Origin of the sequence: Pseudanabaena sp. SR411 (genome assembly GCF_002251945.1) — a bacterium.
In the GTDB taxonomy this organism is placed as follows: Bacteria; Cyanobacteriota; Cyanobacteriia; order Pseudanabaenales; family Pseudanabaenaceae; genus Pseudanabaena.
This window is the reverse complement of sequence record NZ_NDHW01000061.1, coordinates 1-94,789: the sequence shown is the minus strand read 5'-3', so window position 1 is coordinate 94,789 and position 94,789 is coordinate 1. Positions and strand designations below refer to the sequence as shown.

Here is a 94,789-nt window from a genome sequence, read left to right as displayed (position 1 = left end):
CTATTGGCAAAACATTAGGAGATATCACTAATCAGCTAGAGCAGTTTTTTGAATCCAGTCAATTTCTCTCAAAAATACAATTACGAAAAACACTGGATTTTATCTTTTCATTAATTCACTGATCTTATAGCGGGAAGGGAGTAAGTAATTGAGTAAGAGGGATAACTGATGACGCTCCAATTTTACTTAATGCAATTTCTACATCATGACAAAATGTATCATCAACGTTTTGAATTATTTTAATTAAATGCGGAACAGATGAAGATGCACTTTCTCCTAGTAAACCTAGTTCTTGGATAGCGCGATGTCTAGATGATGGTTCTGGCGCATACAATTCTGATATGTAGAACTTCACGCGCCCTTCAATCCTTTTTCTTTCCTCTGATTCAGCAATACTTTCTTCAGCTTTTTTAAGGTTAATAGTATTCTGGGAAATCTTATATTCAGAAGGAGTAATGATTTTCAACTCCATTATCTCCAACCATTCCTTGATAGATTGAGGGCGATTATCAGCCTGTAATTCTAGCCCCTGTAAAATCCCTGCTTCAACCACATCACTTATATTAGGGTTGAGTTGTTTAGGAGATTTTAATTCACACCCACACATTCTAGAAGGTGCTGCTTCTGGATCCTTACCAGTGAGGATCTTATAAAGAGTTGCGGCTAAAGAATATATATCTGAAGATGCCGATCTTTCTGTTCTTTCGTTGTACTGTTCTGGAGAAGCATAAAAAGGAGTCCAAAGAGGTGTTTGTGTTTGTATGATTTTTGCAGTAAATTCACGGGCAATTCCAAAATCAACCAGAATAGCCTCGTTAGTTTCATTTCTCACCAGTATGTTACTGGGCTTGATATCTCTATGTAGTAGTCCCTTTTCATGAACTTCCGATAATGCAGAAGAGATTTGTTGTATGTAAAGTAGAGCTAATTCTTCAGAAATGATTCCAAGAAGATCTAGATTCTTGCCATCAACATACTCCATTACAATTCCCCAAATATCTTCTTCTTTAATAACCTCATAGATACTTACAATAAAAGGAAGATGACTGAATCCTGCTAATCGTCTAGCCTCATTCATGAAATCCTGCTCAAACCTTTCATAATCTTCATTTTCTCTCAGATGCTCATGCAAAGTTTTGATCGCAACATTTTTTGCTTTATAATCATCACGAGCAAGATATACAGTCCCATACCCTCCTTGTCCCAGTTTTTTCTTGATTTCGTATTTCCCTTCTTGAATAAGCTGCCCTTCTTGCCAAGCCATAGTTACAGTCGATAGCAATAAAAATATACTTTAAAGTATATCCTAGCCACATAAAATATTTAGATCGCCTCATACCTATTACCATCATCAACCAAGTCGCTAAATTACTGACAACTGTTTAGGCGATCGCTGTTATAAACCATAAAACAACTCAAACAACTAACCTACGTTCAGTGTCGATAGTCATTAGCTCCATCCCACGCTCAAAAATCTCATCGATCGCTAGCATCTCACCATCAAGAGTCATGAACTTGTGATCCTTAGTAGCTCTAAGGCGATCGCCATTTTCTAGCTCATATTTAAAGACTTCTTGATTACCGCGATCGTGCCACTGTGCGATCGTTTTTTGATTTCCCTTGCAATTTTTAAAGATTGTTGCAAATTATCAATCGCTTTTTGATACTGATTGAGAGAGTTATAGGCAAACCCGATGTTATTAAGTGAAAGTCCCTGCTCCCTCAAGTTATTAGTTTTCTTGAAATCTTCTAAAGCCGCCTGACAAGCCAATAATGCTTCCTGAAATTTTTGAGCATTCAAGTTGTCGCGGCATAACTTTAAGATTCGATCTTCTTCTGCCTTGCGCTCCTCTTCTGTCTACGCCAGCGCTGCCTCACTTATCACTACCCCACCTACAAGGAAAAAGGAAAAAGTAGAAAGGAAAAAGTTTTGACTCAATAAGTGTTTCGGGGAGGTCAAACATAATAAATGGTTCAATGCTTTTAATGACGGGTATTTCAGACATCAAAGACCTCCAAGGCTAAAACTACTGTACATCAAGCATTTCAGTTATTTAAGCTAAAGCCCCTCCCCGAAACACCTATTGAGCCAAGCACAAAATGGCTACGCCATTTTATTCTGCATTTTTAATTGGAGCGATATAGAAACTACTGACGATCGCGATCGCTAACCACCAGAGTAATTGCACTTGAGGTCGATACCAAACAGTATCTACTAAGCCATGCGTGATCATCCCCACAATAGTCGCGATCGCAGCGATAATCCATAGACCACTAGAATTGCGATCGCTTCTCAAACGATTGAGAGCAATCCATGCTTGGCTCAAGATCGTGAAAATTAGCCAGCCATAGCAAATTACACCAATAATTCCTGTCTCGACAGTTAGTTCCAGCGGCACGGAATAAGCCCCAAGAGCGCTATAGCCTGACCGCTGATATTTCGGATAGATTAGGTTAAAAGCCTTATTACCAGGTCCAATCCCCAAAATTGGCGTGGCTTTGATCATTTTCAAGACAGCAAGCCAGACATTAACGCGAAAGGAGTTACTGCTATCCTCGGTTCCAAAAATACTACCCACGCGCTTACGCAATGTTGGAACGAGAATGGTCCCTAAAGCGATTGCCCCTGCGGTTCCGCCGAAAGTGGCAGGTAAAGTCCAAGATGGCAAACGCTTGCCCCACCAATAAACCAAGAGCAACGCTAGGGTAAAACCTGTGGCAGCAAGTCCCATCAGTCCACCCCGACTTTGCGACTGGGTAATACAGAACGCTCCCATAATCGCAGTGATCACTCCTAGAGCTTTCATACCCCAGTTTGGCCAGTGGATTGCCGCAATTACACCCATCGGCAAAGCTGGCATCAAATATCCTGCAAATAAATTCGGATTGCCAAGAAAGCTATAGACTCGTGTAACTCCTGCGGTTTCAGAAGTGGGATCTGTCCATGTGGCTAGTTCGGGTGCACCGAGATACCACTGCTGTACTCCATAGGCACTGGCGACCAAAGCCGTAATTAGATAAGCAGCAATTAAAATTGATCGCCAACCCAAGCGCATCATCCGACTCATGGACACAAAAGCCAACATGTAAATTGTGAGCTTGACCAAGCCATCGAGCGCCGCTACGCGCACAGGCGAAATTAATGTAGCAATTAGCGCGATCGCCCAATAACTAATCAGAGGTAAATGTATCGGTGTCCAGATTGGGACAGTCTCATCCTCACCATCACGCCGATCGCTAAGCCACAGCATTAACCATGCGATCGCTACCGCAGCACCAATTACTCCAGTTTGAGCATTTTCTAAAAAAGGTAAGGTCGCAATCAGGACAACCAATAAACATCCCAAAAATCTCGCACTTAGCAAGCGACTACCTTCGCGCCAAGCCTGTAATGGGCTAATTAATTGCAAAAATTTACTGTAGACATGGAGAAACGGTAGTTTGAGCTTGGAATTCATACAGTAAGGATCAACTTAATCAACATGACATTAAATTTAGAATGGTTTCGCAAAGCTTACCTTTCTAAATTTCTGGGTTTTATTGCTATATCTTAGAAGAAAAGCACAATCAGTAATTACTTTTTAAAGCAATGACGGACAAACTTGATTCCGCAGAAGCATACAATGAGCGCGGTATGGAACGCGCCGAAAATGAAGATTTTGCTGGGGCGATCGCCGATTACACTGCTGCAATTGCTCTTGATCCCAACTATGCTGAGGCATATTACAATCGCGCCTACGATCGCTCTGAAATTGAAGACTATGCTGGAGCGATCGAAGACTATAACAAGGTAATCGAACTCGCGCCCGATGCTGCTCCAGCCTATTTTAATCGCGGCTTAGCTAGAGCAAAGATTGGTGATGCCGAAGGAGCTAATACTGATTGTGAATATGCCAAGACTTTAGGACTATAAGATGAAAGGCGGCGCTTCGCGCCGCCTTTCATCTTTTTTGGATTGGAGTGCGTAACATTTAGTTACAATAGATTACTGACTCATTGCCAAAGCGCCACCAAATTCCTATGACCCGTGACCTGCGATCGTTTCTCAATCTGCTCGAAGAACGCAAACAACTCCATCGAGTCAAAGCCCTTGTTGATCCTGAATTAGAAATTGCCGAGATCAGCAACCGTCTATTGCAATCGGCTGGACCAGCACTGCTATTTGAGAATGTCAAAGGTTACAAAACACCCGTCGCTGTAAATTTGTTGGGTACAGTGGAGCGCGTCTGCTGGGCGATGGGTATGAAGGAACAGTCAGAATTAGAAGTCCTCGGTACAAAATTAGGGAAACTGCAAAGTCCAAAACCACCGAAGAAAATCTCTCAAGCGATCGAGTTCGGGAAAATTCTCTTTGATGTAGTTAAGTCCCGTCCCCAAAAAGTTCTCTTTGGGAACGCCCCTTGTCAAGATGTGGTGTTAAAAGGCGATGAAGTCGATCTTGATCAGATTCCGATTCTTAAGCCCTATCCCAAAGATGGCGGACGAGCTGTAACCCTTGCCCTAGTCATTACCAAAGATGTCGAGAATGGAATTCCTAATGTAGGAGTCTATCGCTTACAGCAACAGTCCAAAAATACAATGACCGTGCAATGGCTGTCAGTGCGCGGTGGCGCAAGACATTTACGCAAAGCAACTGAGGCAGGCAAGAAACTCGAAATTGCGATCGCGATCGGTGTTGATCCCGTGCTGATCATGGCGGCGGCGACTCCAATTCCTGTAGATCTATCGGAATGGATTTTTGCAGGACTCTATGGCAATGAAGGCGTACAACTTACCAAATGTAAAACCCTTGATTTGGAAGTTCCCGCCTGTGCAGAATATGTTTTAGAAGGAACGATTACGCCCCATGAAATAGGAACCGATGGACCTTTTGGCGATCATATGGGCTATTACGGTGGTATCAACGAGCAAGCACCTTTGATCCGATTCCATTGCATGACCCATCGCAAAGATCCGATTTATCTGACTACCTTTAGCGGTTTGCCCCCCAAGGAAGAAGCGATGATGGCGATCGCCTTAAATCGCATCTATACGCCTATCCTCCGCCAACAGGTTTCTGAAATCACCGATTTCTTTTTACCGATGGAAGCCCTATCCTATAAAGCCGCAATTATTTCCATCAAAAAGGCTTACCCAGGTCAAGCCAGACGCGCTGCCCTCGCATTCTGGAGTGCCTTGCCCCAGTTTACCTATACTAAATTTGTAATTGTGGTTGACCATACGATCAATATTCGCGATCCAAGGATGGTAGTTTGGGCACTCAGTTCCAAGGTTGATCCTACTCGTGATGTGTTTATCTTGCCTGACAATCCCTTTGATAGCCTTGATTTTGCCTGTGAAAAGGAAGGGCTAGGCGGACGCATGGGCATTGATGCCACTACCAAAATCTATCCCGAAACCGATCGCGATTGGGGAGATCCATTAGAGAGTGATTCTGATGTAGCGGATATGGTGACTAGGCGTTGGGCTGAATATGGGTTGGCAGATTTAAAGCTAGACGGAGCCGATCCTAATTTGTTTGGTTACGACATTCATTAACAATTGTGATAGGTGTGGCGCTTTGCGCCACACCTATTATTTTAGTTTTTTTGAGGAACGCTTTACTTTTGACGCATTAGGACTCTGGGACTGCTTTGTCTGGAGGAGTTGAAGTTTTTGGACTTGCTTTGGGGTTAACCCTGTAAATTGGGCAACTAAATCTACGGAAATATTGGAACGTATCATGTTCATAGCAATTTTTTCTCTTTCCTTAGCCTTCCCTTCAGCTTTGCCTTCAAGCAGAATTTCTTGATAAACAACTGATTCTTTCATGATTTCGCTCCTTAAAAGTCTGTGGATGATTTCTTTTTTTAGGGCTATGCCAGATATTAATAGCTGTCGATGCGGCTACGTTACTTTGGACTTGCTGATCGGTAATATTTTCAATTTGCCTTGCCACTTGTCTTAATGTTTCTGCGGGACTGTCGGTCTTGGACAGTGTGGCAAAGGGTAAAAGTCCTGCATGTTTTTGAAATATAGTAAAAAAAGAGTTAGATAGTACAAACCAAAACCCAAGAATCGAGTGGCGGCGCTTCGCGCCGCCACTCGATTCTTGGGTTTTATGTCCTAAGCAAAACTTGCTTTGCTATATTGCGGTTGACTGCTACCAGAGACGGATTACGTTGAATTGATGATTGAGTTCTCTTAAATTAAAGGTGTTTTCATATACTAAGGGTGATTGGCTGGGGGTGAGGTAAATAACTACTTGATGAATCTCCTTTTCAGGAAATCTCCGATATAGCCGCAGTCGATAATCTGCCATGCGGAAGGGAATATTTTTATTAGGCTCAGTTTGAAATTCGATGTGCAGGATCAGGTCTGATGATTCTAAAAATATAACCGAGTCGGCGCGGATTGGCTCGAAGGCATGTTCCGAGGCTTCAAGTTTAGTTAGAGTAATGGATTTTCATCTTTCGTCACGCTTAGTAATTTACAGGTTTAACCGATTGCCAAGCTCGTGATTTGACTAAGATTGACTTTCATTTCAACGCTAATTTGATGGCTCTTAATCTTGCCAAGTTTGAGGCTTGGCAACTTCATCTTTCATCTCATTCTCTCAAACCTTTTGTTTTCTCTATGGCGACTTACAAACGTCTGGCTCTCAATCACCATCTCCTTGTCCGCTTTATTTCCCTGTTAGATTTAGACCTTACCTTGATTAAATCCCACCCTAATTTCCACAAACTTTGCTCTTACGGCTCTATTTCTGACTAACTTTGTCCATAGTATTGTTTTAAGAATATCTATGCCATTTTTGCCAAGTTGTGATAACGTATTGGCACTTTCCTGCTGCCAAAAACTAGCTTACCTCCCCCCGATCGCTATCGCGTATATTGCATATGTACATTAAAAATGTAGAACTCACCAGATTTAAGTCCTTTGGCTCAACTGTGTCAATCCCATTAATGACTGGGTTTACTGTTGTTTCAGGACCCAATGGTTCGGGTAAGTCAAATATTCTTGATGCACTGCTGTTTGCCCTGGGACTTGCAGGCTCCAAGGGGATGCGAGCCGATCGCTTACCAGACTTAGTGAACCAAGCCCATAGTAAAAAAGGTCGGATGGTTGAGGCGATCGTTACGGTTACCTTTGCTCTTGAAGATGCTGAAGTGACAGCTCTACAGGCTGAAGGCGTAGAAATACCTACAGCAGAAGGGCAGTCTGTGGGTGAATGGACAGTGATGCGAAAATTGCGGGTGACTAGTCAGGGGACTTACACTTCTACTTATTACATTAATGGAACTCCTTGTAATTTAAGTGAGTTACATGAACAATTAGCCAAATTCCGTATTTATCCTGAAGGTTATAATGTTGTTTTGCAAGGGGATGTAACGGGCATTATCTCGATGAATTCACGAGAACGGCGGGAAATTATTGACGAATTGGCAGGTGTAGGTGAATTTGATCGCAAAATTGCTACGGCAAAAGATAAATTGGATGATGTCAAAGCTCAGGAAGAGAGATTTCGGATAGTTGAGCAAGAACTAATTGCCAATAAGGAGAAACTAAAAGGCGATCGCGTCAAAGCTGAAAAATATAAGGCGCTACGGCTAGAATACGAACGGATGGAAGCTTCTGAGGCAGTTCTTCAGCAGCGTGAGATCCTCTATCAGCAATCACTTCGCAATGTTGAGCTGGTTAATAATAAGGAACAATGTAGCAATTTAGAAAAGTCTCTAGCCGAGCTATCGCAGGTGATTGAGACAGGCACTGTCCAACTTAATGAATTAAGCGATCGCGTCCATACTCTCGGTGAAGAAGAATATCTCTCGGTTTCTAGTAACTTATCGGCTCAACAAGCTGAACTACGTGGCTTACAACGTCAGCAGCAATCTCTGACTAGCTCCTATCAAAATAATCAGAACCATATTGTCAGCACGCAAGAGGAAATTGATCGCCTCTTGCATGAAGCTGAAGAACTAGAATCACAAAAGCAATTTAAAGAAGAATCGGTAATTACTGCCGAAAAAGCCCGTGATCAACAGTCATCGATTGTTTCGCAATATCGCAAGGAAGTCCAAGCGATCGCCTCAGCTTCATCGGAATGGGTGCGTCAACAAACACAATTGCGTCAGGATGCGGATCATGCTCAAGCAGAACTCGATCCTCAAAAACAAGAGCAAACTCGACTTCGAGAAGTTCTTAACCAACGTTCAATTCAATTAGAATCACAAGAGCGCGAACTGCAAGAAGTCATGGCTGGCGAAGGTCGCTATGCAGTTGACATGTTGTCTAACCAGTCCCTTGAAGATGCTTTACGCCTACAAGAAGCGGAAGTAAGTGGAGCCGAGTCTTTAGTTCAGACCCTTGCTAAAAATCTTGCCGAGGCTCAATTAGAAGTGCAACTTCAGAATGAGACTATTGATCGAATTACTCAAGAACAGCGCGTCAAAACTCGCCAACTCGATAAATTGGAGGCTCAGGTACAAGCTAGCCGAGAAGTACAGGGAACTAAAGCTTCACAGGTGGTGATTGAAGCGGACATGTCGGGCGTATATGGATTAGTCGCTCAGTTGGGACTGGTGGAACCCCGCTATCAATTGGCTCTGGAAATCTGTGCAGGTGGACGCTTAGGAAACTTGGTGGTTGAGAATGATCAAGTTGCAGCGGAAGCGATCGCTTTACTTAAACGCGAACGCGCAGGTCGAGCTACTTTCTTACCTCTAAACAAATTACAGTCGGCTAGGTTTCCTTCACGTACAGAAGCGCAAAAGCTAGGGGCGATCGACTATGCCTTCAATCTAGTCACCTACGAAGATCGCTATCAAGATGTATTCTCCTTCGTGTTTGGGAATACTCTCGTATTCGAGCATCTTGATCAAGCACGATTCCATATTGGTAAATACCGTATGGTGACCCTAGAAGGAGAAATTCTGGAAACATCAGGGGCGATGACGGGTGGTAGCGCTCCTTTGCATACCAGTCTCCATTTTGGCAATACTAAACCTGCGGAATCTTCGGAAACAAAGCAACTTCGCGATCGCCTGTTGGAAATCGATCAGATGTTAGCTCGTCTGAATCAACGTTTGCGTGGCGCATTAACGGGAATTGCTAAATATGAAGAGCAATTGCAAGCAGCAAGGACGACTCATCGCGAAGCCCAACTCCAACGCGATCGCATCTATGAACAAATCGAACGCAATAGTCGCGATCGCTCTCGCTTGCAAGACCAGATTCAACAAACTCGTGCTGCAATTGAGATTGGGCAGTCCCAATTAAATACCCTTGATGGCAACATTGCGGAACTAGAAGCAAAACTTTTAGTCAAGCGTGCCGAACTTACAGAACTGGAAAAATCGGGAACCCATACCCGTTGGCTTCAAGCTCAAGACGCATTGCAAGGTCAAGAAGCTCTGCTCAATACGGCGGAAATTGAACTGCGGACCGCTAAGCAACAGTTAGGAGAATTAGAAAATCAGCATAAATTAGCCTTGGAGAAAATGGCACAACGTCAAACTCGTCTCCAAGAATTGCGTAGTACTCAAGCCGAACTGATTAATAGCACATCACAAATTCAGCATCAAATCAAACAAACTGAAGCCGCGATCGCCTCCTATCAATCTCGCTTAGAAGTTCTCGAACAAACCATTGGCTCAGCAAAACAAGAGCGTGATGCCTGTGAGCGATCACTGCGTACTCAACAGCAACAACAACAGCAGCAGCAATGGCAACTCCAAAAAAATTGTGAACGTCAAACCGAACTCGAACAGCAAATAGTTCAATTTACTGAACAACTTGATCAAATTGAACTTCCTGATATTGTTCCTGAAGTTCCTGAGACCATGACTCTCGAACAGTTACAACTAGAGCAACGCCGCTTACTCAAGCGTATTCAATCGATGGAGCCAGTCAATATGATGGCGATCGCTGAATACGAAGCAACATCCCAACGTCTTGAAGAACTTAGCAACCGTCTAGAAACCCTTAACCAAGAACGCACTGAACTTTTAATCAGAATTGAGAACTTTACAACTTTACGTCAACGTGCTTTCATGCAAGCCTTTGATGCGGTAAATGGACATTTCAAAGAGATCTTTGCCGAACTCTCTGATGGCGACGGCTATCTACAATTAGAAAATCCCAATGCTCCTCTTAGTGGTGGACTGACTTTGGTTGCTCATCCTAAAGGGAAACAAGTTCAGCATCTAGCATCCATGTCTGGAGGAGAGAAATCTCTCACGGCCCTCAGCTTTATCTTTGCTTTACAACGCTATCGCCCATCACCATTCTATGCCTTTGATGAGGTAGATATGTTCCTTGACGGCTCGAATGTGGAACGTCTATCGAAGATGGTACGCAAGCAAGCTAACCTCGCCCAATTCATTGTGGTCAGTCTGCGCCGCCCCATGATCGAAGCCTCAGAACGAACAATTGGTGTAACTCAAGCAAGAGGTGAGCATACGCAAGTTTTGGGCTTAGAACTGCGATCGCCTTCAATCGCAACTTCATAAAAAACAATTTAAGTGTTTCCTTCGCCTTCGGCGAAGGAAACACTTAAATTGTTTTTTATTAAACTTGTCCAAAAAAGGTTAGGATCATCAACGCATTGTGCGGTTCATCTCAGAACAATACACTTTTTTCGGCACAATCTAATCTCTATGCCTCGCATTAAACTCGAACCTCTAGGAATTACGATCAACGTCTCCGCAAAAAATAGATTGTGGCGATCGCTTAAACATGCCAAGGTTGAACTAGTTGCCACATGTCAAGGACAAGGAACCTGCGGTACTTGCGCTCTGAGAGTATTTGAGGGAGCAAACTGCCTCAGCCCGATGCAAACCCTAGAACAGATCACCCTCAAAAATACGCGCCGCGATCTATCGCTTTATCGTCTGACCTGCCAAGCTTCAGTCTTAGAGGATGGAGTTGTTTTTTATCTAGATAACAAAGCTGACAAAAAACTAGCACAAATTTTTGAACGCCTCAAAAACCGTATTGCTCCTCGCAATATCTATCACCCCATCACCAATGAGTTGTTAGTTCAAGAAGGGAATCTAATTACACAAGAAATTTTAGAACGATTACTAAGTGATTCCTAAAACATAAGAGGCGGCGCTTCGCGCCGCCTCTTATGTTTTAGGAAAACAAATGGTGAGATTAAACAATTTGTGAAAGTGTGCTACTTCGTAGCACACTTTCACAAATTGTTTAGAATTGCTCTAGTGTTAAAAATTACATATTTTTTTTAACTTTTAGATACTTGTCTTTTAAGAGGTTATAGACTGGTTAACAAAATTATTACCTCTACCTGTTGCATCTTTCATGATTTATGAATTAACCAAGTTTTGTCCTGAACTCCCTAGGGCAGGACATCTCTGTTAATCACAGACTTGAAAACCTGTATGTTTCGGATTGGGGGATTTTCTAAAAACGTTATTCTAATTTTTAAATCATTTTTTTGTCATTAATCCAATTTTAAACTTTGAATATTATAAAAATAAAAACTTTTAATAAAAACTTATAACAAATTGCAATGCAGACATTAACAATGAATAACTCTGATTCTTTTTTTGAAGAATTGGTGGATAAGCCGTATCAAAAAAAGCAGCTTATCCATTTGGCTTTAGCTGAGTCAAAACCAACAGTCTCGCAAGTTATTCTTCAAGAAATCAAAAAAGATAACCGCTGGGTTCCTGATCTCTGTTCCAATTATCAGCAATTGGTGCAGACTGTTACTCAACAATCTTCTGATCTAATTTTGTTGGGTACACTGGAAGATTTAAATTGGTTAGAGGTTTGTCGCCGATGCCTCAAACAATGGCAGGATTTGCCGATCATTTTACTAGTTGATCAACTGGAGGTTAGTGACTTTTTTCGGAAGTGGGCGATTGATCGAGGTGTCCGTGACATAATAAGTGTGCATCCTCAAAACGTACATCAATTCCAGCAAGCTTTGATTCGTAACGTCCTGCAAATTGCGATCGAAGATTCTAGCCAAAATAATCGAAATAGCAATGGGGAAGCTAATGCAGCTACAGACAAGTCTGACACCCTAACGTGGGAGGCAACCCTAGTAGCCCTAAACCGACTGACTAAGTACAGTTCCAGTTATTTGGGACCATTGGCGATCGCGAACTATTGGAAAAAAAGTCATGCCAGCCTAGTTTCACTCCATCCCTCTCTTGAATATTGGAAGGTTGACTATCAAGGACAAATAAGTTGTCCCTTTATCTCTGAGCAGATTGAGCCATTAAATCCTGTTCAATTGCAAGATATTCAAACATGGGTAAGAGCTTTTTTGAAAGAATGTGAGCGCGTCATTGTTGACTTCTCGCAGATATTGCAAGCCAAAACTCTATCTGCCGATGTTTCCAAGCTAATTTCCCCAGTTGAATGAGATCGAAGTGAAACAGATAAAATTACAACCTTTAAATCAAGATGTGGAGGTTTCAACCGACAGTACTTTACTCAGTGTTTTGATCAAACAGGAGATGAATGTACTTCAAGCCTGTGGTGGTCAGGGGCGATGTGCAACTTGTCATGTGTATATTCAAGCTGGGGAAAAATCGCTAAGCCCCAAAAGTGAACAGGAAATATTAACCCTCAGCTTTATCACTTCATCTAAAGCAAATTCACGTCTGGCTTGTCAGGCAAAGGTTTGGCAAGATGGCATCGTGATTGAAGTTCCTCAAGGGATGTATATCGGTTCGATTGGGGAATTAAAAAACTTAATCGGAAAACGCGCTCAGCAAAATCTAATCCATCCTTTAACTGGTGACGTTTTAGTTGAAGAAGGTAAACTGATTTTACGTTCAGCCTTAGAAAAAATGGCTGAAATTGATTCCTCTTTCAGTACTGATTTAAGTCAAATTTTATTACCGCCAGAAAAATCTATGGCTTCAGGTAAATAACATTACTGAAGCTCTGCGATCGCCAATTTATATCTATTTCATCGGATCAATCTGAGGATTGCAAATGACCAAATCAACCTTTCGTACTAATACTAATGAAGAATCGCTTCTTCGATTAACCTCTTTATCTCAAGTTTGTCATTATAGTCGCCATACATTTTTTAAATTTGATCAGTCTAAAGGACAAATTAGAGACTGGAACCAACATCAGTATGTGTTAGCTAGTGATGATTTTATTGTGTCACTGCTCAAAGGGCTAGACCATGAAGTTGGCGAAGCTTCTGGCTGGTTGATGTATTTGATTGGCAAAGATTGGGGAACTGAGGATGCCAAAGATTTTAAAATCTGGTTTGAGAGAGATTTTCAGTTCAGTATTAATAAATCTAGTCTTAGCTTTGCCCTAGAGACTTGGTGGTGGCCATTGACATCTCAAGGCTGGGGAAAATGGAATGTCGATCTTAGTTCGATTCGCGAAGGTTTCATCTTTGTTGACCTATTTGATTCGGCAGTAGCAAAATCGATGGGAAATATTGGTAAGCCTGTATGTTTTCTTTATGCAGGATTGTTAGCAGGTTTCTTTTCGGTGATGCTCAATCGAGGATTGAGTAGTACTGAAATTCAATGCTATTCGATGGGGAATGACTTTTGCCGTTTCTTGATTGGGTCAGAGACTCGGATTAAGGCTGCCGAATTTTGGCTAAGTTCTGGTGCTACTGCTCAAGAAATTGAAGAAAGGTTACTAGAGCAAGATTCTACTAATGGTAATGGACTATAGCGAAGTAAGTAGTTATTTGCCTGCCTTTGGCAGGCAAATAACTACTTACTTGAAAAGAGATATAGCTCAGTCAATGGATACAGGAGGAATTTAAGTTGAGAAAAAGAAGTAATTATCGTGCCAATCACACTTTAAAAAATTGGTCGTTAAAAAATTGGCTACATTGGCTCAAAAAGCTATGGAAGTCACTAATTAAATCGCTCAAAGTATTTTTTACTGCGGATTTAGGTGGCTCTCCTTCTAAGCGATCGCCGCGATCGCAACACTATGAAGATCTCCATGAGCAAAGTCCTCTGAGTAGTGAGCCACCAATTTTGAATTCGCGTCCTGCAACTTTTTTATTAGGGTTAGACAATATTGACAATTTGGAGTTTTTAACAACCAAAGAGTTGATTGAGCAAATCGAGTGGAATGCTGAGAGTCAGGAAGTCTTGATTGCGAAGGAGGAAGATCTGACTTTGCTGGAGGATTTGCTGGTTAATTTTCCTGATTCCTAATCGCACCAAAAAACAAATGTGCAAAGCACATTTATTTTCTAAACCATCATTTAATTAAACTTTTAAAATTATGCTTACTCTCTTAGAAAATGTTTTAGATCGTGCCGATGGCTCCTACATTACACCCGAAGATTTGCGGACATTGGATGGAGCGATCGCTTCTTGGCAACAGCGTCGTCAAACCTATGATCTGCTCCAGACTAAGGAAAATGTCATTCTTGAGCAAGTCATGCAACAGATTATTAGCACGGCTCCTGAGGTGGCGGCAAAAGTAACTGTTGATGGCGGTAATAAATGTAATCGGGACATGGCTTTGGTGCTGCGATACTGTGCGACAGCCATGTTATTGCAAGATGAAGAATTGCTCAAAGATCGGTTGCTGTATTGGATGCAAAACATTATGTTGGCTTTAAAAAACCAACGTGTAAATGATTTTGTCTATCGCTCCTTGCAGAAATCCGTTCAGGCAAATCTTCCTAAGGAAAATGCGGATTTGCTACTGCCATACCTTGCGATCGCCCACCAATGGTTAAGCCAATGATTACCAATTCAATTCCTAGTAATTACTTTTCCCCTCGTTTTTACGTCAAGTCCGATCCTGCGACGGGGTTGCTCTCTACTCGTCAAGGCGATCGCCTTGTGGCTGTGCCAGATTTCTTGTTACGGAGTATCCACCGCTCGCTTTATTCTGAGGCAGGGCAAGCAGGTACTTTAGCACTCTATACCTTTGGCTTTGGCTGGGGCGGCTCTTTCTACGATCACATTCGTAGCGAAATCGAGTCCTATCAAGGGACGACAATTATGGCGACTAATGCGGTGGAATTTCTCGCCACAATGCGCCAACTCTGGACAGTACATGGCATGGGAACCATAACCCTTGACTTTAGCCATCGTCAACATGGGCTGATCGTCGTAACCACCGAAAATTCTGTGCTAACGACGGGCAGTGAAATTGGCTTGCAGTCGGGTAAGTTACCTTGGCATCAATTGCAAGCAGGTTTTATTGCTGCGTGGTTTTCACGCTGGGCAGGTAAGGATATTCGCGCCTGTGCCACTGACTGGTCGTCGCAGCCAGATCCTGATGTTGATAATTCCTCTAAACAGGAGAGTTACACGCGCTTTCTGGTTGGACTCACTAGTAAAGTTCAACCAGTTGAGGGTTGGGTAAAACAAGGAATGCGAACAGCGGAAATCTTGGATAAACTTGCGGCTTAAACAAAAAAGCGGTGCAAAGCACCGCTTTTTTGTTTGTTAATTTCTAGATGAGGCTTTAATTGGCACTAACTTACTCACTTTTGCCCAGCTAAACTCATGCAAAAGCACATAGGAGCAAGGGATTAAGAATAAGGTCAGCAGCGTAGCAAGAGCCAATCCAGAGAAAATCACAATCCCAAGCGGTTGTAAAAATTCGCCGCCATCGCCGCCACCCAGAGCTAGCGGAAATGCACCAACTACCGTTGTAATCGTAGTCATCAGGATCGGGCGGAGGCGAGTAGGTGCAGCTTTTAACATGGCTTGAATACGGCTGCATTTTTCCTCTTCACGGATTTGGTTCGCCAGTTCCACCAGCACGATCGCATTGTTAACCACAATCCCGATCAGCAAGATCACGCCGATGACTACCATCACATTGATCGAGCTATTGGTCACGTATAGACCCACAACACCGCCAGCCAGTGCAAGAGGAATCGTCAGCATAATTACCAAGGGATCGAGCAATGAGTTGTACTGTACTGCCATCACCACAAATACGAGGAATGATGCTAGTAAACCTAATACGCCAAAGGCTCCAGAAAGGTTGTCATTAGCAGCTTTCGCAGAGCTAGGTAATACAGTGACACCATCGGGCAAATTAATTTCCGCGATCGCCTGTTCAGTTTGTTTGAGGGCATCACTCAGACTTGCACCACGCTCTACACTGCCGAGCAGTAGATATACTTGGCGTTGGTTAATCCGTTGAATTTCTCCTGGGGCGCGACCTTCGCTTAAAGTCGCCACATCAGCGAGTCGGACAGGACGATTATTGCTAACAAATAGAGGGACTTGCTGCAATTGCGAAGAGTTTTTACGTAACTCAGGATCAAGCTGCACGCGCACATCGACTAGGCGATCGCCGCGTTGTAACTGTGTGGGAACTGAACCTGTAATCGCAGTTTGCAGAGTTGAGCCGATCGCTTGCGTGGATAGTCCTAACGCTTGCAGACGTTCCCAATCAGGAATAATTTGGATCTCAGGCTGACGGGCATCGGTATCGGGACGGAAGGTTGCGCCTTTGACTGACTTCTCTAAGGCTCCTAGAACTTCTGTACCTGCTTGCGTCAATATATCTGGATTATTACCTTGCAAAACGACATCAATATCGGTTCTGGGTACAGGTGAATTATTGACAATAATCCCACGCACTTGTCCGGGGTTAACCCGAACCCTTACTCCTGCGAGATTTAGTTTGGCAATTTCTCGGTTAACTCGACTCACAAAGCCAGTAAGGTCAACATTTGGCTTGAGGGTCACGGTACTGCCACTACGCAAAGGATTAGAAGTAACGTTATTACCAAAGGAACCGCCGCCAATAGTTGCAAATGAGTAGGCAGTTTCAGGTTGCTTAATCAGAATTTCATCAACTAGTGCCATCACTTTCATATTTTCAGCAAGGGTTGTGCCTGCTGGGAATTGAGCATTGACGTTAACATCACCTGTTTTAACTTGGGGAATGATTTCTTGGGGAAGTTGTCTTGCCATCAGGAAACCGCCGCCGCCAAGGATGGCAAATAGAGCAATTACAACCAAAAGACGATAATGGACAATCCTTGCTAAAAATCCTGCATAGCCAAGGGTCGCCGCCGCAAAACGACGCTCAAATCCGACCATGAACCAAGATTCATTTAAACGGCTTGACCAAGGGATTGCCAATAGTCGCGAAGCCATCATCGGTACGATAGTTACCGCGATTATGATCGAAGCAGCTACAGCAAAACTAATGGTGAGAATTAGTTGATTGAATAGCAGGGATAGAAATCCACCTAGCAATAGAAATGGGAAAATTACAACAAGGTTAGTACTAGTAGAAGCAATTAGGGCTGATTCAATTTCGGCACTGCTAGCCTGTGATTGGTGAATAATGTCGTCAAATCCAACTTCACCACCATTGCGCTTGCGGATTTTATCAATTCCGATAGTAATGTTCTCTAACATCACAATCGAGTTATCCACAACAATACCGACACCGAGAGCTAGTCCCCCTAAACTGAACAGGTTCAAAGAGAAGCCAAAAATACCCATACAGATGACTGCCGCAAGGGTAGCTAAGGGAATAGCGAGAGAGATAATTAGGGTCTGGCGTAATGATCCTAGAAATAAAAACACAGCGATCGCCGCTAAGCCGGAACCAATAATCCCCGACCAAGCCACGTTGGCAACCGAAGCTCTGATCAGTCTTGACTCGTCAATGGTGGCTGTTACCTCAGCATCACTAGGAATCAAACCATTTTCCTGAAGGGTGGCAATCTTTTCTTTGACGCGATCAACTACCTCAATCGTATTGGCATCGGGCTGCTTAGTTACTAACAACCGTACTGCTTCCTGTCCATTTAAAGTCGTAAAAACCCTCTGTTCTTCAGTACTATCAATAATCTCTGCAAAGTCTCGCAAATAGACTTGTCTAGACGGGGTGGTAGCCGATGGATTATCAACAACAAAGGATAAATTTTCTAGTTCTTGAGCATTTTTAAACTTGCCGATCGCCCGAGTCAGTGGCTCAACCGTGCCATTGCGTAACCTCCCACCAGAAATATCGATATTGCGATCGCGCAATGCGTTCAAAACATCATTAACGCTGACACCTGCTGATTGTAATCGAGGCAGATCGAGATTAACTTGTACTTCTTCCCTAACCCCACCAACTACGTCAACACCCGCGACCCCCGGCACGATCGCCAGTTCCCGCCCCAACTCCTCATCCGCAAATAGCCGCAACTCTGGCAATGACAAGGAAGGCGATGTGAGCGCAAACTCATAGATCGGAAATTGGGACGGATCAAATTTAAAAATTCTTTCATTCTCGACGACATCGGGTAGACGGCTCCGACCACGGTTAAAGCTAGCCACTGCGTCATTCAGAGCCTGATCAACATCACTACCTGCATCAAAAAATAAGTCAACTCTTACCTGTCCTTCGCGAGTACGCGAAAAAAGCTGATTCACACCCTCAGTAATTGCTAAAGCTTCTTCTAGAGGTTTAGTGACCTCGGTAATGGCTACCTCTGGAGAAACCCCCGGAACATCAATTTGTACGCCAATACGGGGATAAACAATTGATGGTAGTAAGTCCACTTGTAAGCGGGTCACATAAAATGCACCCATCACAAAAATGGCAATCGTCAGCATCAGCGTCCCAATATGGCGGCGAATTGCTGTGGCACTAATGCTAAATCCTGTCGGCTTGGGACTGGACGAGTCTTGGTTGCTCATAGTTACCTCTTAAAAATAATTAAAAAAAATAATGATGTAAGGCGCAAAGCGTCTTGCATCATTATTTAGAAGATTCCGATAACACGCTGAGCTTGACAGCATCACCATCCTGTAACTTGCCACCACTCCTAACCACAATGCGATCGCCTTCCTTTAAACCAGAGAGAATCACAACTTTGCCATCACGGCGATCGCCAAGAGTAACTTTACGCGCCGCCACTTTGGGTTCTTGCTGATCACCAGTAATCACAAAAACTGTGCCAGTTTTCGGCTTTCCTTGACTACTAGCATTAGTATTAGACTTTGGATCTGTTTTCGGCTTTGCTTGTTGATTGGTCTGGGTATTTGCATCTTTAGGTGATTGTGTCGGTCGTCCTGCTGCTTCTAGTGCGGTTTCCGCAATCACAATCTGGCGAGCCTGACTACTTGAAAACTGCACTCTCGCTAATTGACCGCTACCCAGCTTATTGTCACGATTGGGAACTACAACTTCCACAGGTATGAGACGGGCTACGGGATCAGCTACTGGTGAAATCCGTCTCACCGTTCCTGTAAACTTTTGATTGGGGAATGTATCAAATCGCACGTCAACCGATTGATTTAAACGAACCTTGCTAATCTCCAGTTCTGAAATCAGTACAATTACCTTAACTTGACTAAAATCACCTAATTTTATTACGTCATTCCCTGCGAATAGAAGATTGCCAGTTTCACTAACTCGCTCTAGCACAACACCACTAATTGGTGCAGTAATCGTAGTGTAGGATTGACGCTCCTGTTCTCTTAATCTAATCGCTTCTTGAGCTAAAACTCTCTGTGAACTTGCTCCCACCGTTTGTTGCTGAAGACTGACTTGTTGCTCAGCCGATCGCAATGATTGCTCAGCCGATCGCGCACGGGTGATCGCAGTCTCCGCAGTTTGGGAAGATACGGCTCCATCTTTAGCCAATTGGGTGAAGCGATTTGCATCAGCTTGTGCTTGTTGATATTCCAGTCTGGCTCTTTCCACTTGGGCGCGGGCATTTCCTACACCCGCACTTGCTTGCGCAACTTCCGCTTCCCTTGCCGCAACTTCCGCTTCAGCCTGAAGCACAGTTGCAGATAGAACTGCATCATCCAATTGGGCGATTGCTTGTCCAGTTTCCACACGATCGCCAACATCTACATTCAAATCGAGTAAACGCCCTTCCAGTCGCGATTTTACAGACACTTCTCTGATTGGTGCAGTTGTGCCTGTGTACTCTGTCTCAGCTTGGAGAGTATCAAACTTAGCGATCGCCACATCTACGGCTGTAGATGGTTTTTGGCTTTGGGTCTGGGCTTGAGTTGCGTCTTTAGCTGCACCACAGCTAGTAATTCCAACTGATAAGCCTGTGATCGCCGCTAACATCCAAATAGCTTTCATAGGTGTGAGGGCAAATGTTGAGTTTTCTAAAGTCATTCTAAGCGATGTTACTTTATTTTGTGCGAGATTCTCACGATAAATCTTTTAGTTAATAAATGCTTGTCGTCGTCAATACCTAGTGACTCGCAGTAAAATAAAGAACCAATTCTTTGTGGCGCGGCGTAGCCGCGCCACAAAGAATTGGTTCTTTATTTTTCAACTAATCTCACCTCAGTGATTCCTCCAAATGTTGTAGCAATTATCTTTTCTATTGTGATCAGTGCGATCGCTATAGGAATTCTGTGCTATCCATTGTTTGTGAAGTGGCAACGCGATCGCCTCATGTCGCAGCAATTTCCTAAGTCATGGTTAAGCATTATCGAAAGTAATCTTTCTATTTATAGGGATTTGACTTCTGAGCAGCAAAAAGAATTGCTCGGCTATATACAAGTATTTCTGAAAGAGAAGCAATTTATTGGCTGTCTAGGATTGCAAATTACGGAAGAGATGAAAGTCACGATCGCGGCGATCGCTTGTTTGTTGTTATTTGGCGATCGCAAGACCTACTTCCCAAACCTACGCTCCGTTCTCGTATATCCCCATGCTTATATTGTAAATGAGCTAACAATGAATAGCTATGTAGTGGAAGAACGCCGTGTCGCTAGATTAGGAGAGTCATGGACAAGAGATCAATTAGTTCTTTCTTGGGAACAAGTTCAGCAAGATATTCGCAATTGGAAAGATGGACATAATGTGATTTTGCATGAGTTCGCGCATCAGCTCGATCAAGAGGATGGTCAAGCGGAAGGTGTGCCAATTTTAGCGAGGGCTTTAGATTATGAGATATGGAAAAAGGTGATGTCGGCGGAATATTTGCAACTATGCGATCGCGTCGAAAATGGCAAAAAGACTGTCATCGATAGTTATGGTGCGACTAATCCTGCAGAGTTTTTTGCAGTAGCCACGGAGACGTTCTTTGAGAAGCCGCATCAGTTAAATCAAAAGCATCAAGATCTCTATGAACTCTTACAAAGATACTATCATCTCGATCCTCGACAATGGCAGAATTAAAGCTATAATTCTATCTATATACATGAGATCTAAAGTGGCAAAAGACATTTACCACAGTACTGTGAGAAAAGCTTTACAAAAGGATGGTTTGCAGATTACAAACGATCAATTGGTCGTCGGAAAGCTTTAGTGGATTTAGGTGCAAAGAACTTATTAGCAGCCGAACTAGAGGGACAAAAAATTGCTATTGAAATTAAGAGCTTCCTTAATCCATCACCACTTCATGATTTAGAACAGGCTGTAGGACAATTTGTACTGTATTCCAAATTGTTAGCCCAACAAGAACGGCACTGGACAGCTAATTAGTGATAGAGCGATGAAGCTGTTGATTGGCAAGGCTTTACAAGCAAATTGCGACTAAAGCCTGAAATCTTTGCCAGATAGGGATTACAGCTTAATATCACTAATTAGTGAGCCAGCGCCCTGACTTGAAGCTAGTCATATTTGATCTAGAAAAGCAGGAGATAGTACAATTTAGCCCAACGACAACTCAGACTTGCCTTGGCTCTTGCACAAGATACTATTCCTAACCAATTTGGTAAGCCTACTAATTCCCCGACTTTACATTGGGTTTTTCATTGAACGAGGGATTAGTATGAAATAACTGAGAATTGCCACATTTTTCGCATTCACTAAAGAACTGCAAACCGCTTTTTCTAATCTTGGCGCGATCGCCACAGGATGTACAGATATTTTTAATTGCCGTATTTTTACCGCAATCGTTACATTTAAAAAAGTAACTGTGAACATAGGCGATCAATAGATTTGGACTTTGGCAATGGCAACAAGTATTTGTTGAAGTCGGCTTCGCGGTTTTGATTATTGGCTTATGGCTAATGTCTGATTGCTGATGATTGTTTGGAGTGATAGGAATAATCTTTTTCGGCAGTGATACTGGTTTGTCTGTGGCGATCGGTTTAGAAATTAAAGGATTTTTAACTGGCGAACTGATGGGATTAGAAATTATTGGCGTATTACTTACATCATTAAACTTAGCCTTAACCTTTAATGGCGTATGATTTGCCAACAAAAAAACACTAATTCTTGGAACTTCCTCCATGTCAAATAGATAGGCAGATTTTAAACTAAAAGTTAATAAGCTATCAATTTTGCGATATTCAGAAACGATTTCTCTGACTTTATCAGGGATTTGATCGGCTTTGCACACATTATTTAACTTGTCATTTTTGGGTCGATTGATAATCCCAGAATCAGAAATTGCTACCAATACATCAATTGGCATCTTCTTAAAATGTGATTGATTACCAAAAAGTTTCTTATTCAGCAACGTCTCAACATTAGCCTCTAAATAATCCTTGATAAATTTTCCCTGTCTCTGAGCTTGCAAAATTGGTGATGGCATTCCTTGCCAAGCATTATTAAACCAGCGCTTCCACTCTCCCAGTTCATTCACCTCAACGCGAGTTGTCACACTTTTGCTCTCGATGATGATCAATCCATATCGATGCAATACCAAATGATCAATCTGGCAAGCATCCCCTGCTTTTTCAAAACGCAGATTGTTAAAAATTAGAAAGAGTTGATCATCTTTAAACTCACGTTTCAGATAAAAAGCTAACTGAGATTCAGCACGAAATCCCGCTTGTGACAATGGATCGCTTGCTTCAATGTGATCTAGCTCTTTAATAATCATTACTTTCTTAAACCCCCGAAACACTTTTAAACTTTTAGCCAAAAAAGGGTGGATGCGCTTCGCGCATCCACCCTTTTTTGGAATTTATTCAGCAGATGCAGCAGCAGCACGAGCAGCAGCAGCTTCGTCTGGATGTATACCCAAACGAGTCAGATTGAAACGTCCACGATTGTCAACTTCGCGGATTTTAATCAAGACTTCATCACCAACAGCAACTTCATCTTCGACTTTGCCTACACGACCTTCTGCCAATTGCGAAATATGTACCATTCCTTCCTTTCCGGGGAGGAACTCCACAAATGCACCAATCGGTATAATGCGGGTGACCTTGCCGAGATAAACATCGCCAGAACCAACACGACGAGTCATGTTTTCGATGATCCGCTTAGCTTTGAGTGCGCCTTCACCACTCATCGAGGAAATCATCACAGTGCCGTCATCTTCAATGTCGATTTTGGCTCCAGTCTCTTCGGTAATGCCCTTGATGTTCTTACCACCAGGTCCAATGATCATTCCGATTTGTTCAGGATCGATGCGAATGGTCAATAAGCGTGGTGCATAGGGAGAAAGTTGAGGTCTTGGTGCAGAGAGCAATTCCAACATCTTGCCCATGATATGAGCGCGACCAGTCTTAGCTTGCATCACTGCTGCACGCACTGTATCCATAGAGATGCTAGTGATCTTCATGTCCATTTGCAGGGCGGTGATACCTGTATCAGTACCCGCAACCTTGAAGTCCATGTCGCCAAGGAAATCTTCAATGCCTTGAATATCAGTGAGAATGCGAACTTCATCGCCTTCTTTGATCAAGCCCATCGCCACACCACTTACAGGTTTGGAGATTGGTACACCTGCATCCATCAGCGCAAGGGTAGAACCACAGACTGAACCCATCGAGGTCGAGCCATTGGATGACAAGACTTCCGATACTAGACGCAGAACATAGGGAAATTCTGCTTTTGATGGGAGTACAGGCAAAAGAGCGCGTTCGGCTAATGCACCGTGACCAATTTCGCGACGACCAGCCGATCGCATTGGTCGTGCCTCACCAACTGAGTAGGGTGGGAAGTTGTAGTGGTGCATATAGCGCTTCTTCGCATCAGGATGCAAATCATCCATTTCCTGTGCATCACCAGGTGTACCAAGGGTGGCGATCGTCAATACTTGGGTCAAGCCACGATTGAATAAACCGCTACCATGGACGCGAGGAATGACACTTACTTCTGTCCAGATCGGGCGAACTTCATCGAGTTTGCGTCCGTCAATCCGCACGTTCTGCTCGATTACCTGCAATCGCATCAGCTTTTTGGTGAGATCTTTATAAGTGGCACTGATTACTTTCTTATCAGCAACCAATTTCACTGGATCTTCCTCTGGCAAAGCAGCGATCGCTTCTAAAAGCTCAGCCTTGATTGCATCGAGAGCCGCATCGCGCACATTGCGATCTTTTTCGCAGCTAGCAACTACTTGAGCAACTTTATCTTTAACCGTATTGGCAATAAAGTTTTCTAGGGTGGGATCGGTTACTGGGTTAACGATTTCGGGGAGAGCAAGTCCTAACTCTTGCAGCAAGTCAAGTTGAGCTTTGATTAGTTCCAGTACGGCTTCATAACCAAAGTCAATCGCTTCGATCATGTCAGCTTCGGGCAGTTGATTAGCCCCAGCTTCCACCATGATGATGCCTTCAGCCGTACCAGCAACTACCAGATCAAGGTCACCTGCCTCAACTTCTGCATAGGTAGGATTGATGATAAATTCATCGCCGACTAGACCAACACGCACACCAGCCATTGGTCCCATAAATGGTAACCCTGCAATTAACGCAGCGATTGATGCACCAGTTACCGCTAAAACATCGGGTGGTGCTTTTTCATCGATCGCCATTGTTGTAGCGACAATCTGTACATCGTCACGCAACCAATTGGGGAATAAAGGACGCATGGGGCGATCGATCAGGCGGCAAGTGAGAGTTGCCTTTTCGGGTGGTCTACCTTCACGACGCAAGAATCCACCTGGAATCCGACCTGCTGCATACAGGCGCTCTTCATAATCAACCAGCAGTGGTACAAAATCTACACCGTCACGAGCAGGACCTCTGGTCGCTGTCACTAAGATTGCAGTCTCTCCGCACTGGACTAATACTGAGCCGCCAGCTTGGGGTGCAAAAGTGCCAATTCTTAATTTAATTTCCCTGCCATAAAAAGGGATAATTTTTGTTACGGCATCCATCTATAATCTACTTCCGTTTTGACTTTTTTCTCGTTATATATCTCGCAATGTTAGCACTGATGTAGTAGGGTCTGTTGTTTGTTAAGCGCGATCACTGCAAAAAATGGAGATATGCGCTTTGTAGGTACTTCTAATCGACCATAAAGGCGATCCTGCAATTTAGTGTCGCGGCGAAGCCGCGACACTAAATTGGTTTATCTAGGGCTGATCGCATGTTAAAAATTAAGAAATTTAAATATTGTCAGGCTCTTTTACTTACTACAATGTATTCAAGAAAAAAAATTTCTTGAGTTTACAACCTCATATCCGAATTGCAGTGTTAGGTAGGAATTATGTTTAAAACTGTTTTATTTCCTTTAAACAGAAGTCAAGAAACCCGCCAAGCTGTAGCCATAGTGATCGATCTCATTCAAAAATATCAGGCGCAGTTATATGTATTATCAGTTGCTGATCCTGAAGCTACTGACAGCGATCGCGCTTCATCTCAAGAACTAATTAAAGAAATGGAGGCTTACTTTGCGGAGGTGGGTATTACGATTAAAAGCAAAATAGCTGAGGGTAAAACCGCTTTTGTAATTTGTGATTTTGCTGATGAGATTAATGCCGATTTAATTGTGATGGGTTCGCGGGGAATGAGTTTGACCGAAGAGCATCCCGATGGCAGCAGTGTTAGCCAAAAAGTGATTAATCTTTCGCCTTGTCCAGTGTTGGTTGTTCCTTAAAAAAGGCGGCGCTTCGCGCCGCCTTTTTTATACTGGCTTGAGCGCAAAGGACTGTAAGCCAATCGTAGAGGCAATTCATGAATTGCCTCTACGATTGGCGGCGCAAAATTTGGTGCATTACTAAGGATGTCCATTCAATATCAGTTTCATTGTTGGATTTCCCTAGAGTGAGACGAATACTATTTCTGGCTTCCGTTGGCGAATATCCCATTTCTAAGAGGATTGAGCTTGGTTCGATCGCCCCACTACTACATGCCGAACCTGAACTGATCGCAATCCCCGCGAAATTCATTTCACGGACAAGGCGACGACCATCGATATATTTGTGATAAAAACTGAGGTGATGAGGTAATCTTGCTGAGGTGATCGCGCCTGTAGGAATCAGCTCGGGAATATCTGAGAGTAATGCGTATAGGCGATCGCGTAGTTTAGCTAAACGTGTAGATTCTACAGGTAATTCCTGTTCGGCAAGTTCGGCGGCTAAACCTAAACCTGCGATCGCCGCAACAGCCTGTGTGCCTGAACGGTAGCCACGCTCTTGTCCGCCGCCTTGGACTAAAGGAATTAGCGATCGCTTCTTAGTTGTAAGTGGATTGATATAAAGCGCTCCAATCCCCTGCAACCCATAAAATTTGTGAGCCGAAAGTGAAAGCAGATCAATCGGTAAAACTTGCACATCAATAGGCATTTTGCCGATCGCTTGCACCGCATCCGTATGGAATAACACGTCAGCATTACGACAAATTTGCCCTAATTTCTCAATCGGCTGGATCGTGCCAACTTCATTTTGGGCGGTGATAATCGATACAAGTACGGTATTAGGACGAAGTGCTTGAGCCAGATCCGTGGGATTAACGCAACCTTGGCGATCCACAGGCAAACGGGTAATTTCCCAACCATGTTGTTCGAGATATTGGGCTGGCAGCCGTATTGCCGAATGCTCAACCGAGGAAATGATCATGTGCTGTGGTGTACGGTATTGCCGCGCAATTCCCATGATCACCATATTGTCTGATTCCGTACCGCCAGACGTGAAGATAATCCCTTCAGGATCAGCATTTAGCAAACTAGCTACTTGTAGACGTGATCGCTCGATCGCCATCGTTGAGCGCTCGCCCCACTCATGTAGGCTAGAGGGATTGCCCCATTGCGATCGCATCACGTCCGCCATCAGGTCGATAACTTCTGGTCGCGCAGGGGTTGTAGCACCATGATCTAGGTATATTTGCATAAAACAATTTTATCTTAATCATTCAAAAAAGAGGAGGCGCTTCGCGCCTCCTCTTTTTTGAATGGATTTTTTCAGGATAAAGAAAATAGCTTAAAGGCATTATTGGTGGTTGCTAAAGCTAGAGACTCTAGATCCACCTCGCGCAACTTCGCTACACTCTCAGCCACATGCAGCACATAGGCAGGTTCATTACGCTTACCACGCTTGGGTATAGGCGCAAGAAATGGACAATCTGTCTCCACTAGGATGCGATCGCTTGGCACAATTTTTGCCGACTCATGTAAATCATGGGCATTTTTAAAAGTGACCACACCACTAAAGCTGATATACATCCCCAAATCGACAAACCATTGGGTTTCTTCAGGATTACCCGCCCAGCAATGCATCACGCCACGAATGGGCTGCTGAGGTGATTCTGCATTGATTTCTTGCAAGACTTCACGGGTTGCAACAGATGCCTCGCGTGAGTGAATAATTACTGGTAAATTTAGCGATCGCGCCGTGCAGAGTTGTGATTTAAAGGCTTCGATTTGAGCAGTTTTACTATCAGATTTAAAAAAATCTAAACCCGTTTCGCCGATCGCTACGACACGTTGATCACTAATTGCCAAAGACTTAATGCGATCGCCAACTTCAGGATTCCAACCTAATGTATTCAATTTTTTATCTAATGGATGTAACCCGACCGCAAAACTCACTTCAGGAAATTGATCAGCGATCGCCTGAATCTGACTAAACTCATCGGGACTCACACAAGAATGCACTAGTCTCGTTACACCATTACCTAGCCAGCGATCGCGAACTGCCTCAAGATCAGATTGAAAATCTTTGAAGTTGATATGTACATGTGTATCTACTAGTTGCATACAAAGAAACTCTAAAAATCAAAATTATGCTAAAAACCAGCCTCGATAAAAACAGCGAGAAAATTAAACACTTCCCCACAAAGCCGTATTAATCTTCTCGCTCAAATTTACTGGTCGAACAATCTCCATAGTTGAGGTCTAAAACTTATTGTCAAGAATAAAAATTCAGACAATTAACTTTTAATTTTGACCTTATCTAACAGAGATTTAATATGTGTGTTGCTTTACTCTTCAGGATCTTCCGATTGCTCATTACTCAACTGGATCAAATGAATATGCTTGTATCCAAGCTTAATTTCAAACTCATCACCTTCATTCAAACCCATTGATCTTGTATAGGTAGAACCAATTACGATTTGCCCATTTTTGTGAACGCTAACTCGAAACGTAGGTTCGCGCCCACGACCATCTTTATTCTGTTCAGGATTAATTGCAAATCCTCTAGCAGCAAGCACTGCCTCATAAAATTCTGTCAAATTAACGCGATCTACCCCATCTTTCCCACGAGTGAAATACCCGCATTTTTTAGCTTGCTCACGCTTGGGTAAGTTATTTAGCTCTTTTGCTTTTTGAAGAAGCGCCTTTCCTGTTAAAGGAGAAGTTACAGTGTCTGTCATAGGATTATCAAAAATTTCAAGATTTCAAAATTGAAAATTTCTTTCTAAGAATAGAAGAAATTTTGCAAATCTTAGGGATTTTAAACCATATAGAATTGCTATCTCATTGTCGTACATTTTTTAACATATTGGACAAAATATTAGACGAAATCGAAAAATATTTTTAAGATTTTCTATAAGATTAAAAAAAATATGCCCGATAGTGCCATCACACTTTAGCAAATACATGGAAACACGAAAGAAATACCTATAGGATTTGACTTAATATTTCAGGATGAATACTTCAATAAGAAGTAAGATAGCTGCTTTTAGATTAACTTATACCCAAAATTAACTAGACATTATTTTACGTATGATTTGGGTATCGATATTATTGTAATTTTTGATATGAGTAATGAAATATTGCTTTTAATTATCTTTTTGCTTAAAACCTCACACTAATTAAAGCTATATTTCTTCACCCATACAGGTGATTTATAGATTTTGCAATTTACACTCTCATAATTATTTATTTTTATCGCTGCTGCAAAATATAGCTAAACCATACAAGAGATTAATAATGCAAAATACGCATCTAACAAATTAAACCCCAAATAAATGAAGGCGGTGCGAAGTGCCGCCTTCATTTATTTGGGGTTTATCTCCTAAGCAAAACTTACATTGCTATAAATGAAATAGACATAATGTCTATTTTGATTAGCTTAGTATGAACGGATAAAGAGCATCCCACAGTTTAATGTAAAGCATTAATTTAGCCTTTGACATTGTCATTATGGAACTGATTTTAGTGTTTCCATCGCCGAAGACGCTGGAAACACTAAAATCAGTTTTTTGAAAGTCCGCCAACGGCGGACTTTCAAAAAACTGATTTTTATAATGAGAATTTCTGAGACCTTGATTTTAGATATTAATTGGGGTTAGGGCTTGGCTTATGCTAAGTTGTTACCCCAAACGCGAAAAGCATTTTCAATATTTTGATGGAGTAAGGGTATGAGCGCACAGGATCGAGTCCCCGTAGGTATTATTGGCGCGTCGGGTTATGGTGGTATCCAATTGGTCAGACTGCTGCTAGAGCATCCATTGGTAAATATTACTTACATGGGTGGCAGTGGTTCTGTAGGACAAAATTTTGCTGATTTATATCCACATATTGCCCATGCGGTGAACTTGCCCATCGAAAATCTCGAACCTGAAGCGATCGCCGATCGCTGCAAAATTGTCTTCCTATCATTACCCAATGGCTTAGCTAGCAAAATCGCACCTCGATTATTGGCTAAGGGCTGCAAAGTCCTCGATTTATCCGCAGATTATCGCTTCACGGATCTGCAAGTTTATGAATCTTGGTACAAAGAGGTGCGTACTGATGCTGAGGTTAATGCTAAAGCTGTGTATGGATTACCAGAAATTTATCGCGATCGCATTGCTACTGCGGACTTAGTTGGCTGTGCGGGTTGTTATCCTACGGCTAGTTTATTAGCTCTACAGCCTTTGCTCAAGCAAGGATTAGTCGATCCGAGTACGATTATTATTGATGCTAAGTCAGGTACATCTGGTGGTGGTCGTCAACCGAAAACTAATTTGTTATTAGCTGAGGCTGATGGTTCTCTTGCCGCCTATGGTATTGCGAGTCATCGCCACACCCCTGAAATCGAACAGATCTGTAGTGATATGGCAGGTCAAGAGGTGCTAGTTCAATTCACACCTCATCTTATCCCCATGATTCGCGGTATTCTGTCTACGGTATACGCTAAGCTGCGTGACCCCGGACTTGTGAAGGAAGATGTCCTTACTATTTATAAGTCTTTTTATCGCAATTCTGAATGGGTACAGGTTTTACCCAAGAATATATTCCCGCAAACTAAATGGGCTTTGGGTACAAATCTCTGTTATCTCGGCGTGGAAGTCGATGAGCGGACAGGACGAGTAATTGTGGTTTCAGCGATCGATAACTTGATGAAAGGTCAAGCGGCGCAAGCCTTGCAATGCATGAATATCATGATGGGCTGGGAAGAGTCACTAGCTTTACCTAAGCTCACTTTCTATCCATAACGCCCCTCACCCCTAGCCCCTCTCCCTTTGGGAGAGGGGAACAAGAAAATATTTGTAAAAAACCTAACTGGAATGTTGATTATATTCAGATTGAATCAGATCTTTCCAATATTTTGAACGTTTTTCCATCAGTGATGAATCATTTGCAGTTACTTCAAGGACTCCACAGATGAAAGCATTTTCTCCAAAGGTTTCAAAATCCCTTACTAGGCTTTCAAACTTTTTCCCAAATGTACCCTCTTTAAGTTGCCGAATATTTTCTGCATAACTGACTTCGATATTCTCGCTATAGCCGACATACCTATTCCCATTTGATTTATTAGTCATGATGTAAATACCACTAGTCATTGTGTAATCTAACTCCTAATCAGGGTAATGGCTTGATGTTTTATAGATAGAGAGGAAAATCAAGCTCTCTAGATCAATACAAAAATATCACAATTTTATATATGTTAGATTCTAATTAACTTTCACTGAAAATGACGAATGTTAAAGATATAGGTGAACAAGGATTGCTGAAAATTTTTCGGCAATATTGTAGTGAGGTAGTTGGGGATGATGGGGCGATCATGGGGGAAACTTTTTCTGATCGCCAGATGGTCGTGACTACAGATATGTTGGTGGATGGTGTGCATTTTAGCGATCACACAACTAGTCCCGAAGATGTGGGTTGGCGGGCGGCGGCTGTGAATTTGTCGGATTTAGCCGCAATGGGAGCGAATCCTTGGGGTTTGGTTATGTCGGTAGGATTACCACCTGATACAGTGATCGCTTGGATTGAAGGCGTATATCGTGGCTTTAGTGAATGTTTACGCACCTATGGCACGGAATTAGTTGGCGGTGATACGGTGCGATCGCCTGTTCGCACTTTATCGGTAACTGCTTTTGGACAAGTCCCTAAAAATCAAGTCATTCAAAGGCATACGGCGCGAGTTGGTGATGTGATCGTGATGACAGGTTTGCACGGACTCTCAAAGGCGGGTTTAGAACTTCTATTGGATGAAAAATTACAAGAGAAGTTATTAGCGCCGATGCAAATAGGCGATCGCCTTCTGGCAGGACAAGAGCTAGTAAAAGCAATCTGTAACTATCATCAGCGACCAATTCCGCGTTTTGATGCAATTCATCTTTTGCATAAAATCCTGAGAGAAAAAAAACACTTGAGTGGTTTTCCTCTCTCAGGAATGGATAGCAGCGATGGATTAGCTGATGCGATCGCCCAAATTTGTCGCGCTAGTAATGTTGGCGCAAAGATTTCTTGGGATGCGTTACCAATTCCTGAAGTTGTGCAAATCTTGGCAGGCGATCGTGCTTTGGATTGGGTCTTGTATGGTGGCGAAGATTTTGAACTGGTTTTATGTATGCCTTTGGATTTAGCAGAGAAGTTTGTAAAGCTTTTATCCAGTGCTGTAATTATTGGCGAAATTGTTGAAGGCAATCAACTTGATGGGTTAGATATGCGATCGGCTTTTCAACATTACGAACCCTAAAGGCTTTGATACTTTTGCTTCGCAAAAGTATCAAAAAATCTTATTTGGCTAGAGCTTTCTCATGTTGTCCTCGTAGCTGACCACAAGCCGCATCTGCTTCTAGTCCCCTTGTGCGTCGTACACTTACGGCAATTTTATAATTTTCTAAAACCTGCACAAAAGTTTGAATTGCTCTTTCGCTGGGGCGCTTATAATCCGCATCACTAACCGTATTGTAGGGAATCAAATTAACGTGACTTTGGAAGCCCCGAATCAAGTAGGCAAGTTCCTCGGCTTGTTCAGGAGCATCATTGACACCCGCCAGCAGCGTATATTCAAAACTAATTCTTCTACCCGTGATTTCTACATACTCGCGACAGTCATCCATTAAGGCGATCAGTGGATAGCGATCGGCTGAGGGAATTACTTGGGCGCGAACTTCTTGCGTTGGTGCATGGAGACTGACCGCGAGAGTTACTTGTAAATGCTCTTGGGCAAAGCGCGGAATTTGATTAGGAATACCGACGGTGGAAACGGTGATGTTGCGCTGACCGATGCCGATATCTTTGTTAATAACGTTGATTGCCCCAACTAGATTTTCATAATTAAGTAACGGCTCACCCATGCCCATAAATACGATATGGCTGACACGCTGCTGCATGACTTCCTGCACCGTCAGAACTTGATCGATAATTTCATGCTTTGCCAAGTTGCGCCGAAAACCACCTTTACCTGTGGCGCAAAAATCGCACGCCATTGGACAACCAACCTGAGTTGAGACGCATACGGTTAAACGCTTACTTGTAGGAATACCAACTGTTTCCACAATTTCGCCATCAGCGAGTTTCAGCAGAAACTTCTCTGTGCCATCGCGAGTTGTTTTGTGAAGATGAATCTGCGATCGCCCCATTTCCGCAGTCGGATTCAGAGCAAATTCTTCGCGCCATGCTTTAGGAAACACCGTAATATCTGTTAAGCTTCGCGCTCCTCTGGTATAGAGCCATTCATGAAGCTGTTTACCTCGATAGCTTGGTTGTCCTTGTGATACCACCCATTCTGTCAATTCAGAGAGCGATCGTCCCAATAGTGGTAGGACTTTAGAAGCAGAATTTGGGAGCGTATTGACAGTCATGACGGGGCAGCAAATGGGACAAGTATATTGATTTTATCAAATTTCTTACAGCACTTTTTGGTGTGTCAGAAACCAAGAATCTCTCTTTACACATGGAAGCATCATTTCTATCAAATTAATGGTCTATTGCCGATCTTATTTGTTTGATGTTCTATGGAGTTTATAGATCGGGTGTGGCTCACTACACCTACTTCTTAGGTTTCTTGATATAGTAAATTCCCATGATATTCGCTGGTAATTTATGAAACGTCGTCAAATTTTACTGACATTATTTGGTGTACCTGTAGTTGGTTCATTAATTTATGCGGCGATCGCCAAATCTAAAGTTCAGTACGAGCCTGTCTCAGCACAGTCCCCTGTAAGTAGTCCTAGCCAAAATCCTGAAATAAAATCTAGCAATAGTGACTCTAAGACTAACTCGGAAATCCTTGAGACGGCTGAAGAACCATTACTGAGGTTTGCAGCGATCGCAGATAATGGATTTGGTAGCCCCGATCAGTTTGCCGTTGCTAAGTCCATGTGGGAAACCTATCAGCAAAAGCCCTATGCTTTCGTCCTCATGGCAGGGGATAACATTTATTCCTATGGTGAAATTAGTCTAGCTAAAGCATATTTTGAAGAACCCTATGCCCCATTGCTAAGTAAAGATGTGAAATTTTATGCAGTGCTAGGCAATCATGACATTATTAAATCTAATAACGGGCTAGATCAGATTAATTACCAGCCTTTTAATATGAGCGATCGCTACTATTCATTTACCAAAGGTGATGTCAACGCAGGAACAGTAGAATTTTTTGCCCTTGACACGAATAGTAATGCTCCTTGGGATGCCCAACTTGCATGGCTCGATCAGCAACTAGCCAAAAGTACCGCCCCTTGGAAAATCGTCTACGGACATCATCCCCTTTACTCTTCAGGTAGGCATGGCAGCAGTCCCGAATTAGCCGCTAAACTCTCACCCATATTCGCTAAACATAAAGTTCCTTTATATCTCTGTGGACATGATCATGGCTACGAGCGATCTATCCCCCTTGATGGCACTATCTATATTGTTAATGGTGGCGGCGGCGCACCTTTATACAAATTCGGGCGATCGCCACACACGGCTTTTGTAAGTTCACAGTTTAGCTTTATGACTTTTGATGTCTATCAAGATAAAATCATCACCAAAGCGATCGCCACCGATGGCAAAGTATTTGACCGTGCCATAATTACTAAACTCGTTTAAAGTGAGTGGCACTTTGCGCCACTCACTTTAAGTTAACTAAACTATTAATTCCTATGAGCCTATACCTGTACGCGATTTTGCAAGCTGAAAATCTGGATCTGATCAAGAATCTTGAACTTAAGGGAATGAACGATCAGCCCGTCCAGTTTCACCCACTTCCACCGTTTGCGATCGTCTACAGTGAAGCCCAACAGGAGCGTTACCTCGCTAGCCGAGCCCATCTCCTCGCCCATGAAACCGTTTTAGAATCGCTTATGAAAGCGATCGATCCCCATCAAGCGGTTCCCTTACCATTGCAATTCGGGCTAGTTGTCGATGAATGGGAAGAAGTTCAAAAGGATTTGTTGATTCCCTTTGAAGATCAACTCACAAAACTCATTCATAACTTAATTGGTAAGCGGGAAGTCAGCGTCAAACTATTCTGGAATCAAACTGAAGAGTTAAATCTTGCTGTCGCCGAAAATGAGGGTTTACGCGAAAGACGGGAAGCCCTAGTTGGTAAGATTTTAAGTATGGATGAGGCAATCGCGATCGGGCAAGAACTAGAAGCGGCGATCGAGCAACGTCAACAAATAATCATTGATGCTTTTATCGATACTCTGAAGCCTCTATCCCATGAATATGCGGAAGGAGAATTGCTCACCGAAACCATGATCTATAACGGTTCCTTCTTAATCGATTGGGATAAGGAACCCGAATTTGCCGCCGCCGTTGAAGCTCTCGACCAACAATTTGAGAACCGTCTCCGAATCCGCTACAACGATTTCACTGCTCCCTATAACTTTGTCAATGTAGATCGAGAATAACTACAGCACAAATCGCTGTAAAAAAAGGAACGCTAAGCGTTCCCTTTTTTTACACAAATTCGGCTTCGATAGTTTCAGGTTGTTGCTGAGGACGTGGATCGAACTCGAATAGTGAGTAGACAACATCACGACGGATTTGCGTCATCATGTCTAGGAAGATTTCGTAACCTTCGCTCTTATATTCAATCAAAGGATCTTTCTGTCCATAGCCGCGCAAACCAACTGACTCGCGTAAAGCTTCCATCGCTTGCAAGTGATCGCGCCAGAGAGAATCAATCCGTTGCAAGATAAAGAAACGTTCAGCCTGACGCATTAAGCCAACTTGTAATGACTCCACCTGTGCTTCTTTAATTTCGTAAGCACGACGCACTTCTTCACGCAAGAAAGCTTGCATCTCAGGCAAGAACATATCATCAAGCTGATCAGGTTCAAGATCTTGTAAGAGATTCACAAATTCCTTGATTTTTTTCACCATCGCCGCAAGATTCCATTCTTCGGGAGGGAGTTCGGGATTAACGTAGGCATTGACGATATCATCCATGGTGCGTTCGGCATACTCAATCACGCGATCGCGTAAGTTTTCACCTTCAAGTACGCGACGACGCTCAGCGTAAATTGCACGACGCTGATTGTTCATCACTTCATCGTATTCAAAGACTTGTTTACGGATGTCGTAATAGTAGGTTTCTACTTTCTTTTGGGCATTTTCTAGAGCGCTGGTGAGCATTCCTGAACTAATCGGCATGTCTTCTTCAACGCGGAAAGCATTCATCAAGCCAGCCACGCGATCGCCTGCAAAAATCCGCATCAGGTTATCTTCAAGGCTGAGGAAAAATCGCGTCGAGCCGGGGTCACCTTGACGACCGCAACGACCGCGCAACTGATTATCCACACGCCGCGATTCATGGCGTTCAGTGCCGATGACATGCAAACCACCTAGTTTAGTTACTTGTTCATGCTCAGCATCAGTGACTTCTTCATATTCACGCTTGATTAAGGTGAAAGCCTCACGGAGCTTTTGAATAACTTCATCATCAGTAGGAGCTTTTTCCGAAGCAACCGCCAGCATTTCTTCTGCTTCCAATTCCGATTGACTCATTCTGCCTAACTTCTCAACTGCAAAATCTACAGCTTCTTTGAGCATCGTTTGAGCATCCTTAGAGAGTTCGCAAGGATAGAGACTATCGGATACTTTCCAAGTCTTTTTCTTCTTGCCATCCGTTGTGCCAAATCCTTGTCCTTTTTGAGGGCGATCGCTAAACATGCGTTGACCTTCATTGGTGAAGTCATCGTCATCTTCAGGACGGACTATCATTGGCATGAAGCTTTCACGTACCTTTAGACGTGCCATGTAGTCAGCATTACCACCAAGGATGATATCTGTACCACGACCAGCCATATTGGTAGCGATCGTGATTGAGCCTTTACGACCCGCTTGAGCAACGATTTCTGCTTCCCGTTCCACGTTCTCAGGCTTCGCATTTAATAGATTATGAGGAATATCCTTTTCACTCAACAACCTTGCTAAGACTTCAGATTTTTCAACACTGGTAGTTCCGATCAGTACAGGACGACCTGTTTCATGCATTTCGCGGCATTCTTCGGCAACGGCTCGCCATTTAGCAGCTTCAGTTTTATAAACCACATCTGACCAGTCACTGCGTCCACTCTTGCGATTGGTGGGCATGGTCGTAACTTCAAGATTATAGATTTTCCCAAGTTCAGCTTCTTCGGTTTTGGCTGTGCCAGTCATGCCGCCAAGTTTAGGATAGAGCAGGAAGAAGTTTTGATAGGTAATTGTGGCTAAGGTTTGGGTTTCATTCTCAATATCTGTACCTTCTTTTGCCTCGATCGCTTGGTGCAATCCATCACTCCAACGACGACCAGGCATGACCCGACCTGTAAACTCATCAACAATCGTCACTTCTCCATCACGGACGATGTAGTTGACATCTTTGAGGAATAATTCCTTGGCTTTGAGTGCATTAAATACATAGTGCGCCCAAGGATCAGCTTGGTCAAATAAATCTGTCACACCAAGCAATTTTTCGGCAAGCTCAAAACCTTCATCGGTCATGACCACGTTGCGTTGCTTTTCGTCAACTTCGTAGTGGGTTTCTTTTTGCAATTGATCGGCGATCGTCACTGCACCGATGTATTTCTCGGTCGGACGCTCGACCATGCCTGAAATAATTAGAGGGGTGCGAGCTTCGTCAATCAAGATCGAGTCAACTTCGTCGATTACACAGAAATTAAAGGTACGCTGCACCACTTCTTCGATGCTAGTCGCCATGTTGTCACGTAAATAATCAAAACCGAGTTCACTGTTAGTGGCGTAGGTGATGTCACAGCCGTAGTTTTTGCGCCGCTCGACTGGCTCCATTGAGTTTTGAATCAAGCCCACTGACATTCCTAAAAAGCGATGTACCTGCCCCATCCATTCCGCGTCACGGCGAGCGAGGTAGTCGTTAACAGTAACTACGTGAACGCCTTTGCCTGAGAGGGCATTAAGATAGCTGGGTAATGTAGCGACGAGAGTTTTGCCTTCCCCAGTTTTCATTTCGGCTATTTCACCCCGATGCAGTACCATACCGCCGAGCATCTGCACATCATAGTGACGCAAGCCTAGAACGCGGGTAGCCGCCTCACGAACAACCGCAAAGGCTTCAGGTAGGAGGTCATCGAGTGGTTCCCCGTTTTCGAGACGCTGTTTAAACTCTCCTGTTTTTCCTTGCAATTCGCGATCGCTTAGCACCGCTAACTCTGGGGCTAGGGAGTTAATGAGAGCCACTTCGGGACGGAGTTTGTCAAGCTTACGCTTATTAGGATCGCCAATCAGGTTTTTTAGGTTAAACATAGCTACCGAATGCAGTTAAAACAGGGGATGCGCCAAACGTGATATTTAATACGATTTTGGACTACAAGTATATATTACCCGACTGTTGAGATTACAAGCTTCGGATAACCGAAGCAAATGGATCACACTACCGCAAGCGGACGGGGAATTAAATTCTTTTTTACTAGAATATATTCACACCGCAGAGCGGCGGGGTATTTCCCATCGTTGTTAAAATAAAATTAAAACTTAAAAGCTTGTGATACCTTCGCGGCACAATCTCTGTTTTTGTACTGTCATTGATTCATACCACTATAGCAATGTAAGTTTTGCTTAACCCAAAAGATGAGTTGCGGCGCGAAGCGCCGCCACTCATCTTTTGGGTTTTGATTTGTCCTAGTTATCTCTTGCGCTGCTATAACGTTGTTGCTTATTTTTTGATCATTTGACAATTAAGACCCAAAAAAAGTTAAGGGGGCGCGTATCGTCGCCTCAACTTTTTTTGGTCTTAATCGTAGATAGGCATAATTAATTACAAACCCAAACCCGTAAAGTTACGCCCCCTGCGGGGCGTAACTTTACGGGTTTGGGAATTTATTTTGCACAAGTACTTAATCAAACTTTCGATAACATCGGGCTGTAATTAAATGAGGCTGAAATACCTCAAGAAAATTAGCTTGCAATGTGCGGAAAAAAGTATCTACAGTTTCAGGCTCATCTAAATGAATGGGATGCTCATTTTCAAAACCCTTAAAGAAATACCAATTAACGATAATTTTTCCTTGAGGTGAAAGCATCCTGTGGAACTGCATCAACTGATCACTAGGATCAGGTAAATGCTCCAACACATCAAAGCAAAGGACTGTATCAAAATGTCCTTCTAGCCAATCCTCTTGAGGAAGCTCTGAACGGAATGACAATTTGTGGCTTAATCCTAACTGCTGAAAGCGATATTCGACAAAACCTCGATTAATCGGATTAATATCACAATAGACAACCGATTCGACATTTGGACACATTGCGGTAGCGATCGCATGAGTACCAATGCCACCACCAAAATCAAGCACCCGCCCTTTAGCCTGATCGGCAATTAGTTTAAGAGTGCCGCCAATATAGTCTTGACTCTCAAGATGCCAGACACTCAATTTAAACAAATACATTTCGCCAACTTTGTCCTTGTAAAAAGCTGTTGCTTCTTCCCAGTCAAAGTCGGTATTTCCTAAATTTGCTAAGTCATGACGACAATTTTGCAGTTTCTCAGTAATCGTCACTGCATCTAGTTTCAAGAACTCTTGCAAATGTCTTTCCAATCCAAAGCCGTCTTGCCAATATCCTTCTAAGAAAATTGGCGTAGGGGATATAGTGACCATGTTAGATTGCAATATAGCTCTTTGCGCTCATTATGGCAGGGCTACTGCTTTTTTCATTTTCTGTTTCCTAAAACTAACCGAAGTCTTTATGAAGCGATCGCGATTTAATACACCAAAATTTTGGCTGAAAGTTATATTTCTGATGGCTTCGTCACTTTTATTGATAGTGTTTTTTCAGCACCTGAGTATCCACGTTAGGATTAGTACTTTTGTTCAAAGTACTTTGCTTTGGGTTAAGATGCTGGGAGCTATTGGCGCGATCGCTTTTATTGTTATTTACAACGTAGCAACGGTTTTATTTATTCCAGCATCCTTACTGACTTTGGGCGGTGGCGCAATATATGGCTTGGTATGGGGTTCAGTCTATGTATTTGTTGCGGCAACTTTAGGGGCTACCTTTGCTTTTTTAATTGGTAGATATTTTGCGCGAAACTGGGTAAGTGAAAAGATTAACAAAAATGTGACTTTTCGGGCGATTGATGAAGCCGTAGCGATCGATGGATTCAAAATTGTTTTGTTGACAAGGCTATCACCAATTTTTCCATTCAATATGTTGAACTACGTGTTTGGAGTAACTCGTGTGGCTTTGAAAGATTATGTCTTAGGCTCAATTGGGATGATTCCAGCCACAATTATGTATGTTTATCTTGGTTCTTTGCTTGGAGATATTGCTTTGCTGGAAATGCAACCAGCCAACATAATTAGTAATCCCCAAACTCAAATTGTTCGATGGGGTATTAAAGTTTTAGGCTTGGTGGCAACTCTTGCCGTAACTATTCAAGTTAGCCGCCTTGCCAATAAAATTCTTGTTAGTAAACTATAGCTATAAAAAAGGCGAGCTTGGCTCGCCTTTTTTATTTAGTTATTTAGCGAGATTACGGAGTAGCGATCGCTGATTTTCATTCATACTTTGCAAAACTTGTCTTGCATCACTGTTTTGCAACATTTGTAAAAGCTCTTCGATTTCTTCATTTAGCGCTTTAGAAACTGGCTCTTTAACTTTAGTTTTTTCAGCAACAGATTGATAATCAGCCTTAGAATCAGGCATCACACAAGTACCTGTCTCGCAATCCATGCCCAACTCTTGCCAATAGAGCGTTGGCACAGCTTTTCCATGCTGCCCAATATGCTCATGGTGGATCAAATCACTCTGTAAGTAATTACGAGGGGAATCATGGAACTTCACATCACGGGCATAGGGAATAGTATGGCAACCAAAGGCTTTGCGATATTCTTCAGAATCAAAGATTTTATGGAAGAATGCATTGACACCATGCTTGGTTAGTACATCCGTATACACCCCAATCTCTTCCTTATCATGGGCTGTTCTGCCAAGCAAATGCTTAAAGCTCAATTCCATAAACTTCAAATTAGAGCTATCACGATAAAAACTATCTAGATATAGCTCAGATACAACTAGCTCACCCAGAAAATGCCGCACATCAATTTTGCCCGCGAGAAAATCTTTCTCTAGATGAGCAATCTCTTTTCGCTCAAACTCGTAGGGTTGACGCTCCAGCACTTGAGCATAGATTTGAGCAAGGGCTTTTTGGCGATCTGTTGCAGAATGAACAGAATGACTCATGGCTTCTAAATCATGCATCATTTCTTCAGGGATAACACAAGTACCTGTTTCGCAATCCATGCCTAGTTGTTGCCAATAGATAGTGGGGATGACCTTGCCCCGTTGCCCCACATGCTCATGTTGGAGGAGATCGGTTTGGAGATAGTTACGAGGTGAATCATAGAATTTGACATCACGAGCATAGGGAATTGTGAAACAACCAAATGCTTTGCGATATTCTTCAGACCCAAGAATCTCATAAAAAAATGCAGATACACCTTTCATCATCAGCAAATCCATATACTTGGCAATCTCTTCATGTCCTTGGATTGCTCTACCAAGCAGATGCTTAAAGCTCCATTCCACAAACTTGAGGTTAGAACAGTCCCGATAAAAACTGTTGAGATAAACAGATGACATGACTAGGTCGCCGATGAAATGTCTTACCCCTAACTTGCCTTTAAGAAAATCTTTCTCAAGCTTGGCAATCTCTTTGCGTTCATATTCATAGGGCTGTCGCTCCAGCACTTGGGCATAAATTTGACGAAGAGCGGTTTGACGCTCTATCTCGGTGGACTTGCGATCGATGGTGATGGGGGTATGGGTATCCATGACATCTTCTCCAAAAACTCTCTACAAAAAACTTCTGAACATTGGTTAAATTGGCTATGAATCACCTAGAGTCTCGGAGGTAAATTTCTATAGCTTGGGCTGTTGATTTTTTGGTGGGTAACTTCCTAGTTAAGCATTGAGCAATGCTGCGATAGCCATTTCTGAATAGGGCTTTACCAAAGCGGCACATTCAGCAGGTAACATCTCGTCAACTACCGACTGCAAGAGACGATAAGCAGTAGAGCATTCTTTAGCAATTTGATAGGAATTGATGATATTTGCCAACCAATCCATCAAGGTTTCTCGAAAGAAGAGTTCATCATCACGTAATACTGATAGCGATGTATAACGAATTACGTTAGACATGTCATATTTGCATCGTTGCAACTGTTTTTGAACTAATTCAGGATATTGTTGAGCCAAGAGCTTGAGTGCTTTGATCGTGATTTCATCGGCGCGATCGCGCAAGAGATTATAAGTCTTGACACGTACTGAAAAGCTATTAGCAAAACGCTCTAAATTGAACAAATCACTATCATTTAGATAGACATGATCAATATTCGCAATTTTTTCATCCAAGGTGCGATTCATTGTTAGCATAATCTTCTTTGTTACCCCTCAAATAAACTTAGTAAATATACTTATTCGCCTTCTGCAATCTTGAAAACAGTCTCTCGAAATTCCCCCAATAATCTAACAATAGGATTCTATTTACCTGAACATCCAAGAATGAAATCAAAGTTAACTTAATAAAATATTTCGACATATAGTAATGCAAGTTTTGCTTAGGACATAACCCCCACAAGAATTGTTAGTGTCATTATTTATTCGCCACCGATTTGAGGTCATGTTTAGCATGATCTCGCTCAACCACTAAGAAAAAAACGGTTAAGCAACTAGTTTCGTGAGGGAATGCGCCCATCTCATCAGATTTATAGCTATAGTGCGAAACTCACGGAATAAACGCTCCAGATGATTCGACGTCCGAATATGACGGTGCAAACTGGGGTCAAATTCATAGAAAGTAAACGTCAGGGCTAGATCTCGTTGAAAGACTTGTACAGATTTTGGTTCAAGCAGTTCCCACTTAGGCGTAGCCGAAATCGCAGTCCCCCGCGATCGGCAAGGTGAGTTTGAACCGCAGATGGTGAAGAAAGGACAAAGCCGATTGTCAGGACTAGACGAGAAGATCATTGCCTTGTATGCGCGAGGGATGAGCGCCAGAGATACCCAAGCCCAGTTGCAAGAAAAGTATGGAGTCGAGTATCACCGACACTAATCTCTAATGTCACTGATGCGGTAATTGATGAAGTCAAGCAATGGCAAAACCGTCCCCTCAATGCGGTCTACCCGATTGTATTTCTGGATTGTCTGGTCATCAAAGTCCGAAACAATGGACGAGTTCAATAAATCCTTGTACTTTGCCTTGGCAGTGAATATGGACGGGTACAAGGAATTACTGGGTATGTGGATTTCCCCCAATGAGGGTGCAAAGTTCTGGCTATCGGTACTCCCTGAAATTCATAACCGTGGGGTCAAGGATATTTTGATTGCTTGCGTTGATGGTTTGTCTGGGTTTCCTAATGCACTTGAAACGGTGTTTCCGAAAACGCAGGTACAGTTATGCATTGTCCACATGGTCAGAAACTCAGTCGCTTTTGTGCCTTGGCAACAGCGCAAGCAGGTTTGTGCCGACCTCAAGGCTATTTATGCTGCGGCAACGGAATCGGAGTTTAACCTTGAACTCTTTGCGGAGAAGTGGGACAAGCAATATCCWTACAATCTCCAAGTCTTGGCGCAATCATTGGGCGAATATTATCCCCTTCTTTGCTTTCCCACCTGAGATTCGCAGGGCGATTTACACCACCAATGCGATTGAGTCAATGAATAGCAGTTTGTGGAAGGTGATTAAATCTCAACAGATTTTCCCCTCTGATGAGGCTGCTTTTAAGCTGGTCTATTTGGCGATGCGGAATATTTCTAAGAAATGGACAAGGCTCGATTCGTGATTGGAAACCCGCCCTCAATCGCTTTGCTATCCTCTTTGAGGATCGTCTCCACTTCTAGCTCCTAGACTTTACACAATCTACTTGACAGTCTCGGTTATATCATCGACCGCTTTCCATGCTGGAGTTGATTTCATTGCGCGGCTTTCACTGCCTCACGTCTTAACTGACCAGTACCCAAATCTTTGCCTCAATCGTTCAATGGTTCTGATGCTGATGTTGAAAATGTCACTAATTGATTGATCTTTCCATCCTCCTTCCTCTTGATTCTCATCAGCTTTTAGCAAAATATGAGCATGGTTAATTTTAGCTGCTGCTGACTTACCATTTTTGGTGATTTGTTCTAGTTTTTGGCGTTCTTCTTCTCTCAATGTCACTTTGTATCGTTTTGCTGGCATAGCTTTTTCCTTACTATTTTCTATGCCTTTATTTTACCCGTCAATAATTCTTTGACTGTCTACTAGGAACTTCCACAATAAAATAGCCATCTTCATCACGATAGAGAAGAACAGTCCTTTTGAGTAAGTCTAGATATGTTGCAACAGTCATAATTAGTCTCCAAAATTTTCCAAAGAGTCTGCAAGTATAGCTGTAGCCATTCTTGTTAGGACATAAAACCCAAATAGTGTGAGGCGGCGCGAAGCGCCGCCTCACACTATTTGGGTTTTGATTTGTCCTGATACAGGTGGCTATAGCTATAGATTACCTATAAGTATATGTGAGCATTTTTAATCAGCAATTTGATCAGCAAGAATTACTGCAATTTTATTAATCGCAATGCCATACCATTTTTGCATTCTCAGCAACTCTCCATCAAGCGGTAATGTCGGGGGGAAATCGCAGATGTAGCCAAGTTCGCGCAAAGCCGAAACGATCGCACTAGGAGAAATCCACCATTGCTGAGAGATATCTAACAGGTTTAATTTCTCTATATTCTCTAAATCAAGAGATTGAACTTGAGCGCGAAATTGATCAATGGAAGGAACAGACGGAATATGAGAACCAAGATAGATATAGTCAGGTTTGGCTGTGGCAATTAACCATTGCAGATGGGTGAAAGATGGCGGTAAAGTCCATAACACAACTGCATGATAATCTCGATCGCGTATGGGGCGATCGCAATCGACATCACCTTGAAACTTATCAGCAGGGCGATCACATCCGTATAGCAATAATGGGCGAGGCAATGGTCTGGGTGCTTCGCTGAGTTTTTGCCATTGGGGAATCTTGGTAATTACGGGCGCAGATTTATACTGCAATTGCAAATGCTTAGGCGAATTTTGAGAACTTTCCATTGCTGTACCTGTTGCTTCGCGAATGCCAACTACTTCTAATTCTACTGAAGTTGTATCTTGCCACTGATTAGCGCGTAATTTGTAAGCAATATCCACATAATCAGGCACAGGACAATATTCTCCCCAACGCCATGCGATCGCTTTGATCTTGCCATTGCCTGTATCTAGTTCTAGAGAAAGATGTTTGACTTTATCTCTGCCGCGAGTTTGTTGAGAAAGTACGCGCACATTTTGACTATAAAACACAGGATCGGGATTGCCGAGTCCGCAAGGTTGCAGGCGATCGCAGGTTTGTAACATCGTCATTGAGATATCGCTGAGATCCGCTAGTACATCAACATTGATCAGCGGCATGATGTGACTAGGAAGAAGATTTTCGCGATCGGCAAATTCTCTCAATCCATTTCGCAGCTTTTCCATATTCTCCGCAGGAAGCGTAAAACCTCCTGCCGCCTTGTGTCCACCACCTTTGTTACGGATATTCGCAATGTATTCGAGGGAATGAAAGACATGGAATTCAGGGATACCGCGCACTGAGAAGCGGACAGTTGCACCTTGATGATTTGATTCTGTTTCAGAATCTTCACAATGAGCATCTTCATAACTGCCAATAAAGACGGGTGCGCCATAACGTTCGACTAGTCGCGAGGCAACGATGCCGATGACCCCATGATGCCAGCCATCATCCCCAGCCCCTCTCCCAGTAGGGGAAAGGGGAGCAAGATTTGAAGAGTCCTCGCTTTTAGGAGAGGACTCTTCAAGTGAAGAGAGGGAAGCAGAACTTTTAGATGATGATTTTTTGCGCTTAGTAGAAGTCTTACTCCCCTCTCCCCCCTTGGGAGATGGGCTGGGGGTGAGGGCTTCTTTCACCTCACGATCAACAATTACCAAAACTCGTTCTTGAGTAATATCAAACCCCTCAGATCGCTTTTTGGCCATATAAGCGATCGCTTCTTCTTCAATTTCTTTACAAAGATCTTGACGCTTGCGATTAGTAGCTTCACATTCCTGCGCTAAAGCGATCGCTTCACCCATCTCCTCGCAGGTTAATAGATCGATAATTACTTGGGGATTGCCAATCCGTCCGATCGCATTAATGCGAGGACCCAGACCAAATCCGATCGCTTCAGGTTTTAGCCCAGTTTGTTTATCTTTAGCAATTCCTGTTTCGTTAATCAGCGCAATAATGCCAATTACTTTAGATTGAGATAACAAGCGCAAACCTTTTTTAACTAATCGGCGGTTGATTCCTGTTAATGATGCAAGATCGGCGATTGTGCCAAGGGTAAATAATTCTAATAAAGGATTTTCTAATTCGGCGCGTTTGCCGAAGCGATCGCTTAATTCCAACGCCAACACATAGGCAACACCGACACCTGCGATCGCCGCGTAGGGTGAATTGGGATCAACGCGATATTTCGGATTGAGGATTGCGGTTGCAGGTGGGATTTTACTAGCGTCTTCGGGGACTTCGTGGTGATCGGTAACAATTACAGAAATATTTAAGGATTTGGCGAGAGCGATCGCCTCATAAGCAACAATGCCATTGTCTACGGTGATGATTAATTTGACATCGCGATCGCGACAATCTTGCACAATCCGTGCATTAATTCCATAGCCCTCCGTCATCCGACTCGGAATTTCATATTCCACATTGCCACCTAATAATCGCAAGGTCCGAATTAATAGAGCCGTGCTAGTCATGCCGTCAACATCATAGTCACCGCAGATCGTAATGCGATCGCCATTTTTAATGGCAAGCTCAATGCGATCAATACTCGCAATTAAATCGGGAAATTCTTGTTTGGGATCAGGCAGATCTTCCAGTTCAGGATCGAGAAAAATCTTTGCAGCTTCGGGCGTATCAATACCGCGATTTAGCAAAACCTGAGCAATTATGGGCGAAAGTCCCGTAGAATTAGCGATTGTTTCTGACAAATCTGGTTGTGGAGAGAAAATCTGCCATCGCTGTTGAGGTAAAAGCATGAGAACAATAATATAATTATTAAGAATGTCTTAAAAATCCGTTGCGAGTCCGAAAACCAATGAGGACTATTCCAACATTACCTGAATCAACACTACAACTTTTACTATTTATTGACGATCGCCCTAAGGCAAAGGATTTAGTCAAGGAAGTAGAGGAATTTTTGCATCGGGAAAATGATTGCCGTTCCGAACTGCAAATAATCAATGTTGCTAGTCAACCACAGCTTGCCGAACTCTTTAAAGTCGTCATGTCTCCAGCTTTACTAAAATTATCACCTTTACCACGTCAAACGATTGCGGGGAAAAACATACTCAAGCAACTAGATAACTCTTGGGATACTTGGAAACAACAAGTATTAGACAAAACCACTAACCATCCCCCCGAACTTGCTCAAAATATTGACTATATGAACGAAGTCGCACATCTTGCCGATGATGTGTTTCGGTTATCACAGGAAAAAGCTGAAATTGAGGAGCAAATTCGCTTCAAAGATCGAGTGCTGGGCATGTTAGCCCATGATTTGCGGAATCCTTTAACTGCGATCTTATTAGCGATCGACACCATCGAAAAAAGCGGCGACAAAATCGATCCGCAAATGGTTTCTCGATTGCTCAAACATGCTCGTAATAAAGCGCGTGATGCTGACAGCATGATCACCGACATTCTCGAGGCAGGACGGGGAGCTAATGCTCAATTTCGTACCCAGCGCCAAAAAATTCAACTCGATCAGCTTTGTCATAGTGTCGTCAGCGATTTTTATTTTCACAAATGTCTAGAGGGGAAAATGCAAAAATTAGTTAAGGATATTCCCACGGATCTACCACCTGTGTATATCGATCAAGAAAAAATTCGTCAAGTTTTAATCAACCTTTTGGGGAACGCCACAAAATATACGCCCGAAGGAGGCAAAATCGAGCTAACAGTCATGCATCGCACTGCTCAAAAAATTGAAGTTAGCATTACCGATAACGGGCCGGGGATTCCTGCAGAAATGCGCGATCGCGTATTTGAGGAGCGCTATCGTCTAGAGCGTGATGATGAAGCTGATGGCTATGGAATTGGTTTATCCCTATGTCGCCGCATTATTACCGCTCATTATGGTCGGATCTGGGTCGATGACGCGATCGGCAAAAAAGGCAGTTGTTTTCGATTTACGCTACCAGTTTACTAAGCTTTTTAAATAAGAAAAAGGCGGCGCAATGCGCCGCCTTTTTCTTATAAATTCACATTTGCGGATGCAGTAATCACGATTGGGTGTAACCAACGAAATAACACAATTGTGATGGCAACGCCTATATAAGCGGGTCGCACGAATTCTTGTAAAACTAATTGCTGACGACCTTGGGCGATCGCCACAAACGGCAATATCGAAGTGCGTTCCTTAACCGCTAAGAAAGCATCACCGTAGCGTTTAAATAAACGTTGATCGCCATGCCATACTGCAAATAAATGATAAACAACTAAAGCGATCGCTGTAACCAATGTAAAAGAAGTTCCTAACCACAGCGCATGGGCAATTCCCCATAAACATTGACCAATCATTTGAGGATGGCGACAAATACGGATGATCCCCGTTTCAAATAAATGGACTTCTGGCTTTTTGATCGCAGCAACTTCAGTTAAGTTAAACGTCGCAGGATAAAGGAAGAGAAAAGAAATTGCGGAAAGAATCAAGACAAACTCACTTACGCCTGTAACTCCCTTGACATCCCACAACTGCACCCCGTCGTAACGATGGTTAAAGAAATAGATTAGCAACACTACCGCAAGCGGAATGCTTACTAATGCAAAAATCACACGGTATTGCCTTGCTCCAATTCGTTCTTCAGCCCACATTCGTAATTCGGCAAGCCCACTATGGGCGATCGCAAAGGTCAAAATTAAGCCCAGCATTACAAAATGGGTGAAATAGGTCGAGAAAAAGGAGCTAAAAGAGGTCATATTAAAACTATTAACTTGATTGAAATTGCGGCAACGCAACACTCTCAATAGTTTAGCCATACTTGAGCTTGAAGCGCAAAATTGCCAGATTTAACAAAAGCGTAATCGCGTTAGCTATATAGATTGGTGCAGCATTAACGATTAACCCATAAATCAGCCAGAGCGTAATCCCCGCAATAAAAGTAATTAACATCGGCAAAGAAATATCTTTTGTCGATCGCGATCTCCATACTTGGATTACCTGCGGCAAAAAGGCAAATGTCGTTAGGGCGGCTGCCGTAAATCCAAGGAGATTGGTGAAGTCCATAGGGTACACAAATAAGCTAATTTGGGGATGTTTTGCTTAGCAAGGCATCCCCAAATTAGAATTAAAACACATGAAACAACGCATCATCGGCATCACAGGAGGCATTGCTACAGGAAAAACCACGGTTTCCGATTATTTACACCATACCTATGGCTTGCCAATTCTTGATGCCGATCTTTATGCTCGCCAAGCTTTAACAGGCGAACGCCTAGCGAAACTCCGCAATCGCTATGGCAAATTAATTTTTGATGATCAAGGTAATCTTAATCGCCGCAAGTTGGGGGCGATCGTGTTTGATAGCGATATTGAGCGTCAATGGCTCGAACAGCTAATCCATCCCTATGTTCAAGAGTGCTTAATTAGTGAAGCTAATCGCCTCGCACCATCAACTGTAGTCATGGTGATCCCTTTACTTTTTGAAGCAAAAATGGAGAGTTTAGTAACCGAGACTTGGGCGATCGCTTGTGATCCCCAACAACAATTACAAAGACTAATGAACCGCAATCATTTGTCAGAATCTGAAGCATTGCAAAGGATTGCTAGTCAAATGTCTCAATCTGAGAAAATAGAACTAGCCGATGTCGTAATTGTTAATTCCGACAACCCCGAAGAGTTATTCTTTCAAGTTGATAATGCACTGCTTAACTCACAGTCAGGAATTTTCTTAAATATGATGTGAAGTTGCCCATGCACGCACTTGCCGAATCAAAGCATTTTCCTTCAAAGTGCTTTTAAATTCTAAAAAATTCTGAAGATCGATTGTTCTTAAGATAGGAAAAGCCATGCTGCGATCGCTTAGAGAATAGAGATCCCCAACAAGTTGATGTATCGTAATCGCTTGACCATCATAGCGCCATACTTCAGGCACTCCTAATTTGGCATAAATGGCGAATCGATTCAGCGAACTACTCGTAATATCGATCTCAATGGCTAAATCTGGTGGGGGATCGATTAGTAAATCAATCTTGTCTTTGCCCCAAACCTGCTCCTCATTTTGGATGTAGTAGCATTGATCAGGTTCTAGACCTCTTGCCAAATCTTGCCGATCGCAGGTCATTGAACCTAAACTACGAATTTCCATCTCCAATGACTCTGTTAAAGCCTCAACAATCCGACCTAACAGCTTTTTATAATTTTCGTGCAGGTCAGAGGGCATCCGAATTTCTAAAAGTCCATTGTCATAGGTAAGTCGCTTACTGGGCTGTACTTCTAAATCATCTGCGATCGCCCGATATGTTTCCCATCGGATTGAGGGGAGTAATATCTGATTGCTAGTGCGATCGCTAGATTTAGTAACAGTAACCGTCATTTTATTAATGGGTAGTCTAACTAAATAGGGATATGCAACCCGAAGTGTCGCATATCCCTAACTTAATATTTATTGCTGAGGCTGTTCAGGAGTTGTCGCAGGTAAATTTAAGGGAATTGGCTGTGAATTAGGTACAGCATTAGTTGCAGGTGCGACTTGTGCTGGTGGTGGAGCCGTCACAGTGGGCGTTGTAAACCAACCACCACTAAGAACTACTGTTAAGCCCAAAAAAGCAGCAGTTAAAAACCAAGTCACCCTATTTAGGGCTGTTTCTGCACTCTTGGTACTTGAGAATAGCTGAGCTTGACCACTAAAGCCACCCAAACCATCACTTTTAGGACTATGTAACAAAATTAAGACCACTAAGCAAATGGCAACAATAGACCAAATTATTTTTAAAGTTTCGTACATTTCAGATATTTTTTTTTATATATTTTTTCTATAAACAGCTTAACGCATCAACAATTAGATTAGAAAGTAGATGTGTTGCAAAGCAACACATCTACTTTCTTTAAGCAAATTGTTGACCTAACTCAATCGGGTTATGGACTGTAATTCGTTTTTTAGAGATCGCAATCATTTTTTGCTTTCGCAAATCGCCCAGCAATCGTGTCACTGTCACTCGCGTAGAGCCGATCGCTTCGGCGATCGCCTGATGGGATAACTTCAGATCAATCGTCACACCTTCAGTCGAAGGCGTACCAAAATCACGACAGAGAATCAACAAAAAGCTGACTAGCCTTGATCCCATGTCTCGATGGGCAAGCGTCTCAATCATCATCTCCGTCTGTAAAATCCGTGATGACAAACCACGCAATAGCACCATCGGTAATTCGGGATCTTCCTTCAGTGCCTTCTCTACTTGATCGATGGGGACAGAGAGCAACTCCACAGGCGTAAATGCTACTGCATGATAAAAGCGATCAGAGCGATTGCCAGTAATTAATGACAAAACGCCAAACACACTATTTTCTCGTAATAGGGCAACTGTAATTTCTTCACCTGCTTCGTAAACTCTAGAAAGTTTTACTGCGCCTTTAACTAAAAAGTAAAAACGTTCCGCAGGATCACCAGGGAAAAAAATTGTCTTACCGCGTTCAAACGTTTCCGTCATGGGTGGAAACATTCCCCCATTCATTTCGCGAAAGACTTCAACAAGAGCACGGTCTGCCAATCTTATATATCCTCTTTAACCAAAAATAAAACAGTATATATAGCGCTTCACAGTCTCGTGAAGTAAGGGACTGTTTCTCTCTCCGAAGGCGAGAGAAACAGTCCTTTGCAACTTAACTAGACTAGAAAAAGCTATAAAGCATCATTTAGTGCTTACTAGACTAGAAAACAGGCAAAATCTCAAATTCTCAAGAAAGTATGCCAGCACACAATCAATTTGAGTGATATATGTTAGCTTTCAACCTAATCTACAGCATGAAAGTATATGTAGATTCAGCGTACATTGCCTTCAAAGTTGTGACTTGAGAAGGCAATGAAAACTTTTCTAATTAGTCAAAGTTAAGTCACAAAATTAGAAAGCTTACCTAGAAATAGAGATAAGTATTCTCACTTAAACTTACTACATAATTGCAATTTGTATCATAGTGTACTTTTTATTGAATTAAGTATAGCTGTGAAAATAATCACGAAATAAAAACGGATCTATTCAAGACATGAAGGTTGAGCCCTACCGAAACATGCTGCTTACAGAGGTGTCTTCGTGGACTCGCCAAATTGTCTCACCTAAAAGGTCAGCAACTGATAGTACCCGTAATTGCGGAAAATAGTTTTCTTGTCTCACAGGTGTTGAGTTAGTCACAATTACTTCTTCAAATACACCACTTGACAAGCGATCAATCGCTGGCGGTGAAAAAATAGCATGGGTTGCACAAGCATAAACCTGTCGCGCCCCCTCTTTTCTCAAGAGTTTGGCTGCTTCATAAATTGTGCCAGCCGTATCAATCATGTCATCAACAAGGACAGCAGTTTTACCAGACACATCTCCGATGACATTCATCACTTCAGCCACATTATGGCTTTGACGGCGCTTATCAATGATCGCTAGAGGAGCATCATCGAGTTTCTTGGCAAAAGCCCTAGCCCGAGCTACTCCCCCTACATCTGGTGAAACCACCACCAAGTCAGGTAGCTTCTTCTCATTGAGATAGTCAAATAAAACTGGAGAACCATAAACATGATCACAAGGAATATCAAAATATCCTTGGATCTGAGCTGAGTGAAGATCCATCGCAATCACGCGATCGGCTCCAGACTGCACGATTAAGTTAGCAACTAATTTTGCAGTAATGGACTCTCGTCCTGCGGTTTTGCGATCGGCTCTTGCATAGCCGTAATAAGGCATAACTGCGGTGATCTGTCTTGCCGACGCACGACGGCAGGCATCAATCATAATTAATAATTCAGTCAAATGGTCATTAACAGGGCGACAAGTAGGTTGGATCAGATAAACATCACAACCCCGAATCGATTCCTGTACTTGCACATAGACTTCCCCGTCAGCGAAATTTTTTCGCACCATAGGCCCTAGTTCGATACCTAAATAACGGGAAATCTCTTGGGCAAGTGGCAAGTTTGCTGAGCCAGCAAACAGCCTAAGTCGGTCTTCACCGCTATTTAAAGAAGGTAGTCGGTGAAGTCCATGCCTAGTAGTCGTTAAGTGTGTCACTGCAATTTATCAGGAGGTAACATAGCCATCATTCTATTGTCAGGCTTAATCCGCTATTCGTACTATCTGTTTATGATTAAATTAGATATTTTTTCCAATCAAAACAAAATAAAAGCCAAAAACTAGAAGCATAGCCTCTAATTTTTGGCTTTTATTTAGGGGGACGGCGGCGCTGTAAAAAATCTGGAATATCTAGTCCTGGCTTACTAAGTTTGATCTCAGACTGAGATGTAGTGGGCATTGCAGCAGATGACGGTCTAGTTGTTGGGTTAGGTGGTGGTAGAGGCTGAACTTTTTTAGAAATTTGTGGGGGGATCGCTGGATGAGTTTTAGGAGCAAATCCCGTGGCAATTACTGTAATCCGAATCTCTCCATCTAACTTGGGATCAATCACTGCCCCAAAAATAATATTGGCATTTTGATCAACGACTTCGTAGATTGTCTCCGCGGCGGCGTTGACCTCATGGAGAGTCATGTCTTCACCACCTGTGATGTTGAAGACGACACCACTAGCTCCTTCAACAGAGGTTTCTAGTAGAGGTGAGGAAATAGCGGTCATCGCTGCTTCTCTGGCTCTGGATTTGCCTGAACCGATGCCAATACCCATCATTGCTGATCCTGCATCTGCCATAACGGCTCGAATATCCGCAAAGTCAACGTTAACCAGACCGGGGATCATGATAATGTCCGATATCCCCTGCACACCCTGACGCAGGATGTCGTCAGCAACTCTAAAAGCTTCTTGGACTGGGGTCTGCTCAGAAATTACGGAGAGGAGCTTATCGTTGGGGATCACAATCAGAGTGTCAACGCGACTCTGTAAACCAGCTATACCCTCTTCAGCTTGCTGACCACGTCGTCGTCCTTCAAAGGTAAACGGGCGTGTGACTATACCAACTGTCAAAGCGCCTGCTTCTTTGGCGACCTCAGCGATGATTGGTGCGGCTCCTGTACCTGTGCCACCCCCCATACCTGCGGTGATAAATACTAAGTCGGCTCCTTCAACGGCAGCAGCAATATCATCACGCGACTCTTCGGCGGCTTTCTGCCCGATCGCAGGGTTACCACCAGCACCTAAACCTCTGGTCAGTTTTTGACCCATCTGAAAGCGCTTAGAAGCAGATGATTGAAGTAGTGCTTGAGCATCGGTATTAAACGACCAGAACTCTACACCAACTACATCACTCGCGATCATGCGATTTACAGCGTTGCCGCCGCCGCCGCCAACACCAATTACCTTAATTTTTGCAACACTGCCCAACATGATATTATCCGCTTTTGTATCAACGCCTAACTGCTGCTTCATACGATTGTGAGAGTGACTTAGGTGTAGTCTAGAGTTATTTGAAAACTCAGAAAGTTCATCCATTTGCACGTCTACTTCTCCGTTTTCCGAACCATTTGAGTCCAAATCTGACCAGTCATTTTGAGATGTCATTTATCGAGGGATGTCATAAATAGAATCGTTTTACTGATGCTCTCTAGATTTTGCTAAGCTTAAACCTCATTCGAGTCAGAAGTTCGAGTAACAGTTTAAACCTACCAGAAAAAAATAATAATAGCCTTAAAACGACAATTTAGGATTTTGTTTCAGAAGATTTATCTTTTGTTGGCATATTCATTTCTAAAATTGGATTGCTAGGTTGGCTGATATCAATGTGTCTAAAACTTTTTGATTTCAGTTTTTCAGGTAATGTCCTGAGCCGATCAAGTGTCTCTAACTGTGTGCTAAAGAGTGATGGCTTGTATGTGCCAAAATATACCAGCCCTAGCTCTGTAGTCAAAATTAGATTTGATTCATCGCGAGCATCAACTTGAGAAATTTTGACCTGACTCTGGCTAATTTGGCGATACAGCGTTGACCATTGGCTGATTGATCGATTATTTGGTTCTAAGATCACAAGATTGGGTTTAGTAATATTTGACGGATAAGCTTTCGCAGAAACCCATATACCTTCGGCATCTAGAAAACCTTGCTGACCTTTGCGTGTAGAGTTAGCGATCGGCAAGCGTTCATGGACTTGAATAGTTAACTTAGAAGGAAAAATAGTGCGTGAAACCAAAACCTTAGAAACTGGGGCAGTTGCCTCTAATTGGGTAGCGATCGCTTGGGGTTGAATTTGAAAAATTGATTGGGGATATTGAATCGCCAAAGATCTCTTGATAGTTTCCTTGGAGAGGAGCTTGTTACCCTCGATTTCAATTTGATTGGCACTGCGTAATTGCCACTCTGGGAGCATGGCAATCCAAAGCATTGCGCCCGTAAGTCCCGTGATGAATGTTAACTGCCAAATACGTTGAAAGATGCGAAGGCGGCGTTGTTTTCGCAGTTGTTTGCGGCGGGCCACATAGTCTGCCTCTCCAGTGGAGATAGGGAATTCAACCGTCATCTTTGCTCCTACCTGTTCATAGTGCTAGGAGTCAGATGATGGGCTACTAGCAAATTGCCGTTCCAGCATAGCAATGATTTCTTCGCGTCGGTTGGAAATAGCTAAGGGATCATTGGATGTGGGGCGCAAAAACATTACTTGCTCTGTACGCTTGTAATTTGATGGTTGCTTTTTGTCTATTAAAGACTGGATAGCTTTAACAAAAAATATACCTGCACTTATTACTAAAAGTACAGACACTGAGATGTAGATAACTGCTGCGATCGCCATATCTGTAAATGTTTGATTCAAAAGTGCTGATATCACAATAGAGGAGCAAATCAGGTTTTTCAACTAGAGTTACAAAAATGTATAGATTTGCTTTGCAAACCTTCATAAACCCCTGCAAAAAGTCAGCGCTTCGCGCTGACTTTTTACAGCTAAGGTACGGAGAACGCGACAACCCTATGGGATTTGATGTTGCTATTGGTTCGGTATAATCAGGCTTGATTAACAATTCAGCAACATTTAGTAATAATTAGGAGCTTTGCGCGATATGCAAGAGCAGGGAACGATCAGCATTCATACCGAGAATATCTTTCCCATTATCAAGAAGGCTTTATATTCAGAGCGAGATATCTTCTTGCGGGAATTGATCTCTAATGCCGTAGATGCCATTAGCAAACTCAAGATGGTGTCTTACGCTGGCGAGACTAATCACTCCGCCGAGCCCGAAATTGTTGTCACAATTGATAAAGAAAAAAAGACGCTAGCGATCGCTGATACTGGCATCGGCATGACTGCAGATGAAGTAAAGAAATATATTAACCAAGTTGCTTTTTCTAGCGCCCAAGAATTTGCCACTAAGTACGCCAGCAGTGGTACGGGTGATCAACAAATCATCGGTAACTTTGGTTTAGGTTTTTATTCGTCCTTTATGGTGGCGAGCAATGTTGAAATTGATACAAGATCCTATAAAGAGGGTGCGGAAGCAGTCCATTGGGCTTGTGATGGCTCGACCACATTTACAATTGATGATAGCGATCGCGCAGGTGTAGGTACAACGATCACCTTGACCTTGCAAGAAGATGCTGAGGAGTATCTAGAAGAAGCATCGATCAAGCGGATGATTCGTAACTATTGCGACTTTATGCCCGTGCCGATCAAGCTAAATGATGAAGTCATCAACAAGCAAACAGCACTTTGGGACAAGTCTCCTAAATCAGTTACCAATGAAGAATATTTAGAGTTCTATCGCTATCTCTATCCTTACCAAGACGATCCTCTATTCTGGATTCATCTAAATACAGATTATCCATTTGTGATTAAGGGAATTCTTTATTTCCCCAAAATGAAGGCGGATATTGATCCAAATCGTGGACAAATCAAGTTGTTCTGTAATCACGTTTTTGTCAGCGACAATTGCGACGATGTGATTCCTAAGTTCTTGATGCCTTTGCGTGGGGCGATCGATAGTACTGACATTCCTTTGAACGTATCACGCAGCTTTTTACAAGGTGATCCAAAGGTTCGCAAGATCCAAGACTTTATTGCGAAGAAAGTAGGCGATCGCCTTACTTCTCTCTATAGCGACTCCCGTGAAGAATTTCTGAAGTGTTGGCAAGATATTAGCATCTTCATGAAGTTCGGCTCGATGAATAGCGATAAGTTCTATCAGCAAGTCAAGGAAATCCTAGTGTATGCCACCACTAGTGAATCTGATGAAGTCAAGAGCGAAAGCGGTAACTACACAACCTTGCAAGCTTATCTAGAGCGTAACAAGGCAGAACACGAAAACCAAGTATTCTACACCTCTGATCCGATCGCCCAAGGTACTTATGTGGAATTGCATAAAAACCAAGGACTAGAAGTGCTGACTTTTGACGCATTTATTGATAGCCACTTCATTAATTTCCTTGAGCGCGAATTTAAAGATATTAAATTTGCGCGTGTTGATGCCGAAATTGACGATCGCCTAGTTGATAAGGAATCAAAAACCGAAATTGTCGATCCGAAGACCAATAAAACTAAGAGCGATCATCTCCAAGATATTTTCCGTGACGCATTGAATAAACCTAAATTGGTAATTCGCACTGAAGCTATCAAAGCGGAAGATGTGGCTTCTGCCCCACCTGCAATCATTCTGCTGCCAGAATCAGCACGTCGGATGCAGGAGATGATGGCGTTGATGCAACAAGGTACGGTGAGTTTCCCTGAAGATCATGTTTTGCTGGTAAATACGGCTCATCCGCTTATGCAGAAGTTGATTGAGCTTGATAGCAGTCAAGTTTTAGTTGATGGTAAGTCAGAATCTGCGGATCTTGCTAACTTGATTTGTACCCATGTTTACGACTTGGCTCTGATGGCACAAAAGAGCTTTGATGCTGACAGCATGAAGGGCTTCTTACAGCGTTCTAATCAATTGCTAACTAAATTGACTAGCAAAATCTAATCTAAAAGAGAAAGGACGCTTTGCGTCCTTTCAACCCCAAAAGGAGATGGCGGCGCGAAGCGCCGCCATCTCCTTTTGGGGTTTTGATTTGTCTTGATACAAGTTGTGGCTATAAATCTAATTTATGGGATGTAAAACGACTATCGGTTGCATCCCAGCTTCGACAACTTCGCTAACACCTAGAAAATTCTGACTCTGGTCACACATTCGTAAATAAATATTTTCTGCGCCTAAGTTAGAAAAATTATCGGGAATCGCGATCGCTTGCCCCATACACCAACGCTTTGTCTCATCTTCGTTAAGCGAAACTACAGGTAAGAAATGTAAGCCATGATCAGGTGCAAGTACTTCGAGACTATGCGATCGCAAAAGCTCCTCAACCTGATCAAACGTCAAACTAGAATCTAAATCAAAACCATTGCTATAAGTGCGAACTAGCCCCGATAAAGTCGCCCCACAACCCAGCTTTTCTCCTAAGTCCCGCGCGATCGAGCGAATATATGTACCTGACCCACAGGCGATCGCTACATCCAATTCTGGATAATCCCCTTCAGCCCAATTTAAGATCCGAATTTCGGTGATTTCTACCTCACGCATTGGTACGTCATCTAATGTGATCTCCCCTCGACGCGCCAAATCGTAAAGACGTTTACCATTAACTTGAATTGCACTAAAAGCAGGTGGACGCTGAGTAATTTTGCCTTGAAATGAAGGTAGGAATTTTTGAATTTCGGTAAGCGTTAAAGTTGGACAGGGGCGATCGCTAAGTACTTCACCTGTAATGTCATCGGTATTGGTAACCAGCCCAAAGCGAATTTTTGCCTCATAGGCTTTGCCTTCTGGTAAAAATCTTAAAAGTCGGGTGGCATTACCAACGGCGATCGGTAAAACTCCTGTCGCCATCGGATCAAGAGTACCGCCATGACCAATTTTCTTTTGTTTGAGTAACTTTCGCAACTTGCTTACACAGTCATGAGCCGTAATAAACGGCGGCTTATCGATACTAATAAATCCATTGAACATAAAAATTACAAAAAACTGCGACGCTTGTTAATTAATACCAAAACACAAAACGGCATAGCTGTTTTGTGTTTTGGTATTAACTCAGTAAAGCAAGGATGGTTAGCAGCAATTCTCATTATGAAACTGATTTTGTTGTTTCCAGCGCCTAAGGCGCTGGAAACAACAAAATCGGTTTTTTGAAAGCCCGCCAACGGCGGGCTTTCAAAAAACCGATTTTTATAAATAGAATTGCTGGATGAGTAGTATGTTGCTTACACTGTCTAGGGTGTATGTCCTATGATTGTGATAAAGTACGAAACTTCCTATGATGACAAGAAACAAAATGAAACTAAAGCAAGGAAAATCTGTCCTAAAATATAAACAGTAGATATCAAAGATAAAGTTTCTTCAAAGTTGTATCTGTCTTGAAAAATATGCTAGACCGCTACACCTCATGCATACCTGTCGTTAGATTTCAATACTATGTGTTTTTAGCTTCACCATTTGTGATATGGGGTGAGATAAGTTGACTCGATTTGTATTCGGCGATATTCATGGTCAATTTGATGGCTTAATGAAGTTAATTGACTTCATTAAGTGCGTTCCTACTGACAAACTATTTTTTTTGGGCGACTTGATTGATCGCGGCGAGCGTAGTGCTGACGTTGTAAACTGGGTGATGGACAATAATCACATTTGCCTCAAGGGAAATCATGAGCAAATGTGTCTTGATGCTTTTGGCAGTAACGAAGAATCATTGATCTGGAAGGGATGGATATTAAATGGTGGTTCTAAAACCCTAGAAAGTTATGGAGCCGCTAATCTGCCAGAATCACATTTAGAGTGGATGCAGCAATTGCCGCTTTATATGGATTTGGGTGATGTATGGCTAGTCCATGCTGGCTTAAACCCCAATCTACCGCTCGAATTGCAGGGTGCGGCTGAATTTTGCTGGATTCGCGAAGAATTTCATAGTGCCACTGAGCCTTTCTTTGAAGACAAAATTATTATCACTGGACATACAATCACCTTTGTTTTTCCAGGGGTGAAACCAGGGAATTTAGTACTGGGAAAGGGATGGCTGGATATTGATACTGGTGGTTATCACCCTAAAAGTGGATGGCTATCGGCTCTGGATATTGATACGGCAACAGTCTATCAATGTAATACCTTTACCCATGAGTTGAGGGTAAATTCACTATCCGATATTACGACTGTGATTGAGCCAATGCCGACGCGATCGCAAAGACTGGAAATTGGCAAAACCAACGCTCAAAAGCGACGCTGGTCTTGGGTTTAAAAATAGAGATGTCGCTTTGTGACATCTCTATTTTTTAGGGTGACAATAAAACCTGATATAAATCTGGGCGGCGATCGCGAAAAAATCCAAAGGAAGCGCGATTAAGTCGAACTTGATCGAGATCGAAATTGGCTAAGATCACGCCTTCTTCAGTGTCATTTAACTCAGCAACCTTATCGCCGCGATGGTTAGCGACAAAGGAATGACCATAAAAAGTTTGATTTCCCTCTAGTCCGATCCGATTTGCCGCAGCTACAGGAATTACATTGCTGACTGCATGACCAATCATCGCTCTCTGCCAAGGATCTTTAGTATTCAGATTTGGTTCCTCAGGCTCGGAACCGATCGCCGTTGGGTATAGCAAAATTTCGGCTCCCATCAATACCATCGCTCTGGCACATTCAGGAAACCACTGATCCCAGCAAATGCCCACACCAATTTTGCCAAAAGCAGTGTCCCAGACTTTAAAGCCTGTATCACCACCACGAAAATAAAACTTTTCTTCGTAACCAGGTCCATCGGGAATATGACTTTTGCGATAGACTCCCAACAATGAGCCATCGGCATCAACCATGGCAAGACTGTTGTAATAGACCTGTCCTGACTTCTCGAAAAATGAAACAGGAATTACCACATTTAGTTCTTGAGCCAGCTTTTGAAAATGGGAGATCGTCGGATGGTTTTCTACAGGTTGCGCCCAATCAAAAAAGTAATCGCGTTCTTCCCGACAAAAGTATGACCCTTCAAATAATTCTGGTGGCAAAATTACCTGTGCGCCTTGATAGGCTGCTTTGCTAACTAAGTCGGATATTTTATTGACGTTAGTAGCGATATCAGCATTGAGAGATGCTTGAATAACAGCGATCGTGACATTTTTAGAGGATGACATCAGAATATTAGGATAGAAACGTTAAAATGGAGATATGTAGCTGTTGCACTAAACCCGAAAAAGCGTGAGGTGGCGACAGCTTTATCAATAGCCTAGCGCAGTCACGAAAAAATTCATGAAAAAACTTGTCATTTTATTGATTCAGTTTTATCGATTATTTATTTCACCATTATTTCCACCAAGATGTCGGTTTCAGCCTACTTGTTCGCAATATGCAGTGACTGCGATCGATCGCTTTGGTTTAGCCAAGGGAGGGACGCTAGCTGTTAAACGGATTTGTAGTTGTCATCCTTGGAATATTGGTGGATACGATCCTGTACCAGAACTATTGGTTCACCAAGATGAGTCAACATCAGTTCCTTGACGCAGATTGACACAGCAACAAATCTTGCACGATCGCCACAACATTATGCAGAGTAATGTCATTGCGTCCTAAAAAAGTCCGTAAATCTAAAATTGCTTGTTCATATTCTTGAGTAAAGCGATAAGCAGCGATCGGTTGCAAATCTGTATGGGGGATTTTCAGGACTTTCATGATGCCATTACGCACTGTGCCAATTAGTTCGCGAGAAAGTTCGGAAATAGCTTTTTGTCTCAAATGGCGAAACCCACGCACACTAGTGGCATACATTGCTGGCAATCGATTGAGCGCATAGGCGGCTACCTCACTTTTGTTGAATTGCTGATTTAGTTCAGGAGGTGTCGCTTTCTCGATTACTAAAAATACAAGGTGTTCTAATACATTTATTAGTCCGAGTTGGGCTTCCAAAGTATAGGATTCTAACGCCCTATATTCCATTTCTAGGGCATCCTTAGCCCGTTTATCACTAGACCATGAACCTTCGCAGGACTTAATATGAGAATCCCAAGCCTTTTCCAATTCTAGTCGAAAGGCTTCCTCCTGCTTTTGAACTAGCTGCTTTTGCATAAACCGTTTTGAGCTAGAAAGTACTGCTCGATGTTGGCGATTTAAATGATTAACATCTTGTAATCGAGTTTCTTCAAGCCCTTGAATTATTGTTTGATCTTCAAAGTTATTGATTTGGCTAAATTGCGAGCATTTATCAGACATTTCCTTAACGATAACGGGGACATCTCGCCACCGCAAATATTTACGTTTGAGAAGTTGATTGAGTTGATGTAGAACTCCTGCACTATTTAGAAATAAATGCTTAGGTAAAGGCGTAGTGTCATGCAATGGATCACCAAATAAAATAGCTTTGATACCATGCTTGATTGTTTGAGCAATCTGAGGATGTAATTCGTTTAAAGCATAGTCATATTGATATTTCCAGCCAATCATTGAAGTGGCAAATAAAGGTGGTAGTCGATTAAGTGCATAAGCTACAACTTCTGCAACTTTAACCTTGGGTTGCATTTCTGGGCGGAGTTCTTCTATTTGAATTCTAACTTCTTTAACAATAATCTCTTCTAAGACATTGATAAATATAGGCATAACTTTTTACTTGCTTAGAATTCATAGTAATTAGGATGCTTAGTATTTAGAAAATAACAAAGTTTTTTAGCTTGATTTTCTTTATTAATTAATATGATTATCGCAAAAATATCCAATTAAAATATAAATGATATTCTTGGAATCCCCCAAACCATAACATGTAATATATTTTAGAAAATTTACTTATTAGACTTTATTGGTAGGATTCAATCTATCAAAAAACTATCAATAAATTAACCGTACAAATCGCTTAACTTGTATAGTAAAATAAGGACTAAAAAAGTCAGAAAAGCTATAAAAAAGCAGAAAAATTATAAATATTTTGTATTTAATTAGTTAGAACAAATCAAACCCAAAAAGAGAATGGCGGCGCAAAGCGCCGCCATTCTCAAAATATAGGGAAGGGAGTCGAAGACTCCCTTCCCTATATCTATCCTAAGCGATAGCCGAAGCCTCTAACAGTCACAATATGCTTAGGATCACTAGGATCAACTTCGATTTTTTCGCGTAACCAACGGATATGAACGTCTACAGTTTTGCTATCACCAACAAAATCCACTCCCCAGACTTTTTCTAATAGCTGCTCCCGTGACCACACCCGACGCGGATGACTCATAAATAGATCCAGCAACCGAAATTCTTTTGGAGAAAGATTGATTTCCGTTTCGTTGATCGTAACCCGACACTCATCGGGATACATGGTGATATCGCCAAACTTATAAACTGTGGCATTAGTTGCCACAAAATCACGACGGCTACGGCGTAGTAAGGCGCGGCAACGTGCTACGAGTTCTCGCATTCCAAAAGGCTTACTAAGGTAATCGTCGGCTCCCACCTCTAAGCCCACAATACGATCAGATTCATTACCTCTTGCACTAATCATCAATACAGGGACATTATTGCCTTCGTGACGCAAAATGCGGCAAAAATCTAGTCCATTTATCGATGGCAACATTACATCTAAAATTACTAAATCTAGTCTTGCCGCAGTTTTCGCAATTTGCAAAGCACTATAACCATCTTCAGCTAGTAAAACGCTGTAACCTTCTTCACGCAAAGATAATGCGATCGCCTCTTGAATAATCGCTTCGTCCTCCACCACTAAGACACAACCGACAGTATTTTTAGGAGTCGAGGGAGATTGTTCTGTTAAGAGCATAAAAAAGTTTTATTAGGTTGGTCTAACCGTATCCAATTTTACATTGATTACAGGCTAATTATGAATTCAGGTTTGAATTTTGTTGTGGCGTAGGCGCAACAAAATTCAAACTTATTATGGCAGTGAGAAATTAGGAATCAAGGATTTTGCCATGTTTCTTAGCGTCTGATTGAGCGATCGCGCAATCTGGATATGAGGTTCATCGGATTCAATCGGCAAAATCTGAGTCATGTTGCCATGACTAAATTGTTGAATGACTAGATTTGCAGCTTCTAGACCTGTGACATAGGCTTTTTCCTGTGACCATGAGCCATGACTGGTAATTATCCAATCTCCACTCATATATAAATTGGGAAAGCTAGTAATCTCTCTCAGCAAATGCTGATAACTACCAGGGGCAAAATGGGTCACCGCACGAGGCAATCGAATTACGCTACTATCAACAACTTTGGCTATCTCAAATTCTGGTAAACAAGAAGCCAGATATTTCTGAACGATCGCCACAATTTCCTGATTATCAAGGGGCAAAAATTGATTTGCGTGATAAAAATCGACTTCGATTACGGAGCCTGTCTCATCAGCATATTCATCATGGAGCGCATTGAGATCAAAAAATGTCCAGCCCGTAGTCACATCAAAGCCAAAGCAGGCATTGGATGGACGGGGAATCTTGATTTTGCGATCGAACCATAGCCTTACAGCCAACACATCGATCGCACCTAAGTTCATCAAGTTACGAAATTCTCTACGTTTTTGCAAAGCAGGGCTACTAGAGACAATTTTCTGCATTCCCGAAATGCCTACGGAAAAAATTACAGCATCGGCTTCAAAGCTTTCATCGCCACAAATTACTCCCGTAACTTTGCCAGAATTATCAACCTGTACATCACTAACGCGGCGATCGGTGAGGATTTTGCCGCCAAGATCTTTAATGCGATCGCACCAAGGTTTAAAGATTTTTTCGCCGACAGTGCCACGACACCAAACCACATCAAAATCTGCTTGATGCGCCAAGATAAAGTAATACAGCATTCCCAAAGCCGCTGCCGCCGAACATTGTTCCCCTGGGGCAAATAAACCAACTAACAGCATTGGCTCAAAGGATTCGCGATAAAGCCGTTCCGATACGCCATATTGACGGAATAGTTCTCGGGCAGTGATACCGTCGTAACGCTTCCATGCATCGTCAGAGTTATCAAAATCAACGACAGCATACATTAAAGGCAATGCTGAGAGGCGATCGCTTAATGGCAATCTCTTAAACTTCGTATAGGCAAATGTGCCAAGGGGTGAAGGTAATCGCGGCAAGTCTTGAAAAATTGGGGATTCAACTTCTAAACCTGCGGGAGAGTATTGCGCTGATCTCGTCCAAGGCGTGAAAGGATCAAGCTCTAATTCTTTGACTAGGGAAAAAATATTACGATAGGGATACCAGAATCCATGAATTCCTGCTTCGACCGATCGCCCCTTTTCTGTTTTCCATCCTGCAACCAGTCCCCCAGCTTGCGATCCCGCCTCTAATAAGGTTACGTCATAGCCTTGTTTGGTGAGTTGATAGGTTGCGCCTAGTCCCGCCCAACCTGCACCAACGACGATTACTTTTGGTTTTTCGGTCATTTTTCCCTTAACGATAATTCTGATTGTTTTGCTGTCGCCTGTCTTTTTAGTATACAAACCCAAGAAGCAAGTAGCGGCGCTAAGCGCCGCTACTTGCTTCTTGGGTTTTGATTTGTCCCAGTAGTTATACTTTAGCCATAGGGGAAAAGCAGACAATGCAACAAATAAGAAGCCCTGCTAAGCATGGCTTCTTATTTAAAGTCTTTTACTAATTTTAAACCCGTGGGAGTCAGTTCCACAGGTATGCATTAATCCGTGGGATTCGGCAAGATGGCGAATTTCTTCGGTCTGGCGAGGACTTGGTTTCCAAGGATCACTATTGTCATAGCCATAATAAGTCTCTACACCATCAATGCCTAAGGCGGCGGCGGCTGGAATCAAGTCTTCAGGCGATCGCCGATATCTGGCAGGGTGCGCTAACACCGCCAAGCCCCCAGCCAAATGCATCGCCTTAATTACACTAATTGCTTGATAGTCTAAACCTGCGGTAGTTTTACCCTGCAAATAGGGAAGCATCGCCTTATGTTCGGGATCAAATCCATAGCCCAGAATATGCACTTCTGTAAAAATTAGGCTGGCATTCACCTCAATACCTGACCAAAGTGTTGGCAAAGATTGGGGATCGCTAGATTGACTGATTGATCGATCAAGATATTTTTTGGCAATGTAATATCCTGCGATCGCATGGTGATCGGTAATGGCAAGATCAGAGACCCGTAAAGCGATCGCCTGCTGAATCAAATCCACTGGCTGCATTTTTCCGTCAGAATGCACCGTATGCAGATGAAAATTCAGCCTATGCGGACAACTCATGGCATCAACGGACGCAAAAATATTTCGCAGCCTTTTAGTTGCGCTCGACTCTGATATCAACAGGGGAGTTTGAATCACCATGGCAAATCTCTACATAAGCAAATCTTTAACAATTCTTAATTTCTTGATCACAATTTTACCCAGATCAGGGCAAGCATCTTAACTTTATTGAAATAAATTCTCAAACTGAGCTAATTGGCGAGCCAATTACATTTACCTGTGAGTGCCTAAATCATTGCTATCGGGAAAGTTAGCAAGACTCAAGCAGTAGGTAAATTCAATAAGTTTTAGAAAACATTTAGGTTCACTAATACAACCTAAATAGCACACGTATCTACAGCAAATTAGGGTAATTGATCATACTGAACTTGCTCGATCGCATTGCGGTCAAGATTTTGTCCAGAGGTCTCGTAATAACTGGATAATAATTGGCGAGTTTCGACTTTCCCTAAATTCGACTCAATTTCCGCAGTGATCGCAACGCAATCACTGCCAGATATGTCAATCGCTCGCTCAACGATTTTGCCATCTTTCCCGATTAAGTACTCGATACGTTGATACTGCGACATAATCTATATAATTTTCTCAACAATAACAATTGCTAATATTCTAGCGTCTCTATATCAAAAATTGCAAAATGAAAAGAGTGGCTTTTCATTTTGCCCAAAAGCAGGATGGCGGCGTGAAGTGCCTCTATCCCGCTTTTGGAGTTGCACTGGAAATGTATCAATGTAAGTTTTGCTAAGGATGTAAAACCCAAATAAACGAAGGCGGCGCAAAGCGCCACCTTCGTTTATTTGGGGTTGGACTTGATACGTGAGATATAGACATGACGAAAATAGGAAGAATCGCTAAGCGATTCTTCCTATTTTTCGCTTTCGTTGCGATGCACCACTAATTCTTGGGTAAGAGGGTAGTCAAATAACTAACTGACCAAGAGATTTTAAAATTTGTAGTACCTCGTACAACTGATTTTCTGACTCAGATAGGGAAAAAACTTTGGATAGGGTATAAATTGGTTCAGCTTCACAATCTAGTTTGATAAAGCGAAATTCTCGTCCATTAGTAATCAATCCAAATCTTGACTTGGTAGCGTTAGGACTAGAAATCATATAAGTCAAAGCCTGCGGCAGAGCAACCATCACATCATATTGAATGCTTTTGGCTTCGATTACCAATATCCAGATGGATTGTTGTAGCACTAGGACATCAATCTGCCCTCGTACTACTTCCACTCCATCCTGAGACACTAACTCGATCGATTCTTCTAGGGTCGTATAAAAAGGCGGATCATAAAAACCTGCTAGGGAAAGCAATGGCGACAAGGTAACCATCTTGACGGTTACTTCTAGCAGTGGTCGATCCGCAAGATAAAGGTATTGTTGCCTTGTGCGATCCAGTTGCTGTTTCTCAAATTCACTAAGCGCGGGAGCCGAAACTAATAAGTCAGTAAAAAATGTATCGTTTCTATCTTGATGTAAGTGAAATTTGTTTTTGACATCATATAAGCTGAGCTTTGAAGCTTGTAAGGTTTGAACCATTGCCTTTCTCCTGTTTCCATAATATTAATTATCTCTCAGTTTCTAAGACCTTACTAACTGAGACCCCATCCACCGCAGTACCAAAATACCAGAGTGAAGCGGCTGCTTCAGCGCGGGTAACGGGCTTCTGCGGTTGTAATAAGGTTGTAAAGCCAAAGCTACGTCGAATGTTCGAGAGATCGCGCAGTTGAGCATCGGCAAAAATTGCATTCAAAGCATTCTCACTAATGCGATCGCTATCTTTAAATCCCCATGATTGGCTAACAGACTCTAAGGTTGCACTGGGCAAGGGTTGTCTTAGATCGAGGGGGATTTTCCATTGCACAAGCTCTTCCCTTAATAGTGGATCATTAGGACGAAAGCGATCGCCTATTCCACCAATTAGCCCTGCATTGGCTAAGCCTTGAATGATGCCAAAGTCAGGATGATTATTAGGAATATCCGTAAAACTAGCGCTATCAGTTGGTTGAGCAAGACGGATTTGGCGGCTAGGTTGATTTTTATAGAGGCGATTATTGGTTTCTAATAACCATCTGGCATATTCACGACGAGCTACTAAAATATTTGGCTTAAATTGTTGTCCAGTTTTGGGAGTGATTGTTCCAAATTTATTTAAGTCTTTAATCCAATTCTTAAGTGGAGCAGGTGCTGTGTCCAAATCACTAAATTCAACAGATTGCTTTTGGGAATTAGTAAAGTTTATAAAAAATAGTTCTTTGAGTGAGTTTTTTGCTGGGTTTGTTTTTTGCGGTAAGGACTGTAGGGCGATCGCTTTCATTGGGATAGACCAGCGATTAACAGGATTAATGGAACTAGTAGAAGAATTAGTTGGCTTTATTTCAGGCTTTATTTCAGGTTTTGCAGTTGGTTTGGGACTGGGTGATGTAGTGATCGGTGTTGGTTGATTAGGATTTTCAGTGATCGACTCAGAAGATGATGGACTAGCAGGAGCGATCGCGTTTTCCAAAGAACTGCCGAGATTGGAACCTTGGCAAGCCGTGAGGAAATAAGTGGTAAGACCAAACAGCAAAAATTTGAAAGTTTTAGCAATTAACCGAGATTTGAACTTCATCAAAATTCCACACCAATATCATCAGGAAAACTCAAGTCAAGCAACTGCTCAAGGCTATAAGGACATTCATTGGGCAAGATACTTTTCTTGATTGGGGTTTCCGCCAAAATTAGCGCTAATCCTAAGCGATATCCCTTAAGCAGGGCTTTATCTAAGTAAGATTTTAAGCTAGGGTTATCCGCTAACAGATCTTGAATTTCTTCTCTTTGCAACTGAATTGTGACCTGCCAACTGCGAGATCGCTTTGTGGGTTGATACTGCCATTTCAAAAGATGTCCAATCAATACACCCAAGCGATTCGATAATTCTTGCTGCTTTTGCTTCCCCAAACCCCCTATTTCCTCAACCAAATTCAACAAATCCAAGCTATCTAAATGCCCTAAGGACAGAAGCTTGGACTGCTCCAAAGTCCAGCCATAAAAGTCTGTCTCGTATAGTCCTGTGTTCATAGCATTTCTTTATTTGTTTTTTTAGCTGTTAGTTCAAGAAGCATTGCCATCAATCTCAACAAGATTGGTGGTAGGTGGCAATAGAGGGACTATTGGTAATGCACAGGCAATTTCAGGACGGAAATTCGCATAGCGGCTACGACGTACCGCAATGATTTCTGTCTGGATATCTTGAGTGCTTTCACCCAGACATAGTAGGAGATGAGTGGTTAATTCCAAACTTGTCTCAAAGGTGGGATGTACTACTTCCTTCGCACCAAGTTGATAAAGAGTATCGATATCCGCATCTTTTTCGGCTCTGACCACAATATCAATTTCTGGAGAAATAGATATTGCTCTCTGCACAGCCAGTCTCGTCGCGATCGGGTCAGAAATTGCGATTAACATCGATCGCGCATGGTCGATTTCTGCTTTTTCGAGAACGAACGGACTGGCACAATTGCCGTATAGATAGGGAATATTTCGCGATCGCAGAATTTCCACCTTAGATTCTGCATCTTCAATTACCAGCACAGGATAGCCCTTAGACTGCAACAAAGTGACAATGCCCTGTCCAATCCGACCATAACCGCAAACCACCACATGATCATGGAGTTCCGCATTTGCCGCAAGTTCTTGGGGCATATCCAACTTATTCATCCAAGCTTGGAGAAATGGCACTTTTTCGAGCAATTCTAAGATCTGTGGTGTTGCCTTGAGCAAGAATGGGGTAACCATCAAAGTTACGGCAGTTGTTCCTAAAATTAGTAGATATACCCGACGCGATACTAAGCCTAATTTCTGTCCTTCACTAGCTAGTACAAACGAGAATTCTCCAATTTGGGCTAAACCTAATCCCGCAAAAATGGCGACTCGTAAGGGATAGCGGAAAAAGCTTACTAAAGGTACGACGATTAAAAATTTACCAATCATCACGATCGCCACAAGACTGAGAATTAATTCCCAATTTTGGAGCAGAAATACAGGATCAATCAGCATCCCGATCGCTGCAAAAAATAAAGTCGCAAACACATCTCGCAGTGGTTCAACATAGGTGAGTGCTTGATCAGCATATTCCACCTCAGAAATCATCAAACCTGCAACGAACGCGCCCATCTCAATCGATAAGCCCAACTGCTCAGTCAGGAGTGCAATCCCTAAACACAGTACGATCACGCTTAGCAAAAATAATTCGCGGCTCTCGGTACTCGCTACCCACCGCAAAAATGGCGGAATTACCCAAATTCCTGCGGCGATCGCTCCGCCTGCAAATAAAGCTGTCACCGACAAAGCTTTGATCACTTCGATCCCCACTGACTCAGGATGATCCAATGCGGGCAACACTGCCAGCATCAAGCCTAGTGCTAAATCTTGGATGATCAACATCCCCAGTGTTACCTGTCCCTGTGAGGACTCTGTGGCATTGGTTTCCATCAAACTTCGTAGCACCACCGCCGTTGATGATAGTGATAAAATCCCGCCTAAGAAAATTCCTTGTGTAGGGGTCTCGACCCATCCCACCAGTACTGAGACAGCAGTGGTAAGAGCGATCGTCAACAAAACTTGTAAGCTACCACCACCAAGGGCGATCGCTCTCACCTTATTTAATTGCTTCAGCGAGAACTCAACACCGAGGGCAAATAGCAAAAAGGCTACCCCAAACTGGGCAAGGGTTTCTACCTGAATCAATTCCTTGATCAGCCCTAAACCTGTTGGACCAACAACAATGCCGCCAAAGATGTAGCCCAACAAAACTGGTAATCGCAGAGCCGCCGCCAGTAATCCGCCAAACGAGGCTGCTGCAAGAACAGTTACTAAATCAACAATTAACCGAAAATCTTCTTGCACAGAAACCAACTAAAGAACGTTGCCATCTATACTTTAGCTTGGATTTTGCTAAACCTAAAAGAGAGTTCAGCGCTCCGCACCGAACTCTCTTTTAGATAAACTGGCAAGTGTCATCATCGCTGCTGCGGAAGAGTAAACTTGGTTGCGTAAAGTCAGTATCATCCGACGAGGACAAGTTACCTTCCGCAGGATGCAACATTGATTTAGCTTCAATCTGATCGTAAAGAGTCTTGACTGCCTGAAGGATATAACTAGCTGACTGATCATAAGCAGTGGGTTCACTTAGCGATCGCGCTGTTTGCCAGATCGATTTTTCGGCTTTATCGTAGGAGGAATAGGCATAAAATAACTGCCGTAGCAGTCCATCAAGCCCATGCGTTCTCAACTCATGCCAATTATCGCGATCGGGATCAAAGGGGTAATACAGCACGGAAAACAGTAAAATCTTGGCTCGCATAGAACTGGTAAATCGCATTAGTTCCAATCGCAAGTCAAATAGATCAACGGCAATTTGCGGATCAAAGGGGATTTTACTACGGATTTGATGATTGTTTTGATGATTGGACTGATTAGGTTGATTGTTAATGGGGACGATTGGTGGAGCGATCGCAGGATTGACTGCTACCAAATTATCTTCATAACTGCGATCGGGATAAAGAGGTTCTAACTTACTAAGTAGCAAATTACCGATCACAGCATATTCCGAAGGTTTGGAAACTCTTTGCACTGATTCTTGGATTAAAGCTGTCAATTGCACCAAAGTGGGCATAAATGAGACCAATTCTCTCAAAAGGCTCGCCCAATCAATGCTATTTAATTGACGCAAATCGCTCTCCCAAACATCTTGATAGGTATAAAGCAAGAGTTTTTTGAGACGCATTTGCTGAGCATCTGTATCAATGCTATAGGCTACCCATGCATAAATATCAGAGTCATCGTTGAGATAGGGATCGATCATCGATAATTCATCTTCAGTAAAGCTGAACTGTTGATCCGACTGGGTTGTTGCAATCAGTGAGTTGTGGAGAGGTTCTTTTATAGAATTGTTTTGAGAAGTATCAAAGGGCGCAATCAGTTGTGCGGAACCCGCATTAATTACTAGATGATTTACTGAATAAGCAAGTGGTTGACTGACTGTTTGAGAATTGGGTTTGAATTGAGAAGAACTCATCGGTTCTGCAATTACGGATACTGGTATTTGTTGATAAAGCTTAGAAGCTGCATTAAAAACTATTTTGGCAACAATCAAGTATTGACGCTGCTTTTGGACAGCGATCGTCTTCACAGATTTTACTAAGTTCTCTTTTAGGGCTTCAATATTTGGATATTGTTGATATAAGTCTTCCAGTAGTTCCACAAAACTAAAATTATTTAGACGAGTGAGATCATTTTCCAAAATGCCAGTACATACGAGACATACTAGCTTCTTAGCCCTCACAGGGTCTTCGCTCATTTCAAGGTCATCGGATACTTCATCAATTAGCTTTTCCAGAGGACTCTTATTAATCTTCTCAGGATGATTGGAAACTAGTGGTAACTCAGAAAGAACTAGTGGTGTAGCTTCGCTAAAAACAGTCAGAGCTTGGGACTGCATTAGTAAAGGTTTTAGCGCTTCTAATACATCATTTGCTGATTGATAGCGTTGTCGAAAATCAAAGCGCACCATCTTATCAATTACATCTGCCAATGTAGGCGTAACTTTTGCGCGATCGCGCCAGCAAAACTCACTAGTAATTGGGTCTTCAGGAATCTGATTGGGCAATATCCCCGTTAGGGCTTGGATGGCAATCACCCCGATCGCGTAGATATCACTGGCAAACATTGTCTTGCCACTATATTGCTCATTGGGCATATATCCGGGGGAGCCAATTACCAAGCTGGAGGTATGTCCTAACTGACTAATTGGTTGGGTGCTAACTTCTTTAACTGCACCAAAATCAATTAAGACAATTTTTTTGTCACTAGCACGACGGATCAGATTACTGGGTTTAATATCACGGTGAATTACCTGTTGACGATGGACAAAATCGAGAGTCAGCAAAATGTCAGTGAGAAAATCAATCGTGTACTGCTCTCCCAAACACTGACCACGCTTAATTTCTTGGGTCAAGACATCGCCTTCAATCAATTCTTGAGCGAGAAAAAATTCTTCATCTTCTTCAAAGTGCGCTAATAAACTGGGAATACATTCATGCCGTCCCAACTTATAAAGTACCTTTGCCTCTTTATCAAATAGTTCACGGGAAATTTTTAAAATTTCTGCTTGTGATGACGCAGGCTTAAGCTGCTTGATCACACAGTTAGGGCGATCGGGCAGATATCCATCTTCTGCAATAAAAGTTTGGCTAAAGCCGCCGCCGCCAAGTTGTTTGACGATTTTGTAGCGCCCAGTCAAGGTTTTACCGAGCATAATCATTTCAGTCACTGCTAACTTGAATATTTTTGCATTTCCTTAACGTCCTAGCAAGTTAATTTTCGTCTTCTCGCAAAAAATGAAGTGCGGCGCTCTGCGCCGCACTTCATTGCTTCTTTTGGACTACCAATTTTCGCAAGTTTTTACAAAATGAGAATTGCTGAGTAATACCAATTCACAAAAGTGTCGTCACACTTTTGTGAATTATAAACCAGACCCCGTAAGGGTTTTAAAACAAATAGCAATGTAAGTTTTGCTTAGGAGATAAAACCCAAAAGATGAGTGGCGGCGCTAAGCGCCGCCACTCATCTTTTGGGTTTTGAGTTGCTATAAAACAGCTTAGCCGATTTGTCTTTGGGTATAAAACTGTTAGGATCGATCGCATAAATACTTTGAAATTTGAAACTGGTTACTGTCGTGGACGCGATCGCCATTAGCTCTCTTACTCTCAATATTGTTTTGGGATTATTTATCCTGATGTATATATTTCGGATCATCATGACATGGTATCCCCAGATTCCTATCAAGCAATTTCCCTATAGCCTAATTACATTTCCGACAGAACCTTTGCTATTTGTGCTGCGGAAGTTAATCCCACCGATCGGCGGGATTGATATTTCCCCTGTGATTGGTGTCGGTATTTTTAGCCTCTTGCGCGAAATGTTACTTGGTCAGCAAGGTATTTTGACAATGATGCAATAGATTTACCGCAATTACCGATCAAACGAACCACAAAAGAATTTTTAAAAGCGTTGCAAAGCAGCATTTTTAAAAATTCTTTTGTGGTTCGTTTTAAGAATGTTATTTTCCTTGATCATTATAAATTTGTGTAACACCCTAGAGGGTTAGAAAGATTTGGGTGATTAGGGTAAGTCTTTACTCTGCGTAAGGGAACATCACCTATGGCACTGGTCAGTAAATTAGTGGTATGAGAAAATCGAGACAGAGGATTTACTGACCAGTGCCAAGAACGGCAAAAGTTACCAAACTTGTTCACAAAGATCTAGACTATTTTCGAGATTCACTACTACATTAGTTGATAGTGCTAAAGTTGATACGGTCAGCTTAAAGCGCCGCCTATTCCAGCATGTAGATCAAGGTTTGTAGGGTTTATTAACAATGTTGCAAGAGATTCAGTTACCTGTTGTTGCCGATGCCAAAAAGTGGACTATTCAAGACAGTGAAGCACTTTATCGGATCAATGGCTGGGGGGAGCCTTATTTTAGTATTAACGAGGCTGGTCACGTAACTGTCTCCCCCAAAGGCGATCGCGGTGGGTGTATTGACCTGTTTGAACTGGTGAATGATCTCAAGCAAAGGGGATTGCGATCACCCATTCTAGTCAGATTTTCGGATATTCTCGCCGATCGCATTGAGCGTTTGAATTCTACCTTTGCCAAGGCGATCGCCCGTTATAACTACAATGGCGTTTATCGTGGCGTTTTTCCTGTCAAAGTCAATCAGCAACGGCAATTGGTGGAAGAAATAGCCAAGTATGGAAAACCGTTCCAATTTGGTTTGGAGGCAGGTTCTAAACCCGAATTATTAATTGCCCTTGCCACCTTACGCACCCCCGGTTCACTGCTGATTTGTAACGGTTACAAAGATGCTGAGTATATTGAGACTGCCCTGTTAGCGCGAAAACTGGGACAAAATACGATCATTGTGATCGAGCAGTTGGAAGAAGTGGAGATGATTATCCGTGCTGCGACAAAGTTGGGAATTGCGCCTGTGGTTGGTGTCCGTGCAAAGCTAAGTGCTAAAGGTTTGGGACATTGGGAAGACTCGACAGGCGATCGCGCTAAGTTCGGCTTGAGCATGTGGGAAATCCTCGAAACCGTCGAACAATTGGAATCCGCAAATATGCTAGATTCTCTGAAATTGTTACATTTTCATATCGGTTCCCAAATTAGCAATATCAGCACAATTAAAGATGCTTTGCGCGAAGCAGGTCAAATCTATGTGCAGCTTACAACACTAGGCGCACCAATGGGACATCTCGATGTGGGTGGCGGTTTGGGCGTAGATTACGATGGCTCCAAGACGAATTTCTATGCTTCCAAGAACTACAGTATGCAAAACTATGCCTACGATATCGTGGCAGCAATTAAGGATGCTTGTACTGAAAAGGGAATTCCAGTGCCTACCTTAACGAGCGAAAGTGGTCGGGCGATCGCTTCTCATCAGTCAGTTCTAATTTTCGATGTCGTTGGTATTAGTGGAATTCCGAATCAAACGATTGAGCCTTTACAAGAAGATGAACATTTAATTATTCGTAATCTCTTCGAGACTCTAGAAAACATCAATGAGAATAACTATCAAGAGATTTATCATGATGCCGTTCAGTTTAATCAAGAGGCGATTAGTCTGTTTACCTTTGGCTACCTCACTCTCAGACAACGCGCTAGAGTGGAACGCCTATTTTGGGAATGTTGCGATCGCATTCTCAAGGTAACTCGCAAACTTAACTATGTCCCCGATGATCTCGAAGATCTAGAAAAAGCGATGGCGCTGACTTATTATTGCAATTTCTCGGTGTTTCAGTCTGCTCCCGATAGTTGGGCGATCGATCAACTCTTCCCAATTATGCCGATCCATCGCCTCAATGAGGAACCTAACTGTCGCGGCACGATCGCCGACCTTACTTGTGACAGTGATGGCAAAATTGATCGCTTTATTGATTTACGCGATGTCAAATCTACTTTAGAATTACATCCTTTCATTGCGGAAGAGCCTTACTTTTTAGCTTTATTCCTTGGTGGAGCCTATCAAGAAATTCTTGGCGATTTGCATAATTTGTTTGGTGATACTGATGCCGTGCATATTCATGCAACGCCTACAGGCTATAAGGTTGAGCATGTAATTAAGGGGGACTCGATGACTGAGGTATTAGCCTATGTCCAGTACAATCGTGACTCGATGCTAGAGAATATTCGCCAAGAGACGGAACGCGCTCTCCAAGAGAAGCAAATCACTCTCGATGAAGCAAGGTTGTTCTTACAAAAATATGAGCATTGCCTAAATGGTTACACCTATTTAAGTTAATCAAATCTCAAAACTGTTGTGGGAGGCAAAGCCTCCCACAACAGTTTTACGGCAAGAAATTTTGTAAAAGTGTTGCAAAGCAACACTTTTACAAAATTTCTTGGTTTGGGTTTGAGCGCAAAGCGCTGTAATTTGCGATCCTCAGCGCGTATTAAGCATAATGTCGCAGTTTCTACTAAAGTTACATTAGCCCAATATTGATTTGCTGCCCCACGGGTATCGCAAGTCATTAATTCAGAATTGCAAATTAGATTTTTTGGTAAAACGTGGAAATTTTATGTATCAGTAACGGACATGGCGAAGATATCATCGCAGCCCGTATCTGCATTGAATTGGAAAAGTTAGGATTTTCAGCGATCGCCTTGCCGCTTGTGGGTGTGGGACATGCCTATGCTAAGGCAAATATCCCGATTATCGAAAAGTTTACACAGGCAATGCCTTCGGGGGGATTTGTCCGCATGGATAGCCGTCAGTTAGCCCGTGATGTCAAAAGCGGATTGGTGGGGCTAACCCGTAAACAATTGGGTTTTGTGTGGAAATGGTCGCGTGAAAACCGCAGAAACAAACGGCTAATTTTAGCAGTGGGTGATATTGTGCCATTGCTATTTGCATGGTTGCCATCCCAGTTTGGCGGTTGTAATTTTGTGTTTGTTGCCACGGCTAAGTCAGAATATTTTTGGCGCGATCGCAAAAGTAATTTACCCCATGTCAAAAAGCCTTTTGGCGGCTCGATCTTTTTTCCTTGGGAACGCGCTTTGATGAATAGCGATCGCTGTAAGGCAGTATTTGTCCGTGATCTGCTCACTGCCGAGATCTTAAATCAAGATTTTAAACTACCTGCGGTTTATCTCGGTAACTCGATGATGGATGGGCTAGAACCTAAGGGGCTTAATTTTGGTATTGGGGAAGATGAATGGGCGGTAGCGATTTTACCTGGTTCGCGATCGCCTGAAGCCTACGAAAACTGGATGACCTTGATGCTTTGCGCTCAAGTTGTTTCCCGTGCCATTCCCCATAATGTACATTTCTTAGTAGCGATCGCCCCAGATTTGGATATAGAAGTCATTGGACAGAGCATCATTCAAAAGGGTTGGCTACGCATTGATGAAACTACTTTTAAGGTACAGAATGCACGGCTAATTCTCTTGCAAGATGGCTTTAGCGATTGTCTCCATCAATGTCATTTAGGTTTAGCAATGGCGGGAACTGCGACGGAGCAGATGGTGGGTTTAGGTAAGCCTGTAATTACGATCGCAGGAAATGGTCCTCAATTTACGCGCAAATTTGCCGAAGAACAAGCGGATTTATTAGGTTGCTCGATTAACTTGATCGAAAAACCTGCTCAAGTTGCCGATGTTCTCAATGAGATTTTGCAAGATCCTGATTACTTTCAAGAAGTAAGTCGCAATGGCGAGGAGCGCATGGGGCAAGCAGGAGCATCGGCACGAATCGCTAAACATATTAGCGATTTAAGCTAAGAAATTCACCCCAAAAAGAATAAAACCTAAAAGTAAGCTGGTGATATTAGTAAGTAAACTGAGCAATCCAGCTTGCTTTAAGGATAATTGCCCCAGACTTAGAGTAGATATCAACCATGCTTCATAGACTACCGCAAAAACTTCAGAAACTGGCAACGTAAAACGATAGGGAATTCCTTCAGCGATCGGAATTCGATTGCCGTAACCAAACCAAAGAGCGATAAAACCGCCGAGGATATTCATGCCGATAAAGATCAGCAAAGAGAAGAAGACAATTTTTTTAGAGGAAGCTTGGCGCTTTACATGCATAGCCAAACCATAAAACATGGCTACAAATAAGGAGCTAATTCCAAAGTACCTTCCTAAGAGAATTTGAAATGGTTCCAAAGATGGAAAAAATGACCAAACCACTGGATAGCTAAATAGATTGACCATCGCGATCGCCATCAATACTCTAAAAATATTTTGTTGGGATGCTTTGCGCCACCATAAAACAATTGCACCTACCAATAGTTCAGAGGCAATTGTCAGAAGCCATCCAGTCAAAAACATCTGACTTGTATATTCTTGAACGGGCGTTAAAATAAAGTACGCAAGTTTATTCTCTTCCTGAATTACTTGTAAAGAATCCTGAGTAACTTGCACTTGCCAAACACCACTATGGGGGAAAGATGCAGTTTTTTCTTTGGGATCTTTTAAAAGCGTAGGGCTTAGACGCAAGCGATCAGAAAACTGTCCAATTAGCCTAAACCATTTATTGGGATTATCTTGAGGTTTAGTTCTATCTATGGGAAAAGTATTAACAAGATCACTAACCAATAAGCAGCGATTATCAGAGCAGTTAAACCGATAACTGCTATCTATCTGCAAGGCAATAGCAGAAGAATTTAGACAGCCTGTATCACGACATTCGCCGTATTGAATAAACAACCTTGGCTGTTCACAAGTAGCCGTATTGCATTCAACTATCTGTAAGCCTTGCAGGGTTTGTTGACCTACTGGATAAGAGAATGTAAACCAGTTCATCGGAGGTGGCGGTGGAGCATTAGCGCTAGCAGTCGAAGCGAATAAAACAATCATCGCGATCGCCAAAACTCCGATCAATTTCGACAACTTCCATTTCATAGATTAATAGCCTAATTTTGCTAAAATCAGAACTTCAGAAAACCAAAAGAGAGTTGCGGCGCAACTCTCTTTTGAGTATAGCGATCTCAAGAGAATAAATCTTTAAGAAAAAGTGATATCTCTGCGCGTTCACTAACATTAAAGAAGTCAAGGGGAACTACTCCATCCAAGTGACGACTAACTACACCAAAGCCCAATCTTGCTCGACGATAGCTTATGACTAATGGGCTATTGACTGGTAAAGGTAGTCGGAACCAAGCATCAAAATTCGGAGACTGCGCCATACGATCGCTCATTGCTTTGATGATCGCTGCTGAGCGCTCATCAGGTAAACTACTCGTAGCAAATACATAGGCGCGTTCTAGTAACTTGTCTCGCAAATTAGGATTTAGCCATGCCGAAACCACCATTTCTAGAGGGGTTTGGGGATTTTGCTTAACCGATTGCAACGCATTGATGTCATTGGAGATCGCCTTAGCGAGTAGAACTGCGGTGGGATTACCCGTTTGCTGGAGTTCGTTAACTGCATTAGGATTACCATTCCACCATTGTAAGGTAGCAAGATTAAGCGCTTTTTGGGAATTACCACGATAGGCAGTTTCCAGATTGGCTACTACTTGCGGATAAAGACTCTGAAAGGGTGCATCTTTCCAAATTGGACTAGTAATAAAAATAGGATCGTTAATTACTTCCGTCGTCATGGCGGCGATCGCTTCAGCTTGTTTTCCTTGACGCAATAGACTGATACCTAATCCAAAGGAAAGCGATCGCTTATTAGGAACAAGTTCTAAACCTCGGCGGAAATAAGTTTCTGCTGCTTGAGCAGCGCTGGTTTCAGTTTCTCGGAGACTGAGCCAAGCAGCAGCGTTGTACCCTGCTTCGTTATGAGGATTAGAGGCGAGCGCTGTTTTGATCCATGCTAAACCTTCTTTTTGCCATGCAGATGACTGCGGTAAATTCGGATAGTTAACTGCGAGATCGGCTAAATTCCAACCCAACTGGTAGGAATAGTAGGGTTCCCAAGGTGCAAGTTGATGCGCGAATTTGAGTCGATCTTGGAACTTGTCAACGGCGGCGATCACTTCAGGTAAAAACTCTGGTTTGGCGGCTGCTAAATCTACTCTTGCCGTTGATAGATAAATAAATCCTACACTCGATGCTTGCCAAGCGATATTCACAGGAACTAGCCATGCGATTGCAGCTCCCAGATAAACTGTGGCAATAACTGCTAACCAAAAGCGTGGCTGCTTTTGATGACCGAGGCTAATTAATTCGCCTGTATGCATTTGTCCTAGATAAGCCAAGCTAGCAAATATAATCACCAAGCTGCCACTAATCGCAGGTACATCAAGCTGATAGTCAGTAATAGCTAACATGCCATAACCAATCAGACTGCCAAATAAACCATAGGCGATCGCCTGATCCTGTGGATTAGCTTGCCAACTGCGAGATTTGTGCAATTTGATGAATAGCGACACAATTGCTACCAGTACAAACACAAAGGTAATTACTGCACCGATCCCTAGCTCCGCCCAAAGATGAACAGGCGTACTATGTAACTGAAATAAAAGTTCGGCTTCGCGTCCAGCCCATTGCGGACGGTATTGCTGATAAAGCATCACTGCTGAGCCTGCCCCCGCGCCAAATAACCAATGCTCTAAGCCAATCCTCCAACCCACATCCGCCGCGATCGCTCTAAATAGCAATTCGCTAGATCCTTGAGTGGGATTAGCAAAACTAGAGGTTAAACCTGAGATAAGCGATCGTAAGCGATTATTTGTAGAAATTAAAAATGCTACTAAAGCGATCGCCCCACCGCCGCCCAAAGCCACTAACCAACGATTGCCTCTACCACGCAACAAAGCCACAATAATTCCATACAGAACGATGGCTCCTAGCCCTAAAAATCCGCCCCGCGAACTGGTGGTATACAAATCAATTAACCCTAATCCGATCGCCGTTAGCCATAGCGATCGCCACATTCCTGTCTGAGCGATCGCCAAACTAGCAAAAATCGGCAAAACGAGCATCAAAAATCCTGCCACATAGTTTTGATGTCCCATCGGAGCCCAATTGCGGGACTGCAAATCTGAGAAATCGTAACTAAGATTTAGCCCCCATTGATTAAGCTTGGCAAAATTAGCTAACTGTGGCAGCCATGACTGGGTGATCCACAGAAATAAACTTTCAATAATTACCACAAATCCTAATAAGCCTTGAAATCGCAAAATGTTGGACAATTTCTCTCCTGCCTTCGGTGGGAGAGAAATTGCGGTCGGTGATGCGACATGCAAAAAATTATTGGTTACATACAGCGCAATAAAATAGCCAAAGGCAGTCAGGCTATACCACATTCCCTGATTTGGGAACCGTGAAAACATGGTCGATAAGCACAGTGTTACCAAGCCAGCACCGATCGCCCAGTCAAAGCCACTACCCAATAAATAAAATGGTTTCTCGTGCCGCCATAGATTTAATAAACCTGCGATCGCAAAGCATAGCAATCCCACTTGCCACAGTAACACCCAAGGGAAAGTCACCATCTGCGTACTACTATCAGGCAGGAGCGTGAATAAAATATAGGCGGCGAAGCCTAACTGGACGATTAACCGACCTGTACTCATAAAATTTGGTAAACCAATTTCTCCAAAGAAGCTATAACTTGTGAAGTCAATAAGCTAGACTGCAATTATCTCAGTAATTCCTGTTCCGAAACCAAATTTGGGATTTTCCCAGTAATTCTCATTATAAAAATCAGTTTTGATGAAAGTCTGCTTTAGCAGACTTTCATCAAAACTGATTTTAGAGTTTCCATAGCCTGCTGCGATGGAAACCCTAAAATCAGTTTCATAGTTAGAGTTAGTCATCTTGGAAGATTTCACTAGCTTTAACAAGGGGCTTAAACCCCTTGTCTGCTTAAGTTATTTTTGCAAGCTGCGTTACTACAATTTGCCGTATTCGTGTTACAGAAAGCTAAAAAGAGATATTATGACGATCGCTGATACTTAGCAACTTATGAACGGGGTTCCCAATTTTTTTGATCCTAGTGAGAAACTGGAATATGAATCAATTGCTACAGCAATGTTCTCCAGCAATAGCCCTGAAGAGTTGTTAAAAATTTTTTTAACTAGTTTAGGCGATCACTTAGATGTCAATCGTGTAGCAATTTATCAATTCACCAATCAAGACGAGGGGATTGTATTGGTAGAAGCAATTTCTCCTAATATTCAAAACATTAAAAATCAAACATATCCAATTTCTTATTTTGGAGTGGATTCTCTCCGAAATTATCCTCGTGATTGCGCTATAAGACTCTCAGATGTCACTCAAACACCTGAAATATTTAGCGTCCATCAAAGTTGGCAAATCACTCAGGTGAAAGCGATGATGTCAGCCCCAATTTTATTTAATTCATTGGGAGCCTTTGATCAAATCTGGGGATTAGCATTTGTCCAACAATGCGATCGCATCAGACAATGGCAGAATCAAGAGGCTTATTTTTTATTTGAGCTATCTCAAGTTTTAGGTCAATGTTTGCAGTCTTGGGAATTAAGTTTGCGATCGCCCACATTCTCGAACTCATCGTTTACGGGTTATCAACCTGTTGCTCAATCCCATGATCTAGAAGAACTGATCGTCAGAAGAGTAGAATTATCTAAGGATTCAGAAACTATACCAAGCCAGCCAGAGTCAAACACAGATGATATTGCAGTATCTAACAACTTCATTTTGTCTGATGATGAAGAGAATGAAATACTGGATAGAAGTCGTATCAGAAATAGTGACACTTCTATCAATCAAGCCATTAATTTAGCCATGCAAAGACTAGATCAAAAAATCTTATATAGCTCTAGTCCCTATCCTCGTGTTTTTGCCACCATAGATGCGCCACAAGATATCTACGGTGTTGATTTGGAATCCACAACCCTAGAGGATGTACTAGAAAGTTGCGCTCAAGATCCAAACCAAGATCAACCACAATCAAAAGTTGATTATTTACAACAAAGAGTTGGTGATCTAATCGAAAGTATGCAGCAAAAACTAGATGAAATCGCAATGCTTAAGCAACAAGTGCAAGAATTAACTGCATCCCAACAGGAATTTCGGCAAAGATTGCTAGATTTACAATCTGAAAACTTATCCCAAAACATCAAAGATGCAGTTATCGAAATGTACCGATCTCTCACCTCAGACCAATAAAAATTTGAGAAAGTATCGCTCAGTGATACTTTCTCAAATTTTATTGGTCTAAAACAAAGCGCAAAGCACTTTAATTACGAGTAACAACTGCCTCGATATGAGCAGTTTGAGTTTTTATATTTGTCGCAGCATCAACTTTACTATCAACAGAGGCGATCGCCCAACGCAATGGCTCACCATGCTTGGCTAGTTCTTGCTCGACAGTTTTAGCGATCGCATCTTGATTTTCATTAATCTCAATTTCCGCAGTAATAAAATGGGTAGTCATCAAGTTTTCTCTTTTAATTTAACAGTATGTATGTGTGGTGGCTTTGCAGCCACACATACAATTTAATTGATAGAATTGTATAGCGCATCGAACCACGCAAAACAGCAAAGCTAGTCCGTAACGCCGTCTTTTACAAAAAACAAAAGATGAGTGGCGGCGCTTGAAGCGCCGCCACTCATCTTCAACAAAACTGGCGACAGCTATACATTCACTGCTAGACTAAACAAAAGAAAAATTTAACGATTAGCACACTTACTGAATCGATGCCTCAAGACACTGTTGCGACTGTTTCGACTTCTGCACCCAAGATCACCACAGATGAAGCTCTAACCATTTACGAAGATATGGTACTAGGGCGTACTTTCGAGGATAAGTGCGCGGAAATGTATTATCGCGGAAGAATGTTTGGGTTTGTGCATTTGTATAACGGTCAAGAAGCCGTTGCTACTGGTGTCATCAAAGCAATGCGTCCCGATGATTATGTATGCAGTACCTACCGCGACCATGTTCACGCACTCAGCGCAGGTGTCACCGCCAATGAAGTCATGGCTGAACTGTTTGGTAAAGAGACAGGATGCAGCAAAGGTCGTGGCGGCTCAATGCATATTTTTTCAGCCAAGAATAACTTTTTAGGGGGCTATGCCTTTGTTGCAGAGGGAATTCCCGTTGCATCAGGTGCAGCATTTCAGTCTAAATATCGCCGTGAAGTGATGGGCGATCCTAATGCTGACCAAGTAACGGCTTGCTTCTTTGGTGATGGCGCAAGCAACAATGGTCAATTCTTTGAAACGCTGAATATGGCAGCTTTGTGGAAGTTGCCCATCATTTTTGTGATCGAAAATAATGATTGGGCGATCGGTATGAAGCATCATCGCGCTACTTCTGATGTACGGATTCATAAGAAAGCAGAAGCTTTCGGGATGCCCGGCTTTGAAGTTGATGGCATGGATGTGTTGTCAGTACGTGAACATGCTCAAGAGGCTATCCGTCGTGGTCGTGCTGGTGAGGGACCTACAGTTTTGGAATGTATGACCTATCGCTTTAGAGGACACTCTCTAGCTGACCCTGACGAGTTACGCAGCAAGGAAGATAAGGATAAATGGTTTGGACGCGATCCGATTAAAATCTTTGCGAGCCGTGTACTTGAGCATGGCTTGGTAGAAGAAAGCCAGTTGAAAGCGATCGACAAAAAAATCCGTGATGTGGTCGAGGAATGTGTCCGCTTTGCCGAAACATCTCCTGAGCCAGATCCTAAGGATCTATTCCGTTATCAGTTTGCAGAAGATGAATAGCAATTAAGTACTTTGTGTAAGTACTTTGTGTTAATTAGCCTTAAAAATTAAGCTTGTTGAAAGTGTTTTAAACCAACACTTTTAGCAAGCTTATTTCTATTCAACTAATTACCAATTCACAAAAGTGTAGTCACACTTTTGTGAATTGAAAATCAAACCCAGTAAATCTTTAAAGACACAAAATGACAATGCCATTTTATGCTTCGATATTGCCATTAATCTAGCAGTTTTCATTTTGCCGTAGCAAAATGAAAACTGCTAGATTAAAAGCCTTTATAATTGCATATATCGCATTCTCACATAACCAAGACTATGGAAGAACTTTTGACGTTAAGGGAATTGCTAATTAAAGGCGATATGTCTGGAGCTTTGGCAATTGTTGACGAATTAGAAGAAATGAGCCGAGACGATAAAATCAACAACATTCGTAGTTTTGCAGTAGTTTTACTTTTGCACCTGATCAAACAGCAAGCCGAAAATCGCACCACCAGATCTTGGGATCTGTCAATTCGCAACTCTATTCGCAGTATCCAAACTAAAAACAAACGTCGCAAAGCTGGTGGTACATATCTAAATATCGATGAGTTACGCCTAGCCATTCTAGAAGCCTATTCCGAATCTCTTGATCGCGCTGCCGCAGAAGTTGAAGAAGGACGATATACACCAAAAGAATTAGCAAAATTAGTTAACCGTGACGAAATCAGCGATCGCGCCATCATCTTAATCTCAACTAATCTAGAAGATGAGAATTAGGGATATTTATTCTTCTGAATTAGTAGAAATATGTTGCAGCCTAAAAGCTCTGGCGATCGCAGGGGTGAGCAGAATAGCAAGGGCGATCGCGCTACCAAGAGCAATATATGGATTGAGAATAATCAGACGCGAGGCTGGCACTGAGGCATCTACACTAAAAACATCATCAAAAACCGTAGGGATTTCCAACAGCTTGTCCGCAGATGGTGGTGAAATCCAATGTAGAGAAGCCGCGATCGCAGGAAACATGATGGAACTAAAAAGACACATACTCAGAAATCTTGCCCAAGATTTTAAATACCACAATCCGATCGCCAATAAAATTGGTACGATGCTAAATCCTAGAAAAGCAATATCTGAGACTAATTGTAAATTAATAGAATTGCTATCTACTAAAGGAGTATTGCTCTCCAATAAACGATAGACATAAAAATTAAGGATGCGATCGCCAATCAAGACAAGACTCATCCCCATCATCGTAGTGGCGAGAATGGTAATAGCGATCGGGCGTTTGACAGTTCTAGATTTCATCATGCTCATAGTATGAATTTTAAATTGAGAAAGAGCATCGCCAAGTGACGCTCTTTTGATTAGGGTTGGCTGAGATAGCGTGGCAAATGGCGAAACAACTTGCTAGACTGCATCATACGGAATGTGTAATAACTAGCAGTTGGCAAAAAGATAATCATCGACCAACCAAACTGATCGGGGACTTCTATTTGAAAAAATGTTGGGAAGGCTAACATCAAAACTGCTGAAATGCCAACCGATAAAACCCCAAGAATCGTGGCCGTAGAGTTTTTGAGAAGAGTATGCACTTTCCATATCGATATATTAGTAATACTCCAAAATATAAATAGACAGAAAAGCATCCCAATAAAAGTACTAACACATTGCGCTTGTCCCCTAGCAATATCCGCAAAAGCCTCTGTGTTAATCACAGTTGAACTATAGGGAACCTTTAGCAAAGCCCAACCACTGATGTAATAGGAAAAGACATAGCCGATGGTCATGGCGATCGCCCCAAAAATGCCAGCAATACAGCTATAGCCTAAGACATCGCGTAAGAAGTTCTCAAGTCTCACAGGTTTTAGCCAGCCAAAGGCAATCCAAATCGTTGGGAAACCCACTACTGCCATTGTTAAAACCGTCATGTGACGCGGTTCGACGGGAAAGGGAAGCTGCACAAATCCTGCAAAGGAAATCGTCAGAATCACCATAATATTTTTGGTGAGATAGAGCAGAGCCGTAGAGAGAATCTTCTGTTTAATGTCATCTCCTGCGCTAAAGGCTTGCGGTAGTGCTGAGAGATTATTGTCAAGTAAGACGATATCCGCCACATCTTTACTGATCTGTGCGCCATCATTCATCGCGATCGCCAGTTGCGCTTCCTTAAACGCGGGTACATCATTGACCCCATCACCCACCATCCCTACATAGCCGCCACGCTTGACCATTGATGAAATTAGGCGACGTTTCATGTCGGGAGTGATTCTGCCAAAGACTGCACCAGAAGCAGCGGCTCGGCTAAAGGTCGGTGCATCCATCGCTTCTAAAGTCTTTTGCGTAAACACCGCATCGTCAGGAACCGCAATTCCTGCTTGACGGGCAATCGAAGCGACGGTTTCGACGCTATCGCCTGAAATGACTTTGAGGCGAATATTTTTGTTTTGTAGCTCGGCGATCGTCTCAATCACATCAGGACGCAAACTATCTTCGAGTAAGACCAATCCGCGATCGCGTCGATTAGTTGGTAGTGCGGGATTTTTTTCGGAAGCATCAAAACTATCTTCGCTAGTAACCACAGCGATCGCCCGCAACCCCTGTCTCCCGTATTGCTTGGCTTTTTCCTGCATTTCAGGATTGGTAAATAAGATTTCGGGCGCACCAACCATGATTGTTGTGCCGATATCAATCGCGATCGCCCCCCATTTACGTCCAGAACTAAAGGGAACTTCGCTAACAAACTTGGCGGGAGATCTGGGCTTATCCGTAAAAGTTGCCATCGCCTTGGCACTACTATTCTGAGAACCCATCAGATTTGTGTAGAGAGCGATTAACTCGCGGAGTGAATCCTCATCGGTATCCCCCAAAGGCACAATCTCTTTAACGACAAGCTTATTTTGGGTCAGCGTTCCCGTTTTGTCAGTACAGAGAATCCGCACACTATTCATCGAATCAACGGCATTGATCTTTTGAATCAAGGTGCGCCGCTTACTAATTTCCACTGCTCCGATCGCAAAGGCAACACTGATCGATAGGATTAAACCTGCTGGCACAAAACTATTGATGATTACTGAAGCATAGCGAATCGTGTCCACCATCGTTCGCCCTGAATTAAGGCTAGATGCGACATGCAAGAACGCCGCCACAATTAGCACTAGCACAAAAATTTCGACGAGAACATCAATCTTTTTCTGTAAAGGTGTAAAGACTCGCTTATACACTCGCGAAGACTGCGATAGCTTCACCGCATAGCTTTCGTTGCCAATTTTATCGGCACGAAATACGCAACTTCCCGCTAAACAGAAAGAACCCGACAGCACAATGTCATCAATTTGTTTAGCAACAGGATCGGATTCCCCTGTGAGCAATGATTCATCCATTTCCACATTTTGGGAAATCAACACTGCGCCATCCACAGGAGCGCGATCGCCTGGATTTAGTTCGATCAGATCATCACGCACCACCTCACCCACAGGAATCTCTTTCGATTCACCGTCCCGCCGCACCTTCACCTTCTGCACCGAAAGCAGAGCTAGTTTATCTAGTGTCAGCTTGGCTTGAATTTCTTGGGCAACACCCACAAGAATATTCATAAATACCGAAAATCCTGAGAAGAGCGCATCGGTAATTTGTCCAAGCGCCATCATCAAGATTAAGACCACGCCAAAGGTAACGTTAAATAATGTAAAAACGTTTTCTTTAAAAATGTCATTATAGGTACGACTTGATCGCATCACCACAACATTGATATCACCACGTCGCCTTCTATCAGCGACTTCAGTTTCACTCAGTCCTAATTCAGGATTGAGTGAAACATTTGGTGAGGCGTTCTCAGGTAAGTCTGGCGTATTGTCTGATGTAGGTTGTGGCATAGACACACAGGTATCATTTTTAGTAAGCAGTATAAGATCTCTAAGTCAATATTGAAAATCAGAGTTTAAACTTAATGTCTATGATTACGTTGCAAGTAAATGGTGACGATCGCACCTGTGAGTCAAATCTCACGATGATCGAATTACTGAAATATTTAGGAATGAATCCTCGCCTAGTGGCTGTGGAATATAATGGCGAGATTTTACATCGTCAACTCTGGGAAAACACGATTATCCAAAATAGCGATCGCCTAGAAATCGTCACCATTGTTGGTGGTGGTTAAAAGCCTTGACAAATTAAGAGCGTTATAATTTTGTAAGTACATCTTTAATTAATTAGCATCACAGGCAATTGGCATCGGCTATGATCGCAACATCACAAATCCCCGCTACTGTCCTCACAGGCTTCCTTGGCGCAGGCAAAACCACATTACTTAATCACATCCTTACAGCTGAGCATGGCAAAAAAGTTGCCGTGATTGTCAATGAATTCGGCGAAGTGGGCATCGATCAGCAACTGGTCATCGGTGCTGATGAAGAAATTTTTGAAATGAATAATGGTTGTATTTGCTGCACTGTGCGCGGCGACCTGATTCGGATTATTGGTAATTTGATGCGCCGTCGCAATAAATTCGATCATCTCTTGATCGAAACCACGGGATTAGCCGATCCCGGTCCTGTAATCCAAACTTTCTTTATGGATGAAGATATTCATAAGCAGGTTGAGCTTGATGCGGTGGTGACAGTTGTTGATGCCAAGCATGTCCAACAACATTGGGGCGATCGCGAAGTTCTCGAACAAATCGGATTCGCTGATGTGATTTTGCTGAATAAGACTGATTTAGTGACTGAAGCTGAATTAGTGGAATTAGAAGCAAAAATCAAGCATCTCAATGTCTTAGCCAGAGTCGATCGCGTCCAGTTAAATCAAACCAATACTGAGAATATTGAGGACAGCATCAATAAAGTTCTCAATGTCGGCGGCTTTGACCTCAATCGCATTCTTGAGAAGAATCCAGAATTTCTCGCGGCTCAAGCCCAAGAAGAACATGATCACGACCATGAACATGATCATCACGATCACGATGAGCATCACGACCACGACCATCATGAGCATGAACACCACGAACATCATCACCATATCCACGATGAGGAAGTTGGCTCGGTCAGCATTTTAGAAGCAGGTGCAGTCAATCCTTACAAGTTCCAAGCATGGATTAGTGAGTTATTGAAAACTCAAGGTCAAGATATTTTCCGTTCTAAGGGAATTATCAATCTCTCTGGTTCAGATGAGCGCTTAGTATTTCAAGGTGTACATATGCAGCTTGATGCAACTCGCGATCGTCCTTGGAAAGACAATGAACTCCGCAAGAATCAATTGGTCTTCATCGGCAGACATTTAGAGGGTGACAAGCTTCGAGAAGGTTTTATGGGTTGCTTGGTTTAAGAATTATTTGGCGATCGCCTAACATAGCGTTTACCAGTCTAGTGAAGTATGGGTTTGTTTCCCCGCCTTCGGCGGGGAAACAAACCTTTTACCTGACTTGCTTGAAAAGCGCCTTAAAACAAGAAATATCGCTGAGCCATTGGCAACACTGAAGCAGGTTCACAGGTTAATAGTTCACCATCGGCACGGACTTCATAGGTTTCCGAATCAACCTCGATCCTTGGTAACGCATCATTGAGCTTCAAATCACGCTTGCTAATGTTGCGATTTCCCTTAGTTGCCAATACCTGTTTTTGTAATCCTAGTTGTTGTGGAATACCGCGCTCGATCGCAATTTGGGACATAAACGTAAAGGAAGTTTTGGCGATCGCACTGCCATAGCTGCCAAACATAGGACGCATATGCACAGGCTGTGGTGTGGGAATGCTGGCATTAGCATCACCCATCTGCGCCCATGCAATGAAACCACCCTTAAGCACTATTTCAGGTTTCACACCAAAAAAGGCTGGCGACCACAAACAAAGATCGGCGATTTTACCAACTTCAATGGAACCCACATATTCGGAAATACCATGGGTGATCGCAGGATTGATCGTATATTTAGCCACATAGCGCCGCGCTCGGAAGTTGTCAGCACGATTTAGTCCTTCCACATCGGCTAACACACCACGCTGGACTTTCATCTTGTGGGCAGTTTGCCAAGTTCTCGTAATTACTTCTCCAACTCTTCCCATTGCTTGTGAATCAGAAGAGATCATACTGAATGCGCCGAGGTCGTGGAGGATATCTTCAGCAGCGATCGTCTCTCGACGGATGCGTGATTCTGCAAAAGAAACATCTTCAGGAATGCTCGGATCGAGATGGTGACAGACCATCAGCATATCGAGATGTTCGTCTAAAGTGTTTAAGGTGTAGGGACGAGTAGGATTTGTGGAAGAAGGAAGTACATTCGCTTCACCGCAAATCTTGATAATGTCAGGTGCATGACCACCACCTGCACCTTCAGTATGATAGGTATGGATCACGCGGTTCTTGAAAGCAGCGATTGTATCTTCCACAAATCCCGCTTCGTTGAGCGTGTCGGTATGAATCGCAACCTGCACGTCATATTCATCAGCAACGCCCAAACAAGTATCAATCGTGGCAGGAGTGGTTCCCCAATCTTCGTGAAGTTTTAAACCCATCGCTCCTGCTTCGATCTGTTCCACTAAGCCTTCGGGCTTGCTACTATTGCCTTTACCTAAGAAACCTAAATTCATCGGAAAAGCTTCGGCGGATTCTAACATTCGCGCCATATTCCATGATCCTGGGGTGCAGGTGGTGGCATTAGTGCCAGTCGCGGGGCCAGTACCGCCGCCAATCATGGTTGTAACTCCCGAGGCGATCGCTACTTCTATCTGCTGTGGTGAGATAAAGTGAATGTGCGAATCAATGCCGCCTGCGGTGAGAATGCGTCCTTCCCCTGCGATTACTTCAGTACTAGCTCCGATAATGATATCGATATTATCCTGAATATAGGGATTTCCCGCCTTGCCGATCGCCACAATTTTGCCGTCTTTAATGCCCACATCCGCCTTGACAATTCCCCACCAATCAAGGATTAGCGCATTTGTAATCACTACATCCACCGCACCGCCTTCTCGCGTGATTGGTGATTGTCCCATGCCATCACGGATTACTTTGCCACCGCCAAACTTGACTTCATCGCCATAGGTGGTGTAGTCGCGTTCTACTTCAATAAATAGTTCTGTATCCGCTAAACGCACGCGATCGCCGACGGTTGGTCCATAGGTTTCCGCATAGGCGCGGCGAGACATTCTATAACTCATTCGTTTAATTCTCCAATTTGCCTTCAACTAAAGCATTAAATCCATAAACCTCGCGATCGCCCACATAGGGAACGAGGTTTATCTCCTTCTCATCCCCTGGCTCAAAGCGTACTGATGTTCCCGCAGGAATATCGAGATGGGTTCCTTTGGCGCGATCGCGATCAAAGATTAATGCGCGATTGGTTTCATAGAAGTGATAATGCGAGCCAACTTGGATCGGGCGATCGCCTGAGTTAGCAACTTTGAGCGTAATCACTTCGCGCCCAGCATTTAATTCAATATCCCCTTCTTGGGTAATGATTTCACCAACTATCATCGGTTTGTCTCCATTGTTGATTGATAGGATGCAGCACTTTGCGTTGCATCCTAGATGTTTAGAATCTGAGCAGCAGTTAAGTCCAATTCAGGAAAAGTCCGCGAAATAATTTTGGCATCTCCTGTAAATTTAGTTGTTTGATATTTACCATTTTCATCTAGTAAATTAACAAACACAGTGGGGATTTTAGGATTACCAAGAAAATCACGACTAGCGATCGCCAAATAATCCACAATCCAATATTCAGGTATGCCAAGACTTTGATATTCTAAAAACTTGTCAATATAGTCATCATCCCAGTTGGTTGATGTGACTTCTACTGCTAGCTGAATCGGCTTTTGTAATGGAGCGTAATCAGATGGATTAGATCGCCAAAATTCCTTATCTATCACGCTCAAGTCTGGAACTCTACTCTGCTTATCACTACTAGCAACAGTTCTAATACTCACATTTTGGCGCACTACCAAATCTAAATTTAACCTGTCAATTTCTCGGTCAAATTTTTTATAAGCAAAAGCAACAACATCTTCATGCTGTCTAGTATTGACCACTTTAACTACTTCTCCGTTAACAAATTCATAGCGTCCGTCGACAAGTCGCAGTTTAACGAATTTTTCATAGGTCAGCTTTGATTTAGTTTGTGAATTTTGAACTTCAGCGATCGCAATCATCTCAGACCTCCATAGTTAGAGTTAGCGAATAGGATTATGTACTGTGATCAGTTTCGTACCATCGGGAAAAGTTGCCTCAACTTGCACATCATGGATCATTTCAGGAATACCTTCCATCACATCATCGCGAGTGAGAAGAGTTGCACCATAGAACATTAATTCCGCAACCGTGCGACCTTCCCTCGCTCCTTCCATAATCTCGGCAGTTATAAAAGCGATCGCTTCGGGATAATTTAACTTCAGCCCTTTAGCTTTGCGCCGTTCTGCTAACAGGGCGGCAGTGAAAATCAGCAATTTATCTTTTTCTTGAGGCGTAAGTTGCATGGATAGTTACCAAATTTTAGGTACGCATTTACTTGTTTTTTAATTTTGGCTTTGTCAAAATTAGAAAATTACCAAACTCGCGGTACGCAAATCGTTCTATTTCTATAGGATACACGCAAAAGCTGCCAAATTTGCTGAAACCATTTACGCGCATCGCTAGAAGAATCGCCACAATAGCGACAAACTAAACCTGCTAGCGATCGCGTCACTCCTGAGACTCCCTGATAATTACCTTGCTCCCAAGTAGAGCGAATGCGCGTAATTAGTTCAGGCTCCACTTGTGCGCCTACAAAAATAAAACTTGCAGCGATCGCATAGTTGTTTAATCCATTAGGACTCCCTAACATTTCCGAATTTCCATTTAGGAATTGGCGATCAATCCATAAAGGGCTTTGATCGCGCCATACCTCTGTATGCGATCGCCAATTACCATCAAGAAATTTTTCACCCCTTGCTGTGCGTCCAAACCTGACGATTTCCCATAGAGTACAGGTGGCATTTGATGCGAGATCAATTCTTGTGGTTTGACGATACTTTGATTCGGCAAAGGCGATCGTTTCTTGGGGAAACCATTCTAAATTTGCGCCTTCATCAATGCGAATATGGATATTTTGTAGGGATTCTTCGCCTGTGCTGCGATAGATCTTGCTAGCGGTTGCTGTAGTAATTAGGGCTTGAGTATGGGGTTGGAGATGGATTTTTGCAGATAGGAGATCGCCGCCCACTAGACCTCCTGCGGTATGGAGCAAGATACAATGACAAACCTGATCACCTTCTGGATACAGCGATCGCTGTATTTTCCAAGGTGCGACAGCATAATTGCGGGTTAATACCGTTTGTTGTTGTCTTTTCGCAAATTCTAATTCTAATTCTCCCGCCCAAGGTGAAGCCATAGGAATATATAGTTAATTCTGTGCAATAGGAAACATAGCATCTAATACCAATTTACAAAAGTATGACAATACTTTTGTGAGTTAAGAACCAAACTCAGCAAGGGTTCTTAAATTCTCATCTAGTTTCTAGATATTACACATTTCGCTCATCTGGGGAAGTAGGTGAAATGGCAAAATAGGAGGAAGTCATTTTCATGAATCGACAGAGAAGCGATGATCAAATTTCCCCTGACCGAATTGTTAGATGAACAAGCGTGCTATGAATGGTTATTAAAGATCCTGCATCCGCAGGGTTTGCATTGTCCAAGTGGACACGCAATACCAGCAGGACAAGCGCCACACGATCGCCAACGTGCACCAATCGTCAAATACAAGTGTCGGGAATGTGGGAAAGTGTTCCATATTTTTACAGGGACAGACTTATCAGGAAGCCATTACACCTGTGGTCAGATCGTGCTGATATTGCGTGGATTCTTACAAGGACAAACGACCCAACACATAGCCGAGGAACTAGGAGTCGACTATGGGACATTATTGTCTTGGCGGCATCGCATCCAACGACGAGGATTTGCCCATTTGATTAATGGTAATCTGCCCGATGCTGAAGCCGAGATGGACGAGATGTTTCAGAATGCAGGAGAAAAGGGAGCAAAAAAAAAGATCCAATAGCAGACCCACCAAGACGACGGGGGAATCA

The 94,789-nt window shown here is 42.7% G+C and carries 83 protein-coding genes and 5 pseudogenes; 34 read left to right on the top strand and 54 right to left on the bottom strand.

All coding sequences use genetic code 11. The features are described 5' to 3' along the window. Window positions 1-124 precede the first annotated feature (124 nt). From B9G53_RS04855 to B9G53_RS04840, 4 genes and pseudogenes are all read right to left on the bottom strand, one after another. Window positions 125-1,264 (bottom strand): serine/threonine-protein kinase, encoded by a 1,140-nt coding sequence (locus B9G53_RS04855; protein WP_094529738.1) that lies wholly within the window; start codon window positions 1,262-1,264, stop codon window positions 125-127. 151 nt (window positions 1,265-1,415) lie between these two features. Next, window positions 1,416-1,610, bottom strand: a pseudogene (locus B9G53_RS04850) (hypothetical protein); the annotation flags it as partial. After that, the gene (locus B9G53_RS04845; RefSeq protein WP_369682993.1) at window positions 1,553-1,771 is read right to left on the bottom strand and encodes a tetratricopeptide repeat protein; all 219 of its coding nucleotides are present in this window, start codon (window positions 1,769-1,771) and stop codon (window positions 1,553-1,555) included. The pseudogene B9G53_RS04850 and the gene B9G53_RS04845, both read right to left, overlap by 58 nt. A gap of 343 nt (window positions 1,772-2,114) precedes the next feature. Further along, window positions 2,115-3,458, bottom strand: a complete 1,344-nt coding sequence (locus B9G53_RS04840; protein WP_094529734.1) for an IctB family putative bicarbonate transporter — start codon at window positions 3,456-3,458, stop codon at window positions 2,115-2,117. Window positions 3,459-3,589: 131 nt separating this feature from the next. Between B9G53_RS04840 and B9G53_RS04835 the strand changes: the two genes are divergently transcribed. After that, window positions 3,590-3,913: a tetratricopeptide repeat protein gene (locus B9G53_RS04835; RefSeq protein ID WP_094529732.1), complete on the top strand. Its 324-nt coding sequence runs from the start codon at window positions 3,590-3,592 to the stop codon at window positions 3,911-3,913. A gap of 107 nt (window positions 3,914-4,020) precedes the next feature. After that, the gene (locus B9G53_RS04830) at window positions 4,021-5,538 is read left to right on the top strand and encodes a UbiD family decarboxylase (RefSeq protein WP_094529730.1); all 1,518 of its coding nucleotides are present in this window, start codon (window positions 4,021-4,023) and stop codon (window positions 5,536-5,538) included. 36 nt (window positions 5,539-5,574) lie between these two features. Here B9G53_RS04830 and B9G53_RS04825 read toward each other — a convergent pair whose 3' ends face one another. Continuing rightward, the gene (locus tag B9G53_RS04825; protein ID WP_094529728.1) at window positions 5,575-5,811 is read right to left on the bottom strand and encodes a hypothetical protein; all 237 of its coding nucleotides are present in this window, start codon (window positions 5,809-5,811) and stop codon (window positions 5,575-5,577) included. A gap of 334 nt (window positions 5,812-6,145) precedes the next feature. Continuing rightward, window positions 6,146-6,445, bottom strand: a pseudogene (locus B9G53_RS28950) (flagellar assembly protein H); the annotation flags it as partial. 433 nt (window positions 6,446-6,878) lie between these two features. Between B9G53_RS28950 and smc the strand changes: the two are divergent. From smc to B9G53_RS04780, 8 genes are all read left to right on the top strand, one after another. After that, a complete protein-coding gene (gene smc / locus B9G53_RS04815) occupies window positions 6,879-10,490 on the top strand; it encodes a chromosome segregation protein SMC (protein ID WP_094529726.1) in 3,612 nt (1,203 codons plus the stop codon). Window positions 10,491-10,637: 147 nt separating this feature from the next. Further along, window positions 10,638-11,078, top strand: coding sequence for a 2Fe-2S iron-sulfur cluster-binding protein (locus tag B9G53_RS04810; protein ID WP_094529724.1), 441 nt, complete (start codon window positions 10,638-10,640; stop codon window positions 11,076-11,078). A 434-nt stretch (window positions 11,079-11,512) separates the two neighbouring features. Continuing rightward, window positions 11,513-12,376 carry a hypothetical protein gene (locus tag B9G53_RS04805; protein ID WP_141211710.1) on the top strand — a complete coding sequence of 288 codons (864 nt, stop codon included), beginning with the start codon at window positions 11,513-11,515 and terminating at the stop codon, window positions 12,374-12,376. Window positions 12,377-12,383: 7 nt separating this feature from the next. Continuing rightward, window positions 12,384-12,890 carry a 2Fe-2S iron-sulfur cluster-binding protein gene (locus B9G53_RS04800; protein WP_094529755.1) on the top strand — a complete coding sequence of 169 codons (507 nt, stop codon included), beginning with the start codon at window positions 12,384-12,386 and terminating at the stop codon, window positions 12,888-12,890. A 64-nt stretch (window positions 12,891-12,954) separates the two neighbouring features. Then, window positions 12,955-13,665, top strand: a complete 711-nt coding sequence (locus tag B9G53_RS04795) for a V4R domain-containing protein (protein ID WP_094529720.1) — start codon at window positions 12,955-12,957, stop codon at window positions 13,663-13,665. A 95-nt stretch (window positions 13,666-13,760) separates the two neighbouring features. Beyond that, on the top strand, window positions 13,761-14,162 hold the full coding sequence (locus tag B9G53_RS04790) for a hypothetical protein (protein WP_094529718.1): 402 nt from the start codon (window positions 13,761-13,763) through the stop codon (window positions 14,160-14,162). Between the two features lie 70 nt (window positions 14,163-14,232). Further along, the gene (locus tag B9G53_RS04785; protein ID WP_094529716.1) at window positions 14,233-14,703 is read left to right on the top strand and encodes a phycocyanin; all 471 of its coding nucleotides are present in this window, start codon (window positions 14,233-14,235) and stop codon (window positions 14,701-14,703) included. Then, on the top strand, window positions 14,700-15,377 hold the full coding sequence (locus B9G53_RS04780; RefSeq protein ID WP_094529753.1) for a hypothetical protein: 678 nt from the start codon (window positions 14,700-14,702) through the stop codon (window positions 15,375-15,377). Before B9G53_RS04785 ends, B9G53_RS04780 begins: the two co-directional genes overlap by 4 nt. Window positions 15,378-15,413: 36 nt before the next feature. Here B9G53_RS04780 and B9G53_RS04775 read toward each other — a convergent pair whose 3' ends face one another. Both B9G53_RS04775 and B9G53_RS04770 read right to left on the bottom strand, forming a co-directional pair. Next, window positions 15,414-18,629 carry an efflux RND transporter permease subunit gene (locus B9G53_RS04775; RefSeq protein ID WP_094529714.1) on the bottom strand — a complete coding sequence of 1,072 codons (3,216 nt, stop codon included), beginning with the start codon at window positions 18,627-18,629 and terminating at the stop codon, window positions 15,414-15,416. 61 nt (window positions 18,630-18,690) lie between these two features. Then, a complete protein-coding gene (locus B9G53_RS04770; RefSeq protein ID WP_217901507.1) occupies window positions 18,691-20,034 on the bottom strand; it encodes an efflux RND transporter periplasmic adaptor subunit in 1,344 nt (447 codons plus the stop codon). 213 nt (window positions 20,035-20,247) lie between these two features. Here B9G53_RS04770 and B9G53_RS04765 point away from each other — a divergent pair, with 213 nt between their 5' ends. After that, a complete protein-coding gene (locus tag B9G53_RS04765) occupies window positions 20,248-21,084 on the top strand; it encodes a zinc-dependent peptidase (RefSeq protein WP_254923554.1) in 837 nt (278 codons plus the stop codon). Further along, window positions 21,032-21,390 (top strand): annotated as a pseudogene (locus B9G53_RS28945) (element excision factor XisH family protein). The gene B9G53_RS04765 and the pseudogene B9G53_RS28945 overlap by 53 nt, the downstream one beginning before the upstream one ends. Before the next feature lie 241 nt (window positions 21,391-21,631). On the opposite strand, the gene B9G53_RS04755 reads toward B9G53_RS28945, so the two are convergent. Together B9G53_RS04755 and pnp are read right to left on the bottom strand one after the other, a co-directional pair. Beyond that, a complete protein-coding gene (locus tag B9G53_RS04755; RefSeq protein WP_094529710.1) occupies window positions 21,632-22,738 on the bottom strand; it encodes a nuclease-related domain-containing protein in 1,107 nt (368 codons plus the stop codon). 84 nt (window positions 22,739-22,822) lie between these two features. Then, a complete protein-coding gene (gene pnp / locus B9G53_RS04750) occupies window positions 22,823-24,967 on the bottom strand; it encodes a polyribonucleotide nucleotidyltransferase (RefSeq protein WP_094529708.1) in 2,145 nt (714 codons plus the stop codon). 332 nt (window positions 24,968-25,299) lie between these two features. On the opposite strand from pnp, the gene B9G53_RS04745 reads away from it, so the two are divergent. Beyond that, window positions 25,300-25,689 (top strand): universal stress protein, encoded by a 390-nt coding sequence (locus B9G53_RS04745; protein ID WP_094529706.1) that lies wholly within the window; start codon window positions 25,300-25,302, stop codon window positions 25,687-25,689. Between the two features lie 88 nt (window positions 25,690-25,777). Here B9G53_RS04745 and B9G53_RS04740 read toward each other — a convergent pair whose 3' ends face one another. From B9G53_RS04740 to B9G53_RS04730, 3 genes are all read right to left on the bottom strand, one after another. Then, window positions 25,778-26,920 (bottom strand): cysteine desulfurase family protein, encoded by a 1,143-nt coding sequence (locus tag B9G53_RS04740; RefSeq protein ID WP_094529704.1) that lies wholly within the window; start codon window positions 26,918-26,920, stop codon window positions 25,778-25,780. Window positions 26,921-26,991: 71 nt separating this feature from the next. Continuing rightward, complete coding sequence (locus tag B9G53_RS04735) at window positions 26,992-27,786, bottom strand: TatD family hydrolase (protein ID WP_094529702.1); 795 nt, start codon at window positions 27,784-27,786, stop codon at window positions 26,992-26,994. Between the two features lie 224 nt (window positions 27,787-28,010). Beyond that, window positions 28,011-28,403 (bottom strand): AbrB family transcriptional regulator, encoded by a 393-nt coding sequence (locus tag B9G53_RS04730; protein ID WP_094529700.1) that lies wholly within the window; start codon window positions 28,401-28,403, stop codon window positions 28,011-28,013. Between the two features lie 990 nt (window positions 28,404-29,393). On the opposite strand from B9G53_RS04730, the gene argC reads away from it, so the two are divergent. After that, window positions 29,394-30,452 carry an N-acetyl-gamma-glutamyl-phosphate reductase gene (gene argC / locus B9G53_RS04725; RefSeq protein ID WP_094529698.1) on the top strand — a complete coding sequence of 353 codons (1,059 nt, stop codon included), beginning with the start codon at window positions 29,394-29,396 and terminating at the stop codon, window positions 30,450-30,452. Window positions 30,453-30,515: 63 nt separating this feature from the next. Here the strand turns inward: argC and B9G53_RS04720 are convergent, their stop codons facing one another. Then, window positions 30,516-30,800, bottom strand: a complete 285-nt coding sequence (locus B9G53_RS04720; RefSeq protein ID WP_094529696.1) for a GIY-YIG nuclease family protein — start codon at window positions 30,798-30,800, stop codon at window positions 30,516-30,518. A 131-nt stretch (window positions 30,801-30,931) separates the two neighbouring features. On the opposite strand from B9G53_RS04720, the gene thiL reads away from it, so the two are divergent. After that, window positions 30,932-31,942, top strand: coding sequence for a thiamine-phosphate kinase (gene thiL / locus B9G53_RS04715; RefSeq protein ID WP_094529694.1), 1,011 nt, complete (start codon window positions 30,932-30,934; stop codon window positions 31,940-31,942). Between the two features lie 40 nt (window positions 31,943-31,982). On the opposite strand, the gene rlmN is transcribed toward thiL, so the two are convergent. Continuing rightward, on the bottom strand, window positions 31,983-33,053 hold the full coding sequence (gene rlmN / locus B9G53_RS04710; protein WP_094529692.1) for a 23S rRNA (adenine(2503)-C(2))-methyltransferase RlmN: 1,071 nt from the start codon (window positions 33,051-33,053) through the stop codon (window positions 31,983-31,985). A gap of 241 nt (window positions 33,054-33,294) precedes the next feature. Between rlmN and B9G53_RS04705 the strand changes: the two genes are divergently transcribed. Together B9G53_RS04705 and B9G53_RS04700 are read left to right on the top strand one after the other, a co-directional pair. After that, window positions 33,295-34,281, top strand: coding sequence for a metallophosphoesterase (locus B9G53_RS04705; RefSeq protein ID WP_094529690.1), 987 nt, complete (start codon window positions 33,295-33,297; stop codon window positions 34,279-34,281). 53 nt (window positions 34,282-34,334) lie between these two features. Next, window positions 34,335-35,087 (top strand): GvpL/GvpF family gas vesicle protein, encoded by a 753-nt coding sequence (locus B9G53_RS04700; protein ID WP_094529688.1) that lies wholly within the window; start codon window positions 34,335-34,337, stop codon window positions 35,085-35,087. 49 nt (window positions 35,088-35,136) lie between these two features. Here B9G53_RS04700 and secA read toward each other — a convergent pair whose 3' ends face one another. Further along, entirely contained in the window at window positions 35,137-37,944 is a 2,808-nt protein-coding gene (gene secA / locus B9G53_RS04695; RefSeq protein WP_094529686.1) for a preprotein translocase subunit SecA, read from the bottom strand. 590 nt (window positions 37,945-38,534) lie between these two features. Then, on the bottom strand, window positions 38,535-39,293 hold the full coding sequence (locus tag B9G53_RS04690) for a bifunctional 2-polyprenyl-6-hydroxyphenol methylase/3-demethylubiquinol 3-O-methyltransferase UbiG (RefSeq protein ID WP_094529684.1): 759 nt from the start codon (window positions 39,291-39,293) through the stop codon (window positions 38,535-38,537). Between the two features lie 88 nt (window positions 39,294-39,381). Between B9G53_RS04690 and B9G53_RS04685 the strand changes: the two genes are divergently transcribed. Then, entirely contained in the window at window positions 39,382-40,116 is a 735-nt protein-coding gene (locus B9G53_RS04685) for a TVP38/TMEM64 family protein (protein WP_094529749.1), read from the top strand. Between the two features lie 39 nt (window positions 40,117-40,155). Here B9G53_RS04685 and B9G53_RS27910 read toward each other — a convergent pair whose 3' ends face one another. The 3 genes from B9G53_RS27910 to B9G53_RS27190 form a co-directional block, all read right to left on the bottom strand. After that, entirely contained in the window at window positions 40,156-41,469 is a 1,314-nt protein-coding gene (locus B9G53_RS27910) for a phycobilisome rod-core linker polypeptide (protein ID WP_217901506.1), read from the bottom strand. A 129-nt stretch (window positions 41,470-41,598) separates the two neighbouring features. Continuing rightward, the gene (locus B9G53_RS04675) at window positions 41,599-42,069 is read right to left on the bottom strand and encodes a phycocyanin (protein WP_094529682.1); all 471 of its coding nucleotides are present in this window, start codon (window positions 42,067-42,069) and stop codon (window positions 41,599-41,601) included. 288 nt (window positions 42,070-42,357) lie between these two features. After that, entirely contained in the window at window positions 42,358-42,663 is a 306-nt protein-coding gene (locus B9G53_RS27190; RefSeq protein ID WP_176453092.1) for a hypothetical protein, read from the bottom strand. On the opposite strand from B9G53_RS27190, the pseudogene B9G53_RS28375 reads away from it, so the two are divergent. Then, window positions 42,572-43,536: pseudogene (locus tag B9G53_RS28375) on the top strand (IS256 family transposase); the annotation flags it as partial. The gene B9G53_RS27190 and the pseudogene B9G53_RS28375 sit on opposite strands and share 92 nt — an antisense overlap. A 118-nt stretch (window positions 43,537-43,654) precedes the next feature. Here the strand turns inward: B9G53_RS28375 and B9G53_RS04655 are convergent. Then, window positions 43,655-43,873 (bottom strand): annotated as a pseudogene (locus tag B9G53_RS04655) (helix-turn-helix domain-containing protein); the annotation flags it as partial. Window positions 43,874-44,203: 330 nt separating this feature from the next. Beyond that, complete coding sequence (locus tag B9G53_RS28370; RefSeq protein WP_254923551.1) at window positions 44,204-46,756, bottom strand: DHH family phosphoesterase; 2,553 nt, start codon at window positions 46,754-46,756, stop codon at window positions 44,204-44,206. A 59-nt stretch (window positions 46,757-46,815) separates the two neighbouring features. Between B9G53_RS28370 and B9G53_RS04640 the strand changes: the two genes are divergently transcribed. Next, window positions 46,816-47,928 carry a histidine kinase gene (locus B9G53_RS04640; protein ID WP_094529674.1) on the top strand — a complete coding sequence of 371 codons (1,113 nt, stop codon included), beginning with the start codon at window positions 46,816-46,818 and terminating at the stop codon, window positions 47,926-47,928. Window positions 47,929-47,972: 44 nt separating this feature from the next. On the opposite strand, the gene B9G53_RS04635 is transcribed toward B9G53_RS04640, so the two are convergent. Together B9G53_RS04635 and B9G53_RS04630 are read right to left on the bottom strand one after the other, a co-directional pair. Then, window positions 47,973-48,698, bottom strand: coding sequence for an NnrU family protein (locus tag B9G53_RS04635; RefSeq protein WP_303396064.1), 726 nt, complete (start codon window positions 48,696-48,698; stop codon window positions 47,973-47,975). 52 nt (window positions 48,699-48,750) lie between these two features. Further along, window positions 48,751-49,005 carry a SemiSWEET transporter gene (locus B9G53_RS04630; RefSeq protein WP_094529672.1) on the bottom strand — a complete coding sequence of 85 codons (255 nt, stop codon included), beginning with the start codon at window positions 49,003-49,005 and terminating at the stop codon, window positions 48,751-48,753. Between the two features lie 70 nt (window positions 49,006-49,075). On the opposite strand from B9G53_RS04630, the gene coaE reads away from it, so the two are divergent. Then, complete coding sequence (gene coaE, locus B9G53_RS04625; protein WP_094529669.1) at window positions 49,076-49,684, top strand: dephospho-CoA kinase; 609 nt, start codon at window positions 49,076-49,078, stop codon at window positions 49,682-49,684. Here coaE and B9G53_RS04620 read toward each other — a convergent pair. From B9G53_RS04620 to B9G53_RS04590, 7 genes are all read right to left on the bottom strand, one after another. Next, complete coding sequence (locus B9G53_RS04620) at window positions 49,670-50,314, bottom strand: Uma2 family endonuclease (protein ID WP_094529667.1); 645 nt, start codon at window positions 50,312-50,314, stop codon at window positions 49,670-49,672. The two genes, coaE and B9G53_RS04620, sit on opposite strands and share 15 nt — an antisense overlap. Window positions 50,315-50,383: 69 nt before the next feature. Beyond that, window positions 50,384-50,725, bottom strand: coding sequence for a preprotein translocase subunit SecG (secG, locus tag B9G53_RS04615; protein WP_094529665.1), 342 nt, complete (start codon window positions 50,723-50,725; stop codon window positions 50,384-50,386). Between the two features lie 100 nt (window positions 50,726-50,825). After that, complete coding sequence (ntcA, locus tag B9G53_RS04610) at window positions 50,826-51,452, bottom strand: global nitrogen regulator NtcA (protein ID WP_094529742.1); 627 nt, start codon at window positions 51,450-51,452, stop codon at window positions 50,826-50,828. Window positions 51,453-51,995: 543 nt separating this feature from the next. Continuing rightward, complete coding sequence (locus B9G53_RS04605; RefSeq protein ID WP_094529663.1) at window positions 51,996-52,994, bottom strand: ribose-phosphate pyrophosphokinase; 999 nt, start codon at window positions 52,992-52,994, stop codon at window positions 51,996-51,998. A 151-nt stretch (window positions 52,995-53,145) separates the two neighbouring features. Continuing rightward, complete coding sequence (gene ftsZ, locus B9G53_RS04600; RefSeq protein ID WP_094529661.1) at window positions 53,146-54,432, bottom strand: cell division protein FtsZ; 1,287 nt, start codon at window positions 54,430-54,432, stop codon at window positions 53,146-53,148. A 139-nt stretch (window positions 54,433-54,571) separates the two neighbouring features. After that, window positions 54,572-55,384: a cell division protein FtsQ/DivIB gene (locus B9G53_RS04595; protein ID WP_094529660.1), complete on the bottom strand. Its 813-nt coding sequence runs from the start codon at window positions 55,382-55,384 to the stop codon at window positions 54,572-54,574. A 24-nt stretch (window positions 55,385-55,408) separates the two neighbouring features. Beyond that, window positions 55,409-55,675 (bottom strand): hypothetical protein, encoded by a 267-nt coding sequence (locus B9G53_RS04590; RefSeq protein WP_141211707.1) that lies wholly within the window; start codon window positions 55,673-55,675, stop codon window positions 55,409-55,411. Between the two features lie 244 nt (window positions 55,676-55,919). Here B9G53_RS04590 and htpG point away from each other — a divergent pair, with 244 nt between their 5' ends. Continuing rightward, complete coding sequence (htpG, locus tag B9G53_RS04585; protein WP_094529656.1) at window positions 55,920-57,815, top strand: molecular chaperone HtpG; 1,896 nt, start codon at window positions 55,920-55,922, stop codon at window positions 57,813-57,815. A gap of 117 nt (window positions 57,816-57,932) precedes the next feature. Here the strand turns inward: htpG and truB are convergent, their stop codons facing one another. Beyond that, the gene (truB, locus tag B9G53_RS04580; protein WP_254923550.1) at window positions 57,933-58,772 is read right to left on the bottom strand and encodes a tRNA pseudouridine(55) synthase TruB; all 840 of its coding nucleotides are present in this window, start codon (window positions 58,770-58,772) and stop codon (window positions 57,933-57,935) included. 15 nt (window positions 58,773-58,787) lie between these two features. Here truB and B9G53_RS27905 point away from each other — a divergent pair, with 15 nt between their 5' ends. Together B9G53_RS27905 and B9G53_RS04575 are read left to right on the top strand one after the other, a co-directional pair. Beyond that, entirely contained in the window at window positions 58,788-59,018 is a 231-nt protein-coding gene (locus B9G53_RS27905) for a hypothetical protein (protein WP_217901511.1), read from the top strand. A 325-nt stretch (window positions 59,019-59,343) separates the two neighbouring features. Beyond that, entirely contained in the window at window positions 59,344-60,117 is a 774-nt protein-coding gene (locus tag B9G53_RS04575; RefSeq protein ID WP_094529651.1) for a metallophosphoesterase family protein, read from the top strand. Window positions 60,118-60,151: 34 nt separating this feature from the next. Here the strand turns inward: B9G53_RS04575 and aguB are convergent, their stop codons facing one another. Continuing rightward, entirely contained in the window at window positions 60,152-61,006 is an 855-nt protein-coding gene (gene aguB, locus B9G53_RS04570) for an N-carbamoylputrescine amidase (protein WP_094529649.1), read from the bottom strand. A gap of 115 nt (window positions 61,007-61,121) precedes the next feature. Here aguB and yidD point away from each other — a divergent pair, with 115 nt between their 5' ends. Further along, window positions 61,122-61,370 (top strand): membrane protein insertion efficiency factor YidD, encoded by a 249-nt coding sequence (yidD, locus tag B9G53_RS04565; RefSeq protein ID WP_094529647.1) that lies wholly within the window; start codon window positions 61,122-61,124, stop codon window positions 61,368-61,370. Here the strand turns inward: yidD and B9G53_RS04560 are convergent. The 10 genes from B9G53_RS04560 to B9G53_RS04515 all read right to left on the bottom strand — a co-directional run bounded on the left by B9G53_RS04560 (window position 61,359) and on the right by B9G53_RS04515 (window position 73,356). Further along, window positions 61,359-62,462 (bottom strand): late competence development ComFB family protein, encoded by a 1,104-nt coding sequence (locus B9G53_RS04560; RefSeq protein WP_094529645.1) that lies wholly within the window; start codon window positions 62,460-62,462, stop codon window positions 61,359-61,361. The genes yidD and B9G53_RS04560 overlap by 12 nt on opposite strands. A gap of 430 nt (window positions 62,463-62,892) precedes the next feature. Further along, window positions 62,893-63,621, bottom strand: a complete 729-nt coding sequence (locus tag B9G53_RS04555; RefSeq protein ID WP_094529643.1) for a winged helix-turn-helix domain-containing protein — start codon at window positions 63,619-63,621, stop codon at window positions 62,893-62,895. Window positions 63,622-63,735: 114 nt separating this feature from the next. Then, complete coding sequence (locus B9G53_RS04550) at window positions 63,736-65,238, bottom strand: FAD-dependent oxidoreductase (protein ID WP_094529641.1); 1,503 nt, start codon at window positions 65,236-65,238, stop codon at window positions 63,736-63,738. Between the two features lie 195 nt (window positions 65,239-65,433). Then, window positions 65,434-66,132 carry a PHP domain-containing protein gene (locus tag B9G53_RS04545; protein ID WP_094529639.1) on the bottom strand — a complete coding sequence of 233 codons (699 nt, stop codon included), beginning with the start codon at window positions 66,130-66,132 and terminating at the stop codon, window positions 65,434-65,436. Between the two features lie 263 nt (window positions 66,133-66,395). Further along, a complete protein-coding gene (locus B9G53_RS04540) occupies window positions 66,396-66,620 on the bottom strand; it encodes a DUF2997 domain-containing protein (RefSeq protein WP_094529637.1) in 225 nt (74 codons plus the stop codon). Between the two features lie 348 nt (window positions 66,621-66,968). Further along, the gene (locus B9G53_RS04535) at window positions 66,969-67,592 is read right to left on the bottom strand and encodes a type I restriction endonuclease (RefSeq protein WP_094529635.1); all 624 of its coding nucleotides are present in this window, start codon (window positions 67,590-67,592) and stop codon (window positions 66,969-66,971) included. Window positions 67,593-67,620: 28 nt separating this feature from the next. Beyond that, a complete protein-coding gene (locus B9G53_RS04530) occupies window positions 67,621-68,664 on the bottom strand; it encodes an S-layer homology domain-containing protein (protein WP_094529633.1) in 1,044 nt (347 codons plus the stop codon). Further along, window positions 68,664-69,113 (bottom strand): DUF29 domain-containing protein, encoded by a 450-nt coding sequence (locus tag B9G53_RS04525; RefSeq protein WP_094529631.1) that lies wholly within the window; start codon window positions 69,111-69,113, stop codon window positions 68,664-68,666. The genes B9G53_RS04530 and B9G53_RS04525 overlap by 1 nt, the downstream gene beginning before the upstream one ends. Before the next feature lie 33 nt (window positions 69,114-69,146). Further along, window positions 69,147-70,940, bottom strand: a complete 1,794-nt coding sequence (locus tag B9G53_RS04520; RefSeq protein ID WP_094529629.1) for a cation:proton antiporter — start codon at window positions 70,938-70,940, stop codon at window positions 69,147-69,149. 91 nt (window positions 70,941-71,031) lie between these two features. Next, window positions 71,032-73,356 (bottom strand): serine/threonine-protein kinase, encoded by a 2,325-nt coding sequence (locus B9G53_RS04515; protein ID WP_094529626.1) that lies wholly within the window; start codon window positions 73,354-73,356, stop codon window positions 71,032-71,034. Window positions 73,357-73,770: 414 nt separating this feature from the next. On the opposite strand from B9G53_RS04515, the gene B9G53_RS04510 reads away from it, so the two are divergent. The 3 genes from B9G53_RS04510 (at window position 73,771) to B9G53_RS04495 (ending at window position 77,876) form a co-directional block, all read left to right on the top strand. After that, a complete protein-coding gene (locus B9G53_RS04510; protein ID WP_094529624.1) occupies window positions 73,771-74,055 on the top strand; it encodes a YggT family protein in 285 nt (94 codons plus the stop codon). Between the two features lie 417 nt (window positions 74,056-74,472). Beyond that, complete coding sequence (gene speA, locus B9G53_RS04505; protein ID WP_094529622.1) at window positions 74,473-76,398, top strand: biosynthetic arginine decarboxylase; 1,926 nt, start codon at window positions 74,473-74,475, stop codon at window positions 76,396-76,398. 266 nt (window positions 76,399-76,664) lie between these two features. Beyond that, on the top strand, window positions 76,665-77,876 hold the full coding sequence (locus B9G53_RS04495; RefSeq protein ID WP_094529618.1) for a lipid-A-disaccharide synthase-related protein: 1,212 nt from the start codon (window positions 76,665-76,667) through the stop codon (window positions 77,874-77,876). Here B9G53_RS04495 and B9G53_RS04490 read toward each other — a convergent pair. The 3 genes from B9G53_RS04490 to B9G53_RS04480 all read right to left on the bottom strand — a co-directional run bounded on the left by B9G53_RS04490 (window position 77,868) and on the right by B9G53_RS04480 (window position 81,868). Beyond that, entirely contained in the window at window positions 77,868-79,001 is a 1,134-nt protein-coding gene (locus B9G53_RS04490; RefSeq protein ID WP_094529616.1) for a hypothetical protein, read from the bottom strand. The genes B9G53_RS04495 and B9G53_RS04490 overlap by 9 nt on opposite strands. 86 nt (window positions 79,002-79,087) lie before the next feature. Continuing rightward, complete coding sequence (locus B9G53_RS04485; RefSeq protein WP_094529614.1) at window positions 79,088-81,625, bottom strand: O-antigen ligase family protein; 2,538 nt, start codon at window positions 81,623-81,625, stop codon at window positions 79,088-79,090. Window positions 81,626-81,679: 54 nt separating this feature from the next. Then, complete coding sequence (locus tag B9G53_RS04480) at window positions 81,680-81,868, bottom strand: hypothetical protein (protein ID WP_094529612.1); 189 nt, start codon at window positions 81,866-81,868, stop codon at window positions 81,680-81,682. A gap of 148 nt (window positions 81,869-82,016) precedes the next feature. Between B9G53_RS04480 and B9G53_RS04475 the strand changes: the two genes are divergently transcribed. Then, a complete protein-coding gene (locus B9G53_RS04475) occupies window positions 82,017-83,201 on the top strand; it encodes a GAF domain-containing protein (protein WP_094529610.1) in 1,185 nt (394 codons plus the stop codon). A gap of 70 nt (window positions 83,202-83,271) precedes the next feature. Here B9G53_RS04475 and B9G53_RS04470 read toward each other — a convergent pair whose 3' ends face one another. Beyond that, window positions 83,272-83,469: a hypothetical protein gene (locus tag B9G53_RS04470; protein WP_094529608.1), complete on the bottom strand. Its 198-nt coding sequence runs from the start codon at window positions 83,467-83,469 to the stop codon at window positions 83,272-83,274. A gap of 263 nt (window positions 83,470-83,732) precedes the next feature. On the opposite strand from B9G53_RS04470, the gene pdhA reads away from it, so the two are divergent. After that, window positions 83,733-84,761, top strand: a complete 1,029-nt coding sequence (pdhA, locus tag B9G53_RS04465; protein ID WP_094529606.1) for a pyruvate dehydrogenase (acetyl-transferring) E1 component subunit alpha — start codon at window positions 83,733-83,735, stop codon at window positions 84,759-84,761. Window positions 84,762-85,073: 312 nt separating this feature from the next. Further along, window positions 85,074-85,514 carry a DUF29 family protein gene (locus B9G53_RS04460; protein WP_094529604.1) on the top strand — a complete coding sequence of 147 codons (441 nt, stop codon included), beginning with the start codon at window positions 85,074-85,076 and terminating at the stop codon, window positions 85,512-85,514. Window positions 85,515-85,520: 6 nt separating this feature from the next. On the opposite strand, the gene B9G53_RS04455 is transcribed toward B9G53_RS04460, so the two are convergent. After that, window positions 85,521-86,054 (bottom strand): hypothetical protein, encoded by a 534-nt coding sequence (locus B9G53_RS04455; RefSeq protein WP_094529602.1) that lies wholly within the window; start codon window positions 86,052-86,054, stop codon window positions 85,521-85,523. A gap of 50 nt (window positions 86,055-86,104) precedes the next feature. Continuing rightward, window positions 86,105-88,612, bottom strand: a complete 2,508-nt coding sequence (locus tag B9G53_RS04450) for an HAD-IC family P-type ATPase (protein WP_094529600.1) — start codon at window positions 88,610-88,612, stop codon at window positions 86,105-86,107. Between the two features lie 74 nt (window positions 88,613-88,686). On the opposite strand from B9G53_RS04450, the gene thiS reads away from it, so the two are divergent. Together thiS and B9G53_RS04440 are read left to right on the top strand one after the other, a co-directional pair. Beyond that, on the top strand, window positions 88,687-88,896 hold the full coding sequence (gene thiS, locus B9G53_RS04445; RefSeq protein WP_094529597.1) for a sulfur carrier protein ThiS: 210 nt from the start codon (window positions 88,687-88,689) through the stop codon (window positions 88,894-88,896). 80 nt (window positions 88,897-88,976) lie between these two features. Beyond that, on the top strand, window positions 88,977-90,059 hold the full coding sequence (locus B9G53_RS04440; protein WP_094529595.1) for a GTP-binding protein: 1,083 nt from the start codon (window positions 88,977-88,979) through the stop codon (window positions 90,057-90,059). A 113-nt stretch (window positions 90,060-90,172) separates the two neighbouring features. On the opposite strand, the gene ureC is transcribed toward B9G53_RS04440, so the two are convergent. The 5 genes from ureC to B9G53_RS04415 form a co-directional block, all read right to left on the bottom strand. Next, a complete protein-coding gene (gene ureC / locus B9G53_RS04435; protein ID WP_094529593.1) occupies window positions 90,173-91,888 on the bottom strand; it encodes an urease subunit alpha in 1,716 nt (571 codons plus the stop codon). 4 nt (window positions 91,889-91,892) lie between these two features. Continuing rightward, the gene (locus tag B9G53_RS04430) at window positions 91,893-92,204 is read right to left on the bottom strand and encodes an urease subunit beta (RefSeq protein WP_094529591.1); all 312 of its coding nucleotides are present in this window, start codon (window positions 92,202-92,204) and stop codon (window positions 91,893-91,895) included. Window positions 92,205-92,254: 50 nt separating this feature from the next. After that, complete coding sequence (locus tag B9G53_RS04425; protein ID WP_176453090.1) at window positions 92,255-92,875, bottom strand: Uma2 family endonuclease; 621 nt, start codon at window positions 92,873-92,875, stop codon at window positions 92,255-92,257. Between the two features lie 21 nt (window positions 92,876-92,896). Then, complete coding sequence (ureA, locus tag B9G53_RS04420; RefSeq protein ID WP_094529589.1) at window positions 92,897-93,199, bottom strand: urease subunit gamma; 303 nt, start codon at window positions 93,197-93,199, stop codon at window positions 92,897-92,899. A gap of 68 nt (window positions 93,200-93,267) precedes the next feature. Next, window positions 93,268-94,092 (bottom strand): urease accessory protein UreD, encoded by an 825-nt coding sequence (locus tag B9G53_RS04415; protein WP_094529587.1) that lies wholly within the window; start codon window positions 94,090-94,092, stop codon window positions 93,268-93,270. A 213-nt stretch (window positions 94,093-94,305) separates the two neighbouring features. Between B9G53_RS04415 and B9G53_RS04410 the strand changes: the two genes are divergently transcribed. Then, window positions 94,306-94,761 (top strand): helix-turn-helix domain-containing protein, encoded by a 456-nt coding sequence (locus tag B9G53_RS04410; RefSeq protein WP_094529585.1) that lies wholly within the window; start codon window positions 94,306-94,308, stop codon window positions 94,759-94,761. Window positions 94,762-94,789: the final 28 nt, after the last annotated feature.

Bases quoted from the DNA above. Each gene is read 5' to 3' on its own strand.
- B9G53_RS04855 (WP_094529738.1), bottom strand. From the start codon at position 1,264: ATGGCTTGGCAAGAAGGGCAGCTTATTCAAGAAGGGAAATACGAAATC.
- B9G53_RS04840 (WP_094529734.1), bottom strand. From the start codon at position 3,458: ATGAATTCCAAGCTCAAACTACCGTTTCTCCATGTCTACAGTAAATTT.
- B9G53_RS04835 (WP_094529732.1), top strand. From the start codon at position 3,590: ATGACGGACAAACTTGATTCCGCAGAAGCATACAATGAGCGCGGTATG.
- B9G53_RS04830 (WP_094529730.1), top strand. From the start codon at position 4,021: ATGACCCGTGACCTGCGATCGTTTCTCAATCTGCTCGAAGAACGCAAA.
- B9G53_RS04825 (WP_094529728.1), bottom strand. From the start codon at position 5,811: ATGAAAGAATCAGTTGTTTATCAAGAAATTCTGCTTGAAGGCAAAGCT.
- smc (WP_094529726.1), top strand. From the start codon at position 6,879: ATGTACATTAAAAATGTAGAACTCACCAGATTTAAGTCCTTTGGCTCA.
- B9G53_RS04810 (WP_094529724.1), top strand. From the start codon at position 10,638: ATGCCTCGCATTAAACTCGAACCTCTAGGAATTACGATCAACGTCTCC.
- B9G53_RS04805 (WP_141211710.1), top strand. From the start codon at position 11,513: ATGCAGACATTAACAATGAATAACTCTGATTCTTTTTTTGAAGAATTG.
- B9G53_RS04795 (WP_094529720.1), top strand. From the start codon at position 12,955: ATGACCAAATCAACCTTTCGTACTAATACTAATGAAGAATCGCTTCTT.
- B9G53_RS04785 (WP_094529716.1), top strand. From the start codon at position 14,233: ATGCTTACTCTCTTAGAAAATGTTTTAGATCGTGCCGATGGCTCCTAC.
- B9G53_RS04780 (WP_094529753.1), top strand. From the start codon at position 14,700: ATGATTACCAATTCAATTCCTAGTAATTACTTTTCCCCTCGTTTTTAC.
- B9G53_RS04775 (WP_094529714.1), bottom strand. From the start codon at position 18,629: ATGAGCAACCAAGACTCGTCCAGTCCCAAGCCGACAGGATTTAGCATT.
- B9G53_RS04770 (WP_217901507.1), bottom strand. From the start codon at position 20,034: ATGAAAGCTATTTGGATGTTAGCGGCGATCACAGGCTTATCAGTTGGA.
- B9G53_RS04755 (WP_094529710.1), bottom strand. From the start codon at position 22,738: ATGATTATTAAAGAGCTAGATCACATTGAAGCAAGCGATCCATTGTCA.
- pnp (WP_094529708.1), bottom strand. From the start codon at position 24,967: ATGGATGCCGTAACAAAAATTATCCCTTTTTATGGCAGGGAAATTAAA.
- B9G53_RS04745 (WP_094529706.1), top strand. From the start codon at position 25,300: ATGTTTAAAACTGTTTTATTTCCTTTAAACAGAAGTCAAGAAACCCGC.
- B9G53_RS04740 (WP_094529704.1), bottom strand. From the start codon at position 26,920: ATGCAAATATACCTAGATCATGGTGCTACAACCCCTGCGCGACCAGAA.
- B9G53_RS04735 (WP_094529702.1), bottom strand. From the start codon at position 27,786: ATGCAACTAGTAGATACACATGTACATATCAACTTCAAAGATTTTCAA.
- B9G53_RS04730 (WP_094529700.1), bottom strand. From the start codon at position 28,403: ATGACAGACACTGTAACTTCTCCTTTAACAGGAAAGGCGCTTCTTCAA.
- argC (WP_094529698.1), top strand. From the start codon at position 29,394: ATGAGCGCACAGGATCGAGTCCCCGTAGGTATTATTGGCGCGTCGGGT.
- B9G53_RS04720 (WP_094529696.1), bottom strand. From the start codon at position 30,800: ATGACTAGTGGTATTTACATCATGACTAATAAATCAAATGGGAATAGG.
- thiL (WP_094529694.1), top strand. From the start codon at position 30,932: ATGACGAATGTTAAAGATATAGGTGAACAAGGATTGCTGAAAATTTTT.
- rlmN (WP_094529692.1), bottom strand. From the start codon at position 33,053: ATGACTGTCAATACGCTCCCAAATTCTGCTTCTAAAGTCCTACCACTA.
- B9G53_RS04705 (WP_094529690.1), top strand. From the start codon at position 33,295: ATGAAACGTCGTCAAATTTTACTGACATTATTTGGTGTACCTGTAGTT.
- B9G53_RS04700 (WP_094529688.1), top strand. From the start codon at position 34,335: ATGAGCCTATACCTGTACGCGATTTTGCAAGCTGAAAATCTGGATCTG.
- secA (WP_094529686.1), bottom strand. From the start codon at position 37,944: ATGTTTAACCTAAAAAACCTGATTGGCGATCCTAATAAGCGTAAGCTT.
- B9G53_RS04690 (WP_094529684.1), bottom strand. From the start codon at position 39,293: ATGGTCACTATATCCCCTACGCCAATTTTCTTAGAAGGATATTGGCAA.
- B9G53_RS04685 (WP_094529749.1), top strand. From the start codon at position 39,382: ATGAAGCGATCGCGATTTAATACACCAAAATTTTGGCTGAAAGTTATA.
- B9G53_RS27910 (WP_217901506.1), bottom strand. From the start codon at position 41,469: ATGGATACCCATACCCCCATCACCATCGATCGCAAGTCCACCGAGATA.
- B9G53_RS04675 (WP_094529682.1), bottom strand. From the start codon at position 42,069: ATGCTAACAATGAATCGCACCTTGGATGAAAAAATTGCGAATATTGAT.
- B9G53_RS27190 (WP_176453092.1), bottom strand. From the start codon at position 42,663: ATGATCTTCTCGTCTAGTCCTGACAATCGGCTTTGTCCTTTCTTCACC.
- B9G53_RS28370 (WP_254923551.1), bottom strand. From the start codon at position 46,756: ATGCTTTTACCTCAACAGCGATGGCAGATTTTCTCTCCACAACCAGAT.
- B9G53_RS04640 (WP_094529674.1), top strand. From the start codon at position 46,816: ATGAGGACTATTCCAACATTACCTGAATCAACACTACAACTTTTACTA.
- B9G53_RS04635 (WP_303396064.1), bottom strand. From the start codon at position 48,698: ATGACCTCTTTTAGCTCCTTTTTCTCGACCTATTTCACCCATTTTGTA.
- B9G53_RS04630 (WP_094529672.1), bottom strand. From the start codon at position 49,005: ATGGACTTCACCAATCTCCTTGGATTTACGGCAGCCGCCCTAACGACA.
- coaE (WP_094529669.1), top strand. From the start codon at position 49,076: ATGAAACAACGCATCATCGGCATCACAGGAGGCATTGCTACAGGAAAA.
- B9G53_RS04620 (WP_094529667.1), bottom strand. From the start codon at position 50,314: ATGACGGTTACTGTTACTAAATCTAGCGATCGCACTAGCAATCAGATA.
- secG (WP_094529665.1), bottom strand. From the start codon at position 50,725: ATGTACGAAACTTTAAAAATAATTTGGTCTATTGTTGCCATTTGCTTA.
- ntcA (WP_094529742.1), bottom strand. From the start codon at position 51,452: ATGAATGGGGGAATGTTTCCACCCATGACGGAAACGTTTGAACGCGGT.
- ftsZ (WP_094529661.1), bottom strand. From the start codon at position 54,432: ATGACATCTCAAAATGACTGGTCAGATTTGGACTCAAATGGTTCGGAA.
- B9G53_RS04595 (WP_094529660.1), bottom strand. From the start codon at position 55,384: ATGACGGTTGAATTCCCTATCTCCACTGGAGAGGCAGACTATGTGGCC.
- htpG (WP_094529656.1), top strand. From the start codon at position 55,920: ATGCAAGAGCAGGGAACGATCAGCATTCATACCGAGAATATCTTTCCC.
- B9G53_RS27905 (WP_217901511.1), top strand. From the start codon at position 58,788: ATGAGCCGTAATAAACGGCGGCTTATCGATACTAATAAATCCATTGAA.
- aguB (WP_094529649.1), bottom strand. From the start codon at position 61,006: ATGTCATCCTCTAAAAATGTCACGATCGCTGTTATTCAAGCATCTCTC.
- yidD (WP_094529647.1), top strand. From the start codon at position 61,122: ATGAAAAAACTTGTCATTTTATTGATTCAGTTTTATCGATTATTTATT.
- B9G53_RS04560 (WP_094529645.1), bottom strand. From the start codon at position 62,462: ATGCCTATATTTATCAATGTCTTAGAAGAGATTATTGTTAAAGAAGTT.
- B9G53_RS04555 (WP_094529643.1), bottom strand. From the start codon at position 63,621: ATGCTCTTAACAGAACAATCTCCCTCGACTCCTAAAAATACTGTCGGT.
- B9G53_RS04550 (WP_094529641.1), bottom strand. From the start codon at position 65,238: ATGACCGAAAAACCAAAAGTAATCGTCGTTGGTGCAGGTTGGGCGGGA.
- B9G53_RS04545 (WP_094529639.1), bottom strand. From the start codon at position 66,132: ATGGTGATTCAAACTCCCCTGTTGATATCAGAGTCGAGCGCAACTAAA.
- B9G53_RS04540 (WP_094529637.1), bottom strand. From the start codon at position 66,620: ATGTCGCAGTATCAACGTATCGAGTACTTAATCGGGAAAGATGGCAAA.
- B9G53_RS04535 (WP_094529635.1), bottom strand. From the start codon at position 67,592: ATGGTTCAAACCTTACAAGCTTCAAAGCTCAGCTTATATGATGTCAAA.
- B9G53_RS04530 (WP_094529633.1), bottom strand. From the start codon at position 68,664: ATGAAGTTCAAATCTCGGTTAATTGCTAAAACTTTCAAATTTTTGCTG.
- B9G53_RS04525 (WP_094529631.1), bottom strand. From the start codon at position 69,113: ATGAACACAGGACTATACGAGACAGACTTTTATGGCTGGACTTTGGAG.
- B9G53_RS04515 (WP_094529626.1), bottom strand. From the start codon at position 73,356: ATGATTATGCTCGGTAAAACCTTGACTGGGCGCTACAAAATCGTCAAA.
- speA (WP_094529622.1), top strand. From the start codon at position 74,473: ATGTTGCAAGAGATTCAGTTACCTGTTGTTGCCGATGCCAAAAAGTGG.
- B9G53_RS04490 (WP_094529616.1), bottom strand. From the start codon at position 79,001: ATGAAATGGAAGTTGTCGAAATTGATCGGAGTTTTGGCGATCGCGATG.
- B9G53_RS04485 (WP_094529614.1), bottom strand. From the start codon at position 81,625: ATGAGTACAGGTCGGTTAATCGTCCAGTTAGGCTTCGCCGCCTATATT.
- B9G53_RS04480 (WP_094529612.1), bottom strand. From the start codon at position 81,868: ATGACTAACTCTAACTATGAAACTGATTTTAGGGTTTCCATCGCAGCA.
- B9G53_RS04475 (WP_094529610.1), top strand. From the start codon at position 82,017: ATGAACGGGGTTCCCAATTTTTTTGATCCTAGTGAGAAACTGGAATAT.
- B9G53_RS04470 (WP_094529608.1), bottom strand. From the start codon at position 83,469: ATGACTACCCATTTTATTACTGCGGAAATTGAGATTAATGAAAATCAA.
- pdhA (WP_094529606.1), top strand. From the start codon at position 83,733: ATGCCTCAAGACACTGTTGCGACTGTTTCGACTTCTGCACCCAAGATC.
- B9G53_RS04460 (WP_094529604.1), top strand. From the start codon at position 85,074: ATGGAAGAACTTTTGACGTTAAGGGAATTGCTAATTAAAGGCGATATG.
- B9G53_RS04455 (WP_094529602.1), bottom strand. From the start codon at position 86,054: ATGAGCATGATGAAATCTAGAACTGTCAAACGCCCGATCGCTATTACC.
- B9G53_RS04450 (WP_094529600.1), bottom strand. From the start codon at position 88,612: ATGCCACAACCTACATCAGACAATACGCCAGACTTACCTGAGAACGCC.
- thiS (WP_094529597.1), top strand. From the start codon at position 88,687: ATGTCTATGATTACGTTGCAAGTAAATGGTGACGATCGCACCTGTGAG.
- B9G53_RS04440 (WP_094529595.1), top strand. From the start codon at position 88,977: ATGATCGCAACATCACAAATCCCCGCTACTGTCCTCACAGGCTTCCTT.
- ureC (WP_094529593.1), bottom strand. From the start codon at position 91,888: ATGAGTTATAGAATGTCTCGCCGCGCCTATGCGGAAACCTATGGACCA.
- B9G53_RS04430 (WP_094529591.1), bottom strand. From the start codon at position 92,204: ATGATAGTTGGTGAAATCATTACCCAAGAAGGGGATATTGAATTAAAT.
- B9G53_RS04425 (WP_176453090.1), bottom strand. From the start codon at position 92,875: ATGATTGCGATCGCTGAAGTTCAAAATTCACAAACTAAATCAAAGCTG.
- ureA (WP_094529589.1), bottom strand. From the start codon at position 93,199: ATGCAACTTACGCCTCAAGAAAAAGATAAATTGCTGATTTTCACTGCC.
- B9G53_RS04415 (WP_094529587.1), bottom strand. From the start codon at position 94,092: ATGGCTTCACCTTGGGCGGGAGAATTAGAATTAGAATTTGCGAAAAGA.
- B9G53_RS04410 (WP_094529585.1), top strand. From the start codon at position 94,306: ATGATCAAATTTCCCCTGACCGAATTGTTAGATGAACAAGCGTGCTAT.